Here is a 114002-nt window from a genome sequence, read left to right as displayed (position 1 = left end):
CCCATGGCCGAGGCCTTGACCCGCATTGGCAGGTCCTTGGACACCACGGTGACGTTCCTGCCCTCGTTGGCGAGGTTCTTGGCGACGGCGAGGATGCGGCTGTCGTTGTCCCCGCTCCGGAAGCCCAGCGGCAGCACCTCGGAGGAGATGTGGTTGAGCTCCACCATGAGGGAGCCGCCGTCGTCCCCGATGGGAATGGGCTGGTTCAGTCCGCCGTGTTTGACCCGGAGGTCGTCGAGGAGCCGCAGCGCTTTCCGGGCGAAATAGCCAAGCTCGGGGTCGTGCCGTTTGGATTCCAGTTCGGTGATCACCACGACCGGAACGATGACCTCGTGTTCCGCAAAGCGCAGCAGGGCGCGGGGGTCTGACAGCAGGACGGAGGTGTCGATGACGAAGGTGTTAATGGCGGCTTCCCTTCCGGAGACAGCAAAACCGGCCGCAGCATCCGCTGCTGAACCGGTTTGTGAGGTGGCTCGCGTGGCGCGAGAGGTAGCTTTCTGTCCCTGGTCCATAACGGCCTCGGGCAGTTGTTCAGAAGTAGCCACATCGACTCCAGCCCCGGGCACCAGCCCGGAATTGTTATTGGTGAGGCGGCTCGGCCAGGAGGCCGGGTCCGGCCTCCCATACAACCGGTGCGATGTTTCGCTCCATGTACTGGCCTCCCCGATCAGCCGGCGGTTTTGCCAGCTGATGGATATAACGTAAATCCACCCCAGGTAATTTCCGCAACCATTACGCGGCGATTCCTGTTGCAGTGGTGTGAACTTGTGATGAACCGGAGTTGTCAGGAGCCGAAGCGGCGCTGCCTTCCCGCGTAGTCACGGAGGGCCCGCAGGAAGTCCACTTTCCGGAACGCGGGCCACAGTGCCTCGCAGAAGTAGAACTCGCTGTAGGCGCTCTGCCACATCAGGAAACCGGACAGGCGCTGCTCCCCCGAGGTCCGGATCACCAGGTCCGGGTCCGGCTGGCCGCGGGTGTAGAGGAAGCGGGAAATGTCATCCACGCAGAGCTCGTCCGCGAGCCTGCCGATGTCCTTGCCCTTGGCCACGGCGTCATGGAGGAGCTCGCGCACCGCGTCCACGATTTCCCGGCGGCCGCCGTACCCCACCGCCACGTTGACATGGATCTTCTCCCGCACCGGGGTGCGCGCCGTCAGCTTGTTGAGGCGCTCGGCCAGGTAGTCAGGAAGAAGTTCCGGAGCACCCATCGCGTGGACGGAGATATTGGCGTCCTCATCCAGCCGGTCCAGGGTGTTGGCGATGATGCCCATCAGCAGGTCCAGTTCCTCACTGGATCTGTTCATGTTGTCCGTGGAGAGCATGTACAGGGTGACCACTTTGACCCCCAGTTCCTGGCACCAGCCCAGGAACTCGTGGATCTTGTCGGCGCCGGCCTGGTGGCCCTGGCTGGTGGGGGCGTTGAACTGCTTGGCCCAGCGGCGGTTGCCGTCCACCATCACTCCGATGTGGCGGGGAATGCGGTCGCGGGGCAGGTCCTTCAGCAGCCTGCGCTCATAGAAGCCATAGAGGAACCCAGGCAACTCCACGCGTCCACTCACCTGACTTCCTCGCTGTACGTACTTGCACATCCTAGGCTACCGTCCGCAAGTCCGGGGGCCCGCTCCACTTGCCCGGAACACAGCTCACCAAGAACCTACTCTTCGGTAACTTACCGCTCCGTAAGTTATTCTGGGACCATGAACAGCGACACCCCGGAGGCCCCCCGGACGCCGCAGCCGAAGGACAGTGCCGGCCCGAAAAATGGCGCCGCAACCAACTCCATGGACGACGCCGCGGTCCGGCTTGCCGAACTCCTGATGATCAAGCCGAAGTGGAGAGGCTGGATCCACACCGTCACAGCCCCGCTTGCCCTCGCGGCAGGGATCATCCTGGTGGTCCTTGCCCCGACAGCGGACCGCAAAGTCACGTCCGCCATCTACGCCGCCACGGGCGTCCTGCTTTTTGGCGTCAGCGCCGTCTACCACCGTGGCAACTGGTCACCCGGGGTCAAGATCGTCCTGAAACGGCTGGACCACACCAACATCATGCTGGTGATCGCCGGCAGCTACACCCCACTGGCCTGGACCCTCCTGGAAAGGCCCCAGGCGGTCCTGCTGTTGTGGGTCATCTGGTCCGGGGCCATCCTCGGGGTACTGTTCCGGCTGCTGTGGACGGACGCCCCCCGCTGGCTTTACGTACCCATCTACATCGCCCTGGGCTGCGGCGCGCTGTTTTATCTGCCGCAATTCTTCCAGGCAAGCGTTCTGGCAGCGGTCCTGATCTGCGTGGGCGGCATCCTGTACATCACGGGTGCAATCTTCTATGCCCTCAAAAAACCGAATTTCAGCTACCACCACTTCGGGTTCCACGAGCTGTTCCATGCCCTGACCGTGGTGGCTTTCGCCACGCATTTCGTAGCCATCGCCACAGCCGTCCTCAGCTGACAGGACCGCACTCTCCGGCTGTCCTCAGCCGGCGCGGCGGCAATTGGCGCCCGCGCAACCGGCCCGGCCGCGCCTTTCGGACGTCGTCAATGCGTCAGTGCCGCTGGTCGCCCTGCGCGGTGTCCGTTCCGCCGTCGGCCGTTCCCTGGACGGCGCCGCCGCGGGCCTGCTGGCCAGGCGCCCCCGCATCAGCAGCCTCAGCCGCCTCAACGTCCGCCGCAGCAGCGGCAGCCATGCGGTCCTCCTCCACCTGCGCCCGGTAACGCACGCGCCGGATGCGCCGCACCATGTCCACGATCAGCAGTGCGGTGGCAACCACGAAGAACGCCGTCATGATGAAGCCCAGCAGGCCGGGCGTCACCTGGTCCTCGGATATCCCCTCCCGCAGCGTGGGCGTCGGCAGGGGCGTCGGGGTGGTGGCCAAGCTGAGGAGCAGGTGATGCACGGTTTTATACCTTCTGTGGAGCGGATGGCAGGGATCGCGGAAGGGACGGCGGTAGCCCCGCCCTAACTTCTACGCGACATAGAAATTGCCGGCTGTTTCTATCTTAGCCCTGCGAACAGATCCCGCTCCGGGAGTTCGGAAGGAACCCGGGAGCGGATGAGGGAGTAGTCTTCCCACGGCCAGGCCCGGCGCTGCATCTCCGGGGACACGGCAAAAAAGAACCCCAGGGGGTCCACCTGGGTGCGGTGGGCCCGCAGCGCGTCGTCGCGCACTTCGAAGAAGTCGCCGCAGTCCACCTGCGTGGTGGTGGGATGCGTGGCGGGCGGCGGCGTGTGGCCCTCCGCGTCCGCTTCGAGCCAGGCGGCGAGCCGCTCGGCGTACGGGGACTGGAGCCCGGCTTCCTCCAGGGCGAAATGGAGCGCCCTGAAGCGCTCCGGGCTGAAGGCCCTGTCGTAGTAAAGCTTGCTGGGTTCCCACGGCTCGCCGGCGTCCGGATAGCGCGAACTGTCACCGGCGGATTCGAAGGCCTCCACGGCAACGCGGTGCGCCATGATGTGGTCCGGGTGGGGGTATCCGCCGTTTTCGTCATAGCTGAGGATGACGTGCGGCTTGAAGGACCGGACCAGCCGCACCAGCGGCGCCGCAGCGCGTTGCAGGGGCAGGGTGGCGAATGATCCCGCGGGAAGGGGAGGAAGCGGATCACCTTCGGGCAGGCCGGAGTCCACGAACCCCAGCCACCGCTGGCTGACGCCAAGGATGGCCGCCGCCCGCTCCATCTCCAGGCGCCTGGCGCCGGCCATATCCCGTTTGGGGTGCGGTTCCCCCTCCACAGCCGGGTTCTGGATGTCCCCCCTGGAGCCGTCGGTGCACGTGGCCACCATGACGTCGACGCCGGCGGCCGCATACTTGGCCATCGTCGCAGCGCCCTTGCTGGACTCGTCGTCCGGATGGGCATGGACTGCGAGCAGCCGTAGCGGCGCCGGGGTGGTGCTGGACGCTGTCATCGAAGGACGGCTCCTTATTCTCTGCTGCCTGTGGCTGCTGATCGGATGGCTTGAACGGGCGGACGCCTGGCGGGGCTGCTGACAATCTGCCCCCGGAAAGGGCACTAAACTGGTGAGGTGACTTCCCCGGACCAGCCGGCCCAACCCGCGCCCGCAGACACTAGCCTAGCCAATCGCTATGGGGCTAAAAAGCGCACGCTTACGCCGAAAGCCAAACGCGTCATTGGCGGGGCGGCGCTGGCCGCAGGAATCGGATTCCTGGCGTGGGTTTCCACGTCCCAGTCCCTGTCCGACGTGACGTTCAAGGACATTGGCTACAGCACCACGGACGCCACGCTGGCGGAGGTGGACTTCCAGGTCACCCGCGAGCCCGGAACCGCCGTCAAGTGCGCGGTCAAGGCACTGGATTCCAAGTTTGCGGTGGTGGGATGGAAGGTTGTGGACATTCCCCCAGCAGAGGCCACGGAAACAGCCGACGGCGGCCGCACGGTTGCCCAGCGCGTGGCCGTGCGCACGGAATCACTGCCGGTATCCGGCGTGGTGGACAGCTGCTGGGCGGCTGGCACGTAGTACCGGAAGCGCGGGCCTGGAAACAGGCCGGGCCCTGTGACGTGCGCCGCTTCCCTGTTGGGTTAAGTCCAAGGGATTGACTACAATGGAGCAATACCTTTACCCCGCTGAGCTGGTTACTGTTCCACAAGTGGCCACCGTGGCGGGGTCTTTTGCATGTAGGACCACCAGAGGAGAAGTCCGTGTCTACCACCAACAGCGCAGCTGCAGCCTGGCTCACCCAGGAAGCTTTTGACCGCCTGAAGGCAGAGCTGGACCACCTTTCCGGCGCTGGCCGGGCAGAGATCGTCCAGAAGATTGAAGCAGCCCGGCAGGAGGGCGACCTCAAGGAGAACGGTGGCTACCACGCAGCCAAGGAGGAGCAGGGCAAGATCGAGGCCCGCATCCGCCAGCTCACGGCACTGCTCCGCGACGCCCACGTGGGCGAGGCTCCGGCAGACGACGGAATCGTGGAGCCCGGCATGATCGTCGTGGCCAGGATCGCCGGCGACGAAGAGACCTTCCTCCTCGGTTCCCGTGAAATTGCCGGCGACTCGGACCTGGACGTCTTTAGCGAGAAGTCGCCGCTGGGTGCGGCCATTCTTGGCCACAAGGAAGGCGACACGCTCAGCTACGCGGCGCCCAACGGTAAGGACATCAAGGTGGAGATCCTCTCCGCCAAGCCGTACGCCGCCTGATTGCGTCCAGCCCGCAGGGTCACACCTAAAACGCTGGCCGCCCCGGAAAGGGGCGGCCAGCGTTTTACGTTAAGGTCCGGATACCTACAGCGCCGGGCCGGGGGTGCGGCTGCGGCGCCGCAGCAGCAGGGCGGCCACCACTCCCCCGGCCGCACCGCCCAGGTGGGCCTGCCAGGAAATGTAGCCGGCCGCGATGGGCAGGACACCCAGCAGGATGCTCCCGTAGCCCATGAAGAGGACCACCGCCAGGAGGATCTGGCGCCAGCTCCGGTTGATGAAACCGCGGACCAGCAGGAACGAAAACAGCCCGAAAACCAGGCCCGAGGCACCCACCGTGACGCCGCCGTCGCCGATCAGCCAGACCGTGAGCCCGGACCCCAGCCAGCTGAAGGCCAGGGCGGTCAGGAACACCCTGAGTCCCGAAAGGAACACCAGGAACCCAAAGATGATCAGCGGCAGGCTGTTGGACAGCAGATGGTTCAGGTTCGCGTGCAGGAGCGGGAAAGTGAAGATGTCCAGCAGCCCGTCAACGCTCCTGGGCCGGAGCCCGAACGTCGCGTTGAGCGAGCGCAGCATCACCATGTTGAACAGCTCGATGACAAAGAGGAGAACAACGAAGGTGCCCAGCACCAGCAGGCCGCCCTTGGCCCGGGCGGCCACGGTCCTGCGCTGCCCGACGCTCCCGTTTCCCGTCAGTCCGGCCATGGCTTGTCCTAGTGCACCACGATGGGCTGGAAGCCTTCGGCGCGCAGGGCGCTGAGGACCTGTTCGCCGTGCTGGTGGCCCTTGGTTTCCAGGTTCACGGTGATGGACACGTCGCCCATGCTGATGGAGCCGCCCACCCGGGTATGGTCCAGGCCGGTGACGTTGGCATCGTTCTCGGCGATGATCCTGGCAATGGTGGCCAGTGAACCGGGCCGGTCATCGAGCATCATGCGGACCGTCATGTAGCGTCCGGCCGCGGAAAGGCCCCGCTGGATGACCTTGAGCATCAGCATGGGGTCGATGTTGCCGCCGGAGAGGACCACCACCGTGGTGCCCGGGTTTTCGATCTTGCCGTCCATCAGTGCCGCCACGCCAACGGCGCCGGCCGGTTCCACCACCATCTTGGCCCGCTCCAGCAGGAAGATCAGGGCACGTGCCAGCGAGTCTTCGCTGACCGTCACAACGTCATCCACGAGTTCGCGGATGATGCTGAACGGGAGCTGCCCGGGCCGGCCGACGGCGATGCCGTCCGCCATGGTGGATACCTTCTTCAGCGGCACCAGCGCGTCAGCTGCCAGTGACGGCGGGTAGGCAGCAGCGTTCTCCGCCTGGACCCCGATGATGCGGATCTCCCGCCCCAGCTCCTTGGCCCGGGCTTTGATGGCGACGGCGACCCCCGCCAGGAGCCCGCCGCCCCCCACGCCCATGAGGATGGTGTCCACCATGGGTACCTGTTCAAGGATCTCCAGCCCCAGGGTTCCCTGGCCTGCCACGACGTCCACGTTGTCGAAGGGGTGCACAAAGACGGTTCCGGTCTCGTTGCTGTACCGCTGGGCTTCGGCGAGCGCCTCGTCAACGTTGTGGCCGTGCAGGATGACCTCCGCACCGTGGCTGCGGGTGGCTGCCAGCTTGGGCAGCGCGACGCCCAGCGGCATGTAGATGCGGGCATTGATGCCCAGGCTCTTGGCGGCCACGGCCACACCCTGGGCGTGGTTGCCTGCGGAGGCTGCCACCACGCCGCGCTTTTTCTCCTCGGGGGAAAGCTTCGCCATGCGGACGTAGGCGCCGCGCACCTTGAAGGATCCGGCCCGCTGGAGGTTTTCGCACTTGAAGTAGACATCCCCGCCGGCCATCTTTCCGAGGGCGCGGGACGATTCCACCGGTGTACGCGCGATAATCCCGTCAAGCAGCTTCTGCGCCTCCAGGACATCGTCCAGCGTGACGGGAAGGGTTTCAAGGATGTTCACGGACTATTCTCCTCTGGATTCGGCCCCTGCGCCCGGTTCCGCAGTGGGCGGGGCGTCAGGTAGTTCTGCTGTGGTGCCGGCGGCGGCGCCCTTGCCGCGTTTGAGTGCCGCCGGCGGCCGGACGTCCCGGATGGTGTTGTCCGGCCCGGCGCCCGCCAAGGCTCCTCCGGCTAAAGCCGGCACCTGTTCATGTTCCCACGTTCTGGCGGCAATGTAGCGAATGGAGGAATTTGCGACGGCGAGGATGGGCACCGAGAACAGGGCACCGGGGATGCCTGCCAGGTAGGATCCTGCCGCCACCGAAAGGATCACTGCCACCGGATGCAGGGCGACGGCCTTGCCCATGATCAGCGGCTGCAGGATGTGGCTCTCCAACTGCTGGACGAGGAGCACGATGCCCAGCATGATCAGGGCGTTGATGGGGCCGTTCGCCACCAGTGCCAGCAGGACCGCGATGGCCCCCGTCACCAGGGCGCCGACGATCGGGATGAACGAACCGATGAAGACGAGCACGCTCAGCGGCAGCGCCAGGGGCACCCCGATAATGGCGGCGCCCGCGCCGATTCCCACCGCGTCCACGAAGGCCACGAACATCTGGATGCGCGCGTAGCTGACCATGGATGTCCAGCCCTTGCGCCCGGCGCCGAACGCTGCCGCCCTGGCCTTCCTGGGAAGCAGCCGGACCAGGAACGTCCAGATCCGGTCCCCTTCCAGCAGGAAGAAAATCAGGATAAACAGCGCCAGGATGAGCCCGGCGGCAAAGTGCCCGGCCGTGCTGCCGAAGGACAGCGCCCCGCTGACGATACTGCTGGTGTTGTCCTGCAGCGCAGTGGTTGCCTCCTGCAGGTACTGGTCCATCTGGGCGGCGGTCAGGTGCAGCGGCCCGTCGGAAAGCCAGTCCTGGATCTGCTTGACTCCTGCCAGCGCCTCAGACCAGAGTTCGCCGAAGCCCGAAACCAGTTGCCGTCCCACCAGGGCCAGCGACCCTCCGATCAGGCTGATGAAGCCCACGACGGTGATGGCGACAGCAGCTCCGGCAGGCACCCGGTATCGCTTGAGCCACCGCACCACCGGGCTCAGGAGTCCGGCCAGGAGGGCGGCCACCATGACGGGAATAATGAGGAAGCTGATCCGGCTCAGCAGCCAGACGAGCGCACCTCCCACCAGGAGGATCAGCCCCACGCGCCAGGCCCACGAGGCTGCGATACGCACGCCGTAGGGTATGTCCCGGTCCAGTTCACGGTCTGCGAGGACCCGGACAGGCTGGCTGGAGTCAGGCCGGTGCGGACCTGGGGTAGGGCTGGTGGAGGTAACGGCATCCTCTGCTGGCGTCATAGCCTAATACTTCCCCAGCGGAGTCTTATTCGGAAACCGCTACCCGGCCGCCCCCGGGGTGTAGTCGATGCCCCACTCGATGGTGAAGGAACCCCCGGGGCTTAGCCAGCGCAGGCCGTCACCGGAGTTGAAGGCGTTGGCCGGCCCGGTCATGGGCTCAACGGCCACGGCCCGGCTGCGGCCCGGGTACTGGGTGCTGACAAAGACGTGGACGTAGCGGCAGGCTTCGTCCTGCCACAGGCTTACCTGCCTGCCGTCCGGCGCCGCCAGCGTGTGGCGGGCCCTGCCTTCCTCGTACCGCAGGTCCGTCAACGCGACGTCCACGTCCAGCGCAGCGATGTTAAGCCCTGTCCTGAAGTCCGAATCTCCCTGCACCGGGGCGGAGCTGCGCGGAATAAGGCGGTCATCGGCCACCAGGCGTGTCTCGGCCGCTACCGTCAGGACCACCTCTTCGATGGGAACATCGCCCAGCCTCAGGTAGGGATGGGCGCCCAGGACGAATGGTGCGGGCTCCTTGGCGTCGTTCAGCAGGGTCTGGCGGACCACCAGCCCAAGGTCGCCGTCGATCCCGTATTGCACCCGGTGCCGGGCCAGGAAGGGATACCCGTGCTGCGGGAAGATGGTGGCCTCCAGCGTCACCGAGTGCTCGGACTCGTCCACCAGCGCGTAGGCGGAATTGCGGAGCAGGCCGTGGCTGGCGTTGTTCCTGGCAACCTCGGTGATATCCAGCTGCTGTTTTTTGCCGTTCAGGAACCAGATTCCGTCCTCCACGCGGTTGGCCCACGGCGCCAGCGTGATGCCGGCGGCTCCGGGGGCAATCTCGTCGTCGCCGTAGGTCTCCGTCAGGAGGGTGCCTCCCCTGCTGAAGGAACGGAGGCCCGCGGCGAGCTCCGTCACCACGGCCGAGGCGTCGCCGCGGCGGAGTTCATACTGCCTGCCGGTGGCGTGGCCCTGCAGTGCCGGCGCGGATTCCTGGGGTGAGCGTGAAGTCATGAGCAATACCGTACCCCGCGGCGGCCCTGGCACGCAGCATCACTCTGTGAGTTTTTGTTGTTAACTATTCTTTTTTGATCGAATATGCCACACTCTTTCCATGACAGGTATCACGAGCACCAGACTCTCCGATGGCCGGGAGCTGATCTATTTCGACGACGCTGCAGCGCCCAAATCCCGCGCCGCCGAACTCACCACTGACCAGCGGGGCCTTCCCCCGAGGGGTGAGCCCGGCGAGGTCCGCTACGATGCGCTGACTGACGAGTGGGTTGCCGTGGCCGCGCACCGCCAGACCCGCACCCACCTTCCCCCGGCGGACCAGTGCCCGATATGCCCCACCACCGCCGGCAATCCATCCGAGATTCCTGCGTCGGACTACGACGTGGTGGTGTTCGAGAACCGGTTCCCGTCGCTGGGGCCTGCGCTGGGCCCGATTCCGGAAGAAACATCATGGGGTACGAAGGGACCCGCCTACGGCCGGTGCGAGGTAGTGGCGTTCACCCCGTCCCATACCGGCTCCTTCAGCGAGCTGGGGGAAGAGCGTGCGCGCACGGTCATAGAGGCCTGGGCGCACCGCACGGAGGCTTTGAGCGCCCTCCCCGGAATCAAGCAGGTCTTCCCGTTTGAGAACCGCGGCGCCGACATCGGCGTGACGCTCCACCACCCCCACGGTCAGATTTACGCCTACCCCTATGTCACGCCCCGCGCGGGAGTCCTGGGGGCCGCGGCCCGCAAGTTCCATGACGCCCACGAGGGCCGGGAAACACTGACCGGGTCCCTGTTGCGCGCTGAACGGGAAGACGGCAGCAGGATGGTCCTGGAAGGCGAAAACTTCAGCGCCTATGTTCCCTTTGCTGCCCGCTGGCCGCTGGAAATCCACCTGGTGCCCCACCGCCAGGTTCCGGACCTGGCAGCGCTGAACGGCGAGGAGAAGGATGAGCTTGCGTCCGTCTACCTCAACCTTCTCCAGCGGGTTGACGCCCTCTACCCCACGCCCACGCCCTATATCTCGGCCTGGCACCAGGCTCCCCTGGACCCGGTCCTGCGTCCCTCCGGATACCTTCACCTCCAGCTGACGTCCCCGCGGCGGGCTGCAGATAAGCTCAAGTACCTGGCAGGATCGGAGGCAGCTATGGGCGCTTTCATCAACGACACAACCCCGGAGAGCGTGGCGGAGCGCCTCCGGGAAGTCACCCTCCCGTCCGCCGCCGCACGCCCTGCCGCCCTGGCGGCCACACCCGAAGGAGCCCACGCGTGAACGCCGCACCCGACCCCCTGGCCACCCGTGCGCCGGCAGGTACCGAGGACCTGGCCGCCCGGTTCGCGAAGGAGTTCGGCGGCGCTCCGGACGGCATCTGGCAGGCGCCGGGACGGGTCAACCTCATTGGCGAGCACACGGACTACAACGAGGGTTTCGTCCTGCCTTTCGCCATTGACCGGACCGCCCGGGTGGCCGTCCGGGTCCGCCCCGATGCCTCGGTACGGCTGCTCTCCACCTATGGGGACCAGGGCGTCGTGGGCACCACGGTGGAGTCCCTCCGCCCGGGCTCCGCCAAAGGCTGGACCAAATACCCCCTCGGCGTGATGTGGGCGCTGAAACAGCGCGGTATCGAGGTTCCGGGCGTGGACCTCCTGCTCGACTCAAACGTACCCCTCGGAGCCGGACTCTCGTCATCCCACGCCATTGAGTGTGCGGTCATCTCGGCACTGAACGAGCTGACCGGCGCCGGGCTCGACGCCGAGGACATGGTGCTGGCCACGCAACGGGCGGAGAACGAGTTTGTTGGCGCCCCCACGGGCATTATGGACCAGTCCGCTTCGCTCCGCGGCGCGGAAGGCCACGCGGTCTTCCTGGACTGCCGGGACCAGAACGCCCGCCTGGTTCCGTTCGAGACCCGGCCGGCGGATCTGGTGATGCTGGTGATTGACACCAAGGTCTCGCATTCACATGCCGACGGCGGCTACGCGTCCCGGCGGGCGTCCTGCGAGCTGGGCGCCGAGGTGCTTGGGGTCAAAGCGCTTCGGGACGTTCAGGTGGGTGACCTGGAGGAAGCCAGCGGCCTGCTGGATGAAGTCACCTTCCGGCGCGTACGGCACGTGGTGACTGAGAACGACCGTGTGCTCCAGACCGTGGAGCTCCTGGCAACCGCGGGACCGGCCGCCATTGGTTCCCTTCTGGACGCCAGCCACGTGTCCATGCGCGACGACTTCGAGATTTCCTGCCCCGAGCTGGACCTGGCGGTCGACACTGCGCGCGCCGGCGGCGCCATCGGCGCCCGCATGACAGGCGGCGGTTTTGGTGGTGCGGCCATCGCGCTGACGCCGGTGGGACTGGAGCAGGCGGTGCGTGACGCCGTCGCCAAGTCATTCGCAGATGCCGGGTACAAGGCACCGGACATCTTCACGGTGTCCCCGGCGGCGGGAGCCCGCCGGATCGCGTAGCGCGCTCCCGGGCTGCGGTTTTAACAGCTATGGGCCCCACCGTGAGGTGGGGCCCATAGCTGTTAAAAAGGTCCGACGTCGGGCGCCGGCCCGGGTGTCAGTCTTCGCCGCGCAGGATGGCCAGCAGGCGGATGATTTCCACGTAGAGCCATACCAGCGTCACCGTCAGGCCGAACGCTGCCGTCCAGGAGAAGCGCTGCGGGGCGCCGCTCTGGACGCCCGCTTCAATGCTGGTGAAGTCCATGACCAGGGAGAATGCGGCCAGGCCGATTGCAAGGATGCCGATGACAACGCCGATGATGCCGCTGCGCAGCCCGAACGGTTCCGAGGTCAGGCCGGTCAGCATCATGACGAGGTTCACGACGGAGAACAGCGCGTAGCCGGCCAAAGCGATCATGAAGAACTTCATGGCCTTGGGGGTGGCGCGCACCTTGCCGCTCTTGAACAGGAGCAGCGTCACGGTGAAGACGGACAGCGTGCCAATGACGGCCTGGAGCCCGACACCCGGGTACATGGTGTCCAGGACGCGTGTGAGGCCACCGAGGAAGAGCCCCTCGAGGCCTGCGTAGGCAAGGATCAGCGCGGGCGAAGGCTGCTTCTTGAAGGTGTTCACGAGCGCGAGGACAAAGCCGCCCAGCGCCCCGACGATCATCAGCATGGAGGCGAGGCCCAGGCCAACAAACATTGTGACGCCGGCGCCGACGAGCAGCACGCCCAGGCAGGCGGCGGTCTTGATGATGACGTCGTCGTACGTCATCCGGCCGGTGTCAGCGGGGCCTGCAGCGGGCTGGTTGTACATCTGCCGCAGCTGCTCGTCGGTCATGTTCTGCGGCTGGCCGTAGCCCTGCTGGCCATACGGGGCCTGGCCGTAGGGTGCCTGGCCATACGGCTGCTGGCCGTAGGGCTGGTGTCCGTAGGGAGCCTGCGGAACAGGCGGTGCCTGGGTGGCTCCACGGAAGCTCTTTCCGTTGAAGATCGGGTTGCCGCCAAGTGCCATTGCGGGATTCCTCCATATGGGATGTGTTGTGAACCTTAAGGTTTACGCTACCAATTCTCACGTAAATGCACCCTCAATAGTTCCCCGCCGGAAACAGGAGCACGGAGTTGTTATCCGATCGCTACCATCGGCGCCTGGACCTCGGCATTTACCGGTACTTCCGCGCTGTAGCATAAGCCAAGCAGGGTGACGGAACTCACATATGTGGCGGGTGCCGGCCTGATGGCACCACCCTACCCCTGCATCCGTTCGCAGCGGCTGCAATGGCGCAGCCGAGACCGCCCCCAAGTGGAGGTTTACCATTTTGAGAAGTACACCCCAAGGCCCGCCGGCCGGCGCACGGCGAGGGTTGCTGAGATTACTGGGAGCCATCAGCGCTTCCATCCTGGCAATCCTCCTCGTGGCAGCACCGGCTTCCCAGGCCACTTCGCCGTCTCCGACACCATCCCCGTCGAATCAGACCTTCCAAAACAACATCAGCGGATTCCTTCGTGATGACACCCGGGCACCCCTGGCGGGCGTGACAATCACGGCCACGAAGGATGACTTCACCGGCACGGCCACGTCCTCCGCGAACGGAGCCTGGAACATCGGGGTGCCCGAACAGGGCACCTACACCGTGGAGCTGGACGAGTCCACCCTGCCTGAGGGCATTGCCCTGGCTGAGGGCCAGGAAAACCCCCGCGACGTCACGTTCAGCCAGACCTCGAACCTCTCGGTCATCTTCGCATTCGGCAAGGGCATCGTGGTGCAGCAGCAGGACTTCGGGCAAAACCTACTCAACCGGCTCGTCGCCGGCCTGAGCTTCGGCCTCCTCCTTGCGTTGGCCTCGGTGGGTCTGTCCCTGATCTTCGGCACCACCGGGCTCACCAACTTCGCCCACGGCGAGATGGTGACGCTGGGCGCGGTGCTGGTGTTCGCCTTCAACGCCCTGGGCCTGCCCTTCTGGCTCGCAATCCTGCTGGCCCTGCTGGGCGGCGGCCTCTTCGGCTACGCCCAGGACAGAGGGCTGTGGCGGCCGCTGCGGCGCCGCGGCACGGGGCTGGTACCCATGATGATCGTCAGCATCGGCCTGGCACTGGCAGTCCGTTACGTCATCCAGTTCTACTTCGGCGGCGCCACCCAGCAGCTTCCCTACGCACAGAGCCCCGAAATCCAGCTGGGACCTGTCTCCATCTCGCCCAACAACCTCTGGTCCCTGGGCATCAGCGCCGTGGTGATCGCCCTGATCGGCATCGTGCTGCTCAAGACGAGGCTGGGCAAAGCCACGCGCGCCGTAGCCGACAACCCCGCCCTGGCGGCGGCCTCGGGCATCGACGTCGACTCCGTCATCCGGATCGTGTGGATCACGGGCGGCATGCTGGCCTCCCTCGGCGGCATCCTGTGGGCCTACTACCGGCCCGGCGTAACGTTCGACATGGGCTCCGCCATCCTGCTGCTCATCTTCGCCGGCGTCACCCTGGGCGGCCTCGGCACAGTCTTTGGCGCCCTGATCGGTTCCATCATCGTGGGCATCTTCGTGGAGCTGACCACCGTGTTCGGCCTCGCCGCGGACCTGAAGTACGTGGGCGCCCTCTTCATCATGATCGTTGTCCTTCTGTTTCGGCCCCAGGGAATCCTGGGCCGGCGCGAGCGCGTGGGTTAGGAGACAGCCATGGACTTTGGATTCATTCTTTCCAGCGCTGCCAGTGAAATTTTCAGCCCGACCACGGCGGCCTACGCCCTGGCCGCGCTCGGCCTCGCCGTGCACTTCGGCTATTCCGGCCTGCTGAACTTCGGGCAGGCCGGCTTCATGGCGGTGGGGGCCTACGGCTTCGCCATCTCCACCCTCACCTTCGGGGTCCCCTTCTTTGTGGGGCTGCTGATCGCCATCCTCGCCTCTGCGGTGTTCGCCCTGCTGCTGGGCATACCCACCCTGCGGCTCCGCGCGGACTACCTGGCTATCGTGACCATCGCCGCCGCGGAGATTGTCCGCTATATCGTGACCACCAACCAGCTCACAGCCGTGACGGGTTCGGCAAACGGCCTGGCAGCCTTCGAGGGCGGGTTCTACAGCATGAACCCCTTCCCCGAAGGCTCCTACTTCGGCATGAACAACCGCGATTTCTTCATCCGCGTGGTGGGGTGGGCGCTGGTCGCCCTCTGCTGCACCCTGGTATGGCTGCTGATGCGCAGCCCTTGGGGGCGTGTCCTCAAAGGTATCCGCGAGGATGAGAACGCCGTCCGGTCCCTGGGCAAGAACGTCTACGCCTACAAGATGCAGGCCCTTATTATCGGCGGCGTCCTCGGAGCGCTCGCCGGGATGATCTTCACGCTTCCGCGTGGAGCGGTGCAGCCAGCCAACTACGGAACGGAACTGACGTTCTTCCTGTATACCTGCCTCCTGCTGGGCGGCCTGGGCACCGTGCTTGGTCCGGTCATCGGCGCCATGATCTTCTGGGTTGTCCTGTCCCTGACACAGGGCATCCTGTACGGCCTGATCGAGTCAGGAGCCATCACGTGGCTGAACACGGTCCAGGCCGGGCAGCTGCGCTACATCCTGGTTGGCGTCGCCCTGATGCTGCTGATGATCTTCAGGCCCCAGGGCGTCTTTGGAAACAAGAAGGAGCTGGCGTTCGCATGAGCATGCACAGCGAAGAACCTGCAACCTCCGGCGAGGCCGGCGTGGACTACATGACCGACACCCGGCCCATAGCAGCCGGCGAGGCAGCACCCGGCTGCAAGAAGCGCGACCCTATCGTCGTGGCGGAGAACGTGACGCGCAGCTTCGGCGGCATCAACGCCGTCGACGTAGAGTACCTCGAGATCCCCCGGCACAAAATCACGGCACTGATCGGTCCCAACGGCGCGGGGAAGACCACCCTCTTCAACCTGCTGACCGGTTTTGACACACCCAACACGGGCAAGTGGCAGTTCGAAGGCAAGAGCCTCGCAGGCGTGTCCCCCTACAAGGTGGCGCGGATGGGTATGGTGCGCACCTTCCAGCTCACCAAGGTCATGGGCAAGCTGACCGTCATGGAAAACATGCGCCTCGGCGCTGCAAACCAGCCTGGCGAGCGGCTGTCCAAGGCGCTCTTCAAGGGCATGTGGGGCGGCCGGGAAAAACAGATCACCGACGAGGCCAACGTCCTGCTGGAAAAGTTCAAGCTCGACGCCAAAAAGGACGACTATGCGGCGTCCCTCTCGGGAGGCCAGCGCAAGCTCCTGGAGATGGCCCGGTCCCTGATGGTCCGGCCCAAACTGGTCATGCTGGATGAACCCATGGCAGGCGTCAACCCCGCGTTGACCCAGTCCCTCCTGGACCACATCAAGAACCTTAAGGCCGAGGGCATGACGGTGCTGTTCGTCGAGCACGACATGCACATGGTCCGGCATATCGCCGACTGGGTGGTGGTGATGGCTGAAGGCAAGGTGGTGGCGGAAGGCCCGCCGGGCGAGGTCATGAAGAACCCTGCGGTCATCGACGCCTACCTCGGCGCCCACCACGACGTCGACCTGGGAGACTCCGAGGGCCTGAAGGAGCTCGCTGCCGAACTCGTGGCGGACGAGGAATCGATTGTGGGAACCGAGAACGCCGGAATCATCTCGCTGGACGTTGTGGCGGGAGAGGCGGAACCGGATCGCCGGGGCACGGGGCGGCATCAGGCCGGGAGCCCGCACGGCCGCCATGGGAGTACGGACACAGGCAGCGCAGAGAAGGACGGGCAATGAGCAGCACCAGCGCGGCAGCGGCCGCACATCCAGTCACCGACGGTGACTCGGTGGTCAAGGTTACCGATCTCGTGGCGGGCTACCTGCCGGGAGTGAACATCCTCAATGGCTGCAGCATCGAAGCCCGCAAGGGCGAGCTGATCGGCATTATCGGCCCCAACGGTGCCGGTAAGTCGACCCTCCTGAAGGCAATGTTCGGTTTGGTCAAAGTCCATTCCGGGACGGTGGTGGTCCGCGGCCAGGACATCACCGGACTGAAAGCGAACAAGCTGGTGTCCCGGGGTGTGGGGTTTGTCCCCCAGACGAACAACGTGTTCGCCACGCTGACCATCGAGGAAAACCTGCAGATGGGCATGTTCCAGCGGCCCAAGGATTTTGCCGAACGGTTCGACTTCGTAGCCGGCCTGTTCCCGGAGCTGGGCAAGCGGCGCGCGCAGCGCGCCGGCTCGCTCTCCGGCGGCGAGCGCCAGATGGTGGCCATGGGCCGGGCTCTCATGATGGATCCTGCCGTGCTGCTCCTCGACGAGCCGTCCGCAGGCCTCTCCCCCGTCAAGCAGGATGAGACCTTCCTGCGCGTCCACGAGATCAACCGTGCGGGCGTCTCCGTGATCATGGTGGAGCAGAACGCCCGGCGCTGCCTGCAAATCTGTGACCGGGCCTACGTCCTGGACCAGGGACGGGACGCGTACACCGGCACGGGCCGTGAGCTGATGAAGGACCCCAAGGTCATCCAGCTTTACCTGGGTACCTTGGCGGACACCGTCGAGTAAGGCCAAGGCAAACACAAGGAAGCCCCCGTCCGGCTGGACGGGGGCTTCCTTGTGTTTCAGGTACGGCGCTTACAGCTTGCCGAACTCTTCCTTCACAGCAGTGTACTTGTTGTCATCCTGGTACTCGTAGATGCCGATGTAAGCCTCGGTCGGGTCACCGGCCTCGGAGAAGGTCACGGGGCCGGACTGGCCGTCGTAGTCCGCATCCTTGCCTTCCCTGATCAGCGTGACGCAGGCAGCGTAGGACGTGCACTTCTCACCGCCCTCAGAGACTTCCTTGAGCTTGGCCGCGATGTCCACGCCCTTGGTGCTCTGTGCTGCCTCTGCGGCCAGCGCGATGAGGTTCACGGCGTCGTAGGACTCGCCGGCGTAGCTGTAGTCCTTGAGGGCCGGGTCGATGGCCAGCAGCTTCTTCTTGAAGTCCTCCTGGGCGAACGTGCCCGGGATGGTGCCCCGTGCGCCCTTCAGGGTGCCCGGCTGGAAGTCCTTGCTGTAGTCGGAAGTGTTGCCGTCCACCAGGAACATCTGGGTGGCCTTGACGCCCTTGCCGGTCATCAGCGGGACAATGCTCTTGGCCTGGTCAAAGGTGATCAGGGCAATGGCATCCGGCTTGGCCGCAATGATCTTGTCCACCTGGCTGCTGAACTGGGTGTCGCCCTCGTTGAAGAGTTCCTCCGCCACAACCTGGCCGCCTGCCGCCTCGAAAGCCGACTTGATGTTGGATGCCAGGCCCGTGCCGTACGCGTCATTCAGGACGATCATGCCCACGGTCTGCGCGCCGCAGGTGGCCATGTAGTTGCCGAGCACCTTGCCCTGCAGGACGTCGGAGGGTGCCGTACGCCAGTACAGGCCCTTGTCATCCCAGGTGGTGAAGTCCGGGGAGGTGTTGGCGGGCGAGAACTGGATGACGCCGGCGCCGGTGATCTGGTTGATGACCGTCTTGGACACACCTGAGGACGCCGCACCGATGATGGCGCTGACGCCCTGGCCCAGCAACGCGGACGTGGACTGGGTGGCGATGTCCGTCTTGGTGTCACCGGAGTCGCGGTGGATCACTTCGACCGGCTTGCCCAGGACGCCGCCTGCCTTGTTGACTTCGTCGATGCCAAGGTTGACGCCGGCGATTTCGGGCGGGCCGAGGAACGCCAGCGAACCGGTGGTGGGAAGGAGCGAACCAATCCGCAGCGGGGTTTCAGTAGAGCCGGTTGACGGCGGCACCGAGGGGGTCTCCGCAGGCTGGCTGGCGGCAGCGCCTCCACTGCCCTCGGTTGCGGGGCAGGCAATTCCTGCCGCTTCTGCGGTGGCAGAGGATTCGGTTGCCGTGGGTGTGGACGAACCGCCGCAAGCCGTTGCCATAAAGGCGACGCCGATGCCAAGCGCTGTCAGCTTGGCAACACGGGTTCCCGCCTGGGGGAATAAAGTCATTTACGAGCTCCTCGATCTAAAGGTGCGAACGGCCTTTGACACGAAAAATCAGGTGTTCCTGATTTAGCTTCAAGCTAATGCAAATCGGAGCCGAAGATAAGTGACTGAGGTCACATCCTTATAACAGTAGTTGCATATGTGGAATTAAATGGAAGAAGCCGCCCGCTGTGCGGACGGCTTCCGTTCCTGGCCTTGCTTTAAGCTGCTGCGTACCCCAGGTGGGACTCGAACCCACAACACGCGGATTTTAAGTCCGCTGCCTCTGCCAATTGGGCTACTGGGGCGCCCGGTCAATGGTATCCCGTCAGGCGAGCGCGAAGGGTTCGGCATACCGGAAGGTGCCGTGGACGCCGCCGGGCCAGAGCGCCAGGGGCAGCAGCTGGAAGTAGTCGCCCCACGCCTCGTCAGGCGGCAGCACCCCCAGCGAAGTGGCAGGCACAAAACCAAAACGCGAGTAGTACTCGGGGCTGCCCAGGAGGGCAATGCCGCTCTCCCCCGCCGCGTTTGCCCGATGGATGGTCTCCTTCATAAGCGCCGACCCGACACCGTGCCGCTGGTGCCTGGGCGTGACGCCGAGGGGACCCAGGCCCAGCAGCCCATGGTCGCCCACCCAGCCGCGGGTACTGATGACGTGGCCCACCACTTCGCCGTCCAGGACCGCCACCAGGCTGAATTCGGGCAGGTACTCCTTGGACTCGAAGAGGCCGCGGAGCACTCTCACCTCCACAGGTTCGCCCTCCGCCTTCAGGCCGGTGGCCGGGGAGACCGCGAAGGCGTCGGCCGTCAGGGCCAGGATGGCCGCGCGGTCCTCGGGCCCCTCGCTGCGCACCAGCAGCTCGGGCCGTGGCACCTGCCTGCTGCCTGCGGACAGCCCGGCCAGGACCTCCAGGGCCCGTGGCGCGTCAGCGACCGGAACCAGCAGATGGTCGTGGTGGAAGCCGGCGAGCACGTTGCAGCTGATCCTGGCCTCGGCAAGCGCCTTGCTGACGGCGGCCGTCAGGCCTACCGCCTCCAGCGCGGAGTGGACCTCCAGGGTGATCCAGGCGCCCACGAACTCGTAGCCAAGGCCTTCCCTGTCAGCCACCGCCCGGGGCAGCACCACCGTCAGGCCCTCGGCTTCGCGGACCGCTGCCTCGATGCCCGGCACCAGGGGCCTTCCGTCCGGCCACATGGCATAGACGTATTCGCCGCCGCGCTGCACCGGATGCATCGCTGCCAGCAGCGCCTCAAGGTTCTTCTCGCCAGTCATGGTGCCAGTCTAGGAGGCCGCAACCGGCGCTGGAGGGCAGCGCCGCGGCGGGATGCACCTGGTGGAGACGCAAACGTCCGGGGATGCCAACGGCGGCTGCCCCGCACAGGGGACAGCCGCCGTCGTAAATTACAGCGCAGGGGCGTACAGCCCTTTACTTGACCTTCGCCGAGACCGTTTCCTTGGCCTCGGCAGCGGCCGGGGAGACCGCCGAGGAACCGGAACCACTGCCCGCGGGGGCCGGCACCGGAGCGGCAGCCGGCTTGGGGGCCGGGGTGGCTGCTGCGACGAACGCGCCGCGCGGGTTGTCCAGGTCCATCAGCTGCGTAGTGTCGCGGCCGGTGAAGAAGCTGATGATCCAGTTGAAGATCACGCGGAACTTGCGCTCGAAGGTGGGCATCGCCATGCCGTGGTAGCCGCGGTGTGCCAGCCAGGCGAGTGCACCCTTGAGGCCGATGCTGCCCACCAGGTTGATGTTGGCAACGCCCTTCCACTGGCCGAAGCCGGCCACAGCGCCCAGGTTCTTGTGCTTGTAATCCTTCAGCGGCTTGTCCCAGCGGGAGGCCCACAGGTTCTTGGCGAGGCGCTTGGCCTGGCGGAGCGCGTGCTGGGCGTTGGGGACGCAGGTCCCGTCGGGGAGGCCCTTGCCGGTGAGGTCGGGAACCGCGGCGACGTCGCCGGCTGCCCAGGCGTTGTCGATGATGCCTTCGTCGCCGGCAACCCGGAGGTCCGGCAGGACGCGGACGCGGCCGCGGGGCTCCAGCGGGAAGTCGGTGGAGCGGACCATGGGGTTGGCCTGCACGCCGGCGGTCCACACGAGGGTGTCCGTTTCGAACTCCTGCGCGGGGGTCTTGTCCGGAAGGTTGATGAGCTTCAGGCTGCCCTCGGCGTTGTCCAGGGACGTGTTGAGGAGAACCTCAATGCCGCGGCTGCGGAGGTGCTCCACAACCCATTCCGCCTGCTTTGCGGTGACTTCCGGCATGATCCGGCCCATGGCCTCGACCAGGACGAAGCGGACTTCCTCCTGCTTGATGCGCGGGTTGTTCCGGACGGCGGCCCGGGCAAGGTCTTCCATTTCGGTGATGCACTCGATGCCGGCGAAGCCGCCGCCCACCACCACGAAGGTCAGGGCACGTGCACGGGCAGCCGGGTCGGTCATGGTGGAGGCGACCTCGATGCGCTCGAGGACCTTGTTGCGCAGCGCAACGGCTTCCTCGATGGTCTTCAGGCCGATGCCCTTGTCCGCAAGTCCCTTGATGGGGAAGGTGCGGGTGATGGCACCTGCAGCCATCACGACGTCAAAGTAGGGAACCTCGAAGTGTGCGCCGCCGTCAGCGGGGGCCACAACGGCAGTGCGGTTGGCGTGGTCGATCGAGGTGACGCGGCCCTGGATCAGTTCGGTCTGCTTGAGGTGCTGGCGGTGGGATACCACGGCGTGGCGGGCCTCGATGTTGCCGCCTGCTACCTCGGGGAGGAAGGGCTGGTACGTCATGTAGGGCAGTGGATCCACGAGGGTGACGATGCCACCGGCGTTCGCGATCTTCTTCTGCAGTTTGAGTGCTACGTACAGGCCGACGTACCCGCCGCCGACGACGAGTACCCTGGGACGGTCCTGGAGCTCTGGGGTGGTTGCCATGGGTTTAAGGATACAACAGTTTGTGAAAATCTTCACTAACTGGTTGGGACGCTCGCAGCCTAGGTTTTGGGGCCGGTTTCCACCGCCTCCGTGGCACCGGTATCTGCGTCCTCCCCGGGCAGTGCAGGGTTCCTGGCGGCCCGCCGCAGCTGGATTGCTGCCGCACCGACGATGGCGACGAAGAGCACACCAAAACCGATGACCACGGAGGCGCCGATGGCGCTGTCGCGCTGGGACGGCGGCTCCGCTGCCGGCACCGTTGCTTCCGGCAGCGTGGGAACAGCGCTGGGGACGTCCGTGGTGGGCAGCGGGGCGGGAGTGGCGAGGTTCCCCCTGCGGTGCACCCGGATCCATTCGGCGATGGAACCCAGCGGGTTGCCGGCAGCCTCCGGGACCGTGTCTTTCAGGGCTGCCTCGGCGTTCAGCACGCCAAAGCCGTACAGCGGGTCCTTGCCGGGGGCACCGGCATCCTTGGCCGTTGAGACAATGCGGTTGATGACCTGCTCCGCGCTCATGGACGGCCACTTGGAGCGGATGAGCGCAGCCACGCCCGCGACAATCGGAGTGCTGCCGGAGGTGCCTGCCCATTCGGCGTAGCCTCCGCCGGGAAGGCCGCCGAGCAGGTTCTCTGCCGGCGCAGCCACGCCGATGCTGATGCCCTGGGAGGACGCGTCGACGCTTGCCGCACCTTGGCGGTCCAGCCCGGCAACGGTGAGGACGCCGGGGATGGTGGCCGGAGCCCCCACCTGGATATTGCCGCCCACCCGGTTTCCGGCGGCAGCAACGATGACCACATCCTTCTGCTCCGCGTACAGGAATGCCGCATCCCAGCTCTGCGGCCACTGCGGAGTGGTGCTGCCCAGGGAGATGTTGATGACCCTGGCGCCGTTGTCCACGGCCCAGCGGACGGCTTCGGGGATCTGGTCCTGGTCGCTCTTGCCCGAGGGGTTGGTTGAGCCCAGCCAGGTGGACACGGAGAGGATCTGGGCTTCCGGGGCAACACCCACGATGCCATCGGGCGCCGGGTTGGCGGGGGCGGCCGTGGGGCTGGCGCTGGGACTCGGGCTGGGGCTGGCCGGCTGGTGGCCGCGTCCTGCCAGCATGGTGGCCACGAGGGTGCCGTGTTCCGGCTTGATGCCCACTCCCTGTTGCCCGTCCGGCCGGCCCGAACCGGACGCGTCATAGCCCCCGGCCACTGCGCCTTTCAGGTCCGGGTGCTCCGCGTCCACACCGCTGTCGATGACGGCCACCTTGACGCCCGCGCCCTTGGAAACCTCCCAGGCCTTGGTGATGCCGGACTCGGCAAGCCAGTACTGCTTGTCCCGCCACTCATCCGCCTGCGCGGCGGGGGCGGAGCAGAGGCCAAAGCCCAGACAGGACGCCGCAAGGACCAGCACCAGCAGAGCTGAGGCTGCGGCGCGGGGCAGGCGGGCGGTGCGTGAAATGGCGGGGTGCATCCGGTCAGCCGATGCTCAGGGCGATGCCGTCGAGGATGTCGTGCTCGCTGGCGGTGGCCGTGGTGATGCGGCCGCCGGTGAGCTCGCCCAGTTGTTCAAGGATGCGCCGCCACACGAGCCCGCCGGCGCCGATGACGTCCACCCGGCCGGGGTGCATGTAGGGTAGGGCGGCGCGCCGGTCCCTGGGCATTTCCAGGAGGCCGGTGGAGGCGGCACGAACGGTGTCCAGGGGCAGTTCGGCGCCATGGATCGCTTCGGGCATGTATTCGGCCAGTCCGAGCGCATGCGCGGTGATGGTGGTGATGGAACCGGCAACACCGACGACGGCGGTGGCGCGTTCCAGCGGAACGTCCTGGCGGGCGCGGGCGATGGCTGCGTCCACGTCGGCTTCCGCCGCTGCTATCTGCTGGGCGGTGGGCGGATCGTCCCGGAGGTGCCGTTCGGTCAGCCGGACGCATCCGATGTCCACGGACTTAGCCGCCGTGACCCCGCTGGCCGTGCCCAGCACGAATTCGGTGCTGCCGCCGCCCAGGTCCACCACCAGCACTTCCTGGCCATCCAGGATGGGGAGGACGCTGCTGGCGCCGGCGAAGGACAGTGCTGCTTCCTCGTCGCCTGAAATCACTTCAGGTTCCACGCCGAGCAGGTTCCGGATTCCGTCCACGAAATCGTCCCGGTTCCGTGCATCCCGGCTGGCCGACGTTGCCACGAAGCGCACCTTCTCAGCTCCATGGTCCCGGATCAGCTGCGCATAGTCAGCGGTGGCGGCGAAGGTGCGTTCGAGGGCCTCCGGCGCGAGCTCCCCCGTGGCGTCCACTCCCTGGCCCAGCCGGACCACGCGCATCTCGCGCACCACATCCTGGAGTGCGGTGGCTCCATTGCTGCGTTCGATGTCTGCGATCAGGAGGCGGATGGAGTTGGTGCCGCAGTCGATGGCTGCAACGCGCGTCATTCCGGGGCCTCCGCGGTGGCTGCGGATTTCCGGACGGGGGCGGGCCGGCCGACGATGTCCGGCAGTCCCTGCGGTCCATGGCGGCTGAGGTCCCGCGAAGGGGCTTCACCGGCGGTGTCCCAGGCTCCCTCGCAGTAGCACCTGTCGGCGGTCCACCATTCCTTGATCCGGTCCAGGCCTTCATCGCCCAGGGGGTTTACCCCCGGGCCGGCGGCCAGCGAATGGCCCACCAGGACATGCAGGCATTTGACGCGGGTGGGCATGCCCCCGGCAGATATGCCGTCGATCTCGGGGACCGCCCCGATCCCGGACCGTTCGCCGATGGCATTGCGGGCTGCCAGGTAGGCGTCGTGTGCCGAGCGGTAGGCCGCAGACAAGTCCTCATCGGCCGCCAGCTGGTCATTCATCTCGTTCATGACGCCCGCGGCCTCAAGCCGCGAAACCGCTGAGGTGATGACCGGATGGGTTAGGTAGAAAGTAGTGGGGAACGGTGTCCCGTTACTGAGGCGCGGAGCGGTGGCGGCCACCAGCGGATTGCCGCAGATGCAGCGTGCAGGAATCTCCACCACGTCACGGACCGGCCGTCCCAGCTGGCGGCTCAGTACTTCAAGGTCGTGTGCTGATGGCTGGCGGGATTCGTCCCGGGCGGCTGCCGTGTTGTGTTCCACTGTGGCGGGCCGTCCTTCCTGTTGCGGTTCAGTCTGTAGCCGCGCGCGTGATGGACTCCCACAGGGAATCCACCCACGGCAGATCGGCGGGGTCTTGTGCTGCTGCACCGGGCTGGCTGCTGGTCTCTCCGGCCGGCAGGTCGCTGCCGAAAACCCAGTAGCCGGTTTCTCCCGGCATAACCATGTTAATGCGGTCGCGTGCCTGCTGTTTCACGTAGTTGGGGTCCTGCCAGCGCGAAACCTGCTGCCGGAGGGCGTCGCCCTCGGCCTGGCGGGCGGCGATGTCGGCGTTCAGCGCGTCGATCTCAGCCTTCTTGTCGAAGAAGATCTTGACTGTGGGCGCGAGCATGATGGTGATGGCAACCATCACCACGGCCAGCGCGAGCATTCGTCCGGAGAACGCCTTGGCCGGAACGGGCTGCTGGTCTTCCGGTGCTTCGTCTGCGTCTTTTGTGCCGTCACGTGGTGCCGTGCCTGGGGTGGCGCTGCTCCCCTTGCGGCGGGCTGCCTGCCCGGCGTCCTTGCGGCCGTGCGGTTCCCGGCGTCCTGCCGGTGATGCGGCTGACGGCGCACCGGCGGATTCCCGTGGTGTCCCCGCGGAGCCGGAGTCCTTGCCCGGGCCGAAGTCTGCGCGGATGACGTCCGCGCCGTCGGAAGCTTCCTGTGCGGAACGGGCTGGGGCAACCTTGGGGACTTTGGGACGGCGGGTAGCCATGACACTCCTGAAACACGCAGCCTGCCTGGGCCGCCACTATCGGGGCTGGAACACGTACTGCTATGACACGTGCTGCTGAAACAGCAACGGTGGCTATGGTCCTTCAACCATAGCCACCGCTGATTGTTTTACGCGGCTACTAGCCCTTGAAACGCGGGAAGGCAGCGCGGCCGGCGTAGCGTGCGGCGTCGTCGAGTTCCTCTTCGATGCGCAGCAGCTGGTTGTACTTGGCGACGCGCTCGGAGCGGGCCGGAGCGCCGGTCTTGATCTGGCCGGCGTTGGTGGCCACCGAAATGTCGGCGATGGTGGTGTCCTCGGTTTCGCCGGAGCGGTGCGAGGTGATGGTGGTGTAGCCGGCACGCTGGGCCAGGCTGACGGCGTCCAGCGTCTCGGTCAACGAGCCGATCTGGTTGACCTTGACCAGCAGCGAGTTGGCGGTCTTGGTATCGATGCCGCGCTGCAGGATGGAGGGGTTGGTGACGAACAGGTCATCGCCAACGAGCTGGACCTTGTCGCCGATGGAATCGGTGAGGGTCTTCCAGCCGTCCCAGTCGTTCTCGTCCAGCGGGTCCTCGATGGACACCAGCGGGTAATCGGCCACGAGCTCGGCGTAGTAGGCGCTCATCTCGGCCGACGTCAGGGACTTGCCTTCGAACTGGTAGGCGCCGTCGGTGAAGAACTCGGAGGAGGCAACGTCCAGGGCCAGGGCAATGTCCTTGCCCGGGGTGTAGCCGGCGTTCTTGATGGCTTCCTGGATCAGGTCCAGTGCCGCACGGTTGGACGGCAGGTTCGGCGCGAAGCCGCCTTCGTCGCCCAGGCCGGTGGCCAGGCCCTTTTCCTTGAGGACGGACTTGAGGGCGTGGTAGACCTCAACGCCCCAGCGGAGGCCCTCGGAGAAGGTCTCGGCACCCAGCGGGACAACCATGAATTCCTGGATGTCGACGTCGGAATCGGCGTGGCTGCCACCGTTGAGGATGTTCATCAGCGGGACGGGCAGGACGTGGGCGTTCGGGCCGCCGAGGTACTTGTACAGCGGCAGGTCGGCGGAGGCGGCGGCTGCGTTGGCCACGGCCAGGGACACGCCCAGGATGGCGTTGGCGCCCAATTTGCCCTTGTTCGGGGTGCCGTCCAGGTCCAGCATGGCCTGGTCGATGCTGCGCTGGTCGGTGGCGTCGAACCCGGTCAGGGCCGGAGCGATCTGGTCGATGATCGCGTCAACGGCCTTCTGGACACCCTTGCCGAGGTAACGGCCCTTGTCGCCGTCGCGCAGTTCAACGGCCTCGTGCTCGCCGGTGGAAGCACCGGAGGGAACTGCTGCGCGGCCGATCTGGCCGTCGGAGAGCAGGACCTCAACTTCTACGGTCGGGTTGCCACGGGAATCGAGGATCTCGCGGGCGTGGATGGCATCGATAAGCGCCATGAATTTGCTCCTTATGGGCGATTAACGGGGGGATCTAACAGAAAGACTCGACGTACTCGTCACAGACCAGCGTAGTCGAGAGTGGTCCGGGTTACGGAAACCTATCCAGCGCCCGGACGTCATGATGGCGCGGCTATCCCTGGTGGTGCTGCTGGGGGACGCGCTGCTGGTAGCGCCGGACGGCGCCGCGCAGGGCACGCTCCGCATCGAATCCGCTGGTCCGGGCGGAATGCACGACGGCGAGCAGCAGCTCCCCGAGTTCTTCTTCCGTGCCGGGGATGGGAGCCTCAGGCGGCAGGGCTTCTCCGGCCCGTGCTGCCCGGTCGATGGATTTCTGTGCCCGGGCGAGCGCCGGGAGCGCCTGGGGAATCCCCGCGAAAGGGTCCCGCCGTCCAGGCCGTTCGGCCCGCTTCACGGCGTCCCACTTCTGCACGATCTCCTGGACCGTTGCGGGAAAGGTGTCCTGCAGTGAGCCGTCCCGGCGGAAGACATGGGGGTTCCGGCGGACCATTTTGGCACTCAGGCCGCGTGCGACGTCGTCGAACGTGAAAGCTCCACGTTCCTCGGCGAGCCGTGCGTGCAGCACCACCTGCAGCAGGACGTCGCCCAGCTCACCCAGCAGCTCGTCGTCGTCGATTCCCTGTACATCCACCGGCCCGGCCGCTTCCCGCACTCCGGCGGGCGCGGCGGCCTCGATCGTTTCGGCCACTTCAAAGGCCTCTTCGAGGAGGTACTCCACGAGGGATGCGTGGGTGAGCGCCCCCATCCAGGGGCAGTGCTCCCGCAGGGCAGCAACCACATAGAGAAGCTCCTGCACCTCCCCTGCCGGGATGCTGCCCGCGTCCGGCTGGCTAGCCAAGGTTGGCGTAGGCGTCGTTGATGTACTCCACCAGGGCTTCCTTTTCCTCAAGCGGAAGGAAGGAGGCCTCGGCGGCGTTGAGGGTCAGCTCCAGCAGGTCGTCGAGGTCATAGTCGAAGGTTTCCACCAGAAGGTCGAACTCGTCCGTCAACGTAACCCCGCTCATCAGCCGGTTGTCGGTGTTGATGGTGACGTTGAAGCCGAGCTGGTAGAGCATGTCCAGGGGGTGGCTCTCGATGCCCTCGCCGAAGCCGGCAATCGCCCCGGTCTGCAGGTTGGAGGACGGGCAGATTTCCAGGGCGATGCCGCGGTCCCGGATCCAGCTGGAGAGGTCGCCCAGGGTGACCAGGCCAACGGTGTCCTCGGCGTCGTCCTCGAACTCCACCATGATGTCCTCGGCGATCCGGACGCCGTGGCCCAGGCGGAGGGCGCGGCCGTCTACCAGCGCGGACTGGATGCTCTCCAGCCCGGCGGCCTCGCCGGCGTGGACCGTGGCGGGGAAGTTGTGCTGTGCAAGGTAGGTGAAGGCGTCGCGGAAGCGGGAGGGAAGGAAGCCGTCCTCGGCTCCGGCGATGTCGAACCCTACGGCACCCTTGTTGCGGTGGCGGACGGCAAGTTCGGCGATCTCCTGGCCACGGTCCGCGTGGCGCATGGCGGTGATGAGCTGGCCCACCTGGATTTCGCGTCCGCTCTCCCCCACGGCCTCGACGCCGGCTTCCAGGCCTTCCTGCACGGCCTCGACGGCCTCATCCAGTGAGAGGCCCTTCTGGAGGTGCTGCTCGGGCGCCCACCTCACCTCGCCGTACACCACGCCGTCGTCAGCGAGGTCCTCAACGAACTCCTTCGCCACGCGGTACAGGCCCTCGTGGGTCTGCATGACGGCGACGGTGTGGTCAAAGGTTTCGAGGTAGCGGACCAGTGAACCGGAGTTGGCGGATTCCCGGAACCACTCGCCCAGCGCAACGGGATCGGTGGAAGGCAGCGTGTGCCCCACGGCTTCCGCCAGCTCGATGATGGTGGCCGGGCGCAGTCCTCCGTCCAGGTGGTCGTGGAGGGAGACCTTGGGCAGGTTCTTCAGGTCGAAATCGATGGCAGGGGCAGCGTCAACAATGGGCTCAGTCACGTTCCCACCTTAGGGTGGGCAGGAGCCCAAAGCCAGCCGCTACTTGGCTGCCGGTTCGCCGTCCCCGGCCGCGGAAGCAAAGTGCGCCGCGCCGCCGTTCCCTGGGCTGCGGGCGCCGGCGGGGCCGCCGTCGAGCCACCCGTCGACCTCCTGCGCGTCGTTCCGGGCGAGGTGCTTGTGCCAGAGCCGGAGCACATGGTCCAGGAGGACGCCCAGCACGATGGCGAAGACCACCGCGATGCCGGCGCTGAGGAGCGGATTGTGGTGCAGCCATGGAAATGAACTGGCCAGGAGCCCGATGCCGATGGAGTAGCCCACCCAGGTGACGCAGGCGAAAGCGTCGAGCAGGAAGAAGCGGCGGTGCGGGAATCCCGTGCTGCCTGCCACGTAGTTGACGGCAACCCGGCCCCAGGGAATGTAACGGGCGGTGAAGATCAGCACGGCGCCGCGCTTGTCCAGCTCGTAGCGGGCCCAGCTGAAGGCCTTCTGCACTTTGGGGCGCCGCATCCATTTCCACCGTTTCAGGCCGATGCGCCTGCCGAGCATGAAGGCCATGTTGTCCCCGGCGATGGCTCCAACCAGGGCGGTGAAGCCCAGGATCCAGAGGTTCGGTTCACCGCTGTGCCGGGAAAAGGCCGCCAGGGCCACGATCAGGGTTTCGCTGGGAACCACCATGGCGAAGCCGTCAACGAAGAAGAACATGAGCAGGAGCGGGTAGATCCACCACTGACCCGCTGCATGGAGCACGGCCTCATTAATAAACTCCACGCGGGTCTTGCTCCTATGCAATTTGGCGTGGCCGTCAGTGGCCCAGCCAGGCGGAAATCGTTTCTAGTGTCCCATGGCCAGGGCGCCTTCGCTACGCCCCTGCCTGCTGGAACAACGCTTCACCTACGCTTCGGGTTCCTTCATCCGCTCCACCATTGGCGGCCGCCGCCGGACGCGGTTGATGACCAGGTCAACGACGATCCCCAGCGCCACCGCGCACACAATGGCGATGACCGCCCCCAGCAGGTGGTTGTCCTCGAACCATTGGCCGAAGAACAGCCCGATTCCCACCGAGTACCCGGCCCAGAGGGTTGCCGAAAGGATGGTCAGCCCCACGAAGCGCAGGTGCGGGTAGTGCGTTACGCCGGCGGTGAGGTTGACCGCCACCCTGCCGATCGGGACAAACCGCGCCACCAGGATCAGCGACGCCGGCCGCTTGCGCAGTTCCCTGCCGGCCCACCGGAAGGCGCTCTGCATCCTTGGCCCGCGCATCCACGCCCAGCGCCGGGTACCCACCCGGCGGCCAATCAGGTACGCGATGTTGTCACCCGAGAAGGCACCAAGGGCGGCCACCAGCATCAGCAGCCAGGGGTTTGGAACGTCGGCGGTGGCGGCGACTGCGGACAGGCCCACCACCACCGATTCGCTGGGAATGGGTGGAAAGAAGCCGTCAATGATGCAGCACGCAAGGACGACGAACAGCACCCACGGCTGTCCGGCGGCGGCAAGGATGAAGTCATTGATGGCCTGCATGGATCCCTATGCTATTCGGTCGATGATCAACCGCTGTGCCGGCCTGGATCCCTCCGGTGCAATGACGACTGCATGTTCCAGCGCTTCCTTGGCCCGCGCAAACCGGTCCGGGGTGTCCGTCAGCAGGGTCATCAGCGGCTCCCCCGCCCGGACCAGGGCCCCGGGCTTGGCGTGCATCCGGACTCCCGCGCCTGCCTGGACTGCGTCCTCCTTCCGGGCACGCCCGGCTCCGAGGCGCCAGGCTGCGACACCGACGGCGAGGGCGTCCAGTTCCACGAGCACCCCGTCCGCCGGGGCGTACACCACTTCGGACTCGCGGGCGGCGGGCAGCTTGGCCTTCGGGTCCCCGCCCTGCGCTTCGATCATCCGGTTCCAGACGTCCATGGCACGGCCGTCCTTGAGCGCGGCGGCGGGATCGGCGTCGGTAACTCCCGCACAGGCGAGCATCTCCTCAGCCAGCCGCACGGTCAGCTCCACGACGTCGCCAGGACCGCCGCCGGCCAGCACCTCCAGGGATTCCTCAACCTCGATGGCGTTGCCCGCCGTCAGTCCCAGCGGGGTGTCCATGTTGGTGAGCAACGCCACGGTGTTCACGCCCGCGTCCTTGCCAAGGGCCACCATGGTCTCGGCAAGCTCGCGCGCCCTGGCTTCATCCTTCATGAACGCGCCGCTGCCCACCTTGACGTCCAGGACCAGCGAGCCGGTCCCTTCGGCGATTTTCTTGCTCATGATGGACGAGGCGATCAGGGGGATGGCCTCCACCGTGCCGGTGACATCCCGCAGCGCGTAGAGCTTCTTGTCAGCGGGCGCCAGGCCGGCCCCGGCGGCGCAGATGACGGCGCCCACGTCCTGGAGCTGCGCCAGGATCTCGTCATTGCTGAGGGAAGCACGCCACCCCGGGATGGACTCGAGCTTGTCCAGCGTGCCCCCGGTGTGGCCAAGCCCCCGGCCAGAGAGCTGCGGAACAGCCACCCCGAAAACCGCCACCAGGGGCGCGAGCGGCAGGGTGATCTTGTCCCCCACACCGCCCGTTGAGTGCTTGTCCGACGTGTACTTCAGGCCGCCGTCGGGCCTGCGCAGGCTGGAGAAGTCCATCCGCTCGCCGGAGGCGATCATCGCCGCCGTCCAGCGGGCAATCTCCGTGCGGTTCATGCCGTTGAGCAGGATGGCCATGTTCAGGGCGGCCATCTGCTCGTCGGCGATCGCACCGCGGGTATAGGCGTCGATGGTCCAGTCGATCTGTTCCGGGCTGAGGACACCTTTGTCCCGCTTTACGCGGATGATGTCGACGGCGTCGAACGGTTCGGCAAGGTTGTCCACTGCGTGGGTCTGTGCCCCCTTGTCAGTCACGGTGTTTCCTCCAGGTGTTGGGGACCAAAGGCGTCGGGCAACACCTGGTCCATCGTCTTGATGCCTTGGGTGGTCATGAGCTCCATGTCCGGAGCGCGGAACTCGTACAGCAACTGGCGGCAGCGTCCGCAGGGCATCAGGATGTTGCCGTCCCCGTCCACGCAGTAGAACGCCCGGAGCAGTCCGCCGCCGGTCATGTGCAGGTTGCCCACCAGCGCGCACTCGGCGCACAGGGTGAGGCCGTAGCTGGCGTTCTCCACGTTGCAGCCGCTGACCAGGCGGCCGTCGCCGGTAAGGGCCGCGGCGCCCACCGGGAACTTCGAATAGGGGACGTAGGCGTGGCGCATCGCCGCGACGGCGGCCGCCTTCAGGGCCTCCCAGTCAACCGGCCGGGCCGCGCCGACATCTGCGGCACCGCCCACGCCTGCGGGCACGTCCACGCCGTCAGCCCTTGACATACGGAATGCCGCTGGCCGCGGGTCCCCTGGACTTGCCCACCAGCCCCGCCACCGCCAGGACCGTTACCAGGTACGGGAGCATGGCCATGAACTGGCTGGGAACCGGTGTGCCGATGATGGTGACGATGCTCTGCAGGTTGTCCGCGAATCCGAACAGCAGCGCGGCGAAGAAGGCCCCGATCGGGTTCCACCGGCCGAAGATCAGGGCAGCCAGGGCAATAAAGCCGCGGCCGCCGGAGATCTCCTTGGTGAAGCTGTCGATGGCCACCAGGGTGAAGAAGGACCCGCCGATGCCGGCCACTGCCCCGCCCAGGGTGACGTTCCAGAACCGGGTGGCGTTCACGTTGATGCCCAGGGTGTCCGCGGCCTGCGGGTGCTCGCCGACAGCCCGCACGCGGAGTCCCCACCGGGTCTTGAAGAGGCCTACCCAGACCACCAGGACGGCGATGTACATCAGGTAGCCCACCAGGGACTGGCGGAACAGGATGGGACCGATGACCGGGATGCTGGACAGGACGGGAATCTCGATGATGTCCAGCCCTGGCGGGGAGTTGAACTGGGCCTTGTTGGCCTGCATCACGGTGCTGAACAGGAAGCCTGTCACACCGGAGACCAACACGTTCAGGACCACGCCGACGATGATCTGGTTGACCAGGTACTTGATGCTGAACAGTGCCAGCACCATGGAGACCGCGGCACCGGCCACGGCTGCGGCCAGCAGCCCGATAAAGGGGTTCTGCGTCATGCTGGCTATGATCGCGGCGGTGAACGCTCCGCCCAGCAGCTGGCCCTCGATGGCGATGTTCACAACGCCCACCCGTTCGCACAGGACGCCGGACAGTGATCCGAACACCAGCGGAACGGCCAGGGTAACGGAGCCGGCGATGAGCCCGGCCAGGGAGATGCTGGGCGTCCGGGCGCCGCCCACCACCCAGATGAGGAACGCGGCCACGAACAGGACGATGAACGCCACGGTGAGCCAGCCCGGGACGGGCTTGTCCCTGGTCTTGAGGTAGATGACGTAGGCCGCCAGTCCCAGCAGGAGGATGGACAGCACCAGGCCGCCGGCGAAGGCGTTCACCTGGATGGCCGGCAGCTGGAAGAAGTCGCTGCCCGTGGAGATCCCGAAGCTTGCAGTCTGGTTGGGTGCGAGCAGCCCGAAGAACACAAGTGAGATCAGCGCGAAGGCGGCCAAGAATACCGGCGTCTTCCAGCCCACGGGCTTGGCGGAGACAGTGGCGGCGGCAGCATCCTTGCCGGCGTTTCCGGGCTGCGGGTTGCCGGGCCTGGATGAGGATACTGTCGTGCTCATGCTGCACCTCCGGTGGTTGCTGCCTCGCGGGACTTGGCCGGGCGGGCGGGCTTCCGGCGGCGGGGGTTCAGGCCAAAGATGGCCCGGACCAGCGGCGGCGCCGCAATAAACAGGACAATCAGGGACTGGACCACCAGGACAATGTCGATGGGGGTTCCGGTCTGGATCTGCATCTGGACAGCTCCGGCGCGGAAGGCGCCGAACAGCAGGCCGGCCGCGAAAGTGCCCCACGGCGACGAGCGCCCCAGCAGGGCAACCGTGATGGCGTCAAAGCCGTAGGTGGCGGCCACACCGTCGGTAAGGACCTTCTCCGTACCCGCCACCTGCGCCACGCCGGACATGCCAGCCAGGCCCCCCGCAAGGGCCATGACCAGGATGGTGGAGCGGGACACGTTGATACCTGCAGTCTGCGCTGCCTTGGGGTTTGCCCCCACGGCACGGAACTCGAAGCCCACCGTGGAGCGGTTCAGGAGCCACCACACCAGGACGGTGGCAGCTATGGCAAGGAGGAAGCCAAGGTGGAGCCGGTACTGGCTGCCGAAGATCTGCGGATAAACGGCAGTGGGATCCAGGATGGGCGAGATGGGGTTCGACTCCCCCGGCCGCTGGAAGGCCGGAGTGTTCAGGAGGTACCGCAGGAAATACAGTGCGATGTAGTTGAACATGATGGTCAGGATGACCTCATGGGCACCGGTCCGGGCCTTGAGGACACCCACGAGTCCGCCCCAGAAGGCACCGCCGATGATCCCCGCCACCAGGACCAGGAGCAGGTGCAGGCCCATCGGCAGGTCGAGCGCGAACCCAACCCAGGCGGCCAGGATGCCGGCCACGATGATCTGGCCCTGCGCGCCGATGTTGAAAAGGCCTGCCCGGAATGCCAGGGCAACGCCCAGGCCGGCCGTGATGAGTGGCGTGGCGATGGTGAGGGTTTCCATGAAGGGCGCGAACTGGGCTGCCAGCCCGTTGCCCCGGGGGTTGAAGACCGAGCCCTGGAACAGGGCAATGTAGGACCGTGTTGCCGCGTTCCAGACGGCAGCCAGGAAATCGGTGGGCCGGGCGAAGAAGTACGTGGCCGTGGTGGCCACCTGCTTGTCCGTGCTGGCGATGAGCAGCCCGCCGATGATCAGGGCCAGCAGGACCGCAAGGACCGAGACCATGCCGCTGCCGGTGAAGATTTTCCGGAGCAGGGTGTCGGGACCGCCCGGGAGCTGGCCGCTCTGGGCGGTAGCAGGTACGGCCGACGGTTCCATGGCGCCGCCGGCGGTATCAACGGATACGATTGCGGCGGTTTCCTCCGCCGCGGGGGTTGGCTGCTGCGCCCGCCCGGCGGGCTCGCCTTCAGCGTGTTGGGGTGGCTGCTTTTCAGACATGGTCGCCTCCTTCGGCGTCGGAGGTGCTGGTGGTGGTGTGCGCGGCCTCTGCCGCCTGGGTGGTGTGGACATGTTCCTCCGGCGGGATGCCGGCCATCATGAGGCCCAGGACGTCGCGGCTGGTGCCTGCCGGGACCACGCCCACGAGTTTGCCCTTGTAGAGCACGGCGATCCGGTCAGCCAGTTCCATGACCTCGTCCAGTTCGGTGGAGATGATCATCACCGGCGTGCCCTGGTCCCGTTCGGCAACAATCCGCTTGTGCAGGAATTCGATGGACCCCACGTCCACGCCGCGGGTGGGCTGGGAGGCAATGAAGAGGCGCAGCGGGCGGGACAGCTCGCGGGCCATCACCACTTTCTGCTGGTTGCCGCCGGACAGTGTTCCGGCGGCAAGTGCACCCGACGGGGTTCGGACGTCGAACTCTTCGATCCGGCTCTTGGCATTCTCCAGCACCCTGGCCGGGCTCATGCTGATGCCCCTGGCGAAGGGCGCCTGATCGTACCGGTCCAGGATCAGGTTCTCGGCGATGGAGAAGGTGCCGATCAGGCCGTCAACGGAGCGGTCTTCGGGGACAAAGCCGACGCCGGCGTTCAGCACCTCCTTGACGCTGCGGCCCAGGAGTTCCTGCCCGTCCAGCAGGATGGACCCGTGGACGCGTTCCTGGAGGCCGAGGATCGCCTCGGTCAGTTCGGTCTGGCCGTTGCCCTGGACGCCGGCTACCGCAAGGATTTCTCCGCGGGCAATGTCAAAGCTGAGTCCGTCCACGACGTGCTGGCCATTGGGGGCGATGACGGTAAGGTTCCGGACCTCGAACGTCTTTTCCTTGGGCTGCGCCGGGGCCTTGTCCAGGGTGAGGCTGACGGCGCGGCCAACCATCATGGACGCCAGTTCGGTGGTGGAAGCAGCCGGGTCAGCCGTCCCTACCACCTTGCCGCGCCGGATCACGGTGATGGTGTCCGAGACTGCCTTGACTTCCCGCAGCTTGTGCGAAATGAACACGATGGACGTCCCGCCGGACTTGAGCTGCCGCATGATGTCCAGCAGTTCGTCGGTTTCCTGGGGTGTCAGGACCGCGGTGGGTTCGTCCAGGATGAGGACCTGGGCGTCGCGGACCAGCGCCTTGATGATTTCCACCCGCTGCTGGACGCCCACGGGCAGGTCCTCCAACAGGGCATCGGGGTCGACGTCGAAGCCGTATTGATCGGAGATCTCCTTGATCCGGCGGCGCGTCTCGTCGAGGTTGAGGAACCCGGCGGCCTTGGTGGGCTCCGCGCCGAGCGCCACGTTCTCCGCGACGGTGAAGACGGGGACCAGCATGAAGTGCTGGTGGACCATGCCGATGCCTGCCTCCATGGCGTCACCGGGGCCGCGGAAGGAGACGGGCTTGCCGTCAACGAGGATTTCGCCGTCGGACGGTTCGTAAAGGCCGTACAGCACATTCATGAGGGTGGATTTGCCAGCCCCGTTTTCACCCAGGAGACAGTGGATCTGTCCGGGCTCAACCACCACGTCGATGTGGTCGTTGGCAAGCAGGGTGCCGAAGCGTTTAGTGATCCCTCTGAGTTCAAGTTTCAAAACTCTGACCAATCTCGAAGCGTCCGGTGATCGACCGGACGGGATATGTGGCTGCAGCACCAGCCTAGTGGGTGCAGTCCTGGTATACGCGGGCTGCGGTCCGGTGCGGGGCAGCCAGCAAAAAGCGCCACCGCCCGGCCAGTCGGTGACCGGCCGGGGGTGGCGCTCAGGCAGGGATCAGGCCTTCGGGCTTGCCTCGGATTCGACCTTCAGTTTCCCGTCGATGATGTCCTTCTTGATCTGCTCAAGCTCGGACTTCAGTTCCGCGGGGACCTGGGAGTCGAGGTCGTGGAACGGTGCCAGCTGGACGCCGTCGTTGGCCAGCGTGCCAACGTACGGGGTGTTGTCGAAGTTGCCTTCCTTGTCATCCTTGACTACGGCCTCCACGGCGTCGCCCATCGTCTTCATGACGGAGGACAGCATGATGTCCTTGTAGTCGGGGGCCGTCAGGTAGCCGTCGGAGTCAACCCAGATCAGCTTGACGTCCTTGCCGGCAGCTTTGGCTTCCTTGAGTGCGGAGCCTGCGCCCTTGCCTACCGGACCTGCTACGGGCATGACAATGTCTGCGCCCTGGTCCAGGAAGTTCTGGGTGAGCTGCTTGCCCACGTCCTGCTTCTCGAAGTCGCCGGTGAAGCTGCCGTCCTGGGCTTCCTTGTTCCAGCCAAGGAGCTTGACGTCCTTGCCCTTCTGCTCGTTGTAGTACTTGACGCCGTCCGCGTAGCCGTCCATGAAGATCGTGACGGTGGGAAGCTTGATGCCGCCGAAGGTGGCAACCGTGCCGGTCTTGGTGGTGCCGGCTGCAAGGTACCCGGCGAGGAACGCGGCCTGGGCGGTGTCGTAGATGATCGGCTTGACGTTGGCGATAGGCGTTTCGTAACCGAAGTCCACAATCGCGAAGTGGCTGTCCGGGTTGGCCTCGGCCTGGGCTTTGGTGGCGTCGCCCAGCAGGAACCCCACCGTGACGGTGAGGTCGCAGCCGGCGCTGACCATGGCGCGCAGGTTCGGCTCGAAGTCGTTGTTGGTTTTGGACTCGACCTGGTTGACCTTGATCCCCAGGTCGGTCTCGGCCTTCTTCAGCCCCTCATAGGAGGACTGGTTGAAGGACTGGTCATCGAACCCGCCGGAGTCGGAGACGATGCAGCCGGTGTAGTCGCTGGCTTCGGCCGTCGAGGAGCTTCCGGCTTCGGGTGCTGCGCCGCAGGCGGTCAACAGAAGCGCCGAAGCACCGAGGGTAGCCACGCCGGCCATTGAACCCCGCTTGAAACTTGCACGCAGTGAGTTCTTCAATTTTCCTCCAGGATGAAGAGAGAGGCGCTACGGCTCGAATTCAATGAGTGTCCGTTTCTGCACTGAAATTCTGTTTTCACTGAGGGCACGCAGCACTGCGCCGGAGCGCACTGATGGCACCAACATTAGTGGCCTGCGCCACGTGCCCGTAGCACGGCGGCAGGGTATCCCGAAGATTGTTTACAAGTTGTTACCAACGAGTAGGGGCGCCGCGGGGATGCGGCACCCCTCCTGGTTGGGCGGGGGCGGTCCGCCTTAGAGCCGGACCAGCATTTTTCCGGTGTTGGCGCCGTCGAGGAGGTCCATGAAGGCCTGCGGAGCGTTGTCCAAGCCCTCAACGATGGTCTCGTCGTAGCGGACAGTGCCGTCGGCCAGCCAGCCCGCCATTTTCCCGGCGAACTCCGCGGCGTGCTGCCGCTGGCCGCCCACCAGGAAACCCCTGAGGGTCAGCTGCTTGCCGATGGCGAGCATCAGGTTGCGGGGCGCCGGGGTCGGCTCGGTGGAGTTGTACTGGGCGATGGCGCCGCACATGGCCACGCGTCCGCCCACGTTGAGGACGGCCAGGGCGGCTTCAAGGTGCTCCCCTCCCACGTTGTCGAAGTACACGTCGATACCGCCGGGGCCCGCAGCCTTTTCCAGCTGCTCCCGCACCGGCCCGTCGTGGTAATCGAAGGCGGCATCAAAGCCGAGCTCCAGCAGTCGGGCCACCTTGGCGGGCGAGCCCGCCGAGCCAATAACGCGTGAAGCACCCATTGCCTTGGCAATCTGGCCCACCAGCGAGCCCACGGCTCCTGCCGCACCGGAGACGAATACCGCATCTCCCGGAGCGAACTCCGCAACTTTCAGCAGCCCTGTATAAGCCGTGAGTCCGGTCATCCCCAGGGCCCCGAGGAACGCGGGCGCCGGTGCCAGCCCGGTGTCGGCCTTGGTGGCCGCGTTCCCCTCAACCACCGCGTACTCCCGCCAGCCGAGGGAATGCACGACGACGTCCCCCTCCTTGTGCTGTCCGGAACGGGACGCCAGCACCTCGCCCACCGCGCCGCCGTCGAGCGCTTTGTCCAGGGCGAACGGGGCGGAATAGGACTTCACGTCATTCATGCGGCCGCGCATGTAGGGATCCACCGAGATGAACAGGTTGCGGACCAGGATCTGGCCGTCCCCGAGTTCCGGCAGCGGAGACTCGGCCAGCCGGAAGTTCTCCGGAACGGGACGGCCCACGGGCCGGGAGGCCAGCTGGATTTCGCGGGTTACGGATGGGAGGCTCATGCGGCGAACTCCAGGATTTTGATGTCTACGGAAATGTTGCCCCGGGTGGCGTTGGAGTACGGGCAGACCTGGTGGGCTTTGGCGACCAGCGCTTCCGCGGTGGCCAGGTCCAGGGCCGGCAGCGCAATCTCCAGCTCCGCGGCAAGCCCGAAGCCGGCGCCGTCCAGCTGGCCCAGGTGGACCTTCGCGGCAACGGCGGAGTCGGTCAGGTCGGCCTGTTCCTTGCGGCCCACCAGCCGGAGGGCGGAGTGGAAGCAGGCGGCGTATCCGGCTGCGAAGAGCTGCTCAGGGTTGGTCCCCTGGCCGCTTCCGCCCAGTTCGACGGGGCTGGACAGGGTGACATCCAGCTTGCCGTCGTTGGTCCGCGCAGTGCCGTCGCGTCCTTCGCCCGAGGCGAGTGCCTCGGCAGTGTAGAGGGTTTTCACGGGTTGTATCCGTCCTGTTGATGGAATGAAAAGTTCCGAAGCCGGTGCCGTCAGTGCGCGTCGTGCAGCGCGGCGGTCAGGCGCCCAAGCGTGTGGCGCAGCTGGTCGAGCTCCTCCGCGGTAAGCCCCGCGGCCTGGGCGAGCCGCTGCGGTATGGCACCGGCATTGCGGCTCAGCTCCCGCCCCGCGGGGGTGAGGTGGATGGCGACGCGGCGCTCATCCTCGCCCGACCGGCGGCGTTCACAGAGCCCCAGGGTCTCCAGCCGCTTCAGCAGCGGCGACAGGGTGCCGGAGTCCAGGCCGAGCTCTTCGCCGATCTCCTTTACGCCGCGGGGTTCGTTTTCCCACAGCACCAGCATGACGAGGTATTGGGGATAGGTGAGGCCCAGCTCCTCGAGGACCGGGCGGTACACCGCGGTGGCGGCCCGGGAAGCGGAGTAGAGCGCAAAGCAGACCTGGTGGTCCAGCCTGGGTGCATCGGTCATGAAGAAAACGATAGTACACAAGTAAGTTGTGCACAACTTAGGTGAAGGACGCGAACAGTCTGGTGTGAGGTGAAAGCCCGACGACGGCGGGCGGCGCGGGCCTACCCGTGGCGGATGGTGCGCAACGCCGCGGCGGTCAGGACCCGGATCCCCAGGCCTAGAGCCTGCTCGTCCACGATGTAGTCACCGCGGTGCAGGTCATACTCCTCGCCGCCGGGCGTCTTGGTGCCCAGCCGCATCATGGCGCCGGGAAGTTCGGCGAGGAACCACGCGAAGTCCTCCCCGCCCATGGACTGCGGAGTCAGGACCACGGCGCTTTCACCGATTTCGGCACGGGCGGCCGCTTCGATGATGGCTGTTTCATGCTCGGAGTTGACCACCGGGGGGACTCCCCTGGTGTGCTCGAGCCGGACGTCCACGCCGTAGGGTGCCGCAACCTGGTGGACCACCTCGTCCAGGAGTTCGCCGGCCTCGTGCCAGGCGTCGCGGTCCAGGCAGCGCATGGTTCCCGCCATGTAGCCGGTGCCGGGAATTGCGTTGGGTGCGGATCCCGCTGAGATCTGGCCCCACACCACGGAGACCCCGCTGCGGACATCCACCCGGCGCGAGAGAACGGCGGGCACGTTGACCGCAATCTGCGCCAGCGCGAACACCAGTTCTTCGGTCAGGTGCGGGCGGGAGGTGTGTCCGCCGCGCCCCGACAGTTCGATGCGGATGGTGTCGGAGGCTGAGGTGATGGCGCCGATGCGGGTACCGATCTTGCCCACTTCGATCCGCGGGTCGCAGTGCAGTGCCAGGATCCGCGGAACGCCCTCCAGCACCCCCTGCTCGATGCAGGCGTGCGCGCCGCCGGGCATGGTTTCCTCGGCGGGCTGGAAGATGATACGGACGGTGGCACCCAACGGCTCTTCCTGGTGCATCCGGTGCAGCACCAGGGCGATGCCCAGCATGGTGGTGGTGTGGACGTCATGGCCGCAGGCGTGCGTGACGCCATGGTTCTTCGAGGCGAACGGCAGGCCTGTTTCCTCGATGATGGGCAGGGCGTCAATGTCACCGCGAAGAGCCGTGGCGATGGGCCCCTCCCCCACGTCGACCGTGAGGCCGGTTCCCTCCAGGCGGCGGGGCGTGAGTCCCGCGGCTTCGAGCCGCTCGGCCAGTTTGTCCGTGGTGCGGAACTCCTTGAAGGACAGTTCCGGATGCGCGTGCAGGTCCCGCCGAAAGTCGATCAGTTCCGGGAGGAGGGGCTCGAGCCACGGAGCCACCAGGTCGGTGGGCTCGGCTTCGGTAGTGTAGTTGCGCACTGTTTCACTCTAGCGAGGGTCAGCTGATTACCGGCCATCACGGTCGCAGGATTACATCAAAGGACGTCGGTGTCTCCGCTGGCCTTGAGGGCGTCCACGGCAGCCTTCACCCGCTGGGAGTTTGCCATGGTGGTCACCAGGAGCGCGTCCGGCGTGTCAACGATGACGACGTCCTGGATGCCGATCAGGGCAATGACGCGCTTGGTGTCCGTAACGACCACACCGCTGGAGTTCTCCGTGAAGACGCGTGCGCCTTCACCCAGCACCGTGACGTCATCCACTTCCTTGGCACTGTTGAGCCGGCCCACGGAGGCGAAGTCCCCGACGTCGTCCCAGCGGAAGGATCCGGGCACGACGGCGACGTCCCCGGCTTCGGCGGCAGGCTCGGCAACCGCGTAGTCGATGGCGATCTTGGGCAGGGTGGGCCACACCCGGGCGGTGACCTCGTCACGGGCGGGGGTGTCCCAGGCCTGGGCGATTTCCTGCAGGCCCCGGAACAGTTCGGGCTGGTTGGCTTCAAGGTGCTTGAGCAGCAGCGCCACCGGCGCCACGAACATCCCGGCGTTCCACACGTAGTTGCCGCTGTCCACGTACTGCTGGGCGACTTCCTCGTCCGGCTTTTCCACGAACTCCACCACGTCAAGGGCGCTGGGCGCGCCCTCGATGTGCAGTTCCTGGCCGGAACGGATGTAGCCGAACCCGGTGGAGGGGTGGGTGGGCTTGATGCCGATGGTCACGATCTTGCCGGCGGCGGCCGTGTGGATGGCCTCGCGGACGGCCTGCTGGAAGAGGTTGTCCGGGCTGATCACCTGGTCGGCAGCGAACGAACCCATGATGGTATCCGGGTCGCGTTCGTGCAGGATGGCCGCGGCAAGGCCGATCGCGGCCGCGGAGTCCTTCGGCTCGGATTCGAGGACCAGGTCCGAATCCTGGACTTCGGGAAGCTGCCGGCACACGGCGTCCCTGTGGGCCTTTCCGGTTACCACCAGCACCCTGCGTCCGGCCAGCGGCTGCAACCGGTCATAGGTGGCGCGCAGGAGTGTACTGCCCGAGCCGGTGAGGTCGTGAAGGAATTTGGGAGCTGCGGCGCGTGACAGGGGCCAGAGGCGGGTCCCCACGCCGCCGGCCGGGATCACCGCAATGAAGCGGTCAAGGGGTGATGCCGGGCTTGTCACTTTGTCTGTACTCATCACCGCCTACTTTAGCGGAACCCCGGCGCGCCGCCTTCGGAGCCGGTTTCCGCCGCCACAATCGCGCGAATGCCGGCAGCCGGCAGTCCCGCACGGAGGACCGGCCTGCGGGCAGTGTGTCCTTTGTCTCATAATTTTGGAAGATCCGCGCCACTGCTGGTCACCAAGGAGCTCCTAAATTGAATAAGCTGTTAGCGGAGCCTAGATTTAGGCCTGAGCTACGAGTGCTCTCGCAGCAGGCGTTCCCCCCGCGTGGATCTCATGCCAGCGCCGCTGTGTTGCAGGGAGGTTTATCAGTGCCGACAAAACCAGCTGGCACCTTGTACCGCGGCCGTGAAGGCATGTGGTCTTGGGTAGGACACCGCATTACCGGTGTAGTGATCTTTTTCTTCTTGTTGGTCCACGTTTTGGACACCTCCTTGGTGCGTGTGTCTCCCGAGGCCTACACCGCCGTGATCGGTGCGTACAAGAACCCCCTTATGGCCCTGGGCGAGACCGGCCTTGTTGCCGCCATTGTTTTCCACGCGTTCAACGGCCTGCGCATCATCGCGGTTGACTTCTGGAAGAAGGGTGCCAAGTACCAGCGGCAGATGCTCTGGGCAGTCCTGGGCCTCTGGCTGGTCACCATGGTCGCCTTCTCCATCCGCCACCTGTCGCTCGCCCTGGGAGGTCACTAAGCCATGAGTGCAACCATCGAAAGCCCACGCAGTGGGCGGATCGCACCCCAGTACCGCCGCCACGGTGGCAGCAAGGGCAACTTCGAGATGATCGCATGGCTCTTCATGCGGCTCTCCGGCGTGGTCCTGGTGGTGCTCATCTTCGGGCACCTCTTCGTGAACCTCATGGTGGGTGAAGGCATCCACGCCATCGACTTCGGCTTCGTGGCCGGCAAGTGGGCCGACCCGTTCTGGCAGTTCTGGGACCTTGCAATGCTGTGGCTGGCCATGCTCCATGGAACCAACGGCGTGCGCACCATCATCAACGACTACGCCGAAAAGGACTCAACCCGCCGCTGGCTGAAGACGGTCCTTTACTCGGCCACCGTCGTCATCATCGTCCTGGGCACCCTGGTGATCTTCACCTTCGATCCCTGCCCCGTAGTCGACGGCGTGCCCCTGCCTGGCGGCTTCTGCCCTGCCTAGCACCGGCACCACCCCGGGCCCGCGGGAATCTCCGCGGGCCCTGTTTTGCGGAGCAGGCAACGCCCGCCCGTTGTTTTATAGCGAATTTTGAGAGAAAGAGCGTCTGGTATGCAGGTCCATAAGTACGACGTCGTCATCGTCGGTGCCGGTGGCGCTGGCATGCGCGCAGCGATCGAATCCGGTCAGCGCGCGCGCACAGCAGTACTGACCAAGCTCTACCCCACCCGCTCGCACACAGGTGCCGCGCAGGGTGGCATGTGTGCAGCACTCGCCAACGTCGAGGAAGACAACTGGGAGTGGCACACGTTCGACACCGTCAAGGGCGGTGACTACCTGGTTGACCAGGACGCCGCGGAGGTCATGGCGAAGGAAGCCATCGACGCCGTCCTGGACCTGGAAAAGATGGGCCTGCCGTTCAACCGCACGCCCGAAGGCCGGATTGACCAGCGCCGCTTCGGCGGGCACACCCGCGACCACGGCAAGGCCCCCGTGCGCCGTGCCTGCTACGCAGCGGACCGCACCGGCCACATGATCCTGCAGACCCTGTACCAGAACTGCGTCAAGCACAACGTCGAGTTTTACAACGAGTACTACGTCCTGGACCTGCTCACGGTTGAAGAGGATGCTGTCCGCGAGGACGGCACGCCCTACAAGCAGAAGCGTGTTGCCGGCGTCGTGTCCTACGACCTCGCCTCCGGTGAACTGCACGTCTTCCAGGCCAAGTCCGTGGTCTTCGCCTCCGGCGGCGCCGGCAAGGTCTTCAAGACCACCTCCAACGCCCACACCCTCACCGGTGACGGCATGGGCATCGCCTTCCGCCGCGGCATCCCCCTGGAGGACATGGAATTCTTCCAGTTCCACCCGACAGGCCTCGCCGGCCTGGGTATCCTGCTGTCCGAAGCCGCCCGTGGCGAGGGTGCCATCCTCCGCAACTCGGAGGGTGAGCGCTTCATGGAGCGCTATGCCCCCACCATCAAGGACCTTGCGCCCCGCGACATCGTTGCCCGGTCCATGGCCAACGAGGTCCGTGAAGGCCGCGGCTGCGGCCCGAACAAGGACTACGTGCTCCTGGACCTGACGCACCTGGAGCCGGCGCACATCGACGCCAAGCTGCCGGACATCACCGAGTTCGCCCGGACCTATCTCGGCGTCGAGCCCTACACCGAGCCGGTTCCGGTGTTCCCGACCGCCCATTACGCCATGGGCGGCATCCCCACCAACATCACCACCGAGGTCCTGCAGGACAACGACACCGTGGTCCCCGGACTGTATGCCGCCGGCGAGGTGGCCTGCGTTTCGGTGCACGGCTCCAACCGCCTGGGCACCAACTCACTGCTGGACATCAATGTGTTCGGCAAGCGCGCCGGCATCGCGGCGGCCGAGTACGCCAAGACCGCCGACTTCGTGGAACTGCCGGAGAACCCGCTGGCCTACACCACCGAGCTGCTGGACATTGCCCGCAACGGCACCGGCGACGAAAAGGTGGCCGTGATCCGCAAGGAACTCCAGGACACCATGGACGCCAACATGCAGGTGTTCCGCACGGCGGAAACCCTGAACCAGGTCCTGCGCGACATCGCCTCCTTCGAGGAGCGGTACAGGCGGATCAACGTCCAGGACAAGGGCAAGCGCTTCAACCTCGACCTGCTCGAGGCCGTTGAGCTCGGCTTCCTGCTGGAACTGGCCAAGGTGATGACCGTTGCAGCCCTCTACCGTGAGGAATCCCGCGGCGGACACTTCCGCGAGGACTTCCCGGACCGCAACGACGAAAAATTCATGAAGCACTCCATGGCGTACAAGGATGACCACGCGCCGGCAGACGGATCGGCCGAGTCAATCGCCGGCATCCGCCTGGCCACCAAACCGGTCGTCTTTACCCGCTACGAGCCGATGGTGAGGAAGTACTAAGATGTCAGCTGAACTTGCTGAGCCAGCCTCGAAGATCGAACTGCCTGCCGGCGTCGGCGGTGGCGGCGAGATCCCCACGTTCGATGTGCACCTGCGCGTCCGCCGGTACAACCCGGAGGTTTCCGAGGAAGCCACCTGGGACGACTTCCACCTGACCATGTACGGCACGGACCGCGTCCTGGATGCCCTGCACAAGGTCAAGTGGGAAACGGACGGCACCCTCTCCTTCCGCCGCTCCTGCGCCCACGGCGTGTGCGGCTCGGACGCCATGCGCATCAACGGCCGTAACCGCCTTGCCTGCAAGACGCTGCTGAAGGACCTGGACACGTCCAAGCCCATCACCGTTGAGCCCATCAAGGGCCTGCCGGTGGAGAAGGACCTCATTGTGGACATGGAGCCGTTCTTCCAGTCGTTCCGCGAGGTCATGCCCTTCCTGGTCAACAAGGGCCACGAGCCCACCCGGGAGCGCCTGCAGTCCGCCGAGGACCGTGAGCGTTTCGACGACACCACCAAGTGCATCCTCTGCGCCGCGTGCACGTCGTCCTGCCCGGTGTTCTGGACCGACGGCCAGTACTTCGGTCCTGCCGCGATCGTCAACGCCCACCGGTTCATCTTCGATTCACGCGATGATGCCGGCGACATGCGCCTTGAGATCCTCAACGACAAGGAAGGCGTGTGGCGCTGCCGCACCACCTTCAACTGCTCCGAAGCATGCCCGCGCGGCATCCAGGTGACCCAGGCCATCGCCGAGGTCAAGCAGGCAATCCTCTCCCGCAAGATCTGACCACACGGATCCAGCGGACGACGGCGCCCCTCCCCACTCCGGGGATGCGGCGCCGTCGTTGTTTCTTCCCACCCGCCCCCTGACCTCGCAAGCTCGGCCAGGGAACCCGGCGGGCGTGGGCCCACAGCCATTCGTACCAAACGAAAGGGGACGCCGTGTCCCGCTCCGAAAAAGTCACTTTCGAAGGCTCCACCGGCGAAACGCTGTCCGGAATCATCGATGTCCCGGAAGGGCCGGTCAAGGGCTGGGGCGTGTTTTCGCACGGCTTCACGCTCGGCAAGGACAGCCCGTCCGCCTCGCGGATGTGCAAGGCGCTGGCGGACAGCGGCGTGGGCATGCTGAGGTTCGACAACCTGGGCCTGGGCGGCTCCGCCGGTGAATGGTCCGCGGGATCGTTCAGCCACAAGGTGGCGGACACCGTCAAGGCTGCTGAGTTCATGCGCGCGGAGGGGAAGCGGATTTCCCTGCTCGTGGGCCATTCCTTCGGCGGCGCGGCCGTCCTGGCCGCGGCACGGGAGATCCCGGAGCTCGACGCCGTCGCTACCGTCGGCGCCCCCTTCTCGCCCAAGCACGTGGCGCACGTCTTCGACGCAGCCCTGGACAAGATCCTGAGCGAGGGCAGCGCCGAAGTGGACCTTGGCGGGAAACGGGTGGAGATCCGCAAGCACTTCGTGGAAGACCTGGAGAACGCGGACCTGACGGATTGCATCAAGCAGCTGCACAAGCCGCTGATGGTGCTCCACTCCCCCACGGACAACACCGTTGGGATCGAGAATGCCAGCACCATTTTCCAGACAGCCCGCCACCCCAGGAACTTCGTTTCCCTCGAGGGAAGCGACCATCTCCTCACAGGTAAGGGCCAGGCGGCGCGGGCTGCCCGGATCATCGCCGCCTGGGCGGACCAGTACCTCGACGCAGGACAGTAGCTGCCCTGTCCCGGCTGTTGCTGCCGCCTCCTGCCCGGTTCAGGTGCCTACTTGCCGATGGCGGCGTTGCTTTCGCTGATCCACTGCTCTGCGGCCTTACCAGGCGAGAGCCGCTTGAAGAGGACGTCGGTGTTCATGCGGGCAATGATCTCGGAGACTGCGGTTGAACCGGTGGGCCCGATGTAGGTGGGGGCGAAGTCCATCTTGCCGATCTGGTCGATGTACTCAGCCTCCACCTTCCCCTGCGGCGTCAACAGGTCCTGGATGGCGGTGCGCATTCCGGAATTGCTGGGAACTCCACGGTCGCTCTGGATGATCTTGGCGGCGGACTCGTTGTTGACCAGGAAGTCCACCAGCTTGGCCGCGGCGTCGGTGTGCTTGCTGCGGGCCGAGATGGTGTAGAACTGCGATGACTGGAGCCAGATGCCCGCGGTGTGTGTTTCGCCGGGGAGTTTGAGCAGCTTCAGGTCGGCGCCGGAGGCCTTGCTGAGCGCGGAGAGCGAGTTGCTCCAGGTGAGCATCATGCCGGCCTGGCCCATGCCCATGAGGGTCTGTTCGGTGCTGACGTTCAACTTCTCCACCGTCTCGGACGCATTTGGCGCCGCCCCGGATTCGCTCAGTTTCAGGGAGTAGTCGAAGTAGTCCTGGACAGTGTCCACCCCCAGGCCCAGCTTGCCGTCCTGGGTGTAGAGCGATTCGCCGCGCTGGCGGGCAAAGGCATCCAGCGAATCGTGGGTCAGGACGCTGGCTGTTCCGTAGGTCCCCTTGGGGCTCTTGGCCGTAATATCCGCGGCGGTCTGCGCGAAGTCGTCCCAGTCCCACGTGCTGTCATCCGGAAGCGGGACCCCGGCTGCGGCGAAAACAGCAGGATTGACCACAATGGCGAGGGCGTTGGCACCGGTGGAGACCCCGTATTGCGTGCCCTGGACCTGGCCGTTTTCCAGCGCTCCCGGATCCATCGCGGACAGGTCCAATGCCCCACTGACCTTGGACAGATCCAGGAGTGCGCCGCGGTTGGCGTACTCGGCGGGATAGGCACCGCCCATCGTGATGACGTCGGGGGCGTCGTTGGCGGCCACCTGGGTGGCCAGCTTGTCAAAGTAGCCGCTGATGTCCCCGTACTCGGGTTTCACCTTGATGTCCGGGTAGGCGGCCTCGAATTCGGCGATGGCCTTGGTGGTCAGCTGCGCCCGCCCCTCATTGCCCCACCAGGAAAAACGTATCTCAACGGGCCCGTCCTGCGCCTCGTTGGTCGGCGTGCTGGAACACGCCGCGGTGAGGCTCACCAGGCTTACCGCGGCAATGGCTGCAACTGATGTACGGAATTTCCGGAAAAGGCTACGCTCCATTGGGTATGCTTCCTTCTGGCACCAGAAAACGGTTTCGTGAAACGTATCAAGATGCTGCCGAAGCGTCAACGCCAGGAAGACAGGCACCGTGAGTATTTCCAACAGCACCTACCAGCCGGCGTCCCCGACCTCCGGGGTGTCCGCACGCGGGCCCATTGACAGGAAGGAACTCGTCCGGCGCCACAACGTCCGCCAGCAGGCACTCGACCCGCGGAGCCCTGTGTCCGTAGGCAACGGTGAGTTCGCCTTCACGATGGACCTCACCGGCCTCCAGTCGCTTCCGGATTCCTATCCGGTGGGAGCCAGGGATGAACTGCCGCCGGGAACACTCCTTGGCACGCAGGCCCAGTGGGGATGGCACGCCACACCGCCCGCCCAGGCCTATGAACTCTCAGGCTCCACGGTCCTCTACGACTCGCCGCGTGGACCGGTGCCCTACGTGGACATGGCGGGCGGCATCGTCAATGACCGCGAAACCGGCACGTCCCCCGCCGAAACGTGGCTGCGGGCCAACCCGCACCGCCTGGACCTGGGACGGATCGGCTTCAGGCTGGTGGATGCGGGAGGAGACCGTGCCCTTTCCGAAGGGGACGTCGACGACGCCGAGCAGACGCTCGACCTCTGGACGGGGACAGTCACGAGCCGCTTCACGCTGGCCGGCCACCCGGTGACGGTCATGACGGCGTGCCACCCCGAACGCGACGAACTCGGCATCCGTGTAGAGTCCCCGGGCCTCCAGGGCCGCCTGGCCATCACCATCGACTTCCCCTACGGCTCGGAGGCGTGGCACGACGCCGCGGACTGGACCAGCCCGGACTCCCATACCACCACGCTCGGGGACCCGGCCGCCTCCGGCCTGCATGCCGGATCCACCGCCTGGACCGCCCACCGTGAGCTGGATGCTTCCCGCTACCAGGTTGTTATCACCGGACGTGGCCTCACCGTGCTGCAGACCGGGCAGCACCGTCTCCGGATAAGCCCCAACCCGGGCAGCAGTGGGAGCCAGGGCGTGATGGACCTGGCTGTTGCCTTCGTCTCCGCCGGGGAGGGGGACTGCGTGCCCCGCGGTGCAACCGGTGCTGCCTTGGCGGCCGCCAGGCCGGGCGCCGGCACGGCAGCCGGGACCGCCGTCGTGCTTTCCGGCACGGCCCGCCCGGCAGCGGGCAGCAGCGTGGCAGCTGCCTCGGAGGCGTACTGGCCAGGCTTTTGGCTGTCCGGCGGTGCCATCGAGCTTGCCGCGACGGACGACCCCCGGGCGAAGGAGCTGGAACGCAGGATCGTCCTGTCGCAGTACCTGACGGCCATCAACTGCTCCGGGTCCCTGCCTCCCCAGGAAACCGGACTGGTGTGCAATTCCTGGCGCGGGCGCTTCCACCTTGAAATGTACTGGTGGCACGCCGCCCACTTCGCCCACTGGAACCGGGTGGAACACCTGCTCCCGTCGCTGCGCTGGTACTCCACCGTGCTGGAGGGGGCGCGGCAGACCGCCAAGGCGCAGGGTTTCGACGGCGTCCGCTGGCCCAAGCAGGTAGGCCCGGACGGGAGGGAGAGCCCCAGCCCCATCGGCACCTTCCTGGTCTGGCAGCAGCCGCATCCCATCCACCTGGCGGAACTTGCCTACCGTGCCAACCCCAGCCGGGAGGTGCTCGAGGAGTTTGCGGAGATCGTGTTCGAGTCGGCCGCATTCATGGCAAGTTTCGCGCACCGGACGCCGCGGGGCTTTGAGCTGGGTCCGCCCCTGATTCCCGCTCAGGAGAGTTACGGCTCCATCCGGGCGTCCGTCACCAACCCCACCTTCGAACTGGCGTATTGGCAGTGGGCCCTACGGGTTGCAGCGGCCTGGCGGGACCGGTTGGGGCTCGAGCCCGTTGAGGCGTGGCAGGAGGTTGCCGGCCATCTGGTGAAACCACGGGTACTGGACGGCTCCTACGCGGCCATTGACGTGGAGCCCTTTACCATCCGGACGGACCATCCCTCCATGCTGTGCGCACTGGGCGTCCTGCCCGAAACAGACCTGATCGACAAGGAGACCATGCGGGCAACGCTCGCCAGCGTCCTTGCCGACTGGGATTGGGACAGCACCTGGGGTTGGGATTATCCGGTGATGGCCATGACCGCCGCGCGCCTTGAGGACCCGGAGGCCGCCGTCAACGCCCTCCTGCTGGGCGCCGGGAAGAACACGGTGCTGGCCAACGGACACAACCGCCAGACAGATTCCCTGCCGGTGTACCTCCCCGGAAACGGCGGGCTGCTGGCCGCTGCCGCCCTGATGGCAGCCGGCTGGGACGGCGGACCGGAGCGGAATGCCCCCGGATTTCCCGCAGGCTGGACTGTGGCATGGGAAGGACTGGTGGCTGCGCCCTAGCAGCGCCCCAACGTTCCGGCACCAATTCCGGGCGCCAGGGCGCCGGGGCGGCAGGGATCAGCGCTGCCGCGTGCGTCCGTTGCCCCTGCGCCGGGCAGCTGCGGCACGGGCCGGGCTCTGCATCCCGGCCTCCGCCTGTGCCGGCACTTTGCCCGGCTGCACCTGCCGGGCACCCCAGGTTCCCTTCTCGTGGCCCGTGGATGAGGTTCCGTGGTCAGCCTCGCGGACCGCAGACCAGCCCGCGGAAACGAGGTACACCTGGCTCACCAGGTTGAACCAGATCAACAGGCCAATGATGATGGCGAAGGGTGCCAGGAGGGGGTTGCGCCCGGCACCGGCAAGAAGCTCGGTACTGAAGATCTGCAGGACCGTGGTACCCAGCGCAGCCAGGATGGTGCCCTCCAGCAGTGCGCGGCGCGAGATCTTCAAACTCGCTGCGAGCCGGAACATGATGAGCGCGGTAACCCAGTTCAAAACGAGCGGTACGCCGATTTTGATGGAGGTGCTCAGCGGGCCGGCCAGTGCGTCGTCAAGCCGGAGGAAGTCCGCGACCCATCCCGCGGCCGTGCCAAAGATGAGGGACGCGCCGGCACTGATGACCAGTGCCACGCCCAGCAGCAGCAGGGTTCCGGCGTCGCGCAGTTTGAGGAGGATGGGGTTGACCAGTGACGGGGGCAGTTCCATCACGCCGCGGAGACCGTCCCGCAGGCTGGCAATCCACCGCAGCGACGTATAGACGGTTACGGCTGCCGCGATGGCCGCCGTCCAGCCCAGTCCGTCCGGATTCAGCAGGTCCTGGGGATCAACCAATCCCTCATTGCCGTTGACTTTCAGGAGTCCCGGAGCGCTCTGCGCCACGCTGCCGATAATGGTCTCCAGCAGCACGGGCTGTCCCCTCAGGGCCAGCCCGGCGATGGAAAAGCCGGTTGCGAGGAGGCCGGTGATCGAGAAGAACATATTGAACCCGATGCCGGCACTCATCAGCGGGCCGTGCTGGAGGCTGTAGTGCCGGAAGGCACGCATGGGGCGGAGCGCGTTCAGGCGGGCAAGAAGCCACTGGGACATGGCCATCAAGCCGGCCACGGGTCCGCCGCCGGCCCTGCGGGCCCTGTTCCATTCCATCCGTTTCTGGATGACGGCCAGCTTCAGGTGGGCATGGTCAGTGGGAAGCGGCTGCTGTCCCGCCTGCTTCGGCTGTGCCCGGGGCGGAATCCGCGGGTCTGGTGCCGTCGTTGTCAGTTTGGGTCCCAAAGTCCAGCTCTTCCCGTAGCTGCCAGATGCCGTTGGCATCGTGCTCGTAAAGTCCCATGCTAACCACGGGGAAGGTGGCCCTGTAGTTCCTCAGCACCGTTTCGGCCTCATCGAGGTTTTCCGGCGCCACATCGTGTGCGATGGTGACGTGCGGGTGGTACGCAAACGGCAGCTCACGGTGGAGGGGGCCCTGCTGGAGTTTTTCGTGGAGGTCAACGCAGTCCTCGAACCCGTCCTCCACGTTGATGAAGACCACCGGGGAAACGGGCCGGAACGTCCCCGTGCCTGCGATGGTGACCTTGAAAGGGCTCTGATGGCGGGCCACCTCGCGGACATGCTCCAGTGTGCCCTCCCAGTCTCGCGTGGTGGTGGTGGTGACCAGCGTGATGTGGGCCGGCACTACGTCCGCCAGGGGATCGCCGAAGGACGCCCGCCAGCGCTGCAGCTCTTCGGCAATGTCGGCCGGGAACCCCAGGATGACGCCAACGCTGATGTCTTCCGGACGGGACTCGGGGCTGGCTGCCGCAGCACGGTGATCCGCAGGGCCCGCGTGGGAACCGCCGGGAGTCCCCGCCACCCGGTGGGTGGCACGGGCAGCTTCCCTTGCCGCGACTTTGCTGGACGACATGGCGCTAACGGACTCCGGCGAGGCTGAGGGACGGGAGGAAGCCCATGCGCTCATACACCTGCGCGAGGGTGACCGAGGCGATCTCGCGGGCGCGCTCGGCGCCGTGTGCGAGCAGCCTGTCCAGTTCCGCAGGATCGGACATCAGCTCGTTGGTGCGGTTCCGCAGCGGCGTAACGAACTCAACCATCACCTCGGCGAGGTCCACTTTGAGGTGGCCGTACATTTTGCCCTGGTATTCGGCTTCGAGCTCAGGGATGGTTTTGCCCGTCAGGGACGAGTAGATGGTCAGCAGGTTGGAGATGCCCGGCTTTTCGTCAGCGTCGAAGCGGATCTCGGTTCCGGCATCGGTCACTGCCGACTTGATGCGCTTGGCCGCAACCTTCGGGTCCTCCAGAAGCTGGATGGCTCCGTTGGGGGACTCCCCCGTCTTGGACATCTTGGCGCTGGGGTTCTGAAGGTCGTAGATCTTGGCGCTTTCCTTGACGATGGTCGCCTCGGGGACAGTGAACGTGTGGCCAAACCGGGTGTTGAAGCGCTGGGCCAGGTTGCGGGTGAGCTCCAGGTGCTGGCGCTGGTCTTCTCCCACGGGCACCAGGTCGGTCTGGTACAGCAGAATGTCCGCGGCCATCAGGGTGGGGTAGGCGAACAGGCCCAGGGTGGCGGCGTCGGCGCCGGACTTCTGGGTCTTGTCCTTGAACTGGGTCATCCGCGAGGCTTCGCCGAATCCGGTGATGCAGTTCAGCGCCCAGGCGAGCTGCGCGTGCTCCGGCACATGGGACTGGACAAAGAAGATGCTCTTGTCCGGGTCGATGCCCGCGGCGATGTACTGGGCGGCCACAATCCGGGTGCGCTTGGCCAGCTCAGCGGGATCGAAATCCACCGTGATGGCGTGCAGGTCCGGAATGAAGAAGACGGCGTCGTACTCCGCCTGCATGTCAACCCAGTTCCGGACGGCGCCGATGTAGTTGCCCAGGTGCAGGGAGTCGGCTGTGGGCTTGGCGCCGGAGAGGATGCGCTTCTTGGTTGCCGGGGAGATCTGGCTAGTCATGGGAGGGGAAACCTTCGGGGCTCAGAGCTGGTAGTCCACTACCAGCGGGGCATGGTCGGAGAAGCGGGTGTCCCACGAGGGTGCCCGGTCAACAACGGCGGAGATGGCGGCCGCCGCCAGGGCCGGGGTGGCCAGGTGGTAATCGATGCGCCAGCCGGTGTCGTTGTCGAACGCCTTACCGCGCTGGGACCACCACGTGTAGGGACCGTCCACGTGGCCGGCCAGGTTGCGGTGGACGTCCTGCCAGCCGATCTCCTCGCCGAAGAACCGGTCAAAATAGGCGCGTTCCTCCGGCAGGTGGCCCGCCTTCTTGAGGTTGGCCTTCGAGTTGCGGATGTCCAGCGGGGTGTGGGCCACGTTGAGGTCACCCACCACCAGGGCGTGGTCGCTGTGCTTGGCCAGTTCCGGCAGCCGCGTGGTCATGACATCCAGGAACCTGAACTTGTCATCCTGCTTGGGCGTGCCCACTTCACCGGAGTGGACATAGGCACTCGCAACAGTGAGCTGGACGGGGTGGCCGGCGGCATCGGCGAAACGGAAATCCGCTTCCACCCAGCGTCCGGCCGTGGCAAAGTAATCGTCGCCAATGCCGTTACGGGTTGCCAGGGGTTCGTCCCGGGAAGCGATTGCGACGCCGGCGCGGCCTTTGGCCTCAGCCTCGGCGTGCAGGATGTGCCACCCTTCGCCCAGCAGCTGCCGGACGATTGCGTCAGGGGCGCGGACTTCCTGCAGGCAGAGGATGTCCACTCCGCGCGGCTCCAGCCACGCCGCCATTCCGTTTTTGTAGGCAGCCCGGAGGCCGTTGACATTAACGGACGCGATGCGAAGGTGGTCCTTCTTCAATGCCGAGATCACCCGCTCCACTCTAGTCGATGATGGTTCCGGTGACCGGCTCTCCACTGCCGCCCGAGGACTTGATCATGTCGCGTGCATTGGTGGCCGTGATCTCAATGGTTTCCAGGGCCCGGTTGATGGTGTCCTGGTTGGCAGCGGCGCCCTTGGCGCGCTCCTCTTCCACCACGCGGATCTGCACCTGGACGATCTTGAACGAGTGGTCCAGCTTCAGGTCACGGACCTCGTCCGCCTGGCTGCGCTCGGCAACCACCCGGGTTCCGCCCTGGTCGGCCGAGGCGTACGGACCGCGCCCTGCAGCGGTGCTGAAGGCGTTCTGGGCTTCCGTCAGCTTGGCTCCTGCCTTCTTGGCGGCCTTCTGGATGCTGAAGACAACAAAGCAGGCGAGCGCCAGCCAGAAGGCGGCGATGATGGCAACAACCCAGCCCACGACGTCGTTTTGGTTGGCCGCGAAGATGACGGCCACAACGAAGGCGGTGACGAGGACCATCAGTCCCGGCCCGCTGATGCGGAACATGGAGAATCCGCCCCTGGCGGGTTTGGAGGATGACTTGGAACTGCCCAGAGATTGCATGCACCCATTCTCTCAAATGCCGGAGTATGCTCCCGCCGCCTTCCACCCGCGGCGAACAGACCCAACTAGGTAGCAGCAGATGTCCTTTAGATCCCTCTAAACGACATCTGCTGCTACCTAGTTGGGCTACTTAAGGAAAAGCTGCCGCAGCCGGAGAGTCGTGAGCAGCATACCGGCGGCGGTCATCACCAGGTAGTAGCCGATGTGGACGGGGGTGGCAGCGGTGAAGGCGCCCACGCTGATCTGGCGCAGCAGTTCGACGCCGTGCCAGAGCGGCATGGCCTGGATCAGCCACTGGATGGGCTGCGGGTAGACGCTCAGCGGGTAGAAGGTGGCGCTGAACAGGAACATGGGCAGCATCACGAAGTTGACCCAGTCCATCTGCTGGAAGGTCTTCAGGAAACTGGTGATCCCCATCCCGATGCTCGCGAACCCGAAGGCGATCAGCACGGAGGCAGGCACCATCAGGAGCGCCCAGGGTGTGGTGATCAATCCCATGACCCCCATCACCGCCGTGAAACCCATGGCGTAGAGCAGGCCGCGCAGGAGCGCCAGGAAGATCTCCCCGAGGGCAACGTCCAGCGGCCCCAGCGAGGTGTACAGCATGCCTTGGTACAGCTTCGCGAAGTTCATTTTGAAGAACACGTTCCAGGTGGAGTCGTAGACCGCGCCGTTCATCGCCGAGACTGCCAGCAGGGCCGGGGCAATGTATGCGGCGTAGCTGATCTCCCCGCCGCCTGGGCCCTGGACGGAGCCTACGATTGCGCCGAGCCCCACCCCCATGGAGATGAGGAACAGGACCGGCTCGAAGAACCCGGAGAGCATCACCAGCCAGTTTGTGCTCCGGGTGGCCAGCAGGCCGCGCGAAATGACGGCCCTGGCGTTGCGCGAATACAGCGGCCCGAACGTCCTGCTGCGGGCCTGGTCCGGCGCGCTTTTTACTGGCAGCCCGGCGCTCACTTGCCCATCCTTGCCGCGAACTGCCGCCGGGTCAGGAACCAGCCCAGCACCGCCAGGGCCACGAGCACCACCGCGTGGAGGACGGTGAGCAGCGGCGGCTGCTGGTACCCGTAGCTGAACACCCGTCCCAGTTCGGTGCCATGCCAGATGGGCGAGATCCAGCCCACCCAGCGCACCGCCAGGGGAAGGCTGTCCAGCGGAAAGAAGGTCCCGGAGAACAGGAAGAGCGGCATCACGATAAACCGCATCACCAGCGCAAACTGGCCCTTGTCCTCGGTGATGGAGGCCGAGTACGCCATCAGCGGCAGACCAAAGGAAAGGCCCGCGAGCGTTGCCACCAGGATGTTGGCCCAGCCCCAGCCGCCGGGCGCGGCACCGAAAAGGACAACGGCGGCGAAGTAGACGGCGGACTGCAGCAGGAGGCGCAGGGTCACCGCCATGATGTGGCCCGCCGCGATCTGCTGGGGAGTCAGCGGCGAGGCGTGCGGCCCGTAGTAGGTGCGGCGCCATTTGAACCCGTCCATCACGGGGAACGTGAACTCGTTGGTGGCCGTCATGACGGACGCGGACACCAGCAGCGCCGGGGCCACGAAGGTCACGTAGCCCACTCCCCCGAAGGCCTCCGCGCCCTGCGCGTCTACAAGGGTGGCCAGGCCCACGCCCATGGCAAACAGGTACGCCACCGGGTGGCCCACGCTGTACATGATGATGGACCAGCCGTAGCCCTTCATCACCCGCAGGACCTGCTCGGCGTAGTAGAACGCGCCCCACCGCCGTGCCCGGGCAGCCGCGATGTCCGGGCTGTGGGCCCGCAACGCCTCCCTTGCCGTGCCGTCAGTCAACAAGGCTTCTGCCCGTCAACCGCAGGAACACGTCCTCCAGCGAGGACCTCCGCACCAGCGATGTCAGCGGCCGCAGGCCGCGGGACGCCACCTGCTCAAGGGCGGACTCGCCGTCGTGCGCGTAAATCAGCACCCGGTCCGGGAGGACTTCCAGCCGCTCCCCGATGCCCTGCAGTTCCGAGGCGATGGTGGTGTTCCGCTCGGATCCGAACCGCAGCTCAACCACCTCGCGGGTGGAGTTCTCGCGGATCAGCTGCGCGGGCGATCCCTCAGCCATGATCCTGCCCTTGTCCACCACGATCAGCCGGTCGCAGAGCTGCTCGGCCTCGTCCATGTAGTGGGTCGTCAGGATAAGGGTGACGCCCTGTTCCTTGAGCCGGAACAGGCGGTCCCAGAGGATGTGCCGGGCCTGCGGATCCAGCCCGGTGGTGGGTTCGTCCAGCAAAAGGATCCGTGGTTCGTTGATGAGCGAGCGGGCGATGGTCAGCCGCCGTTTCATGCCGCCGGACAGCGCGTCCACCTTGGACTTCGCCTTGTCCGTCAGCTGGGCGAACTCCAGCAGCTCATCGGCTTTCGGCTTCAGGTAGCTCATGGGCAGGCCGAAGTACCGGCCGTAGACCAGGAGGTTGTCGCGGACCCGGAGTTCCTCGTCCAGGTTGTCCTGCTGCGGCACCACGCCCAGGTGCGCCCGCACCTCGGGCCCGTGCGAGTCGGGGTCGAGGCCCATGATGTGGAGGGCGCCGGAGGTGCGCCGGGTGACTCCGCCGATCATCTTCATGGTGGTGGACTTGCCGGCGCCGTTGGGCCCCAGCAGGCCGAACGACTCCCCCGCGGGGACGCTGAACGAAATGCCGTCCACGGCGGCAACGTCGCCGTAGGTCTTGGTCAGGTTTTCTGCCGTGATGACGGTGGGGCGGGCTTCGGTGGGTGGCTCATCGGCTGGCTGGACGGCGCCGGTTGCGCCGGAGGACATGGTGGCTTTGTTGTGCACTCTCCGCAGACTAGTAGAGCCGGCGGGCAGGTGGAAGGGGACTTCCACTTCTGCGCTCAAGCTTTTCGCTTAAAGGACGACGGCGGTACTGCACCTTTGTCCAACAAGGTGCGGTACCGCCGTCGGGCGATGAAACGGGGCTACCTGGCGGCGGCCGGGCCGCTTGCCTGCGCCGCCTGGCGTTCGGCGGCTTCCACCACGTTGGTCATCAGCAGCGCCACGGTCATGGGACCGACGCCTCCCGGGTTTGGCGAAATCCACCCGGCAACCTCGGCAGCGGCGGGATCGATGTCGCCGAAGACCTTGCTCTTGCCGGTTTCGGGGTCGGCTTCGCGGGTGACGCCGACGTCGAGCACGGCGGCACCCGGCTTCACGTCCGCAGCCTTGACGATGTGCTTGGCTCCCGCCGCGCCCACGATCACGTCCGCCTGCCGCAGCAGCTCCGACAGGTTCTTGGTGCCGGTGTGCGTCAGGGTCACGGTGGCGTTTACGGCGCGCCGGGTGAGCAGCAGTCCGATCGAGCGGCCGATCGTGACGCCGCGGCCCACCACCACCACGTGCTTGCCGGCGAGGCTGAAGCCGTTGCGCTCCAGGAGCTCAATGACGCCGCGGGGCGTGCACGGAAGCGGCGAGGTGATCTCCCCGTTGACGTTGAGCACCAGCCGGCCAAGGTTGGTGGGGTGGAGTCCGTCCGCGTCCTTGGCAGGGTCGATGCGCTCCAGGATGGCGTCGGTGTCCAGGTGCTTCGGCAGGGGCAGCTGCACGATGTACCCGTGGCAGGCGGGGTCCGCATTGAGCTCGTCAATGAGGGCCTCAACCTGTGCCTGGGTGGCGTCCGCCGGCAGCTCCCGCTGGATCGAGTTCATCCCGATTTCCTCGGACTGCTTGTGCTTCATGGACACGTACAGCTGCGAGGCCGGATCTGCACCCACGAGCACGGTGGCAATGCCGGGAGTGACACCCTTGGCCTTGAGCGCGGCCACGCGTTCAGCCAGCTCGGACTTGATGGCGGCAGCGGCTGCCTTGCCGTCCAGGATCCGTGCGGTCTTGGTCATTTCAGTCATGTGATCACCACTGCTCGTGCTGCGGGTACAGCGGGAAGTCGGCGGCGAGCTTGTCCACGCGGGCCTGCAGGGACTCCACGTCGGCGCTGGTGCCGGCCTTCAGCGCGGTGGCGATGATCTCCGCCACCTCGGTGAACTCGGCGGCGCCGAAGCCGCGGGTGGCCAGCGCCGGAGTGCCGATGCGCAGGCCGGAGGTGACCATCGGCGGGCGGGGATCGAACGGAACGGCGTTGCGGTTCACGGTGATACCCACCGAGTGCAGGAGGTCCTCGGCCTGCTGGCCGTCCAGCTGCGAGTTGCGCAGGTCAACGAGGACCAGGTGGACGTCCGTGCCGCCGGTGAGGACGGAGACGCCGGCTTCGGCAACATCGGCCTGGTTGAGGCGGTCGGCGATGATCTTGGCACCCTCCAGGACGCGCTCCTGGCGCTCCTTGAACTCTTCGGTGCCGGCGATCTTGAAGGCCACGGCCTTGGCGGCGATGACATGCATGAGCGGGCCGCCCTGCTGGCCAGGGAAGACGTTGGAGTTCAGCTTCTTGGCCCACTCCTGCTTGGCCAGGATCACGCCGGAGCGCGGGCCGGCGAGGGTCTTGTGCACGGTGGAGGTGACGACGTCGGAGTGCGGCACCGGGCTGGGGTGCAGGCCGGCGGCAACGAGGCCGGCGAAGTGCGCCATGTCGGTCCAGAGCAGCGCGCCAACCTCGTCCGCGATGGAGCGGAAGGCAGCGAAGTCCAGGTGGCGCGGGTAGGCGGACCAGCCGGCGATGATGACCTGCGGCTTTTCGGCGATGGCCTGCTCGCGGAGCTTGTCCATGTCCACGCGGAAGTTGTCTTCCTCCACCTGGTAGGCAGCCACGTTGTAGAGCTTGCCGGAGAAGTTCAGCTTCATGCCGTGGGTCAGGTGGCCGCCGTGGGCCAGGGACAGGCCCAGGATCTTGTCGCCGGGGGTGATCATGGCGGAGAGTGCAGCGGCGTTGGCCTGGGCACCGGAGTGCGGCTGGACGTTGGCGTACTCGGCGCCGAAGAGGGCCTTGACCCTGTCGATGGCCAGCTGCTCCGCCACGTCAACGTATTCGCAGCCGCCGTAGTAGCGGCGGCCCGGGTAGCCCTCGGCGTACTTGTTGGTGAGGACGGAGCCCTGCGCTTCCATAACGGCGCGGGGGGCGAAGTTCTCGGAGGCAATCATTTCCAGGGTGCCGCGCTGGCGGCCGAGCTCCTGGTCAAGGACTGCTGCGATTTCGGGGTCAAGCTCGGCCAGCGGCTGGTTGCTGACGGCGGTGGTGGAGGTGGCTGTAGTCACGAAAGAACTCCTGGCTAGGCGTACGGGCACTGCTAAGGTCAGGCTACCGGCTGGCGCACCTTCACGCCGCACTGATGACAGCGCGTGGAAGCTGCGGGCATGGCGCTGCGGTACTGACGCAGGTGCAGCCCCAAATCCGGCAAGACATGACCCTCGGCCCAGGCGTACGATCCGTGGTCTTCGTGATTGCCGCTCCCTGGTGGTTAGCCACCCAACGCCAGTTGCGACCCTCCCAGCGTACCAAAACCGGGGGCTGCTGCGCGGGTAGGCTATAGGGCGTGAGTGAAGAGCAGCTGAAGCAAGCGTACGTAGTAACCCTGTCCTGCCCCGACCGCCCGGGAATCGTCCACGCGGTGGCCGGCGCACTGCTGGTCGCGGGATGCAATATTACGGATTCGCAGCAGTACGGCAGCCCCGCCACCGGCAACTTCTTCATGCGGGTGGAGGTGACCACGGCGGCCCCTGCATCAGAGCTCCGGGCAGCTTTGGAGCCGGTCGCCGAAGCCTTTGGCATGCAGTGGAGCCTGAACGCGGTGGGACAGAAGGTCCGTACCCTGGTGATGGCCAGCACCTCCGCCCACTGCCTCAACGACCTGCTCTTCCAGCAGAGGTCCGGGACGCTCCCCATCGAGATACCGGCCATCGTCTCCAACCACCAGGACCTGGCCGGGCTGGCCGAGTTCTACGGCATCCCGTTCCACCACATCCCGGTCACCAGGGACACGAAGGTCCAGGCTGAGGACAAGCTCCGCGCCCTCATCGCCGAGCACGACATCGAGCTGACCGTCCTGGCCCGCTACATGCAGATCCTTTCCGACGAGCTGTGCACCGAACTCACCGGCAAGGCCATCAATATCCACCACTCGTTCCTGCCCTCCTTCAAGGGCGCCAAGCCGTACCACCAGGCCCACGCGCGGGGCGTTAAGCTGATCGGTGCCACAGCGCACTACGTGACGGCGGCACTGGACGAGGGCCCCATCATTGAGCAGGAAGTCATCCGTGTGGACCACGCCCGCACCCCGGAGCAGTTCGTCCAGATGGGCCGGGACGTGGAAGGCCGCACATTGGTCCAGGCCGTCCAGTGGCACGCGGAGCACCGGGTGCTGCTGGACGGAAACCGGACTGTGGTCTTTAACTGACGGGTATGTACACCGCGGGGAGGCGGGCCGGACTTATGGCCGGTCTTCCTGCCGGTCCCTGCCCATGTAGCCGCCGGTGAAGCCTCCCGCAATCAGCACCACTGCCCCGAGCCGCGCGAGCCCGACGCCCAGCCTGCGCCTGCCCCGCCGCCGGGCAGCCCAGGACCCGGCGAAGATCAGCACCGCTGACGCGTTCAAGCCGGCATGCACCACGCCAACCCGCTGCGTTTTCCTGTCGGCAAGAGCCCACTCCGCCCATCCGCTCAGCGCTGTGGGCACCGCGGAGATCACGCCGAGTCCAACAAGGCGGGTGGCCGCCCGCTGCGTGCCGGCATCCGGGAACAGATCGAGGAAGACAGCCATGAACCAGGCCCCGAAGGGGACGTCGGTGAGGATAGGGTGCAGCGGTATGCCGGTGGCCTGGCCGTGCAGCACGTTCCGGAGGCGCTCGTTCCGCACGAGCCGTCCGGCCAGCGGCCTGGCCGCGTCAACGGGTATGTCGAGGGCGTTGAGCCGCTCGATGCTTCCCATGAGCTGGCGGAACCGGCTGGTTTTGCCACGCCCGGCCGTCCGCAGGTGCAGGCCCGGAATTCCCGCTTGCCGTAGTTCCATGGGGCCCATCGTAGCCATCGGGACCTGTCCCGTCATTAGGCCCATGGTCCCCCGGGGAGCGGACATCCGGACGCCCGTGCGCGCGGTGTCCTAGGCTTGGCCCATGGCTCCTCTGTACCCTTTCGCCGGAACCACCCCGGCAGTCCACGAAACCGTCTTTGTTGCCCCGACGGCGTCGATCATCGGCAACGCCACCCTCGCCCGGGACTCGAGCGCCTTCTACGGCGTTTCCGTCCGGGCCGATACCGCTGCCATCACTGTGGGCGAAGGCAGCAACCTGCAGGACAACGTGGTGCTGCACGCGGATCCCGGCTTCCCCTGCACGGTGGGCGAACGGGTCAGCGTGGGGCACGCCGCCGTCGTGCATGGCTGCACGGTGGAGGACGACTGCCTGATTGGGATGGGCGCCACCGTCCTCAACGGGGCGGTGATCGGCGCCGGCTCGCTGGTTGCGGCCGGCGCCGTGGTCCTGGAAGGCACGGTAGTGCCGCCCCGCTCGCTGGTGGCCGGAGTTCCGGGCAAGGTCCGCCGGGAACTCACCGAAGAGGAGTACGACGGTGTCCGGGCCAACGCCGCCCGCTACCGCGAGCTGGCCGCCGCCCACCGGGACCTGCACGCCTCCTAGCCCAGGGTCAGTCCAGTGGGATAGGGCCAAACTCTCCCAGCAGTTCGCCCGGACCCGGGTTGCCCGGAGCGGAGGAACCGCCCAGGTGGTTGACCACGCCCCACACCGCGTTCAGCCCGGTGGTCACGGCGCCCTCGGCCCAGCCGGCGGTGAAGGAGACGTCGTCGCCGGCCAGGAAGATACCCCGCTGCGATTCGGGCAGGGCGTCCTGCTTGAAGTGCGTGAACAGCCGCTGCTGGTAACGGTAGTGCCCGGGCAGGTTGGCCTTGAAGGCGCCCATGAAGTTGGGGTCGGCCTCCCAGGACACGGTGATGGGCTGGCCCACGATGTGGCTGGCAATGTCCACTCCCGGGTAGATCTGTTCCAGCGAATGCAGCATCAGCTCCACCCGTTCGTCGGCATCAAGCGCCAGCCACTTGAGCGCGTCATCGTTCCAGGTGTAGGAGAGCAGGATGACGGCGGGCTGGTCCGGTCCGTTGTCCAGCAGGTAGGTGGCACGGTTGAGCCGGTCGGTCAGCGTCATGGAGAGCACCTCGTTGCCGGTGTCCGGATCGATGTCCTTCCAGAACGGCCGGTCCACCATCACGAAGGTCTTGGACGACTGCATGTAGTGCGAGCGCTCGATGGCGGTCCACAGCTCCGCGGGGAACAGCGCCTCCTCGGTGTGGATCCGGGTGGAGAGCAGCCAGGACTGGCAGGTGGTTACCACCGCGGGGTAGCTGGCCTCGCGGCCCCAGCGTTCACGGATGCGCAGGTTGCCGTCGGGGTCGCGGCTGATCTTTCCCACGGCGCCGCGGGGCGAACCGGAGTGCAGTGACGCCAGGGACGTTCCGTCCGGCCAGTGAACCATGCCCGACGGCGCGTGCCGCCAGAGTGCCTCGGGCAGCCGCTGCGCTCCCCCGCTGATGAGCCGGTGCTGGTCGTCGGCGTCGGTGTACACCACCCGGAGGATCTCCAGGATCGAGTTCGGGAAGTCGGTATCCCAGCCGCCGGTGCCGAAGCCCACCTGGCCGAAGGCTTCCCGGTGCGCAAACCCCGCCTTCTTAAATGAGTCGCTGGCCGCGATGAAGCCGTAGAAGGTCTGCTCGTCCATCAGGGGCAGCAGTCCGTTCCACAGTTCCTTGATCCGGGCGGTATCCCTGGCCCGGATGGCATCCTGCATCTCGACGAACCTGGCACCGTCATTGACTGCGGCCTTCCAGGCGTCCGCCACTTCCCGGAAGAACGGCGGGAGGTCGCCAGGCTTTTCCGCATAGTGCTTCTTGCCCGCCAGTTCGATCACGGTGCTGGACGTGGCCGGGGACAGCGGGTTGGGAAACTCCTGGGTGTCCAGGTCCAGCAGGTCGATGTAGTGGTAGAACGCCTTGCCGGACACGGGGAACCTCATGCCGCCGAGGTCGGCCACCACTCCGGGCGCCGCGGGGAACGCCGCCGTGCGGAGGCGTCCGCCGATCTGGTCCGCTTCATAGACAACCGGACGCAGGCCCAGTTTCATGAGTTCGTAGGCCGTGACCAGGCCGGAGAGCCCTGCTCCGATGACGGCGACTTCCGTTCCCAGCAGCTCGGCAGGCACGGATCCCAGCCCGTCCGGGTGGGCCAGGTAATGGTCGTAGCTGAAAGGGAAATCCGGGTTCAGCATGGTGATGGGACCGGCTGCAGCGCCGCCTGCGGTGGCAGGAGCAGCCGGGCCGGCGGAGGTGCTGGACGGGTCCGAGGCCGGCAGTTCGGTGGCGATGGTCATGGTGTTTCTGCCTTCGTCGTTTCGGGGGTTTGCTGGGTGGGACGTTGGGGGCCGGACAGCTCACGGTATTCCTCGTTGCTCATGGCAGCCACCCGGGAGTTCCGGCGTCCGTAGCCGAAGTAGGCAGCCACGCCTACCAGCATCCAGACGGCGAACACCACCCAGGTGTCAGCGCCGAGGTTGGCCATCAGGTACGCGCACATGGCGGCCCCAAGGATGGGCGTGAGCGGGAAGAGCGGCACCCGGAAGGTCCGCTCCAGCTCCGGCCGGGTGCGGCGCAGGTAGATGACGGCCACGTTGACCAGGGCGAACGCGAACAGGGTGCCGATGCTGGTGGCGTCAGCGAGGGCGCCAAGGGGCACCAGCCCGGCGGTGAGCGCGACGGCGGTTCCCACCAGGAGCGTGCCGGCCACGGGGGTGCCGGTGCGGCGGGAAACGCGGCCGAAGATGCTGGGGATCAGGCCGTCGCGGGACATCGACATCAGGATACGCGTCTGCCCGTACAGCACGGTGAGGACGATGCTGGCGATGGCCAGGACGGCGCCCACCGCAAAGACCAGCGCAATCCATGGCTGGCCGGTGGTTTCCTCGAGGATCTTCACCAGGGCCGCCTCGGTACCGTCGAACCAGCCCCACGGCCGTGCGCCGATCGCGGCGACCGCCACCAGGACGTAGATGGTGGTGACGATCAGCATGGACAGCATGATGGCTCGCGGCAGGTCGCGCTTGGGGTTGCGGGCTTCCTCGCCTGCCGTGGAGGCGGCATCGAATCCAATGTAGGAGAAGAACACGCGGGAGGCGGCGGCGGAGACCCCGGCGGCGCCCATGGGCAGCAGCGGCTCAAAGTTGCCGGCGTTGAAAGCGGTGAACGCCACGGCGCAGAAGAACAGCAGGATGCCCACCTTGACCACCACGATGGACGTGTTGATCCAGGCGCTTTCCTTGGCGCCGCGCACCAGCAGGATGGTTGCCAGCACCACGATCACCATGGCGGGTATGTTGACCAGCCCGCCGTCCCCGGGGGGCTGCGACACGGCGTCCGGGAGGACCGACCCGAACACTGCCAGGGTTTCGTTGACATACTGCCCTGCGCCCACGGCGACGGCGGCAACGGAGACGGCGTACTCGAGTACCAGGCACCAGCCGCAGATCCAGGCCATGCCCTCGCCCATGGTGGCGTAGGTGTACGAATAACTGGAGCCGGCCACCGGGACCATGCCGGCCATCTCGGCGTAGGAAACGGCGGACAGCAGGGCGGCAAGGCCGGCGATGGCGAAGGAAATCCAGATGGCCGGGCCGGCCAGTGGAACGGACTCCCCCAGGATCACCAGGATGCCGGTCCCCAGTGTGGCGCCCACGGAGATCATGGTCAGCTGCAGCACACCGAAACTCCGGACCAGGCGGGGGCCGCCGGCGTTGTTTTCGGCCTCGCTGACCATCTGGGCGATCGGCTTGCGGCGCAGCAGTTGCGCGCCCAGGGCGGGACGGGACGGGGTTCCGCCTGGGGCGCCCGTTGCCGGGCCGGTAAGTGTAGGCACAGTCATCGTTGACGTCCGTTCATGTCGTTGGCTGGTTGGTCTGGTTTTCCCCTCACCCAGCGTAGGGGTGTGAGCGGCATCTCACGGTGTGCAGAATGACCTATAGTGTTCATCCATGAGACGCAATGCACCAGCCAAGGACGGCACTCCGGATCAGCTCGACGCCGTCATGCTGGGGCAGTTCCTCGCTGCGCTTCCTCCTGAAGTTTCCGTGGTGAACGATGCCGGTACCGCCGAGGTCCCCCTGCGCTGGGTGGAGCCCAGCGAGCTGGAGGACCCCACCCCCTACCTGATGGACGGCGAATTCGTCCTGACGGCCGGCCTGCCCTTCCGCGGCAGCGGCAGCAGCGCGGCGAAGGCTGACGGGTACGTCCGACGGCTCGTGGCGGCCGGGGTCGCTGCCCTGGGCTTCGGCCTGGAGCCGTATTACGACGCCGTACCGGACCACCTGGTGCAGGCCTGCCGGCGGCACGGGCTCACGCTGGTGGAAGTTCCGGCCAGCGTTCCCTTCGCTGCGCTGGGGCTCGAATTTTCCAAGCTCCTCGAATCCGGAAACGCACAGGTCTTCCGGCAGCTGGCAGAGACCAACCGCCACCTGATGCGGGCGGTCCTCTCCGCCCGCCCGGAACATGAACTGCTGGCGGCGCTGGTCCAGCGCGTTCCCGTGTGGGCTGTGCTGGTGGGCTCGGACGGGAGGGTGCGCGCCCGGGCGGGGACCGCCGTCGGACTTTCCCAGCTCCAGCCGCTGCTGAAGAAGCTCCTCGGCGGCAGCGGCCCGCGCGTGGAAACGGAGACCCTGGAAACAGCCGGAGGGCCGGCGCTGGTGTTCGGCCACCCGCTGCGAAGCACGCGCGACGCCACCCTTGGAAGCCTGGTGCTTGGGACGGAAAGGCCCCTCACTCCGGCGCAGAACAACGTGGTTTCCTCCGTGGTGGGACTGCTTGAGTTACTGGTCCGGCAGCGGACCAGCGGCTCCCTGGCCCCCAGCCAGCTGGCCACGGCCCTGCTGCTGCATCCGGAGAGCCTGTCCGGGAGCAACGGCCGCGAGCTGGACAGCCTCCAGGACCTGCTGGCCCAGAGCGTTTCCGGAACCAGGCCAGGGCCGGTGCGGGTGGTGCAGGGCGTGCGCGCGGAACCCTCCACCGCCCTGGCCGACGGTCCGGTCCGGGAGCTGCTCCAATGGCGCAGGATCTTCGACACCAAGATGGTGGAGCTGACGGACTACGGATTCGCGGCCGTGACCCGGCTCAAAGTGGATGAATCCCTGTTGGCAGAGGTGGAACAGCTGGGCTGGCGTTTGGTGGTGGGCGAACCCACGGGACTGCCTGGGCTGGCCGCCGCCTACCGGCGCGCCAGCGCGCTGCGCCCCCGCGTGGCCACCGCCCGCAAGAGCCTCCGGGAGGAGGAGCTGACGTGGTCGGTTACCGGGCTGCTGGGAAGTGATGCCGGCGCCCTCCTCGCGGCCCGCCTCCTGGGACCGGTGCTGGAGCTGGACGCAGAGCGAAGGGCGTCGCAGCTCCGGGTGCTCCGGTCCTGGCTGGGCGCGCACGGGAGCTGGGATGCAACCGCCAAGGACCTGGGACTGCACCGGAACAGCGTCCGCCGCCAGATCAACGGGGTGGCAGAGCTGCTGGGCATTGACCTGGGGCAGGCCCAGGCCCGGGCCGAGCTCTGGATTGCGCTGCAGTACGTGGACGACGCCGCGCAGGCCGAACCTGCCTAGAGGCCCCAGGTCCGGTAGAGGTCAGGGCGGCGTTCTGCCAGGTACGGCACGTTCTGCCGCTCACGGGCGGCGGCGCCCGGATCCACCTCCGCGTAGACAAGCTGTGGCTCCCCGCCCGCCTCGGCCAGCAATCCGCCGTCGGGCCCGGCAACAACGCTGCCGCCCAGGAACCTGCAGCCGTCCTCTTCCCCGGAGTGGTTCGCGTAGGCAATGGTCAGCTGGCTCTCCAGTGCCCGCGCCCGCAGCAGGACCTGCGGCACGTCGTCGAAGCCGTGCGCCAGGGCCGTGGGGACCAGCAGCAGTTCCGCGCCCCTGACGGCAGCGGCGCGGACGGTTTCGGGAAACTCGACGTCGTAACAGATCACCAGGGAGGTGGGGACGCCGTTGAAGTCCACGACGGCGGGGGCCTCCCGGGCGGGGCTGAACGCCGACCGCTCGTCGTCGCCGAACAGGTGCACCTTGCCATATCTGAGCAGGGCGGTGCCGCTGGCGTCCAGGAGGGTCGCGCTGATCTGCCAGTCACCCTGCCCGGTAACCCGCGGGAGACTGTAGACCAGCCCGATGCCATTGCCGCGGGCGATGCCGGCCAGCCGCTGCTGGAGTTCCGGCAGCAGGGAAGGATCCAGTTCGGAACGCACCCGGCGGGGAGCATAGCCCACGGGAAAAAGCTCAGGGGTCACCAGGACGGCTGCCCCGCGGGCTGCGGCCGTCCGGGCGGCAGCGTCGATTGCGCGGCAGTTGGCCTCCACGTCAAGGACCACAGAGTTTTCCTGCAGGAGTGCCAGCAGCACTGCTACCACCTTCCTTCGTTGGAGCGGCCGCGGGACGGGCCTTCCTTCAGCCTAGCGAGGCTCCGGCGGCGGGTTGGGGGCTGTTTGCACTGCTGCGGGCGCCACCGGGGTCAGATTGTCCCGGTTCCCAGATTCCCGACCAAAAGCACCTCTTGCGTTAACTTCTTGACTACAAGAGCCGGGATAGGGCAATCTTCTTAGCATGTCCGCAACCCCGCGCTCAACGAGGAGCAAGCAAAAAAATCCGGGATCGCAGTCCGCGCTGCGCCAGCTGAACCAGCAACGGATCATCGAAACGCTGATGGGCGGACCGGCCACGCAGGCTGAACTCGCCAGGCAGACCGGCCTCTCCACCGCCACGGTGTCCAACATCGTCAAAATCATGCTGGACTCCGGCCTCGCCTCGGCTGAGCCAATCACCAGTTCCGGCCGCCGGGCCCTGAACGTCAGGCTCAACAGCAACGGCGCCGTCGCCGTCGGAATCGACTTCGGGCGGCGCCACCTCCGCGTGGTACTGGCCTCCCTGAGCTACCACGTCATCGCCGAGGAATCCGTGATGCTTCCCCTCGGCCACCAGGCCGAAGAAGGCATCAGGGCCGCCGTGGCTCTGCTGGAAAAACTGCTGCGGGAGAGCGGCATCGAACGCAGCGCCATGGTGGGTGCCGGCGTCGGAATTCCCGGCCCCATAGACCGGCGCACCGGAACCGTGGCACAAGGCGCCATCCTCCCGGAGTGGGTGGGGATCAACATCCTCCAGCACCTCGAGGAGACCCTCAAGATCCCCGTGTTCGTTGATAACGACGCCAACCTGGGCGCCTGGTCCGAGGTCACGTGGGGACAACATTCAGGGGTCAGCAACCTCATGTTCCTGAAGATCGGATCGGGCATCGGCGCGGGCCTGATCCTCAACGGGGCCCCCTACTACGGAAACGTCGGCATCACCGGCGAAATAGGCCATGCCACGATCCACGAGCAGGGCCTCGTGTGCCGCTGCGGCAACCGTGGATGCCTGGAAACCATTGCCTCCACCACCACCATGATCGAGCTCCTCAGCCGGGGTGAGGACAGGCCGCTGACACCCGCGGACATCGTCAGGAAAGCCCTCAACCGGGACCCCGCAACGCTCCGCGTGGTGGACGACGCCGGGCTCTCGGTCGGCCGGGCATTGGGCAACGTCGCCAACCTGATCAACCCCGAAGTCATCGTGGTGGGGGGACCGCTTGCGGGCCTTGGCGACATCCTGCTGGACCCCATCAGGCGCGGCCTGGTGAGGCACGCGGTGCCGGTGATCGGCGAAACCACCACCTTGGCCATGTCCTCCCTGGGCGACCGCGCCGAGGCCCTCGGGGCGGCCGCTTTGGTGTTCCAGCACGCCGGGATACGCAAAACCTAGACCGTTTCGTTACCCGCCGATTGCGTTAAAGACTTGACGACAATAGGCGTGATCCAGTTTACTTTTGGATCAGACGGCCCTGCGCTTTGCCGGCCGGACAAAGAAGTCATTGCATTGGAGGGTTAGGGTTCATGACGTCCCAGACCACGCAAACGGAACCGATCATCCTTGAGATGCGGTCCATCACCAAGGAATTCCCGGGCGTTAAAGCGTTGGATAACGTGAGCCTGAGGGTCAAAGCCGCGGAAATCCACGCAATCTGCGGCGAGAACGGTGCAGGCAAGTCCACCCTGATGAAGGTCCTCTCGGGCGTTTACCCGTACGGCAGCTACGACGGCGACATCGTCTACCAGGGCCAGGTGCAGCAGTTCAAGGACATCAGGGCCAGCGAACACGCCGGCATCGTGATCATCCACCAGGAACTGGCGCTGATCCCCGAGCTGTCCATCATGGAAAACATCTTCCTGGGCAACGAGCCCACCAAGCGCGGCGTCATCAACTGGGCGGAGGCCCGGCTGCGCTCCCTGGACCTGCTGGCCAGGGTGGGCCTGCGCGAGGACCCGGACACCCCCATCAAGGAAATCGGTGTCGGCAAGCAGCAGCTGGTGGAAATCGCCAAGGCTCTGAACAAGTCCGTGAAGATCCTCATCCTGGACGAGCCCACCGCGGCGCTGAACGAGTCCGATTCCCAGCACCTGCTTGACCTGATGCTCGGCCTGAAGGCCAAGGGCATCACGTCCATCATCATTTCCCACAAGCTGAACGAGATCGAACAGATCGCCGATTCCATCACCATCATCCGTGACGGCAAGTCCATCGAAACGCTGAACGTCAAGGCCGACGGCGTGGACGAAGACCGGATCATCAAGGGCATGGTGGGGCGCACGCTGGAGTCCCGCTTCCCGGAACACACGCCCAAGATCGGCGAGGTGTTTTTTGAGGTCAAGGACTGGACCGTGGGCCATCCCAACGTGGCGGACCGGCTGGTATGCAAGAACTCCAGCTTCTTCGTCCGCCGCGGGGAGATCGTCGGCTTCGCCGGGCTCATGGGCGCCGGCCGCACCGAGCTGGCCCGCTCGGTCTTCGGCCGCTCCTACGGCCGCTTCATCAGCGGCCACATTTACAAGGACGGCAAGGAGATCACCCTCAAGACCGTGCGCCAGGCCATCGACGCGGGGTTGGGTTACGTCACCGAGGACCGCAAGTCCCTGGGACTGAACCTGCTCGATGACATCAAGACCACCACGGTGGCAGCGAACCTGCGGAAGATCAGCCACAACTCGGTGGTGGACCTGAACCAGGAATTCACCGTGGCGGAGCAGTACCGCAAGTCGCTGCGCACCAAAACCCCGTCCGTGGAGGAAGGCGTGGCCAAGCTCTCCGGCGGCAACCAGCAGAAGGTGGTCCTCGCCAAGTGGATGTTCACCGACCCCGATCTGCTGATCCTGGACGAACCGACCCGCGGCATTGATGTTGGTGCCAAGTACGAGATCTACGGAATCATCCAGCAGCTTGCCAACCAGGGGAAGGGAGTCATCGTCATTTCCTCGGAACTCCCCGAACTCCTGGGCCTGTCCGACCGCATCTACACGATTTTCGAAGGCGCCATCACAGGTGTCCTGAACAAAGACGAGGCCAGCCAGGAAAGCCTGATGAAACTGATGACCTCCGCCCGCAAAGCCGAAGCCGCCTGACCCTCTGGATCATCCCAGAACCTTCCGGACACAAGGACTGACACCATGAACGCCCTCAAAAAGCTGTTTGGCGGAAACACCCGCCAATTCGGCATGATCTTCGCCCTGGTTGCACTGATCGTCTTCTTCCAGATCGCCACCGACGGCCGGACCCTCACCCCCGGCAACGTCATCAACCTCTTCAACGGCAACTCCTACATCCTGATCCTCGCCATCGGCATGGTCCTGGTGATCATCGCGGGGCACATTGACCTGTCCGTGGGCTCCATTGCAGCCTTCGTGGGTGTCACGGTTGCCCTGGCCATCCGGGACTGGGGCATCCCCTGGTATGCCGGAGTGCTCCTGGGCCTGGCGCTCGGAGCGCTGATCGGGGCCTGGCAGGGCTGGTGGGTGGCCTATGTGGGGATACCCGCCTTCATCGTGACCCTCGCCGGCATGCTCCTGTTCCGCGGCTTCAACCAGTTTGTCGGCAAGTCCAACACCATCCCCGTTCCGGCCGACTTCCAGTACCTCGGTTCCGGCTACCTCCCCGAAGTGGGACCCAACACAGGGTTCAACAACCTGACCCTGCTGCTGGGCATCGCCGCCGCGGCATTCGTGGTGGTTGGTGAACTGCGGTCCCGCGCCCGGGCCAAGGCATTGGGCGCCGAGGTTCCGGAAATGTGGGTCACCGCCCTGAAGCTGGTCCTGATCTGCGGTGCCATCCTCTACGCCACGTACCTGTTCGCCACCGGCCGCCCCGGCACCTCGTTCCCCATTCCCGGCCTGATCCTGGCCGTCCTGGTCCTGATCTACGGCTTCATTTCCTCCCGCACCGTCCTGGGCCGCCACGTCTACGCGGTCGGCGGCAACCGCCACGCGGCCGAACTCTCCGGCGTCCAGTCCAAGAAGGTCAACTTCCTGGTCATGATGAACATGTCCATCCTTGCCGGCCTAGCAGGCATGATCTTCGTAGGCCGCTCCACCGCGTCGGGACCCTTTGACGGGGTCGGCTGGGAACTGGACGCCATCGCGGCAGTCTTCATCGGCGGCGCCGCAGTGACCGGCGGCGTGGGAACCGTCGTCGGATCCATCATCGGCGGCCTGGTCATGGCCGTGCTGAACAACGGCCTCCAGCTCCTCGGCGTCGGCGCCGACCTCACGCAGATCATCAAGGGCCTGGTGCTCCTGATCGCCGTCGCCTTCGACGTCTACAACAAGAGCCAGGGCAAGAAGTCGATCATCGGCCTGCTCACCCAGAACTTCAACCGTAAGCAGGGGCCCTCCAACCCCAACCAGCCGGACGAAACCACCTCCACGAAGGAAGCGATCGCCAGGGAAGCCTGAGCCTTGCGGCCTGAATAGCGTTACACCACTACAGAGAAAGAGAACCAACAATGCGAATGATTGGTAAAGCAGGAAAGGCAGCAGCGGTCGCTGCCATCGCAGCACTGGCGCTGACGGGCTGCGGACGGTCGGAGACCTCCACAGGCGGCGGCACCGAGGGCGCCAGCGGCTTTGAGCAGGACTCCGCCATCGGCGTTGCCCTTCCGCAGAAGACCAGTGAGAACTGGGTTCTCGCTGAGAAGCTGTTCAATGAGGGCCTCACCGAGGCCGGCTTCAAGCCCGATGTACAGTTCGCCAACGGCGGTGTGTCCGAGCAGCAGAACCAGATCAGCGCCATGGTCACCAAGGGTGCCAAGGTCATCATCGTGGGTGCCATCGACGGCTCCCAGCTGGGCACGCAGCTCAAGCAGGCCAAAGACTCCGGCGCCACGATCATCGCCTACGACCGCCTGCTGCTGAACACCGAGAACGTGGACTACTACGTGGCCTACGACAACTTCAAGGTGGGTGAACTCCAGGGCCAGGCACTGCTGGAAGGCCTCAAAGAGAAGAAGGGCGAGGGTCCCTACAACATCGAACTCTTCGCGGGCTCCCCGGACGATGCCAACGCCAAGGTCTTCTTCGACGGAGCCATGAGTGTCCTGAAGCCGAAGATCGACGACGGCACGCTCAAGGTCCTCTCCGGCCAAACCAGCTTCGAGCAGGCTGTGACCCAGGGCTGGAAGGCTGAGAACGCCCAGCGCCGCGCCGACACCCTGCTCACCGGCAGCTACTCCAGCGAGTCCCTGGACGGCGTCCTGTCCCCGAACGACACCCTGGCCCGCGCGGTCCTGACCTCCGTCAAGGCAGCAGGCAAGGAGCTTCCGGTCGTCACCGGCCAGGACTCCGAGGTTGAGTCCGTCAAGTCCATCATGGCGGGCGAGCAGTACTCCACCATCAACAAGGACACCCGCAAGCTCGTTGAGCACGCCATCACCATGGTGAAGGATCTCCAGGCCGGCAAGACGCCCGAGATCAACGACGAGAACTCCTACAACAACGGTGTCAAGACTGTTCCGGCCTACCTGCTGGAGCCGGTCATCGTCACCGCTGCGAACGTCAAGACCGCTTACGAAGGCGACCCGGTTCTCGAACCGATCACCAAGTAGCGGTCAGCAAGCAGAACGCCCGGTCCCCTGTTGGGGGCCGGGCGTTTCCTTGTGCCTGGCTGTCCCGGTTCTACCGCTTAACGGTGAGGACCCCCGGACCGGTGAAGTGCAGCGCGTGGTTCCGTACCGCCTGAGGCGTTGTGAATGCTTTGTAGTTGTATGCATCCGCAGGGTCCCAGCCGACGTCGGTGCTGAAGTCCCACCCCGTCCAGTCCGGGGCGGGCTCCCCCTTGAGTTCCGCTTCCGCCAGGGCCTCCGCGCGGTTCTGCTCGAAGGATGCCTGCGCCACGGCGTTGAGGTCGGCCTCCTCACCGTTGAACCAGGAGCCGATGTCCTTGAAACGGTGTCCGTTGTAGCTGCTCACCATGATTGATTTGTCAGCCCCGGGTCCGGAGTAGTCGAAGGCGTTGCGCTCGGAGTAGATCCGCGACTCGTAGCCTGCACCCAGGAAGTAGCTGTTACCACCCTGGCCCTCGCTGATCATGGGGTATTGCGGGTGCTCTGTGCTGGCCACAAAGTAGTTGTTCAGCACATGCACCTGCCCGAACCGTACCCGCGGACCGCGCTGCTGGATGTTTTCGAGGTGGTTGCCGATGTAGCTGACGCGCAGTTTCCCGCCGTCCTTGTCCACATGTTCGTCCCCTGACCCGAGCAGCATGGTCTTGTCATGGTTGGAAAGCTTGCTGTTGGAGATGGTCACGTAATCGGTGCCGTCCTTGAGGTCCAGGAGGCCGTCGTGCCGGTTGGCCGGCTTGCCGTCGGGACCGAGGGGCGCCTCGCTGTCGGGGAACCGCCCGTCGGTCAGCCGGACGTGGTCTATCCACAGATGGTCAGAGGTAACGGAAGATACGGCGTCGAACCTCGCGTTCCAGGCACCGTCCCCGTCGTCGGGGGACCAGGTGCTGAAGAAGTCCACCGGTGCCTCGACGCTGAGGTTGCGCATCACCACGTTGGTGGCGCTGAGTATCACGATGTTGGCGCCAACGAAACCTGAATCGGCACCCAGGCCAATCAGGGTGGTGTTGCTGGGCAGGCTTACTTCGATCTGCCGCTTCATGTTGTTGCTGCCGGTCTGGCGGAGCTGCCTCTGCTTCTTGCAGTACTCATGGGTCTGGTCGCTCCAAACCTCTCCTTCCGGTCCGAAGCAGGATATGTACTTGTCGATGTCATACCCCGGCGCGTAGTCCTGCTCCCCCAGGACGCGGCCATCGGGCGTCTGGTTGCCGTCAATGGTCCCGTTGACGTAGATGATCTTGGGCGCCTTGGGCTCGCCGTTATTGGCCAGCGCAGCCTTGAGTCCGGCGAGTGTGCTGACTTCGTAGCGGTTCGCAGCGGGTGCCCCCGCACCGCCGTCGGTACCGCTGCCGACGGCGGCCCACCCCGTGGGTGCCGCGTCGTCCGCCCGGATAACGCCTCCTCCGGTCGGTGCCGGACTGGCGGGTGCCATACCCGCGGTTGCAGGAGCGGCCACTGCCAGCCCCGCTGCGAGCGCAAGTGCGGAGGCGGAGGCAGCGACTCCTGCTCCTATGCGGAACCTGCTCCGGACGGCTGAGGTGGTAGGTCTGGTGTGTGTGCGGACGTCATTGGCCCTTTTTCCGGCATGCCAAACAGACCACATGCCTAGGTGGGTGCGGATCATGGAAGGGTAGCCGCCGCGCAAGAAAACGGTTTCCAGTGGCGGTTCTCTATTCTTATGTCTCCCGCGACAATGCTGTCAAGGGTTTGTCACAACGCGCTGCCCGGCATTCTCACAAGTTGCCCGACGCTCTCGCACTTACTGCAGGTCATAACTGAACCCTCGCTCACCTCAATGAGAGGATGGTCACCATGAGTGCCCCCATCGCCAAGCCATGGCTGTCCACCCAGTCCGACCAGGACCCCCGATCCTCTACCGGTTCTCCCCTGCGCTGGGGGATCATCGCCACGGGCGGGATCGCCCGCTCGGTGTCGCAGGACCTGGCCCTGCTGGCAGATGCCGAGCTGTATGCCGTCAGTTCACGGGGCCAGGACACGGCTGATGCCTTTGCGGTGGCCTATGACTTCGCAAAGGCCTACGGTGACGAAGGCGGCGTGCCCGGCTACCAGCGGCTGCTCGCGGACGAGCAGGTGGACGTCGTCTATGTTGCGACGCCCCACGCCCAGCACTACGAGATCGTCCTCGCGGCGCTCAACGCCGGCAAACACGTCCTGTGCGAAAAGGCCTTTACCATCAACGCCCGGGAAGCCTCAGAGCTCATCGACGTTGCCAGGACCCGCAACCTGTTCCTCATGGAAGCAGTGTGGAGCCGTTTCCTGCCGAGCATGCAGCGGGCGTTCGAGATTGCCGCGTCTGGCGAGCTCGGCGACATCCATTGGGTCACGGCAGACCTTGGTTTCCCGGCCCCGTACTCCCCTACCGCCAGGTTGTGGGCCAGGAAGGACGGCGGCGGCGCGCTGCTGGACCTTTCGGTGTACCCGCTCCTGTGGGCGCTGGGCACACTGGGCTTCCCGCAGACAGTGAGTGCCAGCGGGTTCATCAATGACGACGGCGTGGACGCCCAGAACGCGCTGACATTGGGATACAACCACGGTGCGCAGGTGCAGCTGACGTCCTCGCTCCTGGCGCATGGCCCCAGGACCGCCACAGTGGCGGGCAGCCTTGGATACCTGCAAAGCGTGGGCTCCATTAACAATCCCAGTGAACTGACGGTTTCCACAGGCTGGGACTCCCGCAGGGCTGAAGCCTTTGAGCCGGTGGGCCGCGGATACGTTTACGAGCTGCGCGAAGTTACCCGCTGCATCCAGCAGGGACTTACGGAAAGCCCGGTGATGCCGCTCGAGGACACCCTGAATACAATGCGCCTCTTTGACGGCGTTCGTGCGCAGCTGGGGGTCAGCTATCCGAACGACCGGCACTGAGCTTCACCCCGGGAGCTTCGATCAAATGCCGATTATGACGAGTTCCGTCGGCTCTGTAATTCCTGAGCTATGAAGTTTTCAGATTTGTCGAGTTGTTTAGGCAGACCCTAGACTTCCCGCAACATTCGGTCTTAGGCTGTAGCCATCGTCGAATGCATCAGTACTGGGGGTGGTACGCATGGCTGGTAGTCGCTCGCCGTGGCGTGCCTTTCGGCCGGTGTTCCTTGCAGGCGCCGCCACCCTCACGTGGCTGACCTTATCGGCATCAACTGCTTCGGCAGACACGCTGCAGGATGCAACTTCCCTGTTGGGGGGCGTCACCAGTTCAGTATCGTCGGTGGCGGAAGAGCTGCCCCTTTCCACGGCCAGTCTTGCTGATCCCGCACCCGCCGCCTCCTCATTACCGGCGCCGGACTCGTCGACGGGGCTGCTGCAGCCCCTCGCGGGAGAGGTTTCCGGAATCGCGGACCAGATTGTTTCGTCGGTACCCGTTATCAGCAACGTCATCCCTGCGGGAACGGTGTCGGTCATAGCCGTTCCCATCGCCGAATCTGTGGACGTGGCGGTGGCGGAAGCCGTGGAAGCGGTAGTTCCACCTGTGACCGAAGTACTTCCGGTCCTGGAGCCGGCCCTGCAGCCCGTTGAAGAGCTGGTATCCGCCAGGCCAGTGCTTCCGGAACTCCCCGTAACGGTACCGGCTGTCGAGGTGCCGTCTGAAGCTGTACCTGGCGCGGTAGACGCCCTTGCTCCAACCAATGTGGCTATGGCGACGGCACCTGCGGTGTCGGCTGAACTAGCTGCCACCGGCAGTTTTGAGGTCACGGGAACCGGCACCTCCGCAGCGGGTCCGGTGGACGTAGCCACCACTCACGCGGCACTTCAAACTGCGGTATTGGTGCTGGATGCTGCCGAGGAGCAGCCGGGTGCGGCAGACCCATCGCCCGCCCCTGCCCAGGCTCCTCCCGCCCCTGGCTCCGGCACAGGAAGCAGCACTACTTCTGCCCCTTCCTCCGGGGCCGCGGCATGGCTAAGCCCCCTCGACCTCAACCTTCCAACGACCGGCGTTGTCCTTGCCGGTGAGTTCTCCGAGCATGCCCCCGCACCGGTGTCTTTCGACCCCGGTTCATCTCCTGACTAGTTGATGCCAGCCTGCCCTTGCGGCAGAAAGCGGCCATCCGGGTTGCCGAGAAGCAGCCTGTACTCAACTTTTCAGGAGACATCACCATGAACTCGAACCTTCGCCGGGGAATGCTCGGCACCCTCTTTGCAGGCGGGCTCCTAGCCCTCAGTTGCACTGCGGCACATGCCGCGGACACCACCAGCGGATCGGACCTTTCCGCATCTGCCCTCATCTCGGCGGCGGCGTCCGTTGACTCGACGTCGTTGGGCCAGCTGGGTGACCCAACGCCGTCCGTTTCAGCGGATGCTGCCGTCGCGGCCGACGTCGCGCTTGGAGGCGCCACCGGCGCGACGACGGACGCCACTGGCCTCGCAGCCGCGGCCGTCGTCGACCTTGCGCTCGGCGGCACCGGCGAGATCGTCGACGCCAACGCCGACCTCACCATCGGCGGCGATACCACCACCGGTAACGGGGAACTTGTCGACGCCAACGTAGATGCCACCATCGGCGGCACCAGCACCGGCACCACCGGCGAACTCGCCAACGCCAACGCCGACCTCACCATCGGCGGAACCAGCACCGGCACCACCGGCGAACTCGCCGACGCCAACGTCGACCTCACCATCGGCGGCACGGGCACCACCGGCGAACTCGCCAACGCCAACGTCGACCTCACCAGCGGCGGAACCAGCGGCACCGGCCAGATCGTCGACGCCAACGTGGATGCCGCCATTGACGGCGACACCACCACCGGTAACGGGGAACTTGTCGACGCCAACATCGACCTCACCATCGGCGGCGATACCACCACCGGTAACGGGGAACTTGTCGACGCCAACGTAGATGCCACCATCGGCGGCGACACCACCGGCGGCAGCGGCGCCGTTATCGATGCCGCCGTTGACCTCTCCATCGGCGGCACGGGCACCGGCACCGGCACCGAAAACCCGGGAACGGCAACACCGGGAACCGACAACCCCGGCACCACGGACCCGGGCAACGGCACCACGGACGGCGTCGGCACCATTGATTCCGGAACCTCGGATCCCGGCGCTGACAACGGAACCGCGGGGACTACGGGTACCACGGGCAACGGAAGTGGCACTGGCACCTTGACCGACGGAAACTCCACAGCACCTGCCGCCGGTTCCACCGCAGTGGGCGGTGCCATTGCTGTGGACACCCGTGCAGGCACCGGCAGCACCCCGGCCCAGGGGGCCACTGCTTTGGCAAACACGGGTGTGGATGCCTCCCTGGCGCCCCTCGCCCTCCTGCTTCTGGTGGCAGGACTCCTGATGCTTCGTAAGCGGAGGATGTCGTAGCGCCGGCCACCTGCTGAGTGTGCCTGCACCACGCGCCTGAAGCGGCGGCAACGGTGCGGGCTGAAGGAAAGGAGGTCCGCACAACACCAACCAAGACCACGCACAACATGTATTCAGCACACATGTCCTTGTGAACGGTGGTCCGGCGGCGAAAGGCCCACCTTTTGCCGCCGGACCACCGATGTGCGGCAGCACGGAGGCACCGGGTGAATCGTCCCTTTACTCCACCGCCCGTATAATTTGAGGTACGACAGTGCCGCAGCGCACCGGGAGGAACGGGTCATGGTGGCGGAATCGCCTAGCTCCATCAAGAATGAAGTGGTCGGCGGACGTTACCGGTTGGGTGAGGTGATTGGCCGCGGCGGTATGTCGTCGGTCTACTGTGCCCGCGACGAAAATCTGGGCCGCGACGTGGCCCTCAAGCTCTTCGCTCCCCAAGCCCCCGACGCCGATGAACTCAAGCGCCAGGAAGCGGAAATCCAGCTTCTGGCAACCCTGAACCACCCCGGCCTGGTGACGTTGTTCGACGCCGGGATCGATACCCGGATCCCTGACGAGCCAAGGCCTTTCCTGACCATGGAACTCGTGGAAGGCCAAGACCTGCGTGCCCGGATCCGGCACAGCACCGTGCCGCTGGAGGAACTGGCAGTCATCGGTGCCGGCATCGCCGACGCCCTGGCGTACGTCCACGGCCTCGGCGTCATCCACCGGGACATCAAACCCGGCAACATCCTGCTGGTCCAGATACGCCCCGGTGAACCGCTGCGGCCCAAGCTCACCGACTTTGGCATCGCCAGGATCGTGGACGCAACCCGGTTGACCGCGACGGGAACAATGGTGGGCACAGCCGCTTATCTCAGTCCCGAGCAGGCGCTGGGCAAACCCCTCGGCCCCTCCACCGACATCTACTCCCTCGGCCTGGTGCTGCTTGAATGCATCAAGGGCACCGTGGAATACCCGGGCAGCGCGGTGGAATCGGCGGTGGCGCGCCTGCACCGCGCACCGGAAATCCCCGAGGACCTGCCCTCTGAATGGGCCGACCTCATCCGCTCCATGACCGCCATCGAGCCGCTCGAGCGGCCTGCCGCCGCTGACATCGAAACGGCCTTGCGCCAGGCGCTGGTTTCACCGGCATCCACGCCAGGTGAACTTGCGCCGGAGACCACCCGGGTGCTGCCCGCAATGCCCTTCCATCCGCCGTCCATTACCGCCGAGGAATCTGTGGATGAGCTGCGGGAGGCGGCAGGGCCTGATGCTTCCCTCGCTGTCGGGCAGGTTCCGGGAACAGCGCACGAAGCCCTGAACCAGGACCGGGCGAAGGACAGCAAGAAACGGACAAAGCGGTTCTGGCTGGCGGCAGTACTGGCCCTGGTGGTGGTGGCGGCCGCGGTGGCTGCAGCGCTGATGACACTGTCCGCCCAGTCGCCGGCCGACGTCGTGCCCTACCCCACGGTGACCGGTGTCCTGGGCGAGCACCTTGAGGAACTCCAGAAGAGCGTGGAACCGTGAGGCTGGTTTCCCCCGCTGGGCGCGCGTCTGTTCTCGCGTGGTCCGGTGCCATCGTGGCGGCCGCACTGCTGACCGGCTGCGGCACAACGGAGGCCGGCCTCGAGCGGGAGGCGGCGCGGCAGCTGCAGGCACGCGTCCTCGAGGTTACCCAGGCGTCGTCGGAAAACGATCCCGCCGCAGCCCTGCTGGCGCTGGAGGGACTTGAGGCTGAACTGGAAGCGGCCCAGTCTGAAGGACAGATTTCCCACGAACGCCGCCGGAGCATCACCACGATTGCCACGGCCGTCCGTGCAGACCTGAACGAAGCCATCGCAGCAGCGGAGAAGGCTGCGGCGGACAAGGCAGCCGAAGAGGCACGGATCGCCGCGGAGCAGGCAGCTGCGGCCACTCCCCCGCCAGCCGTCGAGGCGCCGGCCCCTGCCCCTGCGCCGGCGCCGGAGGCCGGGAAGGACGACGACAAGAAAGACAACGAGGGCAAGGGCAAAGGCAACGACTGACGCCACATGCGGAAGGGAGCGCCCGTCATAACGACGGCGGCGCTCCCTTCCTGAAAATGGCTTTACCGGGCGGTGCCCTGGGTCAGCCGCTGAGCCCAGTCAGCCAATGCGGCGTCGCCCCGGGTGCTGCGTCAGCGGCCAGCCCGCTCAGGATTGGGCCGCCGAGGCCGGGAACCGCTCCCACACCCTGTGGGCGGCCAGCAGCGCGGTCAGCTCAGAGACCAGTGACTCGGCGTCGTCCGCGGACACGATGCCCGGGGTGTCCTGCGGGATGCCCGCTGCGGCCAGGGCTTCGGCGCCGGAATTCCAGGTGCCGATTGCCTTTGCGTGCCGGTACGCTTCCGTGAGCAGCAGCACTGCCCGCGGGTCGGTGCCTCCGCCGGGAGTGCCTGCCTTGGCATCGAGTCCGGGCGCGGCGTCGGGAGCCGGCGCCGCGGACGCCGCGACGATCACGGCGTCGAACTCGGTGGAACGTGCGGTGAGGTAGGTCCGCTGGACGGGGACCCCGCCGTCGTTCTCTGGTCCAAGGAAGCCGCCCGCCGGGGCGATGACCAGCGGGACAATGCCCTCCGCGTCCAGCGCCTTCCGTGCCGCGTTCACGGCTGCCAGGTCGCTGTCAGCGTCCGCAAGGATGCCCACAACCCTGCCGGCAACCGGCCAGGTCCCGCCTATCTGGGACAGCGCGGGGCTGGGGTCCGAGTCCGGTACCTGTTCGGTTGCCTCCGGTGCGGGAAGGCCCAGTCCCTTGGCGACGGCGGCACACAGTTCCGCGTCCACGTTGGCCAGTGCCGCGAGCTGGCGTTCGCGGATGGACTTCTCGTAGCACTTGCCCAGTTCGAACGTGTAGGCCTGGATGACATGGTCCCGCTCCACCGGGCTGAGGCTGCGGAAGAAGAGCCGTGCCTGGCTGAAGTGGTCGTCAAAGGACGCCGGGTTCTTCCGCTCCTTGATGGATGCGGCCAGTTCCTCCGGCACGTCGATGAAGGCCCCCACATCCTGGCCGGCCAGGAACGGGCAGCCGCCGTCAAGCGAGTTGGGCCGGTAAGGGGCCGCTCCACCGTGGACCGCCTGCTGGTGCATGCCGTCGCGCAGCATATCGTTCACCGGAGCCTGCGGCCGGTTGATGGGGATCTGGGCGAAGTTCGGCCCGCCCAGCCGGGAGATCTGGGTGTCCAGGTAGGAGAACAGCCGCACCTGCAGCAGCGGATCGTTCGTGACGTCGATCCCGGGCACCAGATGGCCCGGGTGGAAGGCCACCTGTTCGGTTTCGGCAAAGTAGTTGGTGGGGTTGGCGTTGAGCGTCATGACGCCGATGGGCTGGACCGGGGCCAGTTCCTCGGGGACGAACTTGGTGGGATCCAGCAGGTCGATGCCTTCGAACATCTGGTCCTCGGTGTCCGGGAAGGTCTGGACACCCAGCTCCCACTCAGGGAAGGCGCCTGCTTCGATGGCGTCGGCGAGGTCGCGGCGGTGGAAGTCAGGATCCATGCCGTTGATGATCTGCGCTTCCTCCCACACCAGCGAATGGACGCCCTGTTTGGGCTTCCAGTGGAACTTCACCAGGGTTGTCCGGCCCTCGGCGTTCACGAACCTGAACGTGTGCACGCCGAAGCCCTCCATGGTCCGGTACGAACGCGGGATGCCGCGGTCGGACATGTTCCACATGGTGTGGGCCTGCGCCTCGGTGTGCAGGGAGACGAAGTCCCAGAAGGTGTCGTGGGCGCTTTGGGCCTGCGGGATCTCCCGGTCCGGGTGCGGCTTCGCCGCATGGACGATGTCCGGGAACTTGATGCCGTCCTGGATGAAGAAGACCGGGATGTTGTTGCCGACGAGATCATACGTGCCCTCGTCCGTGTAGAACTTGGTGGAGAAACCGCGGGTGTCGCGGACCGTGTCCGCGGAGCCGCGGGAGCCGAGCACGGTTGAGAAACGGACAAAGACGGGCGTCTCCACGTCCTTGGCCAGGAAGCCTGCCCGGGTGATGTTGGCCGCGGTCCCGTAGGAACGGAACACACCGTGGGCTCCCGCCCCGCGGGCGTGGACCACACGCTCGGGGATGCGTTCATGGTCAAAGTGGGTGATCTTTTCGCGCAGGTGGTGGTCCTGCAGCAGGATGGGGCCCCGGGAACCGGCCTTCAGCGAGTGGTCCGTATCGCCGAGGCGGAGCCCCTGCGCGGTGGTCAGGTACTGTCCGGACTGGGCACGGGCAGTGGCCGGCGCGCCGGTAGGGCTTCCGGTCGGCGACACAGCCTCCGGTGCCTGCTGGTCCGGCTTCGGCGGCAGCGGTTCGCGTGGGGTGGTAGGTTCCTGGAGGCTGGCAGGTTCGCTGGCGGGGACGCCGGGAATCTGGATGTTGCTGTCTTCTGGCACGATTTTTTCTCCTCAGGATCGGCAACCTCAGCAGTCATCGGCGCAAACCGAGATACTAAGCGTACTTAGTACCCTAGCAACGATTCCTGCGGTCACAAGCTTTGCGCCTACCCTGAAAACACGAAAGCGGCGTTCCGGATATCCGGAACGCCGCGTTGCTGCAGGCCTAGCTCAGGGTTGCGATGACCTTGTTGAGTGTTGCCGAAGGACGCATCACGGCAGAAGCCTTGGCGTCGTCCGGGTGGTAGTAGCCGCCGATGTCCACCGGCGAGCCCTGGACCTCAGCCAGCTCGCCGACGATCGCCTCTTCCTTGGAGGCAAGCTCTCCGGCGATGGAGCTGAAGGAGGCGGCCAGGTCGGCGTCGTCCGTCTGCTTGGCCAGTTCCTCGGCCCAGTAGCGGGCCAGGAAGTAGTGGCTGCCGCGGTTGTCCAGCTCGCCGGCACGGCGGCTGGGCGACTTGTTCTCCAGCAGGAACGTTCCCGTGGCGCGGTCCAGTGTGTCGGCCAGGACCTGCGCGCGGGCGTTGTTGGTGGTGGTGGCCAGGTGCTCGAAGCTGACGGCCAGGGCCAGGAACTCACCCAGGCTGTCCCAGCGCAGGTGGTTTTCCTTGAGCAGCTGCTGGACGTGCTTGGGGGCAGACCCGCCGGCGCCGGTTTCGAACAGCCCGCCGCCGTTCATCAGCGGAACAACGGAGAGCATCTTGGCGCTGGTGCCCAGCTCAAGGATGGGGAACAGGTCCGTGAGGTAGTCGCGGAGCACGTTGCCGGACACCGAGATGGTGTCCTCACCCTTGCGAATGCGGTCCAGGGTGAAGGCAATCGCCTTGACCGGGGACATGATCTGGATGTCCAGGCCCTCGGTGTCGTGCTCTTTCAGGTACTCGTTGACCTTGGCGATGAGGTTGGCGTCATGGGCGCGCTCCTCGTCCAGCCAGAACACGGCCGGAGTCTGGGAGGCACGGGCGCGGGTCACGGCCAGCTTGACCCAGTCGCGGATGGGCAGGTCCTTGGTCTGGCAGGCGCGCCAGATGTCGCCCTCGGAAACCTGGTGTTCAACCAGGACCTTCCCGGAGCCGTCCACGATCTGGACGGTGCCGGCTTCCTGGATTTCGAAGGTCTTGTCGTGGCTGCCGTATTCCTCGGCGGCCTGCGCCATGAGGCCGACGTTCGGCACGGTGCCCATGGTGGTGGGATCGTAGGCGCCGTTGGCACGGCAGTCATCGATGACCACCTGGTAGATGCCGGCATAGGAGCTGTCCGGCAGGACGGCCAGGGTGTCGGCTTCCTTGCCGTCCGGGCCCCACATGTGGCCGGAGCTGCGGATCATGGCGGGCATGGAGGCGTCCACGATGACGTCGCTGGGGACGTTCAGGGTGGTGATGCCCTTGTCCGAGTCCACCATGGCCAGGGCGGGACCTTCTTCGAGGCCCTTCTTGATGAGGTTCTGCACGCCTTCGCGAACGTCCTCGGGCAGGTCCTCGAGGCTGCTCAGGATGGCGGCCAGGCCGTTGTTGGGGCTGATGCCGGCGGCGGAGAGCTGCTTGCCGTAGGTCTCAAACAGTTCGGAGAAGTAGGCCTTGACCACGTGGCCGAAGATGATGGGGTCCGAAACCTTCATCATGGTGGCCTTGAGGTGGGCGGAGAACAGCACGCCCTCTTCCTTGGCGCGGGCAACCTGCGCCTTCAGGAATTCGTCCAGGGCGGCGGCGCGCATCACGGTGCCGTCGATGACCTCGCCGGCCAGGACCGGGAAGGCTTTCTTCAGGACCTTGACCGAGCCGTCCTCGCGGACCAGCTGGATGGCGATGGTGCCCTCGGACTCTACAACCACGGACTTCTCGTTGGAACGGAAGTCGTCCTGGCCCATGGTGGCCACGTTGGTCTTCGAGTCAGCGGTCCAGGCACCCATGGAGTGCGGGTTCTGGCGTGCATAGTTCTTGACGGACAGCGGTGCGCGGCGGTCCGAGTTGCCTTCGCGCAGGACCGGGTTCACGGCGGAGCCCTTGATCTTGTCGTAGCGCGAGCGGATGGCGGTCTCCTCGTCCGAGGAGGGGTTGTCCGGGTAGTCCGGGAGGGCGTAGCCCTGTTCCTGCAGCTCGGCAATGGCGGCCTTCAGCTGCGGGATGGAAGCGCTGATGTTGGGCAGCTTGATGATGTTCGCTTCCGGCGTCTTTGCCAGCTCACCGAGTTCAGCAAGGGCGTCACCGATCTGCTGCTCGGGGGTCAGGTAGTCACCGAAGACGGCGATGATGCGGCCGGCGAGCGAAATGTCGCGGGTCTCCACCTCCACACCTGCTGTCGAGGCGAACGCCTCGATGATGGGCAGGAACGAATAGGTAGCCAGCATCGGCGCTTCGTCGGTGTGGGTGTAGATAATCTTGGACATGCGCGGGCGTCTCCCTGTGGGTCGGCTTGGTTGTGAAAATTCGGTCTATTTCACCATGTACAACTTACCCGAGCGCAGGGATTTCACCCCTACCGGGACTGCAGCGTTACCCCCGGCACGGGCAGGATTACAGCGATGGAGAACGGACGACGCCGGCACGCACCTGGGGCGCCCATCCGCCGTCGCGCTTTCCTCACCTGGGCATCCCGGCAGGCCACTGACGGCCATACATGATACGTCACTACTATTTACAAACTTGTCATATGGCGATAAATTCGCAGGGTCACTCCGCCCCTTTCCGGGGCTATCTCCCCGTTACGACAGGACAATAATGACTCGCACCAGGTCTCTGGCTACCGGCTTCCTGAGCCTCTCAGCCGCTGCCGTTCTGGCACTCACCTCCGCCGGCGGAGCCACCGCTGCTCCGGCGGAGGACAAGGCAAGCCCATCCGTCACCAGCACTGTCGTGGATGCCGCGGGCGTGGCCGACTACTGGACGGCCGACCGGATGCAGAGCGCCATCCCCGGTGACGTCCTCGCGGGCAAGGCCCTGGAACGCGGCAACCGCTCCAACGCCGGTCTCGTGGAAAAGGGCAAGAAGTCTGAGGTCAAGGCCACCAAGGGCAAGCCCACCATCGCCCAGAGCGAGGCGCCGGTCAAGCACATCGGCAAGGTCTTCTTCACCCTGGCCGGCTCGAACTACGTCTGCTCCGGCAACGCCGTAACCTCCGCCAATGAAAGCACCGTGTCCACGGCGGGCCACTGCCTCAACGAGGGACCGGGAGCCTTCGCCACCAACTTCGCGTTTGTGCCGGCCTACGAGAACGGCGCCGAGCCCTATGGCAAGTGGACCGCCAAATCCCTCCACGCCCCCACCCAGTGGAGCGCCAACGGGGACATGGCTTACGACACCGGCTTTGCCGTGATGAACACGCTGAACGGCCAGACCCTCACTGATGTTGTCGGCGGTTCCGGCGTGGCGTTCAACGAGGCCCGCGGGCTCACCTACAAGTCCTTCGGCTACCCCGCGGCATCGCCTTTTAACGGCCAGACCCTCAAGAGCTGCACCGGAACGGCCACGAACGATCCCAACAACCCGCAGTTTGGAACCCAGGGCATCCCCTGCGACATGACCGGCGGCTCCTCAGGCGGCCCGTGGTTCATTGGCACCAGCTCTTCGGGCGTCCAGAACTCCGTCAACAGCTATGGCTACAACCGCTCCGCTGTGATGTACGGCCCGTACTGGGGATCCGTCATCCAGCAGACCTACGCCAGTGCAGCAACCTCCTAGAGACACCCCGTCCGGCCAGGAACCCGTCAGCCACGCCGAACTGGACCAGACGCACGAGGAGATCGTCGAGTACTGGACAGCGGAACGGATGGCGGGGGCCAAGCCCCGGGAGCTGCGGCTTCCGGCGGAGGGTCCGCGCCTCAAGCAGAGGGGCGCGGACGCTGGTGGCCAGGGGTCCGGCACCCCTGAGTAGGACAAGGCCTGGAAACGACGACGGCGCCCGTCCCCTTCGCGGGGCGGGCGCCGTCGTCCTTAACTCATCGATTGCTCTGTAACTGACGTTCTCGGATGCGAAAACGGCAGGTACGGAGCAATCGATGATGGGCCCACGCCGGCAGGGTTCCCTGGCCGTGGAGCCGCTCCCGGCGAGGGCCCCGGCCCCGAGCTTGCGAGAGCAGGGAGCCGGTGCGGACGCAGCGAGGCTAGGGTGCCGGTGAGGATTAGTGGAAGAAGTGGCGCGCCCCGGTGAAGTACATGGTGACGCCGGCCGCGTTGGCTGCGGCAATAACTTCCTCGTCCCGGACGGAACCGCCGGGCTGGACCACGGCGCGGACGCCGGCGTCGATCAGGATCTGCAGGCCGTCGGCAAACGGGAAGAAGGCGTCAGACGCAGCAACGGCACCGCGTGCGCGGGCAGGCGCGGCGGCACCGCTGGTGTTCGAGGCACCGCCCGCACCTTCGACGTCGGACTCCACCGTCACGCCGAGGGTGTTGGCCCGCTCCACGGCCAGGCGGCAGGAGTCCAGGCGGTTGACCTGGCCCATGCCGATGCCCACGGCAGCGCCGTCCTGGGCGAGGAGGATGGCGTTGGACTTCGCCGCGCGGCAGGCGGTCCAGGCGAAGGCGAGGTCCGCGAGCGTCTTGTCGTCGGCGGCTTCACCCGCAGCCAGTGTCCAGTTGGCGGGGTTGTCGCCGTCAGCGTCCACCTTGTCGCTGACCTGGACCAGCATGCCGCCCGAGACCTGGCGGAACTCCGTGGGGTAGCGGCCGTAGCCTTCCGGCAGGGCGAGCAGGCGGATGTTCTTCTTCTTGGACAGGATCTCCACGGCCTCCGGTTCGAAGCCCGGCGCGATGACAACCTCGGTGAAGATGTCCTTGACGGTATTGGCCATGGCCGCGGTGACCGGGCGGTTGGCTGCGATCACGCCGCCGAAAGCCGAGACAGGGTCGCAGGCGTGGGCCTTGGCGTGGGCGTCGGCGATCGGGTCCGCGGCATCGGCGGAACCCACGGCAACGCCGCAGGGGTTGGCGTGCTTGATAATGGCCACGGCGGGCTCGCTGAAGTCGTAGGCGGCGCGCAGGGCGGCGTCCGCATCAACGAAGTTGTTGTAGCTCATGGCCTTGCCGTGCAGCTGGTCAGCCTGGGCAATGCCCACCGGGGCAGCCTTGTCCGCGTACAGGGCAGCCTGCTGGTGCGGGTTCTCGCCGTACCGCAGCACCTCGGACCGCTCCAGGGACAGGCCGGCGTAGGCGGGCCAGTCGATGACGCCGTCGCCGTCTTCGTCGAGGAACTGGCTCGCGGTCCAGGTGGCCACGGCGTTGTCGTAGGAGGCCGTGTGGGCGAACGCCTTGGCGGCCAGCTGGCGTCGTGTCTTCAAATCAAAGCCGCCCTCAGCGGCCGCGGTGACCACCTGGCCGTAGAAGGACGGGTCCACCACAATGGCGACGGCGGCGTGATTCTTCGCGGCGGAACGCACCATGGCGGGGCCTCCGATGTCGATCTGTTCGACGACGTCGTCCTGGGCGGCGCCGGACTTGACGGTCTCCACGAACGGGTAGAGGTTCACCACCACGAGGTCGAAGGGTTCGATCTCCATCTGGGTGAGCGTGTCCATGTGGGCTGGCACGCGGCGGTCCGCCAGGATGCCGCCGTGCACGCGCGGGTGCAGGGTCTTGACCCGGCCGTCCAGCATCTCCGGTGAACCCGTGACTTCCTCGACTTCCTGGACCGGAATGCCTGCGGCGGCAATCTTCTTGGCCGTGGAGCCGGTGGACACGAGCTTCACCCCCGCTGCATGCAGGCCCTGCGCGAGCTCCTCCAGACCGGTCTTGTCGTAAACCGAGATCAGTGCCCGGCGGATGGGAACACGGTCGATGGATACGCGCTCATGCTGCGTGAAGCTCACAAATGTCTCCGTCTTATCTCGCGGAACAGTGCCGCGGTTGGTGGGGATACGGCCCAGTTTATCCCGAAGCGGAGGTTGCCCCGCGAGTCGGCCGGAGTGTGAACCCCAGTACGCCCGGCTAAAGTTTTCCCAGGAGGCTGCGATGAATACTTACACCACTGTGCCGAGCGGCGAACAGGTGGTCCAGGAACTGCCCTGGCGATGGAAAGTCCAGGGCAAGATCTTTCTGATCGGCGGCCTCGGCTTCATGTTCGATGCCTGGGACGTGACGCTCAACGGCATCCTCATTCCTTTGCTCTCAACCCACTGGGCCCTTTCCCCTGGCGAGGTGGCCTGGGTGGGGACCTCGAACCTGATCGGCATGGCCGTGGGCGCGTTTGTGTGGGGCACCATCGCCGACACCATCGGACGCAAGAAGGCCTTCACGGCCACGCTGCTGATCTTCTCGCTCTTCACCGTCCTGGGCGCCTTCTCCCCCGACTTCATCTGGTTCTGCGTGTTCCGCTTCATGGCCGGGTTCGGCCTGGGCGGCTGCATCCCGGTGGACTACGCACTGGTGGGTGAGTTCACCCCCCGCAAGCAGCGCGGCAAGGTCCTCACGGCGATGGACGGCTGGTGGCCGGTGGGGGCAGCCCTGGCGGGCTTTGTGTCGGCCGGGCTCGTGGCCCTGTACGGCGACTGGCGGCTCACCATGCTGGTGATGGTCCTGCCCGCCCTGCTGGTGTTCTGGGTCCGGCGCAGCGTCCCGGAGTCCCCGCTGTTCCTGATCCGCAAGGGCCGGCGTGAGGAGGCGGCCAAGGTCATCGACGGGCTGGTGGCCGCGACCGGTGCGGAACCCCGCGCCTACAGCCTGCCCGACGCCAAGGAAGTGCCACGGCTCTCGGCCGGCAGCGCCTGGCACCAGCTGAGGCTGGTCTGGCAGTTCAACTGGAAGATTACTGCCACGGCCTGGGCACTGTTCTTCAGCATCCTGCTGGTCTACTACCTGTCACTGACCTGGATGCCCAGGATCCTGATCGGCGCCGGGTTCGCAGAGTACAAGGCGTTCGTCACCACGGCGTCCATGGCCGCCGTCGGGCTTCTGGGTGTTGTTGTGGCCGCCCTCTTGGTGGAACGGGTTGGGCGCAAATGGATCCTGGCCATCACCGGCCCGTTGTCCGCGCTGACCCTGGTGATCGTGGCTTTTGTGGTGGACATCCCCACGGCGGCGGTGTTCTGGCTGCTGGTGTTCGGGTTCGTGGTGCAGGTGGCCATCCCGGTGCTGTACGCCTACGTGTCCGAGCTCTACCCCACCGAACTGCGCGGCACCGGCTTCGGCTGGGCATCCACCTTCTCCCGCCTGGGCGCCGGCTTCGGGCCGCTGATTTTCGCCAACTACTTCTGGCCCGAGCTGGGGCTGGCCACATCCTTCGCCCTCGCCGGCGGGCTGGTCCTGATCGCGGTGCTGTGGATGGCGTTCTTCTCCCCGGAGACCAAGCAGCGCCGCCTCGAGTAACCCCCTTCCCCACCCCAACTAGGTAGCAGCAGATGTCGCTTTGAGCCCGCATTCCGGCATCTGCTGCTACCTAGTTGGGCGACCAGCCCCGGTTTCGCAGTGCCGAACGGACTTTGGCGACGGCGGGCCGCGCCTCGTTCTCCATGTGCCGCTTCGAGATCCTCACAAGCAGCCAGCCTGCCCGGGCAAAGTCCTCTTCACGGGCAATATCGCGGACGATCTGAGCAGCCTCGGAATGCCCTTCGCCGTCGTACTCCACCGCTACTTTCTGTTCCGGATAGCTCAGGTCGGGTTGGCGGACGACGCCGGAACCCAACTCCCTGACCATGTTCAGCAGAGGTTCGGGCAATTCAGCATCTTCCAGCGCAAGCCGCAGCCTGGTTTCCTGCGCGGAGTCCGCCCCTACCCGGGACCGGTCAACCGCAACCCGGGCCTTCCTGATACCGGGCGTCCCCTTGTGCCGGTCGAGCATTTCCTCAAGATCCTCCCGGGTTGCATGGGGCTCGGACCTGCCCTCGAAGTCCGGCCGCGGAATCCGCAGCAGGTGATCGGCAACAACAGTCAGTTCTTCGATGCTCATCTTGCGGGAACAGTCCAACCAGGTCCTCACCCGGGAGGTGATCAGAAGGCCGTTATGGGTCACGACCTCGTCAGCAAAAAACTGGCCGCGGTGTCCCCGGACTCCGCTACGGCGCGGAATGGCTTTGGTGTCCGGCCTGGAGATGTGGGTAATGGGGTCGTCCTTACCAGGGAGGAACCCTGGGAAGGACCACAGCGTGAAGGCCGTCGCATGGGAGGCTGCAGAGAATCCGGTGACCAGTGTCAACGGCCGGACAATTGACTCCTGCTCAGGAAGCCGAGGGTGAAACGTCTGCCTGATCCCCCGGCTCGGTGTGTCCAGGGAATGGTGCCGCAGCCGCCCTACTGTAACTCCGGCGTCGGCCGCTTCCCGGAAAGTAAAAGCGCCGGATGGAAGCAGGTCTGGCATTGGCCGCGGAGTTCTCATGGCTCATCGTGGCAAATTTCCGCCCGGGACTGCCGAAGTTATCCACAGGAGCGCCCCCGCTCTCCAAGTAGGTAGCAGCAGATGTCGGTTTGGGCCCCTATTCCGACATCTGCTGCTACCTAGTTGGGTGGGGTGGAGGGGTCAGGCGGGGAGGTTCGAGGCGCCGGCGCGGTGTCCGGCGGCGAGGGAGGCCAGGGTGGACACCAGCAGGCGGCGCTCTACGACTTTGATGCGCTCGTGCAGGGTTTCCTCGGTGTCGGAGTCCTCGATGGCCACGGCCTCCTGGGCAATGATGGGGCCGGTATCCACCCCGGCGTCCGCCCAGTGCACGGTGCAGCCGGTGACCTTCACGCCGTAGGCCATGGCGTCCCGCACCCCGTGGGCGCCCGGGAAGGCCGGAAGCAGTGCCGGGTGCGTGTTCAGGTACTTGCCGTTGAAGGCATCGATGAACTCCGGGCTGACGATGCGCATGAACCCGGAGGAGACCACCACATCGGGCTGGAACCGGGCCACGGCGTCGGTCAGCGCGGCATTCCAGGCGGCCCGGTCCGGGTACGCCTTGAAGTCAACCACGAACGTCGGGATCCCTGCGGCCGCGGACCGTTCCACCCCGAAGGTGCCCGGACGGTCGGCACCCACAGCCGCGATTTCCACGTCCAGCTCCCCCGCCCTGACCGCATCAATGACAGCCTGGAGGTTGGACCCGGTACCGGAAACGAGGACTACGATGCGCACGGCTCTAGCTTATGGGCAGGCTCGCGTAGGCTGGAAAACATGAACACCTCCCCCGAACCGGCTGGGCAGCAGCGGACCAGGCCGCCGCTCAGCGAGGCAGCCAAAGCCTCGCTGTCCAAGACCCATACCCTGTTCCGGATGTTCGTCATCTCGGTGCTCGGCGCCTTCTTCGTCTACCAGCTGGACGTCAACCACCTCTGGCTGACCGGGATCCTCACGGCGGCCAGTGTGGCCCTGGGCATTGTCCTCCTGGTACGGGCCGCGAAGCTGAAGGAATCCAGGCTGGTCCTGATCGGCACCATCTCCGGCCTGGTGGTGTCCGCCATCATGGTGCTGCTGATCCTGGTCACCGCCGTGTTCTTCGACGAAGTGCGCCAGTACCAGGCGTGCATGGGACGGGCGCTCACGGACCAGGCGCAGTCGGCGTGCCGGGTCCAGCTGGAAAGCTCACTGCCCCGGCAGCTCCCCTAACCATCCTCGCGCAGATGCGGCAGTGCTGCCCCTAAGCCCGGGAAACCAGTTCCGCGTCCTCGACCGACGCCGCCTGCTCACGTTCCAGCCACGGCCCGGCCGCGTAACCGATCACGACGCCGACAGCCACTTCCGCAGCCAGCCACACCGCAGTCCAGAGCGGGTCCGGACCAATGTCCGTCAGGCGGCCGATTCCCGCCGAGCCGCGGGCCAGCCATGCCAGGCCGAAGGACAGGAGCCCGGCTGCCAGCCCAGCAAGGACCCCCAGCACCAGGGTCGAAACTGTAGCCGTGAACCAGCGGGCACGGACCTTGATGGAAAGCCACTCATCGAAGTGGTTTTCGCCTTCGCGCAGGAACCACCAGCCAGCCAGCACGCCCGCCAGCACCGGGACGATCAGGGCCACAAACGCGTAGTCCAGCGGCCCGGAGGGGATAGCGGCCAGCACCGGAATGGACGGCAGGGGTCCGACGGCGGTCCCCAGGGGCCCCACCTGTGAACCGATCCCCATGGCAAAGCCGGCGCCGGACGTCCAGGCCAGGGCGAAGACCGCAAGGTTGGGGAGGAACCCGAGCTGCGCAATGGTCAGGGCGGCACCCCCTACGGCGCCGGCGTCGAGCGCCTCATAGACGGCAACCACCAGGTTCCAGTGGATGAACAGGTCCACTGCCAGCAGCACGGCAGCCAGGGCCAGCGCTGAAACGGTGGCCACAAAGCCGGCCTTGCCGGCGGAAGCAAGGTAGGAGCCTGCCCACCGCGAATGCTGGCTGGTGCGGGAAATCCAGTCCACGGCGTCGACGCCAATGAGCCGGCTCCAGGAACCGGCCTCCCGCCGGGCGCCAATCACCATGCCGAGAGCGTAGGGAATAAGCGGGATCAGCATGGCGAACCAGGGATTGATGCCCACATCCGGGGTACGGCAGACGAAGCCGGTGGCTGTTCCGAAGGCGGCGTAGACAACCCATGAGCCGAGCAATGCCTGCCACAACTGGTCGGTGTAGGAAGCGCGGGCAAGGCGACGGCCGGCCCGCCACGCAAGGAGGAAAGGCAGCAAGGTAAGGCCCAGCGGAATCAGCGACAGAACGCCGGATTCCCCGTTGCCTGCGGCATCCGAACCTGCGGCGCTGAGTTCCAGCGGAACTCCGTGAACCAGCAGCCAGGACTGCCCCGCCAGCCGGGCCAGGACATCGAAGGAGCTGTTCTGGAAGCCGGCAGTGGCCCACACGGCGATGATCGGGGCGATCACCGCCAGCGCGGAAATGATGGCTGCCTGCGCCGTTTCGAGGGCACCCTGCAGCCATAAGGGCATGGGAAGGCCACGGTCTCCGGTCTGGTCAGCACGCATTTTCATCGTGCCCCATGGTGTCACGGCAGGGGCGTCCGGGCCGGGAACGACAGGCTCATCCGCTATATCGGCCGAAGTCCGGAGCACGCTGTTCCGGCGCTTTTCGGAGTGGTCCGCCGTAAAATTTAACTGTCCACAACGAGTGGATTGGAGGGAAGAAATGACTACCGCATCCCCACATGCACACGGCGTCCATTTTGGCCGGGCAGACGTCCAAAACGCCGGCATGGGAATGGGAATCCTTTTGATGCTGGTCGGTGTCCTGGGCTTCATCCCGGGTGTCACCACCCAATACAGCGAACTGATGTTCCTCGGACCGGCGTCGCAGGCCATGTTCCTGGGGCTGTTCCAGGTGTCCATGCTGCTTAACGTCGTGCAGCTGGCCATCGGTGCCACCGGCTGGGCCATGTCCCGGACTGAACACGGGGCACGGAACTTCCTCCTGGGGGCAGGCGGACTGTACATCGTCCTGGCCATTTTCGGGCTCATTGTCGGAGTCGATTCAGCGGCGAACTTCCTGGCCCTGAACATGATGGACAACTGGGCACACCTGGTCCTGGGCGTCGTAATGATTGTTGCCGGCTGGCTGTTTTCCAGGACGGCGGCCCGCAGGCCATAGCCCGGAATCCGTAAACCGGGAAACAGGAGCCGCGAATGAAGAAGAACCCTAAGTTCTGAAGATATTCGTCCTACTGGCTGGTGCAGTTTCCGCCGTACGCGGGGACTGCACCAGCGTTCAAGAAAGTTCCGCATGCACAACGACGCCGGGAGCCCGTCAGTGGACTCCCGGCGTCGCGTGCTGTGCGCTTGACTCAGCGGCTGTCCGTTCGAGGACGCCTCGGCGGCGCACCCAAACGTTGGCGGTGGAGCCTAGCGGCGCGCGTCCCGGTCCACGCCGTCCGCGTCAATGTGCTCCTTGCGGACTTCCTCGCTGACCGTGACGTCGTCCTGTACGACGTCCTTGTCCAGCCGGACCCGCTCCACCGGAACGGTTTCCTTCTCCACGACGGGGCGCTCCTCATGGAGGATGACCTCGTGCTCCTCTTCGCTGATGTCCGGGCCGCCCAGGGCGTCGCCCCGGTTCGCGTCGGTGATGGGCTCGCGCTCCAGGCGGACCTCTTCACGCTGCACGGGAACAGTCCTGGTGACGTTTTCCGTGGTGACGTACTTCCGCAGCCGTGCCCGTCCGGTGGTTTCACGCTCGGTGCCGACGTGGAGCCGTTCCTCCGAACGGGTCATGGCGTCGTCCGTAGTAGGACCGGACGTGTCGTGGCCCACCGCGTGGCGGTCGGTGGCGTCCTGGTCAAGGTCGTGGTCGCGGCCAATACCCGAGGTGGGGGTGCCGGCATTCAGGTCTGCATCGCCCTGGAAGTCGACATCCTTCCGGGTGTCCACGTCGTCATTGCGGGCGTCCGAGTAGGTGCGGGCGCCACGCTCGTAGTAGGTGTACAGGCGGTCTTCTTCCTCGGGGGTGAGGTGGCCGTCCACATCGACGCGCGGTGCGTCCTTGACGTGCTCCTTGGTGTAGGGAACCACCAGGTCGTCTCCCTGGCTGTGTGCTCCCTCGACGGGAATGAAGGACTGCGAGGTGCCGAAGAGGCCCGTCTTGACGGTGACCCAGGTGGGCTCCCCCGTGTCGTCGTCCGCGTAAAGCTGGCCGATGGAGCCGATCTTCTCGCCATCTGAACCGATGACATTGCCACCCTTGGTGAGCAGGTTTTCAATGTTTTCCCTGTTGAGCATGACGTCTCCTTGGATGTGTCGTTGCGCTGGGCTTTGCCAACAATGTGGATGTCCCGGCACCGGGAGTTCCCGCCGCTGGCCTCCGCCCCGTTGCTTGAGGCTCTGCGTTGGCTGCACTCCTACACTAAGCATGCTTAGCATCATATGCAAAGCCTACTTAGTAATTTTTTTGAGTTAGGGGTTCTGCTGTTCACGCATCCTTTCCCCCGACGTCATATCCAATCCCCCGCACGGCAACGCCGCCCGCCCACCGTAGTGGGGTGAGGATCGCAATTGTTGCTGAATCATTCCTGCCGCTGATGAACGGCGTGACGCATTCCATCCTGCGCGTGCTGGAGCACCTCGAGAACCGGGGCGACGACGTCCTGGTGATCGCGCCTTCCACGCTGGACGGGGAAGCGCCGGGCCATGTCCGGGGCGCGGAGGTCCTCCGGCTGCCGGCGGTGCCGCTGGCCGGCTACGCAAACGTTCGGGTGGCGATGGGCGGTGTGTACCGGGTCAAGCGCATCCTTGCCGACTACGCACCGGACGTTGTCCACCTCGCCTCGCCCTTCGTCCTTGGCTGGCGGGCGGCACAGGCGGCACACCAGCTGGGCATTCCCAGTGTGGCCATCTACCAGACCGAAGTCCCCAGCTACGCGGCGAGGTACGGCGTGCCATTCCTGGAAAACTGGGCCTGGAGCCGGGTTGAAAACATCCATCTACTCGCCACCCGCACCCTGGTGCCGTCCACGTTCGCGCTGAACCAGTTGCGCGGCCGCGGCATCCCCAGGGTGCAGATGTGGCGCCGCGGAGTGGATACGGCACGGTTCTCGCCGGAAAAGCGCGACGACGGCTGGCGGGCTTCCGCGGCTCCCGGCGGACAGCGGATCATCGGCTACGTGGGACGGCTGGCCGTGGAGAAACAGGTGGAGGACCTCGCTGCCCTGGCCGGGATTCCCAACACCAGGCTTGTGGTTGTTGGCGACGGACCCCAGCGGGCTGCCCTCGAAGAGGCCCTGCCCGACGCGGTTTTTGCCGGCTTCCTGGGCGGTGAGGAGCTGGCACGGGCCGTCGCATCCTTTGATCTCTTTGTGCACCCGGGTGAGTTTGAGACCTTCTGCCAGACAATCCAGGAGGCCATGGCATCGGGGGTTCCGGTGGTGGCCACCGGCCGGGGCGGGCCGCTCGATCTCGTGGAAAACTCACGGACAGGCTGGCTCTACGAACCAGGTGATCTGTCAGGCCTCCGCAGCCACGTCCTCGACCTGATGGGCGACGACGCCAAACGCCGCGCGTTCGCTGCCGCAGCCCACGCTTCCGTGCAGGACAGGACGTGGCCGGTGCTGTGCGGGGAGCTGGTCCGGCACTACGAACAAGTCATTGCAGCCGAACCGGCAAAGGCATCAACGGGCTTCCGGGCGGGGGCAGCTCAGTGAGAATTTCGGTGATCGGCTGCGGCTACCTTGGAGCCGTTCATGCGGCCACCCTCGCCTCCATGGGCCATACGGTGGCGGGGATCGACGTCGACCCCGGCAAAGTGGACGAGCTGGCACGGGGTGCCGCCCCGTTCCACGAACCAGGACTGGACGAACTCCTGCGGGACGGCCGGAGCACCGGCCGGCTCACCTTCTCCACCGACGCCGCCGGTGCGCAGGAGGCGCAGGTGCACTTCCTGTGCGTGGGCACCCCGCAGGACAAAATGTCCGACGCCGCCGATCTCACCTTCCTGGTCTCCGCCATCGAAACGCTGCTGCCGCACCTGGCCGCGGGCTCCGTCGTCGTGGGTAAATCCACGGTGCCCGTGGGCACGGTGGAGATGCTCCGTGGTGTCCTGGCCCGGCGGCCGGACGTGCTGCTGGGCTGGAACCCGGAGTTCCTCCGCCAGGGGACGGCGGTGAAGGACTCGCTGGTGCCGGACCGGCTGGTGTACGGCGTGGACGGCGGGCGCGGAGCCGCGTTCCATCCCCGCAGCGGCGCCCCGGTGGGGGTCACGGCGGCGCTGGACGCCGTCTACGAACCGCTTCTCCGGGCCGGCATACCCCGCCTGGTTTGCAACTTCGCCACGGCGGAGCTCATCAAGTCGGCGGCGAACGCCTACCTTGCCACCAAAGTGAGTTTCGTTAACGCGGTGGCCGGGCTGTGCGACGCGTCGGGAGCGGACGTGGCGGAGCTGGCCGAGGCCATGGGCATGGACCCGCGCATCGGCGGGCGGTACCTGCACGCCGGCCTGGGCTTCGGCGGCGGCTGCCTCCCCAAGGACATCCGCAGCTTCCGGACACAGGCCGCCCATGCAGGGGTCACGGCCCTGGACGACTGGATGCGGCTGGTGGATTCGGTCAACCAGGGCCAGCGTGAACGCACCGTTGCCCTGGCTGCGGACCTTTCCGGCGGCAGCGTTGCCGGCCGCTCCATCACTGTCCTGGGTGCATCCTTCAAGCCCGACACCGACGACATCCGGGACTCCCCCGCCCTGGACGTCGCCGACCGGCTCGCCGCCGCCGGGGCGCACGTGACCGTCACGGATCCCAAAGCGATAAACCACGCCTGGCGGCGTTACCCGCGCCTGCGGTTCGAGGCGTCAACGGAACGGGCGCTCGAGGGCGCCGAGCTGGTGCTGCTGCTTACCGAATGGGATGAATACCGCCGCCTCTGCCCCGCCGCTGCCGGCGCCCGGGTACGACGCCGGGTGGTGCTGGACGCACGCAACGCACTGGACACCGCGGCCTGGCAGGCCAACGGCTGGTCGGTGCGCGGCCTGGGCGCCGACAGCGCTGCGGCACACCCGCCCGTGCAGGCACCGGCTCCGCTCCTTTCCTGACAGCGCGCGCCAGGAAACCCGGTCAGCCCAGCAGCCCCAGCTCTTCAAAAGCGAGTGCCACGCCGTTGCCGGCCGGCCCGGCGGTGGTCCGGTCCGCGACGGCCAGCACCGCAGGGTGCCCGCCTTCCACGGCGATGCCCACACCCGCGTACTCCAGCATCTCGATGTCGTTGGCGCTGTCCCCAATGGCCACGATGTCCGCGCGGTCCAGGCCCAGGTGCTCCTCCACCACGCGGATGCCCACGGCCTTGTGCGTCCCGGCCATGAAGATCTCGCCGGCCCGGTCGCCCAGGGCGGAGAGGGAACTGGGGATCAGGCCCACCTGCGGCCCCAGCCCCGCCACCAGCTGCGTCAGCGGAACCGGGGAATCGAAGCAGGATATTTTGGCATAGGACGTGGAGCGGAGGTCGTCGCTGTACTGCATGGGCCCCAGGATGTCCTCCAGGGGATCAACATCGGTGCTGAGGACCCCGTCATGCTGCGGGCGCCCGGCGAAGATGGGGCCGAGCACCTCCCGCAGCCTCCGGTCCACGCCCGTCCGGCCGTGCAGTGCCTCGGGTGCTTCCAGGATGTAGGCGGCGCCATGCGCGTCCAACGTATCCACGATGAGCGCTGCCAGGTCCGGGGCGAAGCGGGTGTCCTTCAGGACTTTTCCCCCAAGCTCCACCCGGGCACCGGCGCCGGTGATGCTGCCGTCGAAGCCGGCATCCAGGATGTGCGTTGGGACCATGGACAGCGGCCGCCCGGTGCAGACGAAAACCAGGTGTCCCAGCTGGCGTGCTGTCCGGACCGCGTCGACGTGCGCGGCAGGCGCCAGTCCGTGGTCGGCGTAGGTGCCGTCGATGTCGAGGAAGATGGCACGCGGCCGGACGGTCTGCTGGCTGCGCATGCCGGGACTCCTTGGTTTGTGGCGGGGACAGTCAATCCTATCGAAGCGTTCCCCGTTGCCCGGGCGGGGTTTGCCGGCACTGGAGAAAGTGGTGCACTCCTGCCGGGAAAACTGACAGTCATCCCGTGATAATCAAACTCTTGCAGAGCAGTAAGCACGCTGATTGAATTATGGAACCGGAAATGGGGGCCCGGCACAACTTACTGACAAGGAGTGACAACATGGGCATTCTCGGATTTCTCATTTTGGGCCTGATCGCCGGAGCCATTGCGAAGGCTATCCTGCCCGGCCGCCAAGGCGGAGGCTGGGTGGTCACCCTGGTCCTCGGCGTTGTCGGTGCAATCCTGGGCGGCTGGATCGGTTCGCTGATCTTCGGCGGCGGGCTGGCCGAATTCTTCGATATCCGCACCTGGCTGCTGGCAATTCTCGGTTCAATCATCGTGCTGCTGGTTTATGGCGCAGTCACTAACCGCAGCTCCCGCCGGGCATAGCGGCTCCTTTATTCAGACAACCCGAAAAGCGCTGTCCCCCATGCGGGGACAGCGCTTTTGCGTTTGCAGGACAGGGACCGCCAACGGGCCGAAGAAGTCTGCGCGGAACCGGTTCCCGGCAGCTGGTCACATTTCGGCTCCCGCGCTCTATGATGTCCGAGGGGGGTGGTGTCTTGGCTGATTCTTGGAACCACAGCACGAGTGCGCCAGCACAGACTTTCGGGGCCGTTCTTGATGCAAGCCCGGACGCGCTGCTGGCCATAGCCGCGGATGGCAGCATCGTTCTGGTCAACGCCGCAGCCGGGAGGCTGTTCGGCTATAGGCCCGGTGACCTCACCGGACGGGACCACCGCTCACTCCTCGCTGAAGGCTTCCGCGGCGAAGCGGACCAGCTTTTCGCCCGGCTTCGCGCCCTCCCCGGGGACCACCCGCCGCCCCGGGAAATTTACGGGCTGCACAGCGACGGAACGGAATTCCCCGCCGAAGCAACGGGATCACTCTTGCCGTGGGATGCCGCACCGCTTTTCCCTCCGGCGTCTCCGGGGAACGAGGCACCTCCGCGGACTCCGGACGGGAAGCAGGGGCCAGACGACGGCAGCCGCGCGCATCCGCTGCTCCTGCTCTCGGTCCGGGGCACTTCCCACCGCCAGGCCGCGGACGCCGACCTGCGGGAAGCGATGTCCCTGCTGACCGCGACGCTGGAATCCACCGCGGACGGCATCCTGGTGATGAGCTCCGAGGGCAGGGTGGCCGGTTTCAATGACCAGTTCCTCACCATGTGGGGCATTCCGCCGGCACTCATGGAGGGGGACAGCGAAGAGCCCGTCCTGCGGCTCGTCATCTCACAGGTGGCGGATCCTGCGGGCTTCCTGGCGCGGATCAGCGCGCTGGAGGAAGACCAGGCAGCAGAAAGCCATGATGTCCTGGACTTCGCGGACGGGCGCACCTTTGAACGGTATTCGCGGCCGCAGCGGGTGGGCGAAAGAATTGTTGGGCGGGTATGGAGTTTCCGGGACGTCACGCCGCGGCGCCAGGCCCAGGAGCAGGCCCACCAGGCCATGTTGGACCTGGCGGCGCAGGCCGAGAAGCTCCGGGCCATGGCGTTCCAGGACCCGCTGACGGGGCTTGCCAACCGCGCCGTGTTCAACGACGCCCTGGCTGGTGCCTTGCGGGAACCGCGGCTCAAGGCCGTTGACGTGCTCCTCCTGGACCTGGATGACTTCAAGGAAGTCAATGACATCCTTGGCCACCAGGCCGGCGACGACATGCTGGTTGAGGTGGCCCGGAGGCTTCGTGGCTGCGCCCCCACGGCCGATGTTGTGGCCCGCCTCGGCGGAGACGAGTTTGTGGTGCTCCTGACCGCCTGCCCGGACGCGGATGCGATCGCCGAGTGCATCGTCCGGTGCCTCCACGTCCCCGTCACCATCCAGGGCACGGTCCTGCGGCCCAGCCTCAGCCTGGGACTCGCATCCCTGGGCCGGGACAGCGTGGGCGCCTCAGAGCTGCTCCGGCAGGCGGACATCTCGATGTACGCGGCAAAGGCCGCCGGCAAGAACCGGTTCCTGCGGTTCCATCCGGACATGATGACGGCCCTGGTGCAGCGGACCCATATGGAAGCCGGCCTGCAGCTGGCCGTGGCCCGGGGCGAAATCACGGTGGATTTCCAGCCGATCGTTTCGCACCGCATGGGGCAGGTGGTCACGTTCGAGGCGCTCGCCCGGTGGGACAGGGACGGCGGGCGCGTCCCGCCGTCGGTCTTCATTCCGCTGGCCGAACGCACGGGGCTGATCAACGAGATCGGTGCTGAAGTGATGGCGCTGGGCATGGTGCAGCTGGCACCGTGGCTGAGCGAGGATCCTTCGCGGTCGCTGGCCGTGAACGTCTCGGGAGTACAGCTGCAGGACCCACTGTTTGCGCACACGGTCCTCCGGCTGGCGGAGGCCAGCGGCGTGGCCGCCTACCAGCTGGTCCTTGAGGTTACCGAGAGCGTGTTTTTCGACGCCGACTGCAGCCTCATCAAACAGCTCAGCACGCTGCGGGATGAGGGAGCCAGGGTTGCCTTGGACGACTTCGGCACCGGCTACTCCTCACTGGGCAGGCTGCAGGACCTGCCGGTGGACACGGTGAAGATCGACAAGACCTTCATCTCCATGGTGCGCACCGGCACGGAGCGGCTACCCATCCTCAGTTCCATGATCAACATGGCCCACAGCCTGGGATTGACCGTCACCGCGGAAGGCGTGGAAACGGCGGCGCAGGCGGACTACCTGGCGGCCCTGGATTGCGATTCGCTGCAGGGATACCTGTTTTCGCTGCCGCAGCCGGGCCGTCGGCTGGCAAACGCGCTGCAGCAGGCGGAGGAAGCCCTTACTGCGCTGAAGGAACGGTAGGAAGGACGACGACGGCGCGAGCCGGCTAAGCGGCCTGCTTGCGGCCTGCCTGCTTCGCGGATTTCTTCGGCTGGGATGCTGCGGGTGCGGGCGGCGCTGCGTGCCGGACTGCCGGTTCTTCGCCTGCATGCTCGGGCACCACCTGCTGGGCCACTGTCTGTGCTTCCGCCGGCCCTGCTTCTGCTGCATGCTCGGGCACCACCTGCCGGGCCACTGAATACTCGTCTTCCGGGTGCCCGGCGTAGGCCATCCGGGCGTCGCGGTTGCGGCGCCAGCGGCGGAGCAGGTCGGCGGCGGCCACGATGCCTGCCAGCGGGGTGAGGACCGCAGCGGTGTAGACAAACAGCATCCAGGTCAGGGTGGTCAGCGGGGGCTGGTTGTTGTGCAGGAGGGACAGCCCGCCCAGGAGTCCCACGGCCCAGAACAGCAGCACGGCGGTAAGGACTGCAGCGGCCGGAAAATACTGGTTGCTCACGATCTTTTTCAGGGTTTCCATGCACTTTCCTCCTGCCTGGCCGGGGCACGGCAACAGCCGCTCACCACAAGTATGGGGCTCAGGATCGGCCAAACCGTGCAAGACGCCTCGGCGAGTGATGAACGTAACTGGGGCGGCCGTCGTCGTCCGCTGTTGCAGGGATCTTCCGCTGGCTCAAGGGGCCCACTAGCGTGAGGCGTGTCCGCTCACAAAGCCCTCCAGGAGGTCCCCATGCGCAAAGTCACCGCCGGCCTGTTCCACTCCGTGGACGGCGTGGTGTCCGATCCCTACAAGTTCCAGTTCGACAGCTTTGACGACGAGCTGGGAGCCGGCCTGACCACCATGATGGACACCGTGGACACGGTGGTGCTGGGCCGGGTGAGCTATCAGGAGTGGGCCGGGTACTGGCCCACCGCATCCGTGGACGAGGACTTTGCCGCCTTCATCAACCCGGTGGAGAAGTTCGTGGCATCGCGCACCCTGGCGGAACCTCTCGAATGGCAGAACTCGCGCCTGATGGACGCCCCGCTGGAGGAATTTACGGCAGCGCTCAAGGAGCGTGAGGGCGGCGAAATTGCCGTGTGCGGCAGCATCTCGGTCACGCGGCAGCTGCTGTTCGCCGGCCTGCTGGATTCCCTGACGCTCATGACCCATCCGGTGGTGGCGGGGAGCGGCCGGCGCCTCTTCCAGGACGGCGACCCCTGCACCCGTCTGGTCCTGCTGGACCAGTCCCGGACCAGCAAGGGCAACGTGATCACCACCTACGGGCGGCTTGGGGCGTAGGGCCCTACACACTGTCCCGCGACTGTGACAGGGTTTGGATATGGGTGAAGACATTATTGATCCTGATGACGAGGCCGTGCCCGGCACCGGTGTCAATGACCATGCCTGGGAGCGGGAACACCGGCATCCCACCCCCGAACAGGCCCGATCGATCGGATACCGCCGCAGGGACGCCGAGGCAAAACTTGAGCAGCACCAGCAGGAGGCCCGGGAAAAGGCTGAACACGCGGAGGAACAGGACGCCCGGGACAAGGACACCAAAGAAGAGGGCGGCTAAGGACCTTCAGGTCCAGCGCCTTAGGATTCAGCGCTGCGCGGCAAGGGCCTGTCCGACGGCGGCGATGTCGGCAGGCGCCGTGCGGCAGCATCCGCCGATGATGCGGGCGTCGTGGTCCAGCCACGTGGCGACGCCGGCGGCGGGGTCCACGGGGTGTGCGTCCCGGTTTCCCTCTCCGGGTGCCGTGGTTGGGCCCCAGGTTTTGGTGACGGGATCATAGGTTTCGCCTGAGTTGGGGTAGGCAACCAGCGGTTTGGCCGTCGCGCTCTGGAGGGCGGCGAGCGCGGGGGTGACCAGGTGCAGCGGCACGCAGTTCACACCGATCGCTGCCACCAGGGGGTTAGCGTCAAGGAGCCCTGCCACTGCCGTGAGCGGCGTGCCGTCGCTGATATGGGCGCCGTCCCGCAGGGAGAAGGAGAACCAGGATTCGGCGCCGAACTCGTCCATGAGTGCCGCCAGCGCCTCGGCTTCGGCGAACGACGGGAGCGTCTCGCAGGCCAGGAAGTCCGCACCGGCAGCGACGAGCGCAGCGACCCTTGGCCGGTGGAAGTCCATGAACTCCTCTTTCCGCAGCGTGTAGTCGCCGCGGTATTCCGAGCCATCTGCCAGGTAGGCGCCATAGGGACCAACAGACCCGGCGATGAGCAGTGCGCCCGCGCCCGGGGTGGCAGCCAAGTGGGCGCGGCGGGCCTCGTCCGCCAGCCGGACCGACAACGCCACCAGTTCCAGGGCATCCTGCCCGCTCATCCCCCGCCGCGCGAAGCCCTGCGGCGTTGCCTGGTAGCTGGCGGTGGTGGCAATCCGGGCACCGGCGGAGAAGTAGTCGCGGTGGACGTCCCTGATCAGGTGCGGATTTTCGACAAGCACTTTGGCGGACCACAGGGGATCGTCGAGGTTGCAGCCGCGGGCCTCGAGTTCCGTGGCCAGGGCGCCGTCGGTCACGAGGTGTTCCCCGGATTCCAGCAAGGACGAGAGCTGCACGGTCGAACGCATACTAGTCATAATACGCATTTACTTATGCTTGTAATGATTATTTCTCTATGTCACGATGGCTGGCAGCCGTCACCCGGCAAAGGAAAGAGGCAAGGTTCTTGGACGTTCAACTTCACCCGGTACGCAAGCTGCGCGTGCACTGGCCCATCAGCGGCACCACCTTCGGGCAACTGTCCAAGGGCGAGCCGGACGCCTTCCGGGATGACCCGGGGATCGCGCACCTGCTGCAGGCCCTGGCTGAATTCCGGGAACTCGGCGACTTCGGCAACTACAAACACGTGTTTGAGTCCAGCCTGGGTTTCGAGGGCTTCACTACTGCCGAGGGCGCCAACCCCACCCTGGGACGCGTGGGTGAGCAGACCCTCTCGCCAACCTTCGTTTTCACCACCTATTTCGACGCCTCACTGGAGGACACCGCCGTCGAGCGTTTCATGCGCCACCTCGTGGACATCCATCCCTGGGAAGTCCCGGTCATCGAAGTGACCGGCCCCATCAGCGTCTCCAGTACCGCACTGGCCCCATTGGCAGAAGCACCCATGGCAGAAGGAGCAGCCGCATCATGACGGACACCAGCACCACGTCGCTCTGGGAGGGACTGCAGTCCGTGATCGCGGGCCGGCGGTTCGTGGACCTTACACACGCCTTCCACCCGGGCCAGCCGCACTTCGCCGCTTTTCCGGATGAGCAGCGCGAAGCCCTCTTCGACCTGGACAAAGGTGACGGCTTCACCGCCCACCGCTATACGATCGTGGGCCAGTGGGGAACCCACGTGGACCCGCCCTCGCATTTCATCCGCGGCGGCAGGACGCTGGACCAGATTCCGGTGGAGGAGATGATCCTTCCGCTGGTGGTCCTGGACATCAGCCAGCGGGTGGCGGGCAACCCGGACGCCACACCCACCCTGCAGGACGTGCAGGACTGGGAGATCCGGAACGGCACCGTCCCACCGGGTTCCTTTGTGGCCCTTCGTACGGGCTGGAGCCGCCGCTGGCCCGATCCGGAGGCAATGGCCAACCGGGACAGCGAAGGCCTGAGCCACACGCCCGGCTGGTCCCGGGAAGTGCTCTCCTTCCTGGTTGACCAGCGCGCCGTGGCCGCCGTCGGCCACGAGCAGACGGACACGGACCCGGGCCTGGCCACCTCCCGGCAGGACTTCAGCCTGGAAACATATGTCCTGGAACAGGGCCGCTGGCAGATCGAACTGATGGCCAGCCTGGACGGACTCCCGGAATCCGGTGCCGCCGTCGTCGCTTCCTGGCCAAAACCCCAGGGCGGCAGCGGCTTCCCGGCGCGGGTGTTTGCCATCTGCTGAGCGGGCGGCCAGGCCCTGCCCCTCCATTAGACTCGTCACCATGCCAAAAACCTCCAGCATGGGCCGCGGAATCATGGCCCTCTTTGCTGTGGGCGCCCGCCATGCAGCGGGACATCCCGGCGGCACGGTGGCGGACATCGCCGCCGATCTTGGCAAGGACCGCAGCCAGGTCTCACGCAACCTCCGCGGCGCCGAAAAGGAGGGTTTCCTCCGGAAGGCCGGCCAGCGCACCTACAGCCTGGACTGGTCCGTCCTCACCGACGCCCAGCTGCTGACCGAACGCCGCCTGCAGTCGGACGGCGCCACCGCCCTGGACACGCTGGCCGCAGGAACGGACGAAGCCTGCTTCCTGGGGGTCCTTCACGGGGACAGCACAGTGACCATCGGCGAAAGCGTCCCGGCCAGCAGCAACCTGGTGGGCTCCTGGCTGGGCCGGCCCTATCCCGCTTACTGCAGCGACGCCGGCCAGGCCGTGCTGTGGGAGGCCTCGGAAGCGGAAGTGCGTACCGTCTTCGCGGACGTGCTTTTTGTGCGGCACGGCCCCAACACACCGGCCGACGTGGACGATTTCCTGGCACGGCGTGAAGCTGCCCGGAAGCGGGGTTACTCGATCGTGGATGAGGAGGCAGAACCGGGCCTCTATTCCCTGGCCGTCCCCGTCCGGGATTTCAAGGGCGACGTGGTGGCTGCGCTGCAGATCGTTGGCATCAAGGACCGCCTGGGACCGCGCCGGAAGGCATGCGCGGACGCACTGGTGGCCCAGGGAGCGTGGCTTGAGCAGCGGCTCGGGTACCGGCCGCTGGACTAGCGGGCGCCCGCGCGGGATCCGAGCCGTTCCGCCGCGCTGGTGAGCACAGCCGCCGCAGCCGCCGCATCCGGACCGATCCCGGCACGGCTGCCCAGCACACTCAGCGAGGCGAGGATGGCACCGCCGGCGTCGCGGACAGGAACCGCGAGTTCCACCACGTCGTGTTCGAATTCCTCGGCTGCGGTGATGAACCCGGCGCCACGGTCGCGGACCATGAGGTCCCAGACCCCATCGGTAGAGTGGGCGGCCCCCGGTCCCCCGATGCCGATGTAGTTCACGTCCTGCAGCAGGGAATCCAGTGCCGGCCGGTCAAGGTCCCACAGCAGCGCCCGGCCCGCGCCGGTGCACCAGGCCGGAGTCACCATGCCCGGCTTGACGAAGCTGCCGGGCACGGCGTCGTTGCTGGAGGCCCGGACCAGGGTCACGCGGTAGCCGTCCCGGACGGAGAGCCGCGCGCGCAGTCCCAGCGCCGCGACCAGCGCCTCAAGTTCGGTTCTTGCCTCCCGGACCCAGCCGGTGTTCAGTGCCGCGGCCAGGCTGAAGAAGCGCGGACCTGTCCGGAACGGCCCGCGGTCCACGCGCTCCAGCAGTCCGAGATCGCACAGTTCCTGCGCCAGGCGGGAGACGCGGCTCTGCTCCATGTCCAGCTCGACGGCCAGCTGTGAAACGCCCAGCAGCTGGCGGCCGAGCTTCTCCCTGTCAGCTACCAGCCGGACAATCCGGAGCCCCTGCGCCATTGACGACGCCTCAGCGGACGAATCCACGCTTATCTGCCCCTCCCGGCCGGTCACCACGCCCCATTGTTCCATGGGCAGCGCCCTCCCTGGGCGGGGCACGCATCATGCCGGAAAGGACGACGGCGCCCGCCCGGCAAGGTGCCCCAACGCACCTTGCCGGCAGCCGCCGTCGTCCGCTCCGTGCTTCCTGGTTACCTGGCAGTCACGGCCTTGCGGCCGTAGCGGAAGTGGAACCAGGCGTAGCAGGCAGCCACAAAGGGAATGCCGAAGTAGAGCGCGGCGGCCTGGGTGGGGTCCAGGGCGATGCCCACCAGGGAAACGACGCACAGCGAGAACGCCAGGATGGGCACCAGGGGGAAGAGCGGGGCCTTATAGGCGAGGGTGGAGACGTCGCCGCCGTTGCGGACGAACGCGCGGCGGTGGAAGAAGTGCGAGGCGGTGATGGACATCCAGACGCCCACCACGGCGAACCCGGCCACGGACACGAGCACCAGGTAGACGGTCTCCGGGGCCACCACGCTGCTGACCAGGGATGCCACCCCGCCCACCATGCTCACGGAGAGTGCGACCAGCGGGATGCCGCGGCGGGTCAGCTTCTTGAAGGCGCGTGGCGCGTGGCCTTCGTCGGCCAGGGAGTAGAGCATGCGGGCGCAGGAGAACAGTCCGCTGTTGCCGGCCGAGAGGAGTGCGGTGATGATGACGAAGTTCATGATGTCGGCGGCGAACGGGAGTCCGATTGCCGAGAAGACCGTCACGAACGGGCTTTCGTCCAGGCCCACCTCGCTGTACGGGATGGTGGCGGCGATGACGGCAATGGCCCCAACGAAGAAGATCAGCAGGCGGATCACCGTGGTGCGCAGGGCCTTGGGGATGCTGGTGGCCGGGTCCTTGGTTTCACCGGCAGCCACACCGATGAGTTCCGAGCCGGAGAAGGCGTAGAAGACGGCGAGCACGGTGACCAGGACACCGGTGAAGCCGTTGGGGAACAGACCGCCCTCGGTGGCGAAGTTCTCGAACAGGAAGGGGTGCTCGCCACCGCCGCCGAGCGGCCGGAAGCCGAACAGGGCCGCGCCGCCCAGGACGATCAGGCCGATGATCGCGGCGACCTTGACGATGGCGAACCAGAACTCGGACTCGCCGAAGAACTTGGAGGACACGGCGTTGAAGCCGAAGAGGACGGCCGCGAACACCAGGCACCAGACCCAGACCTCCACGTCCGGGAACCAGCGCTGCATGAGCAGGCCGGAGGCGGTGAACTCGGAGCCGATGGCCACGGCCCAGCACAACCAGTACAGCCAGGCGGTGGCGAATCCCGTGGCGGGGCCGATGGAGCGGGCGGCGTAGATGTGGAACGCACCGGACACCGGGTAGGCAATGGCGAGTTCGCCGAGGCACGCCATCACCAGGTACACCACGAAGGCGCCGATGAGGTAGGCGATGACCGCACCCAGCGGTCCGGCCTGGGAGATGGTGTAGCCGGAGCTGAGGAACAGGCCGGAGCCGATCACGCCGCCCATGGCGATCATCACCAGGTGGCGCGGACCCATGGACCGGCGGAGTCCGGAGTCCGCCACTGGCCTGGCCGGCTGGGCATCCAGCTTCACGTCTGTTGTGGGTTCCACGGGCGTCTCCAAGGGTCGGACTCAGCAATGGGAGCGCGCGCAGTCTCCAGGTCCCGGTCCTTAGCGACGAAGAAATGCGCGGCGGCAGTGTTGAAAGTAGCACGACAGCCGAATTTTAGTCATTAAATGCATGAAGTCATGTTTATATTGCACGCTGTTACGCGGGTGCCGGTGGCGTAAGCGTCACGTCCAGGGAGCCGGGTCGGTAGCGCCCTCCGGAGTGGAGGGATGCCGTCCTGTTGATGCCGGGGCAGGGCCAGGCGGCAATCCGGTGAAGTGTGCGCCCTGGAGCACCTCGTAGGCCGCCTCCCTTAGGCTGAGGCCTTTTCCGCCTTCCCACGCAAGGCCGAAGCGGATCGGGCCGGCTTCATTGCGCGCTCTGGTAATGACGGATGCAATGTGATGCTGTTCGGCGGGGTAAAGCGGTAGTCCACGGTCAGTGCGGTAGCTGTCAGTGGCCGCCAGCAGGCGGATGGCCCGCTCGACGCGGTGCCGGCTGACGTAGACGTCGGCAATTTGTTCCAAAATACCTGCAACCTGGCCCTGCGCATCGAGCTCAAGCGCCGCGGTGACTGCCTCGACGAGCAAGCGCTCCGCGACGCCATTGTCGCCGGCCTGCTGTGTGCTTTCGGCCAGGTTGGTCAGGGCAATTCCGAGCAACCATCGATCCCCAAGCGGGCGGGAAAGCTCGACGCTCGCATGGCGCAGTTCCAGGGCCCGGGCATGGTCGCCAGCGTAGTACGCCAGGATGCTCAGGAGAATCAAAGCACCAACCCTTGTGCGCGGGGTGGCACGGGGCATCGACAATACTCCTGCGGCGAGCCGCTGGGCGCTGGCGGCGTCGTCACGCTCCATCGCCTGGACCGCCAGGCACATCCTGGCCCACGCAACGCCTTGGTCATTGCCGGCGTCGTGGAACGCCTGAAGCGCTCGGGAATGAAGCCTCGACGCCTGGTCACCGCGGCCGAGCATCCAGCACAACGTGGCCGTTCCGCTAAGGGCGGGACCCTGCAGCGCCAGCGGAGCGTTGGGGGTGCCGTCGAGCAGCTTCAGGGCGATCCCGCACTGTTCCGCCACGTCGCCCGTCAGCTCCCAGTAATGCCAGAGTTGCCCCACCAGGCCCAGCGCCACGTCCTTGGAGCCGTCGGGTCCGGCTGCCCACAACAGTGCCGCGCGCAAATCCGGCTCGTCAGCCTTCAGTAACCGGAAAGCGTCCACCTGGTCCGGGCCCCACAAAACTGGGCCTACGGCCTCGGCCAAGGCAAGGTAGTGCCCGGCATGCCGCCGGCGCACCTTGTGTTGCTCAGGCATCAGCGCCAGCCGGTCACGGGCAAACTCCCGGATGGATTGCAGCAGCGACACGCGGCGCCGTCCGGCCTGGTCGGTGTAGCGCCGCAGCAGGCTGTGGTCCGCGAGCGCGGACAGCAGTTCTTCCGTGGGGGGCGCGCCAGAGGGAAGGGAGCCGCGCACAGCCTCAATGGCTGCCATGGTTGGATCGTTGGCGAAAACACCCAGTTGGCCGAAGAGTTCGCGTTCTGCGTCAGCAAGTAGCTGGTAACTCCACTCGATCGTGGCAGTGAGGGTTTGCTGCCGGTCCGGAAGGTCCGGGAAGGTGCCCCGCAACGTGGCAAGGCTGACCTCCAAGTCAGCGAGGAGATCGTGCTCGGTAAGGTGCCGCAGCTGGGCCGCAGCCAATTCAATGGCCAACGGCAGCCCGTCCAGGCGGTGGCACAGGCGTGTTAGTACAGCGGCGTTTCCGTGGTCTACCGAAAGGCGGGGGCGGACCGTCCGGCCCCGGTTCAAGAGCAGCTTCATTGCTGGCACCTCCTGAAGCCGACGGAGAGGCAGGGGCGGGTCCAGGGGTGGCAGCTCCAGTGGAGCAAGTTCGAATTCGTACTCGGGACGCAACCCAAGCCGCCTCCGGCTGGTGGTGAGGATCCGGAGTTCAGGGGCTGCAGTGAGCAACTCCAGCACCACAGGCCATGCGTCCACCAGGTGCTCGAAGTTGTCCAGGACCAGCAGCAGGCGGCGGGCATGGAGAAATCGGGAGGCGATCTTCAGCGGGTCCTGGCCTGCGGGCGCCTCCAGTCCGAGTGCCGCTGTAATGGCACCAGGCACCTGCTCAACGTGGGTAAGCGGGGACAGATTGACCCAGCCCGCGCCGTCGGGCATGCGCTCGCCCAAACGTGCGGCCGCCGCCATCGCGAGGCGGGTCTTCCCTGCCCCGCCCGCCCCCGTGACGGTGACCAGCCGGCATCCCTCCGAACGGTAGAGCGAACATATCTCTCCCAGTTCTGTATCCCGGCCCACCATAGGGGTGAGTGGGGCGGGCACGTTGTCGAGGCGCTGCCTGGCACGGCGGTCGTCATTGATGACTGGCGGCCCAATGGAGGCATCCTGGCGCAGCACCAGTGCTTCCAGCTCCCGCAGGCGCGTCCCGGGATCAATGCCCAGCTCCGCAGCAAAGGCTTTCCGGGCCGCACGGCAAGCGGCGAGGGCGTCTGCCTGCCGGTCGGAGCGGTACAAGGCAAGCACCAGGGACGCCCACAAGCGTTCCCGGAAGGGATGCTGCGATACCAGCCGCTGCACCTCCCCCACCACGTTGGCGTGGCGGCCCAGTGCCAGTTCAACATCGAGGAGGTCCTGGTAAGCGTCAAGCCGGGCCTCCTCCACCGCTTCGAGGTCCGGCGCCAGAACCTCGACGTCGGCCAGGTCCGGAAAGGCAGGGCACACGAACAAATCCAGGGCCTGGCGCAGGCTCACCGCGCCGCCGGCGAGTTCGCCCGCCTCCACTGCGCGCTCGCCGGAGGCAAGGTGTGCGCGGAACTGCAGCAGGTCGAGTTCGTCGTCTTCAACTGCCAGGAGGTAGCCGCCCGGCCTGCTGGCCAGGCGGTGCGAGGCAACCCCTTTGCGGCGGTTGGGTTCAAGCAGGTTCCGCAGGTTCGCGACGTACACCTGCAGTTGCGGGCCCGGACGCGCGGGCGGGTGACCGTCCCAGATGACCTCAGCCAGGAAGTCGGCTGCTACAACCGAGTTCGCCCGCAGAGCCAGGCATTCGAGGACAATACGCAGGCTGTGGCTGCTGACTGGAACCGGGACGCCGTCAGCAATCACCTGTAATGGGCCCAGGGCCCTGATCCACAGTGCGCTCATCGGCGAGCACCCCTCACTGACCGGCCTCGGAAGCGGGCTGTGCCCTATCCCGTGGCGTTTATCGACCAGCGACCCCTAGCCCCCGCCCTGTCCTAATGCGCCCCGAGGAGCGGCATCACCCCCATCATGCTCCCAGGCCCGTGCTGGATCCAGAGTTAGCCGTTGGATTAAGGCTCCGTTAAGCCCTTGGGGCCACCGTTGAGCCACTCACACTGAGTACACCTGAAAGGAAGATCGAATGAAAACCACAATTGCGCGCACACTGGCCCCGGCTGCCCTGGCCGCAGCAGCGCTCGTCGCACCTGCACAGTCGGCATTTGCAGCTCCCGCAGTCCCTGGACCTGTCGATCCCAATCCCATTACGGCCGTCTGTTCAGGATCCCCCGACTTTGAGGTCACCCTCACACCTACCGGGAAGGGCGGATTCATTAGTTTGCCTGGTGGCAGGTTCATTACCACGTCACCCAACCTGAGAGTCACGGTCAGCGGTCCTACCGGCAAATCGGTGACGTATGTAGCGACCGGTGCCAACCGAATCGAGAGCGCATCAGATGATGGACTCTTCATCACGGCGACAGGCAGGAACGTCATAACGGTGCCTGAAGCAAATGGACATGATGCGGGCGTGTACGTTACAAGCGGCACAGTCAGCTGGACCCTCAACAGTGATTTCTCCGAACGAGGCGGGATGTTCACGGGCAGTGGACAGGCGACAAATATCTGCCCACTTGTTGCTCCCTAATACGAAGGTGATGGCTGTCAGGCTGCGGTAGCGGGGGTTATGGTGACGTTGAAGCCGAGGTTGTTGAGCTTTTTGATGGCGTTGTTTTTGGCTTTGATCGGGTCCAGACGGGTGAAGT

The 114002-nt window shown here is 66.1% G+C and carries 103 protein-coding genes, 1 tRNA gene and 1 pseudogene (1 of these 105 running past the window's edge); 43 read left to right on the top strand and 62 right to left on the bottom strand.

Translation table 11 applies throughout. The features are described 5' to 3' along the window. Both NFU08_RS09125 and NFU08_RS09120 read right to left on the bottom strand, forming a co-directional pair. On the bottom strand, positions 1-545 hold the start of the coding sequence (locus NFU08_RS09125; protein ID WP_174175528.1) for a PhoH family protein. Its footprint begins 874 nt before the window's first position; only the first 545 of its 1419 coding nucleotides appear in the window; it begins with the start codon at positions 543-545; the stop codon falls past the left edge of the window. A 239-nt stretch (positions 546-784) separates the two neighbouring features. After that, positions 785-1546 (bottom strand): isoprenyl transferase, encoded by a 762-nt coding sequence (locus tag NFU08_RS09120; RefSeq protein ID WP_251422533.1) that lies wholly within the window; start codon positions 1544-1546, stop codon positions 785-787. A gap of 234 nt (positions 1547-1780) precedes the next feature. Here NFU08_RS09120 and NFU08_RS09115 point away from each other — a divergent pair, with 234 nt between their 5' ends. Further along, a complete protein-coding gene (locus NFU08_RS09115; protein ID WP_251422530.1) occupies positions 1781-2443 on the top strand; it encodes a hemolysin III family protein in 663 nt (220 codons plus the stop codon). Positions 2444-2537: 94 nt separating this feature from the next. On the opposite strand, the gene NFU08_RS09110 is transcribed toward NFU08_RS09115, so the two are convergent. After that, positions 2538-2888: a hypothetical protein gene (locus NFU08_RS09110; protein WP_174175524.1), complete on the bottom strand. Its 351-nt coding sequence runs from the start codon at positions 2886-2888 to the stop codon at positions 2538-2540. Between the two features lie 98 nt (positions 2889-2986). Continuing rightward, positions 2987-3892, bottom strand: coding sequence for a mycothiol conjugate amidase Mca (mca, locus tag NFU08_RS09105; protein WP_174175522.1), 906 nt, complete (start codon positions 3890-3892; stop codon positions 2987-2989). A 117-nt stretch (positions 3893-4009) separates the two neighbouring features. Here mca and NFU08_RS09100 point away from each other — a divergent pair, with 117 nt between their 5' ends. Continuing rightward, entirely contained in the window at positions 4010-4462 is a 453-nt protein-coding gene (locus tag NFU08_RS09100; protein WP_174175520.1) for a DUF4307 domain-containing protein, read from the top strand. Positions 4463-4644: 182 nt separating this feature from the next. Continuing rightward, positions 4645-5139: a transcription elongation factor GreA gene (gene greA, locus NFU08_RS09095; RefSeq protein ID WP_174175518.1), complete on the top strand. Its 495-nt coding sequence runs from the start codon at positions 4645-4647 to the stop codon at positions 5137-5139. An 84-nt stretch (positions 5140-5223) separates the two neighbouring features. Here the strand turns inward: greA and NFU08_RS09090 are convergent, their stop codons facing one another. The 4 genes from NFU08_RS09090 to NFU08_RS09075 are packed head-to-tail and all read right to left on the bottom strand — an operon-like array spanning position 5224 to position 9419. Beyond that, positions 5224-5844: a rhomboid family intramembrane serine protease gene (locus NFU08_RS09090; protein ID WP_251422403.1), complete on the bottom strand. Its 621-nt coding sequence runs from the start codon at positions 5842-5844 to the stop codon at positions 5224-5226. An 8-nt stretch (positions 5845-5852) separates the two neighbouring features. Beyond that, entirely contained in the window at positions 5853-7091 is a 1239-nt protein-coding gene (gene ilvA / locus NFU08_RS09085) for a threonine ammonia-lyase (protein ID WP_251422400.1), read from the bottom strand. A gap of 3 nt (positions 7092-7094) precedes the next feature. Next, a complete protein-coding gene (locus NFU08_RS09080) occupies positions 7095-8426 on the bottom strand; it encodes an AI-2E family transporter (RefSeq protein ID WP_174175514.1) in 1332 nt (443 codons plus the stop codon). Between the two features lie 39 nt (positions 8427-8465). Beyond that, a complete protein-coding gene (locus tag NFU08_RS09075) occupies positions 8466-9419 on the bottom strand; it encodes an aldose 1-epimerase family protein (protein WP_251422397.1) in 954 nt (317 codons plus the stop codon). A gap of 100 nt (positions 9420-9519) precedes the next feature. Between NFU08_RS09075 and galT the strand changes: the two genes are divergently transcribed. Beyond that, positions 9520-10677 (top strand): galactose-1-phosphate uridylyltransferase, encoded by a 1158-nt coding sequence (gene galT / locus NFU08_RS09070; RefSeq protein ID WP_251422395.1) that lies wholly within the window; start codon positions 9520-9522, stop codon positions 10675-10677. Beyond that, entirely contained in the window at positions 10674-11861 is a 1188-nt protein-coding gene (galK, locus tag NFU08_RS09065; protein ID WP_174175508.1) for a galactokinase, read from the top strand. Before galT ends, galK begins: the two co-directional genes overlap by 4 nt. A gap of 97 nt (positions 11862-11958) precedes the next feature. On the opposite strand, the gene NFU08_RS09060 is transcribed toward galK, so the two are convergent. Continuing rightward, on the bottom strand, positions 11959-12858 hold the full coding sequence (locus NFU08_RS09060) for a Bax inhibitor-1/YccA family protein (RefSeq protein WP_174175506.1): 900 nt from the start codon (positions 12856-12858) through the stop codon (positions 11959-11961). Positions 12859-13207: 349 nt separating this feature from the next. Between NFU08_RS09060 and NFU08_RS09055 the strand changes: the two genes are divergently transcribed. The 4 genes from NFU08_RS09055 to NFU08_RS09040 are packed head-to-tail and all read left to right on the top strand — an operon-like array spanning position 13208 to position 17339. Beyond that, positions 13208-14503 (top strand): branched-chain amino acid ABC transporter permease, encoded by a 1296-nt coding sequence (locus NFU08_RS09055; RefSeq protein ID WP_397425506.1) that lies wholly within the window; start codon positions 13208-13210, stop codon positions 14501-14503. A 9-nt stretch (positions 14504-14512) separates the two neighbouring features. Beyond that, positions 14513-15481 carry a branched-chain amino acid ABC transporter permease gene (locus NFU08_RS09050; RefSeq protein ID WP_174175504.1) on the top strand — a complete coding sequence of 323 codons (969 nt, stop codon included), beginning with the start codon at positions 14513-14515 and terminating at the stop codon, positions 15479-15481. Next, entirely contained in the window at positions 15478-16569 is a 1092-nt protein-coding gene (locus tag NFU08_RS09045) for an ABC transporter ATP-binding protein (RefSeq protein ID WP_251422391.1), read from the top strand. The genes NFU08_RS09050 and NFU08_RS09045 overlap by 4 nt, the downstream gene beginning before the upstream one ends. Then, positions 16566-17339: an ABC transporter ATP-binding protein gene (locus NFU08_RS09040; protein WP_174175500.1), complete on the top strand. Its 774-nt coding sequence runs from the start codon at positions 16566-16568 to the stop codon at positions 17337-17339. The genes NFU08_RS09045 and NFU08_RS09040 overlap by 4 nt, the downstream gene beginning before the upstream one ends. 69 nt (positions 17340-17408) lie before the next feature. On the opposite strand, the gene NFU08_RS09035 is transcribed toward NFU08_RS09040, so the two are convergent. The 24 genes from NFU08_RS09035 to NFU08_RS08920 form a co-directional block, all read right to left on the bottom strand. Continuing rightward, positions 17409-18764, bottom strand: coding sequence for an ABC transporter substrate-binding protein (locus NFU08_RS09035; protein WP_174175497.1), 1356 nt, complete (start codon positions 18762-18764; stop codon positions 17409-17411). A 210-nt stretch (positions 18765-18974) separates the two neighbouring features. Beyond that, positions 18975-19048, bottom strand: a tRNA-Leu gene (locus NFU08_RS09030). 20 nt (positions 19049-19068) lie between these two features. Continuing rightward, positions 19069-20013 carry an N-acetyltransferase gene (locus NFU08_RS09025; protein ID WP_251422388.1) on the bottom strand — a complete coding sequence of 315 codons (945 nt, stop codon included), beginning with the start codon at positions 20011-20013 and terminating at the stop codon, positions 19069-19071. Between the two features lie 154 nt (positions 20014-20167). Continuing rightward, the gene (locus NFU08_RS09020; RefSeq protein ID WP_251422384.1) at positions 20168-21649 is read right to left on the bottom strand and encodes an NAD(P)/FAD-dependent oxidoreductase; all 1482 of its coding nucleotides are present in this window, start codon (positions 21647-21649) and stop codon (positions 20168-20170) included. A 59-nt stretch (positions 21650-21708) separates the two neighbouring features. After that, the gene (locus tag NFU08_RS09015; RefSeq protein WP_251422382.1) at positions 21709-23106 is read right to left on the bottom strand and encodes a S8 family serine peptidase; all 1398 of its coding nucleotides are present in this window, start codon (positions 23104-23106) and stop codon (positions 21709-21711) included. 4 nt (positions 23107-23110) lie between these two features. Beyond that, complete coding sequence (locus NFU08_RS09010; RefSeq protein WP_251422380.1) at positions 23111-24058, bottom strand: Ppx/GppA phosphatase family protein; 948 nt, start codon at positions 24056-24058, stop codon at positions 23111-23113. Next, positions 24055-24726, bottom strand: a complete 672-nt coding sequence (locus tag NFU08_RS09005; protein WP_174175487.1) for a DUF501 domain-containing protein — start codon at positions 24724-24726, stop codon at positions 24055-24057. The genes NFU08_RS09010 and NFU08_RS09005 overlap by 4 nt, the downstream gene beginning before the upstream one ends. Positions 24727-24754: 28 nt before the next feature. After that, positions 24755-25441 carry a septum formation initiator family protein gene (locus tag NFU08_RS09000; protein WP_251422378.1) on the bottom strand — a complete coding sequence of 229 codons (687 nt, stop codon included), beginning with the start codon at positions 25439-25441 and terminating at the stop codon, positions 24755-24757. Positions 25442-25580: 139 nt separating this feature from the next. Continuing rightward, positions 25581-26861 (bottom strand): phosphopyruvate hydratase, encoded by a 1281-nt coding sequence (eno, locus tag NFU08_RS08995; protein ID WP_104185398.1) that lies wholly within the window; start codon positions 26859-26861, stop codon positions 25581-25583. Between the two features lie 133 nt (positions 26862-26994). Then, positions 26995-27627 (bottom strand): MazG nucleotide pyrophosphohydrolase domain-containing protein, encoded by a 633-nt coding sequence (locus NFU08_RS08990; protein ID WP_174175684.1) that lies wholly within the window; start codon positions 27625-27627, stop codon positions 26995-26997. 85 nt (positions 27628-27712) lie between these two features. Next, positions 27713-28843 (bottom strand): adenosine deaminase, encoded by a 1131-nt coding sequence (locus NFU08_RS08985; protein WP_174175482.1) that lies wholly within the window; start codon positions 28841-28843, stop codon positions 27713-27715. A 39-nt stretch (positions 28844-28882) separates the two neighbouring features. Beyond that, positions 28883-29611, bottom strand: coding sequence for a DedA family protein (locus NFU08_RS08980; RefSeq protein ID WP_174175480.1), 729 nt, complete (start codon positions 29609-29611; stop codon positions 28883-28885). Positions 29612-29734: 123 nt separating this feature from the next. Further along, the gene (locus tag NFU08_RS08975) at positions 29735-30364 is read right to left on the bottom strand and encodes a DedA family protein (protein WP_174175478.1); all 630 of its coding nucleotides are present in this window, start codon (positions 30362-30364) and stop codon (positions 29735-29737) included. Positions 30365-30370: 6 nt separating this feature from the next. Next, on the bottom strand, positions 30371-31714 hold the full coding sequence (locus NFU08_RS08970) for a thymidine phosphorylase (protein WP_251422375.1): 1344 nt from the start codon (positions 31712-31714) through the stop codon (positions 30371-30373). Beyond that, positions 31711-32172: a cytidine deaminase gene (locus tag NFU08_RS08965; RefSeq protein ID WP_281358977.1), complete on the bottom strand. Its 462-nt coding sequence runs from the start codon at positions 32170-32172 to the stop codon at positions 31711-31713. The genes NFU08_RS08970 and NFU08_RS08965 overlap by 4 nt, the downstream gene beginning before the upstream one ends. After that, positions 32159-33484 (bottom strand): ABC transporter permease, encoded by a 1326-nt coding sequence (locus NFU08_RS08960; protein WP_251422372.1) that lies wholly within the window; start codon positions 33482-33484, stop codon positions 32159-32161. The genes NFU08_RS08965 and NFU08_RS08960 overlap by 14 nt, the downstream gene beginning before the upstream one ends. After that, entirely contained in the window at positions 33481-34854 is a 1374-nt protein-coding gene (locus NFU08_RS08955) for an ABC transporter permease (RefSeq protein WP_174175474.1), read from the bottom strand. Before NFU08_RS08955 ends, NFU08_RS08960 begins: the two co-directional genes overlap by 4 nt. After that, positions 34847-36430 (bottom strand): ABC transporter ATP-binding protein, encoded by a 1584-nt coding sequence (locus NFU08_RS08950; RefSeq protein ID WP_251422369.1) that lies wholly within the window; start codon positions 36428-36430, stop codon positions 34847-34849. Before NFU08_RS08950 ends, NFU08_RS08955 begins: the two co-directional genes overlap by 8 nt. Positions 36431-36607: 177 nt before the next feature. Then, the gene (locus NFU08_RS08945; protein ID WP_174175678.1) at positions 36608-37678 is read right to left on the bottom strand and encodes a BMP family protein; all 1071 of its coding nucleotides are present in this window, start codon (positions 37676-37678) and stop codon (positions 36608-36610) included. 294 nt (positions 37679-37972) lie between these two features. After that, positions 37973-38983, bottom strand: a complete 1011-nt coding sequence (locus NFU08_RS08940) for an NADP-dependent oxidoreductase (RefSeq protein ID WP_174175470.1) — start codon at positions 38981-38983, stop codon at positions 37973-37975. Beyond that, positions 38980-39408: an organic hydroperoxide resistance protein gene (locus NFU08_RS08935; protein ID WP_174175468.1), complete on the bottom strand. Its 429-nt coding sequence runs from the start codon at positions 39406-39408 to the stop codon at positions 38980-38982. The genes NFU08_RS08940 and NFU08_RS08935 overlap by 4 nt, the downstream gene beginning before the upstream one ends. Positions 39409-39458: 50 nt before the next feature. Beyond that, positions 39459-39893 carry a MarR family winged helix-turn-helix transcriptional regulator gene (locus NFU08_RS08930; RefSeq protein ID WP_251422366.1) on the bottom strand — a complete coding sequence of 145 codons (435 nt, stop codon included), beginning with the start codon at positions 39891-39893 and terminating at the stop codon, positions 39459-39461. A gap of 101 nt (positions 39894-39994) precedes the next feature. Then, positions 39995-41194 (bottom strand): amidohydrolase, encoded by a 1200-nt coding sequence (locus NFU08_RS08925; RefSeq protein ID WP_174175466.1) that lies wholly within the window; start codon positions 41192-41194, stop codon positions 39995-39997. A 56-nt stretch (positions 41195-41250) separates the two neighbouring features. After that, on the bottom strand, positions 41251-42384 hold the full coding sequence (locus NFU08_RS08920) for a mannose-1-phosphate guanylyltransferase (RefSeq protein WP_174175464.1): 1134 nt from the start codon (positions 42382-42384) through the stop codon (positions 41251-41253). 296 nt (positions 42385-42680) lie between these two features. Between NFU08_RS08920 and sdhC the strand changes: the two genes are divergently transcribed. The 5 genes from sdhC to NFU08_RS08895 all read left to right on the top strand — a co-directional run bounded on the left by sdhC (position 42681) and on the right by NFU08_RS08895 (position 47144). Then, the gene (gene sdhC, locus NFU08_RS08915; protein ID WP_074446982.1) at positions 42681-43061 is read left to right on the top strand and encodes a succinate dehydrogenase, cytochrome b556 subunit; all 381 of its coding nucleotides are present in this window, start codon (positions 42681-42683) and stop codon (positions 43059-43061) included. Positions 43062-43064: 3 nt separating this feature from the next. Beyond that, the gene (locus NFU08_RS08910) at positions 43065-43526 is read left to right on the top strand and encodes a succinate dehydrogenase hydrophobic membrane anchor subunit (protein ID WP_174175462.1); all 462 of its coding nucleotides are present in this window, start codon (positions 43065-43067) and stop codon (positions 43524-43526) included. Between the two features lie 108 nt (positions 43527-43634). Further along, the gene (gene sdhA / locus NFU08_RS08905; protein WP_174175460.1) at positions 43635-45434 is read left to right on the top strand and encodes a succinate dehydrogenase flavoprotein subunit; all 1800 of its coding nucleotides are present in this window, start codon (positions 43635-43637) and stop codon (positions 45432-45434) included. A 1-nt stretch (position 45435) separates the two neighbouring features. Next, the gene (locus NFU08_RS08900; RefSeq protein WP_066274343.1) at positions 45436-46218 is read left to right on the top strand and encodes a succinate dehydrogenase iron-sulfur subunit; all 783 of its coding nucleotides are present in this window, start codon (positions 45436-45438) and stop codon (positions 46216-46218) included. Between the two features lie 155 nt (positions 46219-46373). After that, positions 46374-47144, top strand: a complete 771-nt coding sequence (locus NFU08_RS08895; RefSeq protein WP_174175458.1) for a S9 family peptidase — start codon at positions 46374-46376, stop codon at positions 47142-47144. Between the two features lie 47 nt (positions 47145-47191). Here the strand turns inward: NFU08_RS08895 and NFU08_RS08890 are convergent, their stop codons facing one another. After that, the gene (locus NFU08_RS08890; RefSeq protein WP_251422363.1) at positions 47192-48493 is read right to left on the bottom strand and encodes an ABC transporter substrate-binding protein; all 1302 of its coding nucleotides are present in this window, start codon (positions 48491-48493) and stop codon (positions 47192-47194) included. Positions 48494-48581: 88 nt separating this feature from the next. Between NFU08_RS08890 and NFU08_RS08885 the strand changes: the two genes are divergently transcribed. Further along, complete coding sequence (locus NFU08_RS08885) at positions 48582-50858, top strand: hypothetical protein (RefSeq protein WP_397425493.1); 2277 nt, start codon at positions 48582-48584, stop codon at positions 50856-50858. Between the two features lie 57 nt (positions 50859-50915). On the opposite strand, the gene NFU08_RS08880 is transcribed toward NFU08_RS08885, so the two are convergent. From NFU08_RS08880 to glyA, 10 genes are all read right to left on the bottom strand, one after another. Further along, positions 50916-51980, bottom strand: coding sequence for a YihY/virulence factor BrkB family protein (locus tag NFU08_RS08880; RefSeq protein WP_251422360.1), 1065 nt, complete (start codon positions 51978-51980; stop codon positions 50916-50918). A 37-nt stretch (positions 51981-52017) separates the two neighbouring features. Further along, on the bottom strand, positions 52018-52737 hold the full coding sequence (locus tag NFU08_RS08875; RefSeq protein ID WP_251422357.1) for a 2'-5' RNA ligase family protein: 720 nt from the start codon (positions 52735-52737) through the stop codon (positions 52018-52020). Positions 52738-52741: 4 nt separating this feature from the next. Next, positions 52742-53785, bottom strand: a complete 1044-nt coding sequence (gene trpS / locus NFU08_RS08870; RefSeq protein WP_251422354.1) for a tryptophan--tRNA ligase — start codon at positions 53783-53785, stop codon at positions 52742-52744. A gap of 21 nt (positions 53786-53806) precedes the next feature. Then, positions 53807-54640, bottom strand: a complete 834-nt coding sequence (locus NFU08_RS08865) for an exodeoxyribonuclease III (RefSeq protein WP_174175450.1) — start codon at positions 54638-54640, stop codon at positions 53807-53809. Between the two features lie 10 nt (positions 54641-54650). Continuing rightward, positions 54651-55211 (bottom strand): hypothetical protein, encoded by a 561-nt coding sequence (locus tag NFU08_RS08860; RefSeq protein ID WP_104185417.1) that lies wholly within the window; start codon positions 55209-55211, stop codon positions 54651-54653. A gap of 126 nt (positions 55212-55337) precedes the next feature. Continuing rightward, the gene (locus NFU08_RS08855; RefSeq protein WP_251422351.1) at positions 55338-56171 is read right to left on the bottom strand and encodes an ABC transporter permease; all 834 of its coding nucleotides are present in this window, start codon (positions 56169-56171) and stop codon (positions 55338-55340) included. Then, complete coding sequence (locus tag NFU08_RS08850) at positions 56168-57013, bottom strand: ABC transporter permease (protein WP_251422348.1); 846 nt, start codon at positions 57011-57013, stop codon at positions 56168-56170. Before NFU08_RS08850 ends, NFU08_RS08855 begins: the two co-directional genes overlap by 4 nt. Continuing rightward, positions 57006-57986, bottom strand: coding sequence for an ABC transporter ATP-binding protein (locus NFU08_RS08845; RefSeq protein ID WP_251422521.1), 981 nt, complete (start codon positions 57984-57986; stop codon positions 57006-57008). Before NFU08_RS08845 ends, NFU08_RS08850 begins: the two co-directional genes overlap by 8 nt. A gap of 158 nt (positions 57987-58144) precedes the next feature. Beyond that, the gene (locus NFU08_RS08840; RefSeq protein WP_251422345.1) at positions 58145-59068 is read right to left on the bottom strand and encodes a bifunctional methylenetetrahydrofolate dehydrogenase/methenyltetrahydrofolate cyclohydrolase; all 924 of its coding nucleotides are present in this window, start codon (positions 59066-59068) and stop codon (positions 58145-58147) included. 4 nt (positions 59069-59072) lie between these two features. Then, the gene (gene glyA / locus NFU08_RS08835) at positions 59073-60368 is read right to left on the bottom strand and encodes a serine hydroxymethyltransferase (protein ID WP_188809163.1); all 1296 of its coding nucleotides are present in this window, start codon (positions 60366-60368) and stop codon (positions 59073-59075) included. 278 nt (positions 60369-60646) lie between these two features. Here glyA and purU point away from each other — a divergent pair, with 278 nt between their 5' ends. Beyond that, on the top strand, positions 60647-61507 hold the full coding sequence (gene purU, locus NFU08_RS08830) for a formyltetrahydrofolate deformylase (RefSeq protein WP_174175440.1): 861 nt from the start codon (positions 60647-60649) through the stop codon (positions 61505-61507). Between the two features lie 33 nt (positions 61508-61540). Here purU and NFU08_RS08825 read toward each other — a convergent pair whose 3' ends face one another. Then, the gene (locus NFU08_RS08825; RefSeq protein ID WP_174175438.1) at positions 61541-62119 is read right to left on the bottom strand and encodes a DUF2231 domain-containing protein; all 579 of its coding nucleotides are present in this window, start codon (positions 62117-62119) and stop codon (positions 61541-61543) included. A 103-nt stretch (positions 62120-62222) separates the two neighbouring features. On the opposite strand from NFU08_RS08825, the gene NFU08_RS08820 reads away from it, so the two are divergent. Then, entirely contained in the window at positions 62223-62744 is a 522-nt protein-coding gene (locus NFU08_RS08820; RefSeq protein ID WP_251422342.1) for a gamma carbonic anhydrase family protein, read from the top strand. A 7-nt stretch (positions 62745-62751) separates the two neighbouring features. Here NFU08_RS08820 and NFU08_RS08815 read toward each other — a convergent pair whose 3' ends face one another. Continuing rightward, positions 62752-64485 carry an NAD(P)/FAD-dependent oxidoreductase gene (locus NFU08_RS08815; RefSeq protein WP_174175434.1) on the bottom strand — a complete coding sequence of 578 codons (1734 nt, stop codon included), beginning with the start codon at positions 64483-64485 and terminating at the stop codon, positions 62752-62754. Beyond that, entirely contained in the window at positions 64482-66029 is a 1548-nt protein-coding gene (locus NFU08_RS08810) for an amino acid permease (RefSeq protein WP_251422340.1), read from the bottom strand. The genes NFU08_RS08815 and NFU08_RS08810 overlap by 4 nt, the downstream gene beginning before the upstream one ends. Positions 66030-66138: 109 nt before the next feature. Here NFU08_RS08810 and NFU08_RS08805 point away from each other — a divergent pair, with 109 nt between their 5' ends. Beyond that, on the top strand, positions 66139-67746 hold the full coding sequence (locus NFU08_RS08805; RefSeq protein WP_251422336.1) for a PucR family transcriptional regulator: 1608 nt from the start codon (positions 66139-66141) through the stop codon (positions 67744-67746). On the opposite strand, the gene NFU08_RS08800 is transcribed toward NFU08_RS08805, so the two are convergent. Then, positions 67743-68537: a carbon-nitrogen hydrolase family protein gene (locus tag NFU08_RS08800; RefSeq protein WP_174175428.1), complete on the bottom strand. Its 795-nt coding sequence runs from the start codon at positions 68535-68537 to the stop codon at positions 67743-67745. The two genes, NFU08_RS08805 and NFU08_RS08800, sit on opposite strands and share 4 nt — an antisense overlap. Before the next feature lie 202 nt (positions 68538-68739). Here NFU08_RS08800 and NFU08_RS08795 point away from each other — a divergent pair, with 202 nt between their 5' ends. The 4 genes from NFU08_RS08795 (at position 68740) to NFU08_RS08780 (ending at position 74098) form a co-directional block, all read left to right on the top strand. Then, the gene (locus tag NFU08_RS08795; protein WP_174175426.1) at positions 68740-69930 is read left to right on the top strand and encodes an ROK family transcriptional regulator; all 1191 of its coding nucleotides are present in this window, start codon (positions 68740-68742) and stop codon (positions 69928-69930) included. A 131-nt stretch (positions 69931-70061) separates the two neighbouring features. After that, the gene (gene mmsA / locus NFU08_RS08790) at positions 70062-71624 is read left to right on the top strand and encodes a multiple monosaccharide ABC transporter ATP-binding protein (protein WP_174175424.1); all 1563 of its coding nucleotides are present in this window, start codon (positions 70062-70064) and stop codon (positions 71622-71624) included. Positions 71625-71669: 45 nt separating this feature from the next. Continuing rightward, entirely contained in the window at positions 71670-72950 is a 1281-nt protein-coding gene (gene mmsB, locus NFU08_RS08785) for a multiple monosaccharide ABC transporter permease (protein ID WP_174175422.1), read from the top strand. Positions 72951-73000: 50 nt separating this feature from the next. After that, complete coding sequence (locus NFU08_RS08780; protein ID WP_174175420.1) at positions 73001-74098, top strand: sugar-binding protein; 1098 nt, start codon at positions 73001-73003, stop codon at positions 74096-74098. Positions 74099-74168: 70 nt separating this feature from the next. Here the strand turns inward: NFU08_RS08780 and NFU08_RS08775 are convergent, their stop codons facing one another. Then, the gene (locus NFU08_RS08775) at positions 74169-75545 is read right to left on the bottom strand and encodes a polysaccharide lyase family 1 protein (RefSeq protein ID WP_251422333.1); all 1377 of its coding nucleotides are present in this window, start codon (positions 75543-75545) and stop codon (positions 74169-74171) included. Between the two features lie 380 nt (positions 75546-75925). Between NFU08_RS08775 and NFU08_RS08770 the strand changes: the two genes are divergently transcribed. From NFU08_RS08770 to NFU08_RS08750, 5 genes are all read left to right on the top strand, one after another. Further along, positions 75926-76996: a Gfo/Idh/MocA family protein gene (locus NFU08_RS08770; protein WP_251422330.1), complete on the top strand. Its 1071-nt coding sequence runs from the start codon at positions 75926-75928 to the stop codon at positions 76994-76996. Positions 76997-77174: 178 nt separating this feature from the next. Next, positions 77175-78134 (top strand): hypothetical protein, encoded by a 960-nt coding sequence (locus NFU08_RS08765; protein ID WP_251422326.1) that lies wholly within the window; start codon positions 77175-77177, stop codon positions 78132-78134. Positions 78135-78220: 86 nt separating this feature from the next. Beyond that, the gene (locus tag NFU08_RS08760; protein ID WP_251422322.1) at positions 78221-79438 is read left to right on the top strand and encodes a hypothetical protein; all 1218 of its coding nucleotides are present in this window, start codon (positions 78221-78223) and stop codon (positions 79436-79438) included. A 282-nt stretch (positions 79439-79720) separates the two neighbouring features. Next, positions 79721-80947, top strand: a complete 1227-nt coding sequence (locus NFU08_RS08755) for a serine/threonine-protein kinase (protein ID WP_174175412.1) — start codon at positions 79721-79723, stop codon at positions 80945-80947. After that, entirely contained in the window at positions 80944-81444 is a 501-nt protein-coding gene (locus NFU08_RS08750; protein WP_251422319.1) for a hypothetical protein, read from the top strand. Before NFU08_RS08755 ends, NFU08_RS08750 begins: the two co-directional genes overlap by 4 nt. 147 nt (positions 81445-81591) lie before the next feature. On the opposite strand, the gene NFU08_RS08745 is transcribed toward NFU08_RS08750, so the two are convergent. Both NFU08_RS08745 and NFU08_RS08740 read right to left on the bottom strand, forming a co-directional pair. Further along, complete coding sequence (locus NFU08_RS08745) at positions 81592-83814, bottom strand: catalase (RefSeq protein ID WP_285835581.1); 2223 nt, start codon at positions 83812-83814, stop codon at positions 81592-81594. A 166-nt stretch (positions 83815-83980) separates the two neighbouring features. Further along, the gene (locus NFU08_RS08740) at positions 83981-86200 is read right to left on the bottom strand and encodes an NADP-dependent isocitrate dehydrogenase (RefSeq protein WP_251422316.1); all 2220 of its coding nucleotides are present in this window, start codon (positions 86198-86200) and stop codon (positions 83981-83983) included. A 331-nt stretch (positions 86201-86531) separates the two neighbouring features. Between NFU08_RS08740 and NFU08_RS08735 the strand changes: the two genes are divergently transcribed. Continuing rightward, positions 86532-87491, top strand: a complete 960-nt coding sequence (locus NFU08_RS08735) for a serine protease (RefSeq protein WP_174175406.1) — start codon at positions 86532-86534, stop codon at positions 87489-87491. After that, positions 87475-87684: a hypothetical protein gene (locus NFU08_RS08730; protein ID WP_251422313.1), complete on the top strand. Its 210-nt coding sequence runs from the start codon at positions 87475-87477 to the stop codon at positions 87682-87684. The genes NFU08_RS08735 and NFU08_RS08730 overlap by 17 nt, the downstream gene beginning before the upstream one ends. A gap of 247 nt (positions 87685-87931) precedes the next feature. Here the strand turns inward: NFU08_RS08730 and purH are convergent, their stop codons facing one another. After that, a complete protein-coding gene (gene purH / locus NFU08_RS08725; protein ID WP_251422310.1) occupies positions 87932-89617 on the bottom strand; it encodes a bifunctional phosphoribosylaminoimidazolecarboxamide formyltransferase/IMP cyclohydrolase in 1686 nt (561 codons plus the stop codon). A 142-nt stretch (positions 89618-89759) separates the two neighbouring features. On the opposite strand from purH, the gene NFU08_RS08720 reads away from it, so the two are divergent. Further along, a complete protein-coding gene (locus NFU08_RS08720; protein WP_104185440.1) occupies positions 89760-91112 on the top strand; it encodes an MFS transporter in 1353 nt (450 codons plus the stop codon). Between the two features lie 70 nt (positions 91113-91182). On the opposite strand, the gene NFU08_RS08715 is transcribed toward NFU08_RS08720, so the two are convergent. Both NFU08_RS08715 and purN read right to left on the bottom strand, forming a co-directional pair. Continuing rightward, on the bottom strand, positions 91183-91692 hold the full coding sequence (locus NFU08_RS08715) for a hypothetical protein (protein ID WP_251422307.1): 510 nt from the start codon (positions 91690-91692) through the stop codon (positions 91183-91185). Positions 91693-92259: 567 nt separating this feature from the next. After that, positions 92260-92853: a phosphoribosylglycinamide formyltransferase gene (gene purN, locus NFU08_RS08710; protein ID WP_251422304.1), complete on the bottom strand. Its 594-nt coding sequence runs from the start codon at positions 92851-92853 to the stop codon at positions 92260-92262. A gap of 39 nt (positions 92854-92892) precedes the next feature. On the opposite strand from purN, the gene NFU08_RS08705 reads away from it, so the two are divergent. After that, positions 92893-93324: a hypothetical protein gene (locus NFU08_RS08705; RefSeq protein WP_251422301.1), complete on the top strand. Its 432-nt coding sequence runs from the start codon at positions 92893-92895 to the stop codon at positions 93322-93324. Positions 93325-93355: 31 nt separating this feature from the next. On the opposite strand, the gene NFU08_RS08700 is transcribed toward NFU08_RS08705, so the two are convergent. Further along, positions 93356-94675: a DUF6350 family protein gene (locus tag NFU08_RS08700; RefSeq protein WP_251422298.1), complete on the bottom strand. Its 1320-nt coding sequence runs from the start codon at positions 94673-94675 to the stop codon at positions 93356-93358. Positions 94676-94829: 154 nt separating this feature from the next. Between NFU08_RS08700 and NFU08_RS08695 the strand changes: the two genes are divergently transcribed. After that, a complete protein-coding gene (locus NFU08_RS08695; RefSeq protein ID WP_251422296.1) occupies positions 94830-95288 on the top strand; it encodes a DUF4383 domain-containing protein in 459 nt (152 codons plus the stop codon). Positions 95289-95539: 251 nt separating this feature from the next. On the opposite strand, the gene NFU08_RS08690 is transcribed toward NFU08_RS08695, so the two are convergent. Then, positions 95540-96412: a PRC and DUF2382 domain-containing protein gene (locus NFU08_RS08690; RefSeq protein ID WP_251422293.1), complete on the bottom strand. Its 873-nt coding sequence runs from the start codon at positions 96410-96412 to the stop codon at positions 95540-95542. Between the two features lie 260 nt (positions 96413-96672). Here NFU08_RS08690 and NFU08_RS08685 point away from each other — a divergent pair, with 260 nt between their 5' ends. After that, positions 96673-97830 (top strand): glycosyltransferase family 1 protein, encoded by a 1158-nt coding sequence (locus tag NFU08_RS08685; RefSeq protein WP_251422290.1) that lies wholly within the window; start codon positions 96673-96675, stop codon positions 97828-97830. Further along, positions 97827-99212 (top strand): UDP-glucose/GDP-mannose dehydrogenase family protein, encoded by a 1386-nt coding sequence (locus NFU08_RS08680; protein WP_251422287.1) that lies wholly within the window; start codon positions 97827-97829, stop codon positions 99210-99212. The genes NFU08_RS08685 and NFU08_RS08680 overlap by 4 nt, the downstream gene beginning before the upstream one ends. Before the next feature lie 22 nt (positions 99213-99234). Here NFU08_RS08680 and NFU08_RS08675 read toward each other — a convergent pair whose 3' ends face one another. Further along, on the bottom strand, positions 99235-100101 hold the full coding sequence (locus tag NFU08_RS08675) for an HAD family hydrolase (protein ID WP_251422285.1): 867 nt from the start codon (positions 100099-100101) through the stop codon (positions 99235-99237). A 221-nt stretch (positions 100102-100322) separates the two neighbouring features. Between NFU08_RS08675 and NFU08_RS08670 the strand changes: the two genes are divergently transcribed. Continuing rightward, positions 100323-100592 carry a GlsB/YeaQ/YmgE family stress response membrane protein gene (locus NFU08_RS08670; protein ID WP_174175383.1) on the top strand — a complete coding sequence of 90 codons (270 nt, stop codon included), beginning with the start codon at positions 100323-100325 and terminating at the stop codon, positions 100590-100592. 173 nt (positions 100593-100765) lie between these two features. Further along, a complete protein-coding gene (locus NFU08_RS08665; RefSeq protein ID WP_251422282.1) occupies positions 100766-102982 on the top strand; it encodes an EAL domain-containing protein in 2217 nt (738 codons plus the stop codon). Positions 102983-103007: 25 nt separating this feature from the next. Here NFU08_RS08665 and NFU08_RS08660 read toward each other — a convergent pair whose 3' ends face one another. Then, positions 103008-103478: a hypothetical protein gene (locus NFU08_RS08660; RefSeq protein WP_174175381.1), complete on the bottom strand. Its 471-nt coding sequence runs from the start codon at positions 103476-103478 to the stop codon at positions 103008-103010. Positions 103479-103688: 210 nt separating this feature from the next. Here NFU08_RS08660 and NFU08_RS08655 point away from each other — a divergent pair, with 210 nt between their 5' ends. Together NFU08_RS08655 and NFU08_RS08650 are read left to right on the top strand one after the other, a co-directional pair. Continuing rightward, positions 103689-104240, top strand: coding sequence for a dihydrofolate reductase family protein (locus NFU08_RS08655; RefSeq protein ID WP_174175379.1), 552 nt, complete (start codon positions 103689-103691; stop codon positions 104238-104240). 40 nt (positions 104241-104280) lie between these two features. Further along, entirely contained in the window at positions 104281-104517 is a 237-nt protein-coding gene (locus NFU08_RS08650; protein WP_174175377.1) for a hypothetical protein, read from the top strand. Between the two features lie 27 nt (positions 104518-104544). Here the strand turns inward: NFU08_RS08650 and mmuM are convergent, their stop codons facing one another. Continuing rightward, entirely contained in the window at positions 104545-105510 is a 966-nt protein-coding gene (mmuM, locus tag NFU08_RS08645) for a homocysteine S-methyltransferase (protein WP_397425532.1), read from the bottom strand. Between the two features lie 98 nt (positions 105511-105608). Here mmuM and NFU08_RS08640 point away from each other — a divergent pair, with 98 nt between their 5' ends. Genes NFU08_RS08640 through NFU08_RS08630 form a run of 3 tightly spaced genes read left to right on the top strand, consistent with a single transcriptional unit; the run spans position 105609 to position 107630 of the window. Further along, entirely contained in the window at positions 105609-106073 is a 465-nt protein-coding gene (locus NFU08_RS08640) for a hypothetical protein (protein WP_251422276.1), read from the top strand. After that, complete coding sequence (locus NFU08_RS08635) at positions 106070-106822, top strand: cyclase family protein (RefSeq protein ID WP_251422273.1); 753 nt, start codon at positions 106070-106072, stop codon at positions 106820-106822. Before NFU08_RS08640 ends, NFU08_RS08635 begins: the two co-directional genes overlap by 4 nt. 40 nt (positions 106823-106862) lie before the next feature. After that, the gene (locus NFU08_RS08630) at positions 106863-107630 is read left to right on the top strand and encodes an IclR family transcriptional regulator (RefSeq protein ID WP_251422270.1); all 768 of its coding nucleotides are present in this window, start codon (positions 106863-106865) and stop codon (positions 107628-107630) included. Here NFU08_RS08630 and NFU08_RS08625 read toward each other — a convergent pair. The 3 genes from NFU08_RS08625 to NFU08_RS08615 form a co-directional block, all read right to left on the bottom strand. Then, on the bottom strand, positions 107627-108394 hold the full coding sequence (locus NFU08_RS08625; protein ID WP_174175657.1) for an IclR family transcriptional regulator: 768 nt from the start codon (positions 108392-108394) through the stop codon (positions 107627-107629). The two genes, NFU08_RS08630 and NFU08_RS08625, sit on opposite strands and share 4 nt — an antisense overlap. Positions 108395-108558: 164 nt before the next feature. Further along, positions 108559-109989, bottom strand: a complete 1431-nt coding sequence (locus NFU08_RS08620) for an amino acid permease (RefSeq protein ID WP_251422267.1) — start codon at positions 109987-109989, stop codon at positions 108559-108561. Between the two features lie 183 nt (positions 109990-110172). Continuing rightward, positions 110173-113142, bottom strand: coding sequence for a BTAD domain-containing putative transcriptional regulator (locus NFU08_RS08615; protein WP_251422264.1), 2970 nt, complete (start codon positions 113140-113142; stop codon positions 110173-110175). Positions 113143-113380: 238 nt separating this feature from the next. Here NFU08_RS08615 and NFU08_RS08610 point away from each other — a divergent pair, with 238 nt between their 5' ends. Both NFU08_RS08610 and NFU08_RS21000 read left to right on the top strand, forming a co-directional pair. Next, entirely contained in the window at positions 113381-113884 is a 504-nt protein-coding gene (locus NFU08_RS08610) for a hypothetical protein (protein ID WP_174175367.1), read from the top strand. Positions 113885-113917: 33 nt separating this feature from the next. Continuing rightward, positions 113918-114002: pseudogene (locus NFU08_RS21000) on the top strand (hypothetical protein); the annotation flags it as partial.

Source organism: Pseudarthrobacter sp. NCCP-2145, from assembly GCF_023708005.1.
Classification (GTDB): Bacteria; Actinomycetota; Actinomycetes; order Actinomycetales; family Micrococcaceae; genus Arthrobacter; species Arthrobacter oxydans.
This window is presented reverse-complemented; position numbering and strand designations above follow the sequence as displayed.

What these genes read in the sequence shown, in the direction of transcription:
- NFU08_RS08900 (WP_066274343.1), top strand. Translation starts at nt 45,436, where the DNA reads ATGTCAGCTGAACTTGCTGAGCCAGCCTCGAAGATCGAACTGCCTGCC.
- NFU08_RS09075 (WP_251422397.1), bottom strand. Translation starts at nt 9,419, where the DNA reads ATGACTTCACGCTCACCCCAGGAATCCGCGCCGGCACTGCAGGGCCAC.
- NFU08_RS08720 (WP_104185440.1), top strand. Translation starts at nt 89,760, where the DNA reads ATGAATACTTACACCACTGTGCCGAGCGGCGAACAGGTGGTCCAGGAA.
- NFU08_RS08875 (WP_251422357.1), bottom strand. Translation starts at nt 52,737, where the DNA reads ATGTCGTCCAGCAAAGTCGCGGCAAGGGAAGCTGCCCGTGCCACCCAC.
- mmuM (WP_397425532.1), bottom strand. Translation starts at nt 105,510, where the DNA reads ATGCGTTCGACCGTGCAGCTCTCGTCCTTGCTGGAATCCGGGGAACAC.
- NFU08_RS09090 (WP_251422403.1), bottom strand. Translation starts at nt 5,844, where the DNA reads ATGGCCGGACTGACGGGAAACGGGAGCGTCGGGCAGCGCAGGACCGTG.
- galT (WP_251422395.1), top strand. Translation starts at nt 9,520, where the DNA reads ATGACAGGTATCACGAGCACCAGACTCTCCGATGGCCGGGAGCTGATC.
- trpS (WP_251422354.1), bottom strand. Translation starts at nt 53,785, where the DNA reads ATGACTAGCCAGATCTCCCCGGCAACCAAGAAGCGCATCCTCTCCGGC.
- NFU08_RS08945 (WP_174175678.1), bottom strand. Translation starts at nt 37,678, where the DNA reads ATGGCCGGCGTGGCTACCCTCGGTGCTTCGGCGCTTCTGTTGACCGCC.
- mca (WP_174175522.1), bottom strand. Translation starts at nt 3,892, where the DNA reads ATGACAGCGTCCAGCACCACCCCGGCGCCGCTACGGCTGCTCGCAGTC.
- mmsB (WP_174175422.1), top strand. Translation starts at nt 71,670, where the DNA reads ATGAACGCCCTCAAAAAGCTGTTTGGCGGAAACACCCGCCAATTCGGC.
- NFU08_RS08610 (WP_174175367.1), top strand. Translation starts at nt 113,381, where the DNA reads ATGAAAACCACAATTGCGCGCACACTGGCCCCGGCTGCCCTGGCCGCA.
- NFU08_RS08955 (WP_174175474.1), bottom strand. Translation starts at nt 34,854, where the DNA reads ATGTCTGAAAAGCAGCCACCCCAACACGCTGAAGGCGAGCCCGCCGGG.
- NFU08_RS08780 (WP_174175420.1), top strand. Translation starts at nt 73,001, where the DNA reads ATGCGAATGATTGGTAAAGCAGGAAAGGCAGCAGCGGTCGCTGCCATC.
- NFU08_RS09080 (WP_174175514.1), bottom strand. Translation starts at nt 8,426, where the DNA reads ATGACGCCAGCAGAGGATGCCGTTACCTCCACCAGCCCTACCCCAGGT.
- NFU08_RS09050 (WP_174175504.1), top strand. Translation starts at nt 14,513, where the DNA reads ATGGACTTTGGATTCATTCTTTCCAGCGCTGCCAGTGAAATTTTCAGC.
- NFU08_RS08655 (WP_174175379.1), top strand. Translation starts at nt 103,689, where the DNA reads ATGCGCAAAGTCACCGCCGGCCTGTTCCACTCCGTGGACGGCGTGGTG.
- NFU08_RS09025 (WP_251422388.1), bottom strand. Translation starts at nt 20,013, where the DNA reads ATGACTGGCGAGAAGAACCTTGAGGCGCTGCTGGCAGCGATGCATCCG.
- eno (WP_104185398.1), bottom strand. Translation starts at nt 26,861, where the DNA reads ATGGCGCTTATCGATGCCATCCACGCCCGCGAGATCCTCGATTCCCGT.
- NFU08_RS09000 (WP_251422378.1), bottom strand. Translation starts at nt 25,441, where the DNA reads ATGGCTACCCGCCGTCCCAAAGTCCCCAAGGTTGCCCCAGCCCGTTCC.
- NFU08_RS08675 (WP_251422285.1), bottom strand. Translation starts at nt 100,101, where the DNA reads ATGCGCAGCCAGCAGACCGTCCGGCCGCGTGCCATCTTCCTCGACATC.
- NFU08_RS08960 (WP_251422372.1), bottom strand. Translation starts at nt 33,484, where the DNA reads ATGAGCACGACAGTATCCTCATCCAGGCCCGGCAACCCGCAGCCCGGA.
- NFU08_RS09045 (WP_251422391.1), top strand. Translation starts at nt 15,478, where the DNA reads ATGAGCATGCACAGCGAAGAACCTGCAACCTCCGGCGAGGCCGGCGTG.
- NFU08_RS08660 (WP_174175381.1), bottom strand. Translation starts at nt 103,478, where the DNA reads ATGGAAACCCTGAAAAAGATCGTGAGCAACCAGTATTTTCCGGCCGCT.
- NFU08_RS08940 (WP_174175470.1), bottom strand. Translation starts at nt 38,983, where the DNA reads ATGAGCCTCCCATCCGTAACCCGCGAAATCCAGCTGGCCTCCCGGCCC.
- NFU08_RS08930 (WP_251422366.1), bottom strand. Translation starts at nt 39,893, where the DNA reads ATGACCGATGCACCCAGGCTGGACCACCAGGTCTGCTTTGCGCTCTAC.
- NFU08_RS08840 (WP_251422345.1), bottom strand. Translation starts at nt 59,068, where the DNA reads ATGACTGAAATGACCAAGACCGCACGGATCCTGGACGGCAAGGCAGCC.
- NFU08_RS08990 (WP_174175684.1), bottom strand. Translation starts at nt 27,627, where the DNA reads ATGGGGGCGCTCACCCACGCATCCCTCGTGGAGTACCTCCTCGAAGAG.
- NFU08_RS08635 (WP_251422273.1), top strand. Translation starts at nt 106,070, where the DNA reads ATGACGGACACCAGCACCACGTCGCTCTGGGAGGGACTGCAGTCCGTG.
- NFU08_RS09060 (WP_174175506.1), bottom strand. Translation starts at nt 12,858, where the DNA reads ATGGCACTTGGCGGCAACCCGATCTTCAACGGAAAGAGCTTCCGTGGA.
- NFU08_RS08735 (WP_174175406.1), top strand. Translation starts at nt 86,532, where the DNA reads ATGACTCGCACCAGGTCTCTGGCTACCGGCTTCCTGAGCCTCTCAGCC.
- NFU08_RS08765 (WP_251422326.1), top strand. Translation starts at nt 77,175, where the DNA reads ATGGCTGGTAGTCGCTCGCCGTGGCGTGCCTTTCGGCCGGTGTTCCTT.
- NFU08_RS08805 (WP_251422336.1), top strand. Translation starts at nt 66,139, where the DNA reads ATGAGACGCAATGCACCAGCCAAGGACGGCACTCCGGATCAGCTCGAC.
- NFU08_RS08965 (WP_281358977.1), bottom strand. Translation starts at nt 32,172, where the DNA reads ATGTCAAGGGCTGACGGCGTGGACGTGCCCGCAGGCGTGGGCGGTGCC.
- NFU08_RS08860 (WP_104185417.1), bottom strand. Translation starts at nt 55,211, where the DNA reads ATGCAATCTCTGGGCAGTTCCAAGTCATCCTCCAAACCCGCCAGGGGC.
- NFU08_RS08795 (WP_174175426.1), top strand. Translation starts at nt 68,740, where the DNA reads ATGTCCGCAACCCCGCGCTCAACGAGGAGCAAGCAAAAAAATCCGGGA.
- mmsA (WP_174175424.1), top strand. Translation starts at nt 70,062, where the DNA reads ATGACGTCCCAGACCACGCAAACGGAACCGATCATCCTTGAGATGCGG.
- NFU08_RS09035 (WP_174175497.1), bottom strand. Translation starts at nt 18,764, where the DNA reads ATGACTTTATTCCCCCAGGCGGGAACCCGTGTTGCCAAGCTGACAGCG.
- NFU08_RS09115 (WP_251422530.1), top strand. Translation starts at nt 1,781, where the DNA reads ATGGACGACGCCGCGGTCCGGCTTGCCGAACTCCTGATGATCAAGCCG.
- NFU08_RS09010 (WP_251422380.1), bottom strand. Translation starts at nt 24,058, where the DNA reads ATGACGCGCGTTGCAGCCATCGACTGCGGCACCAACTCCATCCGCCTC.
- NFU08_RS08810 (WP_251422340.1), bottom strand. Translation starts at nt 66,029, where the DNA reads ATGACTGTGCCTACACTTACCGGCCCGGCAACGGGCGCCCCAGGCGGA.
- NFU08_RS08890 (WP_251422363.1), bottom strand. Translation starts at nt 48,493, where the DNA reads ATGGAGCGTAGCCTTTTCCGGAAATTCCGTACATCAGTTGCAGCCATT.
- NFU08_RS08920 (WP_174175464.1), bottom strand. Translation starts at nt 42,384, where the DNA reads ATGAGTACAGACAAAGTGACAAGCCCGGCATCACCCCTTGACCGCTTC.
- NFU08_RS08630 (WP_251422270.1), top strand. Translation starts at nt 106,863, where the DNA reads ATGCCAAAAACCTCCAGCATGGGCCGCGGAATCATGGCCCTCTTTGCT.
- NFU08_RS08880 (WP_251422360.1), bottom strand. Translation starts at nt 51,980, where the DNA reads ATGGAATGGAACAGGGCCCGCAGGGCCGGCGGCGGACCCGTGGCCGGC.
- NFU08_RS08650 (WP_174175377.1), top strand. Translation starts at nt 104,281, where the DNA reads ATGGGTGAAGACATTATTGATCCTGATGACGAGGCCGTGCCCGGCACC.
- NFU08_RS08715 (WP_251422307.1), bottom strand. Translation starts at nt 91,692, where the DNA reads ATGAGCATCGAAGAACTGACTGTTGTTGCCGATCACCTGCTGCGGATT.
- NFU08_RS08815 (WP_174175434.1), bottom strand. Translation starts at nt 64,485, where the DNA reads ATGACCATCGCCACCGAACTGCCGGCCTCGGACCCGTCCAGCACCTCC.
- NFU08_RS09015 (WP_251422382.1), bottom strand. Translation starts at nt 23,106, where the DNA reads ATGCACCCCGCCATTTCACGCACCGCCCGCCTGCCCCGCGCCGCAGCC.
- NFU08_RS09020 (WP_251422384.1), bottom strand. Translation starts at nt 21,649, where the DNA reads ATGGCAACCACCCCAGAGCTCCAGGACCGTCCCAGGGTACTCGTCGTC.
- NFU08_RS08760 (WP_251422322.1), top strand. Translation starts at nt 78,221, where the DNA reads ATGAACTCGAACCTTCGCCGGGGAATGCTCGGCACCCTCTTTGCAGGC.
- NFU08_RS08975 (WP_174175478.1), bottom strand. Translation starts at nt 30,364, where the DNA reads ATGCAGGCCATCAATGACTTCATCCTTGCCGCCGCCGGACAGCCGTGG.
- NFU08_RS08690 (WP_251422293.1), bottom strand. Translation starts at nt 96,412, where the DNA reads ATGCTCAACAGGGAAAACATTGAAAACCTGCTCACCAAGGGTGGCAAT.
- NFU08_RS08700 (WP_251422298.1), bottom strand. Translation starts at nt 94,675, where the DNA reads ATGAAAATGCGTGCTGACCAGACCGGAGACCGTGGCCTTCCCATGCCC.
- NFU08_RS08820 (WP_251422342.1), top strand. Translation starts at nt 62,223, where the DNA reads ATGGCTCCTCTGTACCCTTTCGCCGGAACCACCCCGGCAGTCCACGAA.
- sdhA (WP_174175460.1), top strand. Translation starts at nt 43,635, where the DNA reads ATGCAGGTCCATAAGTACGACGTCGTCATCGTCGGTGCCGGTGGCGCT.
- NFU08_RS08825 (WP_174175438.1), bottom strand. Translation starts at nt 62,119, where the DNA reads ATGGAACTACGGCAAGCGGGAATTCCGGGCCTGCACCTGCGGACGGCC.
- NFU08_RS08705 (WP_251422301.1), top strand. Translation starts at nt 92,893, where the DNA reads ATGAACACCTCCCCCGAACCGGCTGGGCAGCAGCGGACCAGGCCGCCG.
- NFU08_RS08770 (WP_251422330.1), top strand. Translation starts at nt 75,926, where the DNA reads ATGAGTGCCCCCATCGCCAAGCCATGGCTGTCCACCCAGTCCGACCAG.
- NFU08_RS08910 (WP_174175462.1), top strand. Translation starts at nt 43,065, where the DNA reads ATGAGTGCAACCATCGAAAGCCCACGCAGTGGGCGGATCGCACCCCAG.
- NFU08_RS08670 (WP_174175383.1), top strand. Translation starts at nt 100,323, where the DNA reads ATGGGCATTCTCGGATTTCTCATTTTGGGCCTGATCGCCGGAGCCATT.
- NFU08_RS08775 (WP_251422333.1), bottom strand. Translation starts at nt 75,545, where the DNA reads ATGGCACCCGCCAGTCCGGCACCGACCGGAGGAGGCGTTATCCGGGCG.
- NFU08_RS09040 (WP_174175500.1), top strand. Translation starts at nt 16,566, where the DNA reads ATGAGCAGCACCAGCGCGGCAGCGGCCGCACATCCAGTCACCGACGGT.
- NFU08_RS08740 (WP_251422316.1), bottom strand. Translation starts at nt 86,200, where the DNA reads ATGTCCAAGATTATCTACACCCACACCGACGAAGCGCCGATGCTGGCT.
- NFU08_RS08615 (WP_251422264.1), bottom strand. Translation starts at nt 113,142, where the DNA reads ATGAGCGCACTGTGGATCAGGGCCCTGGGCCCATTACAGGTGATTGCT.
- NFU08_RS08755 (WP_174175412.1), top strand. Translation starts at nt 79,721, where the DNA reads ATGGTGGCGGAATCGCCTAGCTCCATCAAGAATGAAGTGGTCGGCGGA.
- NFU08_RS08845 (WP_251422521.1), bottom strand. Translation starts at nt 57,986, where the DNA reads ATGTCCTCCGGCGCAACCGGCGCCGTCCAGCCAGCCGATGAGCCACCC.
- NFU08_RS08695 (WP_251422296.1), top strand. Translation starts at nt 94,830, where the DNA reads ATGACTACCGCATCCCCACATGCACACGGCGTCCATTTTGGCCGGGCA.